Below are 115343 nucleotides of genomic sequence, written 5' to 3'. Positions count from 1 at the left end.
CCGGGTGCGCCGTCCTCAGGGAGGAAGCCGTCACCGGCGTCCTCAGGAAGGAAGCCGTCACCGAGGCCGGTGCCGAGGAGGACGACCGTCGTGCCGTCCGGGAGCGACTCCGGCGCCGGTGCCCGGTCGGTGATCAGCACCCGGGCCCCCGTCTCCGCCAGCGCCGTCCGCGTCCGAGCCGCCGGGGAGCGCGGGTCCAGCGGCACGTAGGCGGCGCCCGCCTTGAGGATGCCGAGGACCGCGGCGACCATGCCGGGGGAGCGCGGCATGAGCAGCGCCACCCTCCCCGCCCGGCGCACCCCGCGGCGCGCCAGCAACGCCGCCACGCCGTCGGCGGCCTCGCGCAGCACCCGGTAGCCGATCTCCCGGTCGCCGTGCACCAGGGCCGGAGCCTCGGGACGGCCGGCTGCCTGGGCGTCGAACAGCGCCGGGAGACCTGCCTCGGCCGCGGGCCGTTCGGTGTCGTTGCGCCGTTCCAGCTGCAGGCTCTCCCGGGTGGTGAGCAGGTCGGCCGAGCCGATCGGCCGGTGCGGCTCCGCCACCAGGGACGCCAGCAGCCGCACCCAGCGGTCGAACAGGCCGCTGACCGTGTCGGCGTCGTACAGGTCGCTCGCGTACTCGACCACACCGGTGATGCCCTGCGCGCCGCCCGTGTCGTCGAGGTGCTCCGACAGGCTGAAGAACAGGTCGAACTTGGCCGAGCCGGTCCGGCCCGGCTCGATGTCGACGCGCAGCCCGGGCAGCTGGAAGGAGCCGGCCGGCGCGTTCTGGAGCGCCAGCATCGTCTGGAACAGCGGGTGCCGGCCGAGCGAACGCGGCGGATTGAGCTTCTCCACCAGGTACTCGAACGGCACGTCCTGCTGGGCGTACGCGCCCAGCGCGGTGTCGCGCACCCGGGCGATCAGCTCCCGGAAGCTGGGCCGCCCCGAGGTGTCCGTGCGCAGCACCAGGGTGTTGACGAAGAAGCCCACCAGGTCGTCGAGTTCCTGGTCGGTGCGCCCGGCGATCGGGCTGCCGACGGGGATGTCCGAACTGCCGCTCAGCCGGGACAGCAGCGCCGCCAGTCCGGCCTGCAGCACCATGAACACCGTCGCGCCGGACTCCCGGGCCAGCTCCGCGATCCGCCGGTGCAGCTCCGCGTCGATGCCGGTCCTGACGTAGTCGCCCCGGTAGGAGGCCACGGCCGGACGCGGACGGTCGGTGGGCAGCCGCAGCTCCTCGGGCAGGTCGCGCAACTGCCGTACCCAGTAGTCGAGCTGGGTGGCGAAGAGGCTGTCCGCCGCGCTCTGATCGCCCAGGAGGTCGTTCTGCCACAGCGTGTAGTCGGCGTACTGCACCGGCAGCGCCGCCCAGGACGGGGCCTCGCCCCGGCACCGCGCCTCGTACGCCCGGGCCAGATCGCGGGCGAGCGGGTTCAACGACCAGCCGTCACCGGCGATGTGGTGCACCACCAGCAGCAGGACGTGCTCCTCGGCGGACAGCGCGAACAGCCGCACCCGCAGCGGTGGTTCCGCGGCCAGGTCGAAGCCCTGGCGGGCGGCGGAGTCCAGCCTCGCGGCCAGGTCCTCCGGGTGGGTCGCCTCCCCGTCCACCGCCGGGGCCGCCGCCGCGGGATCCAGTACCCGCTGCCACGGGACCCCGTCCCTCTCCGGGAACACCGTGCGCAGGCTCTCGTGGCGCGTCACCACGTCGGCGAGGGCCGCCCGCAGCGCCTCTCGGTCCAAGGAGCCGGTCAGGCGCAGCGCGAGCGGGATGTTGTACGTCGGGCTCGGTCCCTCCATCGTGTGGATGAACCACAGCCTGCGCTGGGCGAACGACAAGGGCGGCGCCTCGGGCCGGTCCCGGCGGGCGAGCCGCAGCCGGCGCGGCGCGGCGGTGTCGAGCCTCGCGGCCACCGCCGTCGGGGTGGCGTCCTCGAACAGCGCCCGCAGCGCCAGCTCGACGCCGAAGGTGGCTCGGATCGCGGCGATCAGCCGGGTGGCGAGGAGCGAGTGTCCGCCCAGCTCGAAGAAGTCGTCGTCGGCGCCCACCCGGGGCAGCCCCAGGACCTGCGCGAACAGATCGCACACGATCTGCTCCTGCGGGGTGCGCGGGTCACGTCCGGTGCCACCCGCGGTCAGCATCGGCGCGGGCAGCGCGGCCCGGTCCAGCTTGCCGTTGGCGGTCAGCGGCAGGGCGCTGACGGGAACGAAGGCGCTGGGCACCATGGAGGCGGGCAGGGTCTGCTCCACGTGCCGGCGCAGCCGCGCCATCAGCGTTCCGGCGGCGTGGGGCACCAGCGGATCGCTGGTGAGGGCCGACAGCGCGGCGCGCGGTCCGGGTACGGACACCGGCGGGCAGGTGCCGGTGAGCGGGGCGTCCCCGTCGGCCAGGACGAAGTCGACCAGGTGGGGACGGGGCGACCAGGCCGCCACCGTGCGGTACCCGAGCTCCGCGCCCAGCCGGTGCAGGTCGGTCAGGTCCACGGTGGGCGCGGGCGCCACGGGGCCGTCCCCGGTGCGGATCGCCTCGGCCAGCGCCAGTTCGGCCGCGACCCGGTCGTTCGGTACACCGGTCAGCCGCAGCCGCCGCGGACGCCGCTCGGTCAGATGGGCGCGGACGGCCGCCAGGTCGCCGAGGTCGTCCCAGGGCACCGCGGGGGCGTCCCGGACGTCGGTCGTGCGCGCGCCCCGGTGGTGCAGCGTCACGTCGTAGCGGTAGCGGCTCAACTCGTTGTCGTAGGAGGCTTCCTTCAGCGACACCCCCACCGCGCCGATGTCCGGCAGGCGCTCGGCGAGCGCGGTGAAGTAGTCCGGGTCGACGAGGAGTTCCTTCTCCGTCATCAGGTCGTGCTCGACTTCTCGGCGCAGCGCGGCGAGGTCCGGCGCCGCGGACATCCGGTGCGCGTGGACACCTGCCTTCAGCGCCCGCAGCAGCCGTACGTTGCGCACGTCGCCGATGAACAGCGTGCCGCCGGGGGTCAGCAGACGGCTCGCGGCGGCGAGGACCTCGGTCAGGTAGTCGGCGCTGGGGAAGTACTGGACGACGGAGTTCAGGACGATCGTGTCGAAGTGTCCGGCGGGCAGCCCGCTCGGGTCGTGCGCCGCCTGCACCCGCAGGGTGACCCGCTCGCGCAGCGCCGCGTCGGCCGCCACGTGCCCGCCCAGTTCCCCGATGACGTGCTCGGAGAAGTCGGTGCCCCAGTACTCCGCGCAGTGCGGCGCGACCCCGGACAGCAGCAACCCCGTGCCCACACCGAGCTCCAGGACGCGGCGCGGCCGCAGGTCCAGGATCCGCCGGACCGTGTGGGCCCGCCACTCCCGCATCTCGGCGGGAGGGATGGGCTCGCCGGTGTAGCTGCTGTTCCAACTGGCGAAGTCCTCGCCGAACGGTGCCTGCGCGGCTCCCGCGTACACGGAGTCGTAGAGCAGCCGCCAGTCCTCCAGCTGATGCCGCTCCGCGCCCTCCTCCCGTGCCTCCGGTACGGCGCCGGGCACCACGTACGCCACCAGCCGCGGGTCGCCGGGCCGGTCCTCGCGTACGGTCACGGCGGCCTGTCGCACCCCCGGCTGCCCGTCGAGGATCCGCTCGATCTCGCCGGGCTCGATGCGGAAGCCGCGCAGCTTGACCTGGTCGTCGGCGCGGCCGGCGAACTCCAGCCGCCCGTCGCCGGTCCAGCGGGCCAGGTCGCCGGTGCGGTACATGCGCTCACCGGGCGCTCCGTGGCGGCAGGCCACGAATCGGGAGGCCGTCAGGCCCGGCCGGCGCAGATAGCCGTGGGCCAGGCCGGTCCCGGCGAGGTACAGGTCCCCGACGACACCCGGCGGCACCGGCCGCAGGCGGGCGTCGAGGACGTACGCCCGGGTGTTGTCGACCGGTGTCCCGATCAGCGGGGGCCGCGTCCCCGTCTCCCGGCTCGCGGTCGACCAGATCGTCGTCTCGGTCGGCCCGTACAGGTTCAGCACCTCGCCAAGCCCGGCCAGGTCCGCCGCCAGCCGCTCCGGCAGCGCCTCGCCGCCGGTCAGCAGCCGCAGCCCGCGCAGCGGCGCCGGGTCGTGCGCCACCAGCGTCTGCCACAGCGACGGGGTCGCCTGCATGACCGTGACGTCCTGCGCGGACACCCACTCCAGCAGCGCCGACGGCTGCCGCACCACGTCCCGGGGGGCGAGGACGACCCGGGCGCCCCGCAGCAGCGGCAGCCAGATCTCCAGCGCGGCGATGTCGAAGGAGACCGTGGTGACGGCCAGCAGCCGGTCCTCCGGGGTGAGCGGTACCAGCCTCCCCATCGCGTGCAGGAAGTTCGCCAGCGCCTCGTGCGGGACGACCACGCCCTTGGGGGTGCCGGTCGACCCCGAGGTGTAGAGGACGTACGCCGGCTGCCGCGGCGCGGTCCGGACCCGCGGCGGGGTGTCCGGGCGGGCCCGCAGCGCCTCGACCGTCCCCGGGTCGTCCAGCGTGATCCGCGTCAGCCCCTCGGCGTCGGGCACCTGCTTGCCGGTGGCCCGGGTGGTCAGCAGCACGGCGGGCCGGGCGTCGCGCACCATGAAGTCCAGCCGGGACGCCGGGTACTCGGTGTCGAGCGGCAGATAGGCCGCGCCGGCGCGCAGCACCGCCAGCATCGCGACGGGCAGCACCTCCGTGCGGGGCAGCGCCAGGGCGACCAGCGTGCCGGGCCCGCCGCCGCGCGCCAGGATCTCCGCGGCCAGCCTGTTCGCCCGCCGGTCCAGCTCGCGGTAGGTCAGCGTGGCCCCCTCGGCGACCACGGCGACGGCGTCGGGTGTCGCCGCCGCCCGCTCCGCCAGCAGAGTGGGCAGCTGCTGCGGCGCGACCGGCACCGAGGTGTCGTTCCACGCGCGCAGGACCTGCTCGCGCTCCGCGGCGGTCAGCACGTCGACGTCCGCGATCGGCCGGTCCGGGGCGTCCACGACGGCGGCCAGCAGCCGCTGCCAGCGGGTGAACAGGGCTCGAACCGTGTCCGGTTCGTACAGGTCGCCGGAGTACTCCACCGCGCCCTCGATGCCGCCCGGCGCCCCGTCGTCCGCCTTGCGCTCCACCAGACTGAAGAACAGGTCGAACTTGGCGGTGCCGGTGCGCGCCTGGGAGACGGCGACGTCCAGGCCGGGCAGCTCGAACCGGCCCTCCGGGGCGTTCTGCAACGCCAGCATCACCTGGAACAACGGGTGATGGGCCAGCGAGCGGGCCGGATTGAGCGCCTCCACCAGATACTCGAACGGCACGTCCTGATGGGCGTACGCGTTCAGCGCCGTGTCCCGCACCCGCCGCAGCAACTCGGTGAACGTCGGATCGCCGGAGGTGTCGGTGCGCAGCACCAGCGTGTTGACGAAGAACCCGATCAGCTCGTCCATGGCCTGGTCGGTGCGCCCGGCGATCGGGCTGCCGATCGGGATGTCCGTGCCGCAGCCCATCCGCGTCATCAGCGCGGCCAGACCGGCCTGGAGCACCATGAACACCGTGGTGCCGTTGCGCCGGGCCAGGGCGGCGAGGGCGCGGTGCAGCTCCGCGTCCAGCTCCACCTCGACGTAGTCGCCGGCGTACGAGGCAGCGGCCGGGCGCGGGCGGTCGCCCGGCAGCGTCACCTGCTCGGGGAGGCCCTCCAGAGCGGTCCGCCAGTAGGCGACCTGCCGGGCGAGCAGGCTGTCGTCGTCGTCGTGCTCGCCGAGCAGGTCGTTCTGCCACAGCGTGTAGTCGGCGTACTGCACCGGCAGGGCCGGCCAGGAGGGCTCGGCCCCCTCGGCGCGCGCGGCGTAGGCGCGGGTGAGGTCGGCCGCCAGCGGGCTCAGCGACCAGCCGTCGCCGGCGATGTGGTGCAGGACCAGGAGCAGGACGTGCTCGTCGGACGCGAGGGTGAACAGTTCGGCCCGCACAGGTCCTTCGGAGTCCAGCAGGAACGTGTGCCGGGCCGCCGCGGTGAGCAGCTCCGGCAGGGTCTCCGCGGTGGCCCGGGTGACGGGCAGCGGCGGGACGGCCCGCTCCGGAGCGAGGACGCGCTGGACCGGGACGCCGCCGCTCTGCGGGAAGACGGTGCGCAGGCTCTCGTGGCGGGCGACGACGTCGCCGAGGGCGGCCCGGAGCGCGTCCCGGTCGAGAGCGCCGGTGAAGCGCAGCGCGAGCGGGATGTTGTACGTCGCGCTCGGCCCCTCCAACTGATGCAGGAACCACAGCCGCCGCTGGGCGAACGACAGCGGCAGCACCTCAGGGCGGTCCCGCCCGGTCAGCGCCGGGCGGGCCGGGCCGCTGTCGTCCAGCCGCCGCGCCAGCGCGGCCGGGGTGCGGGCCTCGAAGACGGCGCGCACCCCGGTCTCGGCGCCGAAGGTGGCGCGGATCCGGGAGGCGAGCCGGGTGGCGAGCAGGGAGTGGCCGCCCAGGTCGAAGAAGTCGTCGTCCACCCGGACCTGCGGCAGGCCCAGGACCTGTCCGAACAGATCGCACAGGATCTGCTCCTGCGGGGTGTGCGGGTCCCGGCCGGTGCCGCCCCGGGTGAGGTCGGGTGCGGGCAGGGCGGCGCGGTCGAGCTTGCCGTTGGGGGTGAGCGGCAGGACGGGGAGGGGCACGACGGCCGCGGGGACCATGTAGTCGGGCAGCCGGTCCTGCAGGAAGCGGCGCAGGTCCCGGGGGTCCGGGACGCGGTCCGCGACGGGTACCGCGTAGGCCACCAGCCGCCGGCCGCCGGGTCCGTCCTGGCGTACGAGGACGGCGGCCTGGGCCACGTCGGGGTGCTCGGTCAGCGCCGCCTCGATCTCGCCGGGCTCGATGCGGAAGCCGCGGACCTTGAGCTGGTCGTCGGCGCGGCCGAGGAACTCCAGGTGCCCGTCCGGCGTCCAGCGGGCGAGGTCGCCGGTGCGGTACATGCGGTCGCCGGGCCGTCCGTAGGGGTCGGCGAGGAACCGCTGGGCCGTCAGCCCGGGCCGGTTGAGGTAGCCGCGGGCCAGGCCGGCCGTGTGGGTGTACAGCTCGCCGGTCGCACCGGGCGGCACCGGCCGCAGGGCGTCGTCCAGGAGGTAGACGCGCACGTTGTCGACGGGCTTGCCCAGGGGAGCGACGGCGGGCCATGCGGCGGGGTCGGCGGGCAGGCTGTGGGCGGTGAGGACCTGGGCCTCGGTGGGCCCGTAGTGGTTGTGCAGCCGGCGCGGCGTGTGCTCGTGGAAGGCGCGCAGCTGCCGGCTGAGCGTGAGCGCCTCGCCGGCCTGGGCGATCTGCCCGAGCGACGGGACGCGCAGGCCCGCCTCGGTCGCCGCCTCGGCGAGGGACTCCAGGACGGTGCTGGGGGCGAAGATCTCGTCCACCCGGTGCTCGGTGAGCCAGGCGGCGAAGCGGCGCGGATCGCGGCGGGTGTCCTCGTCGGGCACCACCAGCGTCTTGCCGAACAGCAGCGCGGAGAGGACCTCCTGCACGGACACGTCGAAGCTGATCGCGGTGAACTGCGCGGTGCGGGTACCGGGGCCGCCGCCGAGCTGGTCGTGGTGCCAGCGCAGCATGTTCGCCACGCCGAGCCCCGTCATCTGCACCGCCTTCGGCCGGCCTGTCGAGCCCGAGGTGTAGATGACGTACGCCGGGCTCGCGAGCGTCAGCGGCCGTGGCCGCTCGGCGGGGGAGGGGTCGGTGTCCGGGCAGTCGCCGATCCGGGCGGCGGTGGGCGGATCGTCCAGGACCAGCACGGGCGTGGCGCCGTCGTCCGGTATCGCGGCCCGGGTCCCGACGGCGGTGAGCAGCACGGCCGGGCGGGCGTCCGCGAGCATGTACCGGGTCCGCGCGGCCGGTTGGTCCGGGTCGAGCGGCAGGTGCGCGGCGCCGGCCTTGACGACGGCCAGCAGGGCGACGATGTGCGCGGACGAGCGGGGCAGGGCGAGCGCGACGATGCTCTCCGGTCCGATCCCGCGCCGGATGAGGGTGTGCGCGAGCCGGTTGGCGCGCCGGTTCAGCTCCGCGTACGACAGGACCTCGTCGTCGAAGTGGACGGCGGGCGCGTCCGGAACAGCGGCGACCTGCGTCCGGAACCAGTCCGGCAGCAGCGGCAGCTCCCCCTCCCGCCGGGTGTCGTTCCAGGTCTCCAGCACCAGACGGCGCTCCTCGGCGCTGGTCACGTCGACCCGACCGGTGAGGGTGCCGGGGTCCTCGGCCACGGCGGTGAGCACCCGGAGGAGCCGGTCCAGCAGCGCCTGCGCGGTCGCCCGGTCGAAGAGGTCGTCGCGGTGGTCGAGCCGCAGGTACAGCCGCCGGCCCGGGGCGGCGACCAGGGTCAGCGGATAGTGGGTGGCGTCCCGGCCCCGCTCCAGGACCGGCGCCACCCGCACCTCCGTGCCCAGACCGTCGGCGACGTCCTGGCCGGGCCCGTCCCACGGGTAGTTCTCGAACACCATCATCGTGTCGAAGAGCTCCGGCACGCCCGCCGCCCGCTGGATGTCCGACAGCCCCAGGCCGTGGTGCGCGGTCAGCGCGGACTGGCCGCGCTGCACCTCGCCGATCAGCTCCGACAGCGACCGCTCCGGCGCGACCCGCACCCGCACCGGGACGATGTTGATGAACAGGCCCACCATCGACTCGACGCCGGGCAGCTGCGGGGTACGGCCCGAGACGATCGCGCCGAACACCACGTCCCGCCGGCCGGTCTCACGGCTCAGCACCAGCCCCCACGCCGCCTGGAGCAGGGTGTTCACCGTCACCCCGAGCCCCTGCGCCCGCGCCCGCAGCGCCGCGGTCAGCTCCTCCGACGCCTCGGTCACCACCCGCGCGGGCAGCCGGGGCACGCGCGACGGATCGGCCGGGGCCAGCCGGGTCCCCTGGTCCACGCCGGCCAGCTCACGCCGCCACGCCTCCTCGGCCGCCTCCCGGTCCTGCCGGCCCAGCCAGGCCAGATAGTCCCGGAACGGCGTCACCCTCGGCAGGGTGGCGGCGTCCCCGTCACGGGCGTACAGGGTGAACAGTTCCCGTACGACGATCGGCGTCGACCAGCCGTCCAGCAGGATGTGGTGACTGGTCAGCAGCAGGCGGTGCCGCTCCGCGGCGAGCTTCACCAGCGTGAACCGCAGCAGCGGGGGCCGCGCCAGGTCGAAGCGGCGCCCGTACTCCTCCCGGCCCAGCCGGTCCATCTCCTCGTGTGCCTCGGCCTCCCGCAGTCCGCTCAGGTCCACCTCGGTCCACGGCACGGTCACCTCGGCGGGGATCACTTGTACCGGCTGACCGTCCGTCACCTGCGGGAAGGCGGCGCGCAGATTGGGGTGTCGGGCCACCAGGGCCTGCGCCGCTTCCCGCAGCAGCGCCGGGTCCAGCGGACCCGTGAGGTCGAAGACCTGCTGCACCGCGTACACGTCGGGGCCGTCGACGTCGTACAGCGAGTGGAAGAGCATGCCCTCCTGCATGGGGGTCAGCGGGAGGATGTCGACCAGATTGCCGCGGGTCATTACCGAGTCCTCCACATGTCCTCGAGCTGTTCGACATCGTGCTGGGCGAGTCCGACGAGCGGGAAGTCGGACGGGGTGGAGCCGCCGTCTCCCGGCCCCGAGCCGTGGCGTGCCAGGCCCCGCAGAGCCTGGAACCAGTACTCCGCGACGTTCCGTGCGTCCGTCTCGGACCACATCCCGGACGCCCACCGCCACGTGGCCGTCAGGCGCGGCCCGTTCGGGTGGTCGCGCACCACCGCGTCGACCTCCAGGCCGTGCGCCAGAGGGAGGGCCGGGTCGACGCCGCCGACCAGCCCGATCTCGTCCGCCACCCGCCACGCGGGGTGCTCCGGGTCGATCGCGGTGCCGGGCGCGGGGAACCGGCCCAGGTAGTTGAAACCGACCTGCGGGACGGCCGCCGCGGTCAGTTCGGCCGCGGTGTCGGGGTTCAGGTAGCGCAGCAGGCCGAAGCCCCGGCCGTGCGCGGGGACGGCGCGCAGCTGCTCCTTGACCCGCTTGACGGCGGCCGCCGTGCCGGGCGCGCCGGCGGTCACGTCCTCCCAGGCGTGCGCGCCGGGGTCGAGACGGACCGGGTACAGGCTGGTGAACCAGCCCACGGTGCGGGAGAGTTCGCTTCCGTCGCCGTCCTCGTCGCGGCCGTGTCCCTCCAGATCGATCAGCGCGGCGCTGCCCTCGCCGCGGCCCCGCTCGCGGCGGAAGTGGCCGAGCGCCAGGGACAGGGCGGTCAGCAGCACGTCCTGGACCCCGGCGCGGAACGCGGCCGGCACGGTCGTGAGCAGGGGTTCGGTGACGTCGGGCGGCAGCGTGGCGGTGAACCGGGCGGCGGTGCCCGTGAGGTCCCGGTCCCGGTCCAGAGCGCGTGCGGTCAGCAGGGGGTCCGGCTCCCGCACCGTCCGCGTCCACCACGCCAGTTCGCCGACCGTCTCCGGCCGGCGGGCCCGCGCGTGCAGGGTGCGCGACCAGGTGCGCAGCGAGGTGCCGACCGGGGGCGGCGGCGTCCCGTCCAGCGCGGCCAGCAGATCGGGCACGAGGACGCGCCAGGAGACCCCGTCGACCGCGAGGTGGTGGATCACCGTCAGCAGTCGGCCCTCCCGGCCGGGCCCGGCGTCCAGCCAGACGAACTGGGCCATCCGCCCGTCACGGGGGGAGAGGCGGTCCGTCGCCGCCTCGGCCTCCCGCTCGACGGCGGCCCGCAGCGCGGCCGCGGACCGCTCCGGCGCCTCGCCCGCGTCGCCGGTGGACGGCAGCGGCGCCACATGGACCAGGTCGGCCGGGTCGACGCCGTTCGCGGCGCGGATGTCCAAGGCCCAGCGGTCCCCGCCCGGCTCCCGCGTCAGACAGGCGCGCAGCGCGGCGTGACGGCCGATCAGGGCGGCCACGGCGGCCGTGAGCCGGTCCCGGTCGAGACCGTGGGGCGCCCGCAGCAGCAGCGACTGGGAGAACCGGTCGATCGGGCCGCCGCGGTCCTGCAGCCAGCACATGATCGGGCTGGGCGGCACCAGCCCGTCGCCCGCTCCGGGGTCCTCGGCCGGTCCCGGCTCCGTCAGGTCGTCGACGGCCTCGGCCAGACGAGCGGCCGTACGGTGCTCGAAGACGTCCCGCACCCCGGCGTCCAGGCCGGCGGCGCGGGCCTGGGAGACCAGCCGGATCGAGAGGATGCTGTCGCCGCCGAGAGCGAAGAAGTCGTCGTCGGCACCGACCGGGTCCTGGCCGAGCACCTGGGAGAACAGCTCGCACAGCAGCTTCTCCCGGGCGGTGCGCGGTTCCCGGTGGTCCCTCTCGGGCAGGGCCGGTTCCGGCAGGGCGGCCCGGTCGACCTTGCCGTTCGGGGTCAGGGGGAGCGCGGGCAGCGGGACGAAGGCGGCGGGGACCATGTAGTCGGGCAGCCGCTCGGCGGCGTACGCCCGCAGCGCGGTGGGGTCGGTCGCCGTCACCAGATAGGCGACGAGCCGTACGCCGCCGGCGCGGTCCGGGCGGGCGAGCACGGCGGCGCGGGCCACGTCCGGATGGCGGGTGAGCACCGCCTCGATCTCGCCCGGCTCGATCCGGAAGCCGCGGATCTTGACCTGGTCGTCCGAGCGCCCCGCGAACTCCAGCACCCCCGCGCCGTCCCGGCGCACCAGGTCACCGGTGCGGTACATACGGGCACCGGGCGGGCCGAACGGGTCGGCGACGAACCGCCCGGCGGTCAGCGAGGGCTGTCCGACATAGCCGCGGGCCGGCCCCGAACCGGCGATGTACAGCTCGCCCACGACTCCGTCGGGCACCAGGTGCAGACCGCCGTCCAGGACGTAGGTCCGGGTCCCGGCCAGCGGTCGGCCGATCGGTACGGCCGCGGCGTCGGGCGCCAGGTCGCGTACGGCGTGGCTGGTGGCGAAGGTGGTGGTCTCCGTGGGGCCGTAGCCGTTGACCACCACCGTCCCGGGGCAGGCGGCCAGCACCCGGCCGACCGCGGCCGGGGACAGCGCCTCGCCGCCCGCCCACACCTGCCGGACGGCGGCGAAGCAGTCCGGCGCGTGCTCGGCCATCACGTCGAACAGCGCCGCGGTCAGCCACAGACCGGTGACCCGCGACCCCGTGATCAGCCCGGCCAGCGTGGGCACGTCCAGGTCGCCGGGCGGTGCCACCACCACCTGGCCGCCGCGCAGCAGCGGCACCCACAGTTCGTAGGTGGACGCGTCGAACGCCAGCGGCGAGTGGAGCAGCACCCGCTCGTGCGCGGCGTCCGACCAGCAGGGGTCCGAGGCGAGGGCGGCGACGTTCGCGTGGGTGACGGCGATCCCCTTCGGCCGGCCCGTGGAACCCGAGGTGTACATCACGTAGGCGGCGTCGGCGGGCGACGCCGGAAGGCGGAGGTCCGCCGACGGCTCGGCCGCCGCCGCCGGGCCGTCGACGTCGAGGCGCGGGACGCCGTCGAGCCGGGGCGCGCCCCGGGTGGTGAGGAGCAGGGCGGGCCGGGCGTCGCGCAGGATCGGTTCGATCCGCGCGGCGGGCTGCCGGGGGTCGAGGGGCATATAGGTGCCGCCCGCCTTCAGCACGGCCAGGATCGCCACCACCGCCTCGGCGGACCGCTCCAGCCGCAGGAGGACCGTGTCACCCCGCCGGACGCCGCGGGCCCGCAGCGCGTGGGCCAGCCGGTTGGCCCGGTCGTTCACCTCGGAGCGGGTCAGCCGGGTGTCCCCGTCGACCAGGGCGACCGCGTCGGGATCGGCGGTGACACGCGCCTCGAACAGCGCGGAAAGGGGGAGGTCCGGGTCCGCTTGGCCGGGCCCGGTGCCGTGGCGGAGGATTCCTTCCCGCTGTGCCGGGGTCAGCAGGTCGATCCCGGCGACCCGGGCGCCGGGGTCGGTGACCGCGGCGTCGAGCAGCCGTACCCAGCGGTCCCACAGCGTCGGCACCGACTCCGGGTCGAACAGGTCGTCGGCGTACTCGACGAGCCCGTGGATCCCGGCGGGCCGCCCGTCACCGTCGTACTCCTCGGTGAGGCTGAGGAACAGGTCGAACTTGGCGGTGCCGGTGCGGCCCAGCTCCGAGCGCACTTGGAGGCCGGGCAGGTCGAAGGAGGCGTCCGTGGCGTTCTGGAGGGCCAGGACGACCTGGAAGAGCGGATGGTGGGCCAGGGAGCGCGACGGGCTGAGGACGTCGACCAGATGCTCGAACGGCACGTCCTGGTGGGCGTGGGCGGCCAGCGCCGCCTCCCGCACCCTGGCGACCAGCTCGGTGAAGGACGGGTCGCCGGAGGTGTCGGTGCGGATCACCTGGGTGTTGACGAAGAGGCCCACCAGGTCGTCGAGCGCCTGGTCGGTGCGACCGGCGATCGGCGTGCCGACGGGGATGTCGGTGCCGGCGCCGAGCCGGGTCAGCAGAGCGGCGAGGCCCGCCATCAGCACCATGAACAGGCTGGCGTTCGCGGCCCGCGCCGTCTCCAGCAGCCGCCGGTGCAGGTCCGCGTCGATCTCCGCGGCGAGGTAGTCGCCGCGGTGCGAGGCGACGGCGGGCCGCGGGCGGTCGGTGGGCAGGTCCAGGCATTCCGGCAGTCCCGCCAACTGCCCTTGCCAGTAGGCCACCTGATCGGCGAACACACTGCCCGCGTCCTCCGGGTCGCCGAGCAGGTCGCGCTGCCACAGGGTGTAGTCGGCGTACTGGACCGGCAGCGCGGGCAGGCCGGGCGGCCGGCCCCGGCGGCGGGCGTCGTAGGCGGCCGCCAGATCGCGGGAGAGCGGCCCGATCGACCAGCCGTCCGCGGCGATGTGGTGCAGGACGAGCAGCAGGACGTGTTCGTCGGACGAGAGGCTGATCAGCTCGGCCCGCAGCGGCGGCTCGGCGGCGAGGTCGAAACGGCGCCGCGCCGCCTCGGCCACCCGGCCGGACAGCTCCGCCGGGTCGCCGTCCCGCGCGGTGAACGGCGTCTCCACGCCGGGAAGCACCACCTGGTACGGGACGCCGTCCCGCTCACGGATCACGGTGCGCAGGCTCTCGTGCCGGGCCATCACGTCACCGAGCGCGGCGCGGAGCGCGGCGCGGTCCACCGCGCCGGACAGCCGCAGCACGAACGGGGTGTTGTAGGTGGCGTCCGGCCCGTCCAGCCGGTCGAGGAACCACAGCCGCTTCTGTGCGAACGACAGCGGCAGCACCTGGGGGCGCTCCTGCCGGGTGAGTGCCGGGCGGGCCGGAGCCGCGTCCTCCAGCACCCGGGCCAGCGCGGCCGGTGTCGCCGCCTCGAACAGGGCACGCAGGCTCAGTTCGACGCCGTACGCCGTGCGCAGCCGCGCGGTCAGCCGGGTCGCCAGCACCGAGTGACCGCCCAGGTCGAAGAAGTTGTCGTCGGCCCCGACCCGGTCCGTGCCGAGGACCTCGGCGAACAGATCGCACACGACCTGCTCGCGCGGGGTCCGGGCGGGCCGGTGCGGGCCGCGCGCCGACGCCCGGTCCGGGGCGGGCAGCGCGGACCGGTCGAGTTTGCCGTTGGGGGTGAGGGGGAGCGCGCCGAGCAGGACCACGGCGGCCGGCACCATGTGCTCCGGCAGCCGGGTACGGGCGAACGCGCGCAGCTCCTCGGGCCGTACCCCGGCGTCGGCGGCGGGCACCGCGTACGCCACCAGCCGGTCGTCGTCGAGGCGGTCCCGCCGGACCAGGACGGCGACCTGGGCGACGCCCTCGTGCTCGGCCAAGGCCGCCTCGATCTCCCCGGGTTCGATGCGGAACCCGCGTACCTTCACCTGGTCGTCGGACCGGCCCAGGTACTCCAGCCGTCCGTCGGCGGTCCAGCGGGCCACGTCGCCGGTGCGGTACATCCGCGTACCGGGCGGCCCGTAGGGGTCGGCGACGAACCGCCGCGCGGTCAGCTCCGGACGGCCCAGATAGCCGCGGGCGAGTCCGGCACCGGCGACGTGCAGTTCGCCGGGGACGCCGGGGGGCACGGGACGCAGGGCCCGGTCCAGGACGTAGGTGCGCAGGTCGCTCAGGCCGGTGCCGATCACGCTGGTCTCGCCGGCGGCCACCGTGTCGCGGTCCAGGTCGAGCCGGGTGACGTGCACGGTGGTCTCGGTGATGCCGTACATGTTGACCAGGGCCGGCGCGGTGTCCGGGTGGCGTTCGTACCAGGGGCGCAGCCGGTCGGGGCGCAGCGCCTCACCGCCGAACACGACCGTGCGCAGCGCGAGGCGGTCGCCGAGCGCGGGCTCCTCGCGGTCGGCCTGCATCAGCTGGTAGAAGGCGGACGGCGTCTGGTTGAGCACCGTCACGCCCTCGTCGGCCAGCAGCCGCAGCAGCCGCGCGGGGGTACGGCTGACGTCGTACGGGACGACGACCAGGCGGCCCCCGTGCAGCAGCGCACCCCAGATCTCCCAGGTGGAGAAGTCGAACGCGGCGGAGTGGAAGAGGGTCCACACGTCCCGGTCGTCGAAGGCGAACCGCTCCCGGGTGGCGTCGAACAGGCGGACCACGTTGTGGTGGGTGACGAGGACGCCCTTGGGCCGGCCGGTGGAGCCGGAGGTGTAGATGACGTACGCGGGGTGCTCCGGCGTCAGCGGATGGGTCCGGTCGCCGTCGGCGGGATCGGCCGCCGGTTGCGCGTCGAGCAGGCCGGTGGTGGCGCTGTCGTCCAGGACGAGCGCGGGTGCGCCGGAGGGCAGTGACGGCGCGGTGCCGCGGTCGGTGACCACCAGCACCGGGGCGGCGTCCGACACCATGAACGCCAGCCGGGAGGGCGGGTAGGCCGGGTCCAGGGGCAGATAGGCCGCGCCCGTCTTGGTGACGGCGAGCAAGGCGACGACGAGGTCGACGGACCGGGGCAGGGCCACCGCGACGATCTTCTCCGGTCCTGCGCCGCGGGCGATCAGCAGCCGTGCGAGCCGATTGGCCCGGGTGTTCAGCTCCGCGTAGGTCAGCCGGGTGCCGCCGAGGGAGACGGCGGGCGCGTCCGGGGCGGCCTGCGCCCGCGCCTGGAACAGCTCCGGCAGGGTGGCGCGGCGGGCGGGGGCCGCGGCGACCGGGGGCGGCAGGAGAACGCGGCGTTCCGCCGCGGTCAGCAGGTCGATCCGGTCGACGGGGGAGTCCGGGTCGGCCTCGGTCATCGCGTTCAGCAGGGCGACGAAACGGTTCTGGTGGTCCGTCAGGGCCGACTGGTCGCAGACCTCGGGGTGGGCGGTGAGGTCGATCTGGAGGCCGGATCCGTCCCGCCGGTCCCACACGGCGATCGCCAGGTCTCCGACCAGGCCGGAGGAGAGGTTGTGCACGGTCGCGGGGTGCTCGCCGAACCGCAGGTCGTAGTCGAACGATATGACGTTGACCAGCGGCGCGTACCGGGCGGCGGCCGTGTCCGGCAGCGCGACGTCGCGGTGCAGGTCCTCGCCGCGGTACCGCTGGTGGGCCACCACGTCACGGACCCGGTCGCTCACCTCGCGCAGCAGCCCGGCGACGCTCAGGCCCGGCCGCACCGGCACCCGCAGCGGCAGCACGTTGGAGGTCATGCCCGGGGTCTGGCGCACCACGACGTCCGTGCGCGCCGCGACGGGCAGGCCGATCACCACGTCGTCGGCGCCCGTCATCCGGTGCACGTACGCCGTCGCCGCCGCGATCGCCAGCTGCGACCAGGGCACGCGGGCCCGCCGGGTGATCTCGCGGACGCGCTCCAAGCGGTCCTGGCCGAGCCGGGTGGTGGCGCGCAGCAGCTCCGCCGGGGTGCCCCGCGACGGCGCCACGAGCCGGGGCGTCGGCGGCCGGTCGGCGAACAGGCCGGTCCAGAACGCCCTGTCCCGGGCGAACTGTTCGGAGGACCGGTAGACGGTGTCGCTGTGGACGAGCCGGCGCAGGGAACCGAACGGCGACGCCTGACACGGCCGTCCCTCGGCGAGCGCGGTGTACACCGCCGCCACCCGCCGGGCCATGAGCTGGGCGCCGAACGCGTCCATGACGATGTGGTGGTAACTGTGGTACCAGATATGGCCGTCGTTCCCCAGGCCGATCAGCGCGTGCCGGAACAGCGGCCCTCGGGCGAGATCCATCGGCCTGCGGATGTCCCGCTCCATCCACGCCGTCGCCGCGGCGGACGGGTCCGGCCGGTCGCCGAGGTCCACATACGGCAGTGGCCAGTCGGCCACCTCCCGTACGGACTGCCGCGCGTCGTCGCCGGACGCGGTGAACCGGACGTGCAGTGCGTCGGCCTCCGCGACCGTCTGCCGCAACGCCCGCTCGAACAGGGCGGGGTCGATCGGACCGCCTATCCGCACGTACTCTCCGACCCGGTAGACGCTGTTCGCCGATTCCAGGAGCTGTTCGGCGAACCAGATCTCACGTTGTGCGGCCGACAGGGGAAGAAACACACCCTCGGGCTCATGACGAGACAATCTTCAGCCTCCGGTTGCGTAGCGCCGCCTGTTTTCGATACATCGGCGGGAAGAATGCAAACGGTTGTCGTGCGATCCGGTTTTCCGTTGTCCGGGCGCCGCCCGAACCTAACACGGGGGTTCGCAGAGTCAATGGCGTGAGCAGGCCTGCGGGAACCGTCGGTTGTCCCGCCGGCGGGACAGTGAATTTCCGTGCGGTGCGCCCATAATCACCCTGTTGACTTCCCGATCATTCCAGCCGATGAGGGAGAGGTATGGCAATCGCGTCCTGGTGGGGTGAATCATTGCTGGATACCGGTGCGGACCGGCAGCCCTGGGCGATTTCACGCACGGGGGAATCCAGATCCGAACTGCGTTCCGCGGTGGCGGAACTCGGTCTCGCCTTCCGCCGGCAGGGAATAGGCGAGAACAGTACCGTTCTGCTCCGCATGCGGCCGAGCCTCACCTATGTGCGGGTGCTGCTCGCCCTGTGGAGCCGGGGCGCGCAGGTTCTCCTCGTCGACTTCCGGGCGACACCGGCCGAGTACGAGCCACTGGCCGAGCTGCTCCGGCCCCAGTACGTGATCGACTCCGACGGTCATCAGGGACCGGCGACCGGCTTCGAGGAGGAGGTCGGCTTCCGCGTCGGCGCCCGGCCGTCGGGGCGCCCCGCCGCGTCCGACCACTGCCTCGTCCAGTTCAGCTCGGGCTCGACCGGCCGGCCCAAGGTGATCGGCCGTACCCCCGCCTCCTTGCTCGCCGAACTCGACCGGCACGCCGCCCTGCCGGAACTGCCCGGCGCCGGCGACCGCTTCGTGCTGCTCAACTCTCTGGTGCACACGATGGGCCTGATCACCGGCGTGCTGCACGCCCTGCGGCAGGGCGCGACGGTGGTGCTGCCGGCCCTGCCGACGCCGGCCGAGATCCTGCGGACGGCCCAGGAGACCGGGGCGGTGGCGATCTACGGAGTGCCGGCCCACTTCGAACTCCTGACCAGGACCTCGTCGGTGCCCCCCTTGCCCGCGCTCCGGCTGGCCGTCACCGGTGGCGAACCGCTGCCCGTGGAGGTGTACGAGGGGTTCCACCGCAGGTACGGGATCCGGGTGAGCCAGGTGTACGGCGTGACCGAGACCGGCCTGCTCGCCGCAGGTCTGCACGGCCCGCGGCCGCCGGTGCTGGGCGGCTTGGTGCCCGGGGTCGAGGCGAAGATCGTCCATCAGGAGCTCTACGTTCGCCTGGACCGGTCGCCGTACCCGCTCGACGACCAGCCGGACCGCTACGCCGACGGGTGGCTGCGCACCTTCGACCGCTTCGCCGCGGACGACACCACCGGCGAGCTCAGCATCCTCGGCCGGCTGGACTCGCTCGTCACCATCGGCGGCCTCAAGGTCGACCTCGCCGAGGTCGAGGCCGTGCTGCGGGCGCATCCCGCGATCGCCGAGGCGGTGGTCCTCCACCACGAGGTGATCGAGGCGTACGTGGGGGGCGAGGCGACGCCGGAGGCGGGCGAGTTGATCGCCTGGTGCAAGGAGCGGCTGAGCGCCGTCAAGGTCCCCAAGCGGTTCTTCGTCCTCCGCGCGCTGCCCCGGAACAAGACCGGAAAGCTCGTCCGCGACCGGAACGCGATCCGCACCGGCCTGTGACCCGTCCGAAGGGAAACGTCAGTGATCAGCAAGGATGAGATCAGGGAGATCCTCTCCTGGAGCCGCTCGTTGGCGCTGTCCGACGACATCGGCGACGACGCGGAGTTCGTCATGGACTCCTTCACGATGGTGACCCTCCAAGCGGCCCTGGAGGACCGGCACGGCATCCGTCTCGACCCCCGGTTCGAAGAGCTCCAGACGCTGAACTCGGTCAACGACATCCACGCGTACCTGCTCGACCGCTTCCCCGGGACGGTGGCCGGCTGAGGCGGCCGTCCGCCCTTCCGCCCCCCTCCCCGGTTCCGCGCGCCGCCGGTGCCGGGGAGGGGCGCGTGCTAACGTTTTACGCTGTAATGAGATAGCGGAAGGAGGGGACTGACGTGACTGCGGACACGGCGGCACAGCCCGCCATCGAGGTCGTCGACCTGCGTATGAACTACGGATCCACGACCGTCCTGCACGGGGTGGACTTCCGGGTCGCCCGAGGCGAGGTCGTCGCCCTGCTCGGCCCCAACGGCGCCGGGAAGACGACGACGATCGAGATCCTCGAGGGCTTCCGGCTGCGCTCCGCCGGAGAGGCGCGGGTGCTCGGCGCCGATCCGGCGCACGGCGACGAGAGTTGGCGGGCCCGCCTCGGCGTGGTCCTCCAGTCCTGGCGGGATCACGCGAAGTGGCCCGTCCGCGAGTTCCTCGCCCACTACGGCTCGCTGTACGCGCCGTACTCCACCGAGCGGATCACCCGTCCGCGTGACGTGGACGAACTCCTGGAGGCCGTCGGCCTCACCGAGCAGGCCGGCCGGCGTGTCGGGCAGCTCTCCGGTGGCCAGCGGCGGCGCCTCGACGTGGCGATCGGCATCGTCGGCCGTCCCGAGGTGCTCTTCCTCGACGAGCCGACCGTAGGCTTCGACCCGGAGGCGCGGCAGGAGTTCCACGCGCTGGTGCGCCGGCTCGCCGAGGTCGAGGGCACCACGATCCTGCTGACCACCCACGACCTGGACGAGGCCGAGAAGCTGGCCGACCGCATCGTGATCCTGGCCCGGGGGCGGATCGTGGCCGACGCCACCCCCGAGGAGCTGGCCCGGCAGGTGGAGACCGGCGCCGAGGTGCGCTGGGTCCGCGACGGCGAACGGTGCACCGCCTCGACCACGACCCCGAGCCGGTTCGTCCGCGAGCTGTTCGCCGCGCACGGCGCCGGAGTCGACAAACTGGAGGTCCGCCGGGCCACCCTGGAGGACACCTACCTGGCCATGGTGCATGCCGCCGAGTCCGGCCGGGACGACGCCGGACTTCCGGGTCTGGGCGCGCCCCGGGCGGCCGCCGAGCGGGTGGCGGAGGTGTCGTCATGAGCGTGAGCGCGACCGCGATCGCCGTCCGCAGCGGACTGGCGGCGGGCCGGATCGAGACCCGCCAGTCCCTCGCCAACGTCCAGGACGTCCTCGGCATGCTGTTCATCCCGGTCGTCCTGCTCGTCGTCGCCCTGCTGCGGCGCGGCTCCGACATCGGGGGCACCGGCTTCTCGGTCGGTTCGACGACCCTGGCCGGCCTGCTGGGTCTGACCCTCGCCTTCAACGGCTTCCAGGCCGTGGCCTTCAACCTGCTCATGGAGCGCGAGGACGGCACCCTGCTGCGGGCGAAGGCCGCCCCGAACGGCATGGTCGCCTATCTCGTCGGCAAGATCGTCCACTCCGCGGCGACGACCCTGATCACCACCGCCCTGCTGCTGGTGCCCGGTGTCCTCCTCTTCGACGGGGTGAGCCTGGACAGCGCCGGCGCCTGGTTCACCCTGGGCGCGGTCCTGGTGCTCGGGATGCTTGCGACGATGCCCTTCGGAGCCGTCCTGGGGTCGGTGCTCGCCAGCCCGCGCAACATCGGTGTCGTCATGTTCCCGCTGCTGGCGCTCTTCGGTGTCTCGGGCATTTTCTTCCCGGTCACCGAGGCGCCGGAATGGCTCCAGTGGGTCGCCCAGGTCTTCCCCGTCTACTGGCTCGGTCTCGGAATGCGCGCCGCCCTGCTGCCGGACGAGTTCGCCGCCGTGGAGATCGGAAATTCCTGGCGGTATGTCGAAACGTTCTGCGTACTCGGCGCCTGGGCCGCCCTCGGTCTTCTCCTGGCGCCTGTGGTATTGCGCCGAATGGCACGCAAGGAATCCGGCTCCGCCGTCGAAGAGCGCCGGAAAGCGGCCATGCAGTGAAAACCGCCGCGGGGCCGTCACGCGTTTCGGCGGCCCCGCACGAAGGGCGGCCGGAGAGTGGCCGTGCGGTAAGGTAATGACCGTCCAGTCCGGCATCAGTCAAGGGGATATGGTGGTGGTTTTCGCCGGCCAGGGGGATTTCCGTCGTTCCTTAACCCTGTTGTGGCGCACCCCCGGCGAAGCGGTCACCCGGAGCGGTCCCGGACCCCGGCCGGGACTGACCGTGGACGCGATCGTGGACGCCGGCATCGCCATCGCCGACGCCTCGGGGATCTCCGCGGTGTCCATGCGGGAGGTGGGCAGGCGCGTCGGGCGGACCGGAATGGCGCTCTACACCTATGTGCCCAGCAAGGACGAGCTGCTCGAGCTCATGTACGACCGCGCCCTCGCCGAACTGCCCACCGGGTACGACCTCGCGGACGGCTGGCGCGCCGCGCTCTCCGCCTGGACGCACGACTACTGGGCGTTCTGCCTGCGCCACCCCTGGACCCTCCAGATCTCCCAGGCGCGCCCCGTCCTCGGGCCGAACGAGAACGCCCTGCTGGAGACGGTCCTGCGCATCCTCTTCGCGACCGGGCTCGGCGCGCCCGTGCTGCGGCGGGTCGTCGGCACACTGATCAACCACGTCCGGGGCGCCGCGCAGACGGTGGTCGACTCCCGGCAGGCCGCCACCGCGACCGGTGTCTCCGACGAGGACTGGTGGGCCGCCCGTTCCGCGGCCTTCGAGGAGGTCGTGCCCGACTTCGCCGCGCGCTTCCCGACGGTGGTCCGGCTCGCCGCGGAAGCCGTCGCGAATCCGCCCGACCCGGAACGGCCTTACCTGGAAAGGGAGGCGACCGAGACCTTCGACGCGGGACTCGCGATCCTGCTCGACGGGATCGAGGCCATCGTCCGCCGGAGCGGGCAGCACGACCGGGACGCCCGGGTGGCGGAGGGCGCGTAGGGTCCGCCGTCCGGACCGTGCCCGCACGACGGACCCCGACACGGGTGCCCCGCCCCTTCCGGGGTCACCCCGGCGTCTGCGCCGTTCCGGCCTCGGCCAGGATGGAGGTCGTGTGGTACCACGGGTTGCCGGCCGACTCCGAGATCAGGTCGCGGGACTTGGTGTCGTAGAGGCGGCCGAGATGCAGCGCCGTGTGCTGGACGAACTCCAGCGCGGTGAAGTACTTCCGCATGAACGTCGGTTGGTCGAGCGTGAACTCGGTCACCGAGATGTTCCGGTTCTGCGGGATGTCGCGGGTGAGCAGGCGGATGAGGTTGTCCATCTTCTGCCGCGTGTAGGCGTCGTCGTCGCCGTCCCGGAACAGCAGGACGCTGTGCCGGCGGTCGGGGTCGGAGAGCGTGGCGACCTCGCTGTGGCAGAACTCGTGAAAGAAGTTCCGGGTCGCCGGTGCCATCGCCATCTCGTTGAAGTGCATCTTGGCCAGCTTCAGCAGGCTCTTGTACCACTTCGGCGACGCCAACATGATGATGTTCGCGTCCTTCGCGCTCAGCGCGGTGGCGCGGGCCAGCTCCTCCAGCGCCGGTGTGAAGTCCTCGGCCAGATGGCCCGCCAGCGCGGCGACCTCGGCCCGGTGGTCGGCCTTGATCAGACCCAGCCGCGGGAACATGTCGAGCAGGATCGCGAAGTACTGGCCGACGTGGAAGAGCGGGTACTCCCGGTCCGGCTCGCCCAGTTCCCACCGGGCCACCGACACCCCGGCCTGCCGGCCCAGCTCGGCCAGCCGGCCGCCGGAGGTCAGCAGCAGGGTGCGGTGGTAACGCCCCGCGAGCTGGTGGAAGACCCGGACGGGTTCCTCGGAATGGCCGCTGTAGGAGCTGATGACGAACAGCGTCCCCTCGTCCTCGACCACCGACCGCGGGACGAGGTAGGGGAAGTCGTAGTCGTTGAAGACCAGGACCTCCACTCCCGCACCCGAGGCGTTGAGGAACGTCCCGATCACATCCGAGACGATGGCGGAGCAGCCCATCCCGGAGAAGACGATGCGGTGGAACTGCCCGCTCTCGATGCGCTCGCGCAATTCGGGAGTGACCTCGGCGAGGGAGTACTCGCCGGACTTGAGGAAGTCGGAGCGGTACCTGATCTTGAGGAAATCGGCGTACCGGTCGAGGCGTGCGAACATGAAGGCCCTTCTCTTTCGGACGGGGCGGTGACCGCTACCACATGAATTGGCCACCGTCGACGATGAGTTTCTGGCCGGTGATGTAGCGGGCCCCGTCACCGACCAGGAACTCCAGGGCGTCCGCCATTTCCTCCGGCGTGCCGATCCGCCGCTGCGGGATCTCGGCGAGCAGATCGGCGCGCGCCGTCGGATCGGCGACCCGGTACCGGGTGCGCATCTCGTCTGTGTCGATCATTCCGGGGATCAGGCAGTTGACCCGGACGGCGGGGGCCAGCTCCATGGCGAGGCATTTGGTCAGGTGCAGCAGTCCGGCTTTGCTCGCGCAGTAGTTGACGCCGTTCAGGCGGGGCCGGATCGCGGTCGTCGCCCCGATGTTGACGACATTGGCGCCGCCCCCCAGGCCGAGCATGGCGGGGGCGAACGCCTTGGTCAGATAGAACGGCCCGGACAGATTGGCGTCCAGCACCTGCCGCCAGTCGTCGTCCGTCATCTCCAGGAACGGCCCGTCGATGTTGCGGCCGGCGTTGTTGACCAGGACCCGGGGCGCGCCGTGCGCGGAGAGCACCCGCTCGGCGAAGGCGGTCACCGCCGCCGGGTCGGCGACGTCGAGCCGGACCGTCTCGACCCGGTCGCCGAGCTCCTTGCCCAGCAGATCCGCGGCGGCCTCGTCGGCGCGGTACACCGCGACGACGTGATAGCCGAGCGAGGCGAGGCGGCGGCTGAGCGCGACCCCGATCCCCTTGGTTCCTCCGGTGACGACAGCGGTGCGGTCGGGCATGGTCCTCTCCTCGGCGCGTCGGTGGACAGTCGGGCGTACGGACGTCCCGCCCCGGTCAGCCGAGGGTGACCGGAAGTTCGCGGAAGCGGGTCCACAGGGGCATGGGCTCCAGGGCCAGCTCGTCACGGCCGACGGCCAGCGACAGCTCCGGGTGTCGCGCGAACAGGACCTGGAGCGCCACCCGGGCCTCCATCCGGGCCAGGTTGGCACCGAGACAGAAGTGCACGCCGTGGCCGAAACCGAGGTGGGGGTTGGGGGAGCGGGTGATGTCGAAGCGTTCCGGCTCCTCGAACACCTCCGGGTCGCGGTTGGCGGCCGCGAGCAGTGGCAGCACCGACGCCCCGGCGGGCACGGTCTGTCCGTGCCACTCGATGTCCTCGACCGCGGTGGCCGGCCGGGTGCCGGTGATCGGCGGCAGATAGCGCGCCACCTCGTCGACCGCCGACCGCCACAGCGCCTCGTCGTCCGGCGCCGCACGCAGCAGGGCGAGCTGGCCGGGGTGGTCCAGGAGGGCGGCCACCGCGTTCGTGATCAGGTTGTACGTCGTCTCGTAGCCCGCCGTCACCAGGCTGAACACCATGGCCACCAGCTCGGTGTCGTCCAGGCGGTCGCCCGCCTCCTCGGCCTCGATCAGACCGGTCACGACGTCGTCCCCGGGCTCGGCCCGCTTGCGGGCGACCAGGTCACGGGTGACGTCGACGAGGTCGCGTACGTGCGCCTCCCAGTCCTCCCGGGAGCCGCTGAACCCGCTCATCAGCGCCGTGACGCCCTGCTGGAAGCGGACGCGGTCCTGCTCGCCGACCCCGACGAGGTCGGCGATGACGGTGTAGGTCACGGGCAGCGCGAAGTCCTGGCGCAGGTCGATGGGACCGTCGGCGCCGGCGAGCGCGTCCAGCCGGCGTTCGGCGAGCACCCGGACCTGCTCGCCGAGATGCTCGATGCGCTTCGGCGTGAAGGGAGCGGCCACCAGGGAGCGCAGCCTGCGGTGCTCGTCCCCGTCCTTCATGTCCAGGGTGGAGCTGACCAGGCGGATGTGCTCGGGGATCTCGACCCCCGGCGGGGGCCCGTACGGGGACCGCAGCAGGCGGGGATCGGTGAGCATCGCCTTGCAGTCGGCGTAGCGCGAGACCACCCAGACGTCCTGGGCGAACGCTCCGAAGTCCAGCCGGACCTGCCCGAGCGGGGCGTTCTCCCGCAGCCAGGTGTAGTGGGCGGGCGGGTCGGCGGCGAACTCCGCGCCCCCCATGACGATCGGCAGGGTGACGGGGCGTGGGATGACGGTCATGCGGATGCCCTCCTCCGGGCGGGGATGCGCGGCACGGGCCGGTCGGAGGCGCGTCCGCGAGGGGCGCGCCACCAGCCGGCCGGCGGTGCGGTCAGCTGAGGAACGTGGAGATCGGGGTGCCGCGCAGCGACTCGCGCAGGATCTTGTTGTGGCCGGTCCCGTCCTCACCGCTGACGAGGACCGCACCCCACTTGTCGAGCGGGATGCTCCCGCCGTACTCCTCGACGCGGTCGGTGCCCGGGTAGACGCGCACGCTCGTCGGGACGTAGCGGGTGGCGAAGCCCATCCGGTGGCTCTTCTTCGTGATGTTGGGCAGCGAGGCGTGCATCAGGGTGGACCAGAAGATCACGCACTGGCCGCGCTGCATCACCAGGTCGAAGGCGTCCTCCTCGGACGGCCTCCAGTCCGGGTCGATCTGGAGCTCGCGGTAGTCGTAGCCGAAGAAGCCGCGCGGAACGCCCTCCTTGACCTTGGAGTTGATCTGCCCGGTGTCGTAGTGCATGCGCTTGGACTCGTCGTAGTTCATCCGGTGGTGCGAGCCGGGGATGACCTGGAGACAGCCGTTGTCCCGGGTGGCGTCGGTGAACGCCGTCCACACCGTGATGGTCCCCTTGCCGAACTGGGTGTCGGTCTCGCCGGGCCACAGGATCTGCGGTGAGCCGCTGGCGTTGGCGAAGGTGTCCGCCTGATGCCAGTCGGTGCCCTCGTCGCCCGGGTACTTGGGGAAGAACTCGGTGCGCCAGCAGAGGACGTCGGGTCCCAGGATGGACGCCACCCGTTCGGTGATCCGCCGGTTGCACACGTGCTGCATGAGCAGGTCGACGTCGAGGTGACGGTCGTAGTTCGCGATGTTGGTCGCGCCGGACATCGCCTCGTCGACCGGGTAGGCGGCGTGCGAGCGGTCCAGGACCTCCCGACGGGCCTGGCGCCACAGCGCGTCCATCTCTTCCGGGGTGTATATCGTCAGCGGCCCGATATAGCCGTTCTCCCGGAAGAAGTCGAGCTCGGTTTCCGAGAGCCGCCATTGCTGAGTGTCAAGTGTCATGCTGATTCTCTCCGGGTGCGTCCTCGAATTTCTGACGGAAGCGTGATCGGAACCTAGTTGAGCACCCGAGGAGTTGTCGACGCGCCGACGGACCGGCAAGAGCTCGGTGATGTCCCGCCGGCGGGACACCGAAGCCCTTCGCGCGCACCCTGTATGACCTGCCCCTCGTGGTCCGGTGGGGTCGGCCGTATCCCGTTCGCCGCACTTGTTGCCGGGCCCGGAGCGCCATTACGTTCGGCCGGAGCGAATTCGCCGTTTCGATTGTTCATTCCCCGGCCCGCCCGTACCGGCTCTACGCGCCGGCTGATTCGGTTACCGGGTGGTTCCGCGCTTCCAGTAGGAAATCTCGGAGGTCGTCGATCTTGTTGAACGCCGACACACAGCTGCCCCTGCTGGCAGCGCAGCGTGAGATCTGGTTTGCCGAACAGCGGCTGAGCGACGGCAATTCGGTGTATCAGGTCGGCGAGTACGTCGATGTGCAGGGCGAGTTCGACACGGAGATCTTCGAGCGCGCCCTGCGATCGGTCGTCGCCGACCTGGACACCGTGCACAGCCGTTTCCGCCAGGACCGCGGCCGGGTCACCCAGACCATCGACCAGGACCGGCCGTGGGAGCTGCGCGCCGTCGACCTGTCCGGTGCCGGGGATCCGCAGGCCGAGGCCGACGCGTGGATGCGGCGGGAGCTCTCCCGGCCGACCGATCTCACCGACGGGCCGCTGTTCCGGTTCGCGCTGCTCCGCCTCGGGCCCGAGCGGCACCTGTGGTACCAGAACTACCACCACATCGCCATGGACGCCTACGGCTCCTCCCTGGTCTCCCGCCGGGTCGCCGAGGTGTACACGGCGCTCACCGAGGGCCGCGATCCCGGCCCGAACCCGTTCGGCTCGCTGCGCGCCCTCGCCGACGAGGACACCGCGTACCGCTCCGCGCCGGAGTTCCGGCAGGACCGTGACTTCTGGCTCGGGCAGTTGGGCGGCCGGCCGGCGCGCTCCGCGCTCCTCAGCGGGTCCCGCGGTGCGGCCGCCGAGTTCCGCGGTGAGACCCACTGGCTGCCCGAGGACCGGTTCGACGCCGTGCGCGGTACCGCCCGCAGCGTCCGGGTGCCCTGGCCGGTGGTCGTCACGGCCGCCGTGGCCCTGCACGTCCAGCGCCGGACCGGGGACGAGAACGTCCTCCTCGCCTTCCCGCTCTCCGCCCGCGCGAGCCAGCTCGCCCGGCAGACCCCGGCGAACCTCGCCAACGTCCTGCCGCTGCCGCTGACCGTCCGCCCGGACATGACCGTCTCCGCCCTGCTGGAGCACGTGGCCGAGCAGATGGCCTCGGCCGTGGCGCACCAGCGCTACCGGGGCGTGGACCTCCAGCGGGACCTCGGCATGGCCCACCCCACGTCCCTGCTGCCGGTCGTCAACGTCATCTCGCACCCGTACGACCTGCGGTTCGGCACGGCCCGCGGCATGATGCGCAACCTGTCCTCCGGTCTGGTGGGCAACCTGCTCTTCATGATCTGGGACCGCCAGGACGGGCAGGGCCTCCAGGTCGACGTCAACGGCCGTGCGGACCTGGGACTGGCCGACCACCGCGACGCGTTCACCGCGACGCTGGAGGCGCTCGCCGTCACCGACCCGTCCCGACCGCTGAGCGACGTCGGCGGCCCGGCCCGGACTCCGGCGCCCACGCACCCCGCTCCCGCGACGGCCGCCGCCCCCGGTGCGGACACCGTTCCCGAGCTGTTCGCCGCCCAGGCCGCTGCCACCCCGGACGCCCCCGCGCTCACGGCGGACGGCGCCACCTGGACGTACCGGGAACTGGACGAGCGGTCGAACCGGCTGGCCCGCGCGCTCATCGCCCGCGGCATCGGCCCGGAGGACGTCGTCGCCGTGGCCCTGCCCCGCTCCGCGGACCTCGTCCTCGCCCTCCTCGGCGTCCTCAAGTCCGGTGCCGCCTATGTCGCCGTCGACCCCGACTACCCGCCCGCCCGGGTCGCCTCCATGCTCCAGGACGCGGCGCCCGGGCTGCTGATCACCTCCTCGGCCGCCGGGATCGACACCGACCGGGACCGGCTGCTCCTCGACACCCCGGAGTTCCGCGCCGACACCGACGGCCGCGACTCCGGGCCCGTCGCCGCCGACGAACGGGTGCGGCGGCTGCGGCCCGGCTGCCCCGCCTACCTGACGTACACCTCCGGGTCCACGGGCCATCCGAAGGGCGTGATCACCACCCACGAGAACGTCGTCCGCCTCTTCACCACCACCCGCGCCGCCCTCGGCTACGGCCCGGACGACGTGTGGACGCTCTTCCACTCGGCCGCCTTCGACTTCTCCGTCTGGGAGCTCTGGGGCGCCCTGCTGCACGGCGGCCGGCTGGTCGTCGTCCCCTTCGAGGTGAGCCGCGCGCCCCAGCGGTTCCTGCGCCTGCTCGCCGACGAACGGGTGACCGTCCTCAGCCAGACACCCTCGGCGTTCTACCAGCTCATGGCCGCCGACCGGGAACTGCCCGAGGTGAGCCGCCTGTTGCGGCTGCGCACCGTGGTCTTCGGCGGCGAGGCCCTCCGGCCCGCCCGCCTCGCCGACTGGCGACGCCGCCACGGCGGCACCGGACCGGCGCTGGTGAACATGTACGGCATCACCGAGACCACGGTCCACGTCACCCATGTCGAACTGGGCCCCGAGCAGGGACCCGACAGTGTGATCGGCGTCCCGCTCGCCGATCTGACGGCCCATCTGCTCGACGAACGGCTGCGGCCCGTGCCGGCCGGCGCGATCGGCGAGCTGTACGTCTCCGGACCCGGTCTGGCCCGCGGCTACGCCGGCCGCCCCGGCCTCACCGTCCAGCGGTTCGTCGCCGACCCGCACGGGCGGCCCGGCGAGCGCATGTACCGCACCGGCGACCTGGCCCGGCGCGACCCGGCCGGCCGGCTCACCTTCGTCGGCCGCGCGGACGACCAGCTGAAGGTCCGCGGTTTCCGGATCGAGCCCGGCGAGATCGAGGCGGCGCTCGCCCGGTGCCCGGGCGTGGCCCTCGCCGCGGTCGTCCTGACCGAGGAACGGGAGGACGACGGGCGCCTGGTCGCCTTCGTCGTCGCCGAGGACGGTGCCGATCCCGCGCCGGAGGAGATCAGAGAGGCGGTCCGAGCCCGGCTGCCCGAGTACATGGTCCCCGGCCGGATCGTCCGTACCGACGTGCTGCCGCTCACCGCCAACGGCAAGCTCGACCGCGCCGCCCTGACCCGGGCCACGGCCCCCGCGCAGACGACCGCGGACATCTCGGAGACGGTCACCGCCCCCGCGCAGACGGCCGCCGACGGGCTCTCCTCCCGGCTCGACATCATGTGCGCGCTCTTCGCGCTCGTGCTCGACGAGCCCGAGGTCGGCCCCGACGACGACTTCTTCGACCTCGGCGGCCACTCCGTGCTCGCCACCACGCTGATCACCCGCATCCGGTCGACGTTCTCCGTCGAGGTGGACCTGCGCGTCCTGTTCGACGAGCCCACCCCGCGTGCGGTGACCGCCGCCCTTGACGACGCCGGACTGGCCCGCCCGCCCCTGCGGCGGCGGGAGCGGCCCGCCGAGCTTGAGGCCTCCTACGCCCAGCGCCGGATGTGGGTCCTCCAGCAGATGGACGCACCCGGCGGCGCCTACAACGTCCCCTCAGTCCTGCGCATCGACGGTCCCCTGGACCCGGCCGCTCTCGGCGCCGCCCTCGGGGACGTCCTCACCCGCCACGAGAGCCTGCGCACCGTCCTCCCGTACGTCGACGGCCGCCTCCTCCAGCAGGTGCTGCCGCCCGCCGCACCCACCCTGGACGCGACCCCCGTCACCGGGGCCGAGCTCGACGAACGCCTCGCCGCCGAGGCCCGCCGCCCCTTCGACCTCGCCGTCGAACCGCCGCTGCGCGCCGCACTGTTCCGCACCGGCACCGACGCCCACGTCCTGCTGCTCGTCCTGCACCACTGCGCCTGCGACGCGCTGTCGATGCGGCTGATCACCCGGGACCTCGCACGCGCCTACGCCGCCCGCGCCGCCGGCCGGGCCCCCCGGCTCGACCCGGCACCGGTGCGCTACAGCGACTACACGCTCTGGCAGAACGAACTGCTCGCGCCGGACGGCACCGGCGCGGGACTGCTGGAGACGCAGGTGGCGTACTGGCGCGAGCAACTGGCCGGACTGCCCGAGCAGATCGAGCTGCCGACGGACCGGCCCAGGCCCGCCGTCGCCTCGTACACCGGCGACCACATCAGCGTCTCCCTCGACGCCGCATTGCACCGCCGCCTCGTCGCCCTGGGCCGGGCCTCGGGCACCAGCCTGTTCATGGTGCTGCACGCCGGCCTCGCGGCCCTGCTGTCCCGCCTCGGAGCCGGTGACGACATCACCGTCGGCAGCCCCGTCGCGGGCCGGCTCGACCAGGCGCTGGACGACGTGGTCGGCGCCTTCGTGAACACCCTCGTGCTGCGCACCGACCTGTCGGGCCGCCCGGACTTCGGCGAACTGCTCCAGCGGGTCCGCGAGACGGCGCTGGCCGCCTACGCCCACCAGGACGTGCCCTTCGAGTACCTCACGGACGTCCTGGCGCCCGAACGGTCCCTCGCCCGCCACCCCCTCTTCCAGGTGATGCTGGGCCTCCAGGACACCGCTCCGGCCGGCGAGTTCACGCTGCCCGGCCTCGCCGTCTCCACCGAGCTGGGCCGCACCGGTACGGCCAAGTTCGACCTCTTCCTCAGCCTGGTCGAACGGCGCACGGCCGACGGCGCCCCGGCCGGCCTCGACGGCTACGTCGAGTACGCCTCCGATCTGTTCGAACCGGAGACCGTGCGCGCCCTCTTCGACCGGTTCGCGCGGCTGCTGGCCGAGGCTGCCGCTGACCCCGGCCGACCCGTCGACCGGCTCGACCTGCTCACGGCCGAGGAGCGCGCCCGGCTGCTCGGCGCGGGGACCCCCGGCACGCCGGACCTGTCCGCGGCGACGGTCACCGGCCTCTTCGCCCGGCAGTCCGCGGCCACCCCGGCCGCGATCGCCGTATCGGCGGAGGGCCGCGACCTGACCTACGCCGACCTGGACGCGCGCGCCGACCGATGGGCCCGCGCCCTGGCCGGGCACGGAGTCCGCGCCGGGGACACGGTCGCCGTGGCGCTGCCGCGTTCACCGGAGTTCGTGGTGGCGCTGCTCGCCGTGCTGAAGGCCGGCGCCGCCTACGTACCGATCGATCCCCGCTATCCGGCCGCCCAGGTCGCGTCGATGCTCGGCGAGACCCGGCCGAGGGTTGTGCTCGTCCCGTCCGAAACCGAAACCTCCATCAGCACCGGCACCGGCACCGGCATCGACATCGCCACCGGCATCGGCATCGGCATCGGAACCGACGCCGACACAGACTCCGGAACCGAAACCGGCACCGAAACCGGTGACCGCCGGCTGCCGGACACCGTGGCGCCCCGCCTGTCGCCGGACGACCTGGACGCGGCGCCGGAGCCGGCCGTGGGGGACGTGGCATCGCCGCACCCCCTCTCCGCCGCCTACGTCATGTACACCTCCGGCTCCACGGGGCAGCCCAAGGGCATCGTGGTGACCCACCGCGACATCGCCGCCCTGGCCACCGACCCGTGCTTCGGCGAGGGTGTCTCCTCCGGCGTCCTCGTGCACTCGCCCGCCGCCTTCGACGCGTCGACCTTCGAGATCTGGGCGCCCCTGCTCCGGGGCGGCCGGCTGATCCTCGCCCCCGCGTACGACCTGGACGCCGAGGAGTACGCGGAGCTGATTACCCGTCACCGGCCGAGCGCCCTCTGGCTGACCGCCGCGCTGTTCGCCGTCGTCGCCGAGTACCGGCCCGACTGCTTCGCGGGCGTCCGCCAGGTGTGGGCCGGGGGCGAGGAGATCGCGCCGTCGACGGTCCGGCGGGTGCTGGCCGCCTGCCCGGACACCGTCGTGGTCAACGGCTACGGCCCGACGGAGACCACCACCTTCGCCACCAGCCACGCCGTGCGCGACCTCGCGCCCGAGGCCCGCGGCGTGCCCATCGGCCGCCCGCTGGCCGGCATGCGCGCCTACGTCCTGGACGCCGGTCTGCAACCGCTGCCGCCGGGCGCCACGGGCGAGCTGTACCTGGCCGGTGCCGGGGTCGCCCGCGGCTACCTCGACCGGCCCGCGCAGACCGCCGAGCGGTTCCTCGCCGACCCGTTCGGCCCGGCGGGTGAGCGCATGTACCGCACCGGTGACCTGGCCCGCCGGACCCCGGACGGCGTCCTGGAGTACCGGGGGCGCACCGACCGGCAGGTCAAGCTCCGCGGCTTCCGCGTCGAACCCGGCCAGGTCGAGGTGGTCCTCCGGGAGCATCCCGCGGTCGCCCAGGCCGTAGCCGAGGTCCGCCGCGAGGGCGGCGGCGAGGCGCGGCTGGTCGCCTACGTCGTCCCGGCGGAGGGAGGCCGGCCCACCCGGGACGCGTTGCGCGCCTTCGCCGGGCGCCGCGTGCCGCCGTACCTGGTGCCCCATGAGATCGTCGTCCTCGACGCCCTGCCGGTGACCGCGCACGGCAAGCTGGACCGCGCGGCCCTGCCCGCCGCCGTCGCCCGGCCGAGCGGACGTGCCCCGGCCGGCCGGGCCGAAGGCCTGCTGTGCACGCTCATGGCCCGGGTGCTGGGGCGTGACACGGTCGGAACGGACGACGACTTCTTCGGTCTCGGCGGCGACAGCATCTGCGCCATCCGGCTGGTGAGCGCCGCCCGTGCCGAAGGGCTCGCCTTCACCGTGCGGGACGTCTTCGCGCACCGGACCGCGGCGGAGCTGAGCCGGAGCGCCGGCACCCCCGAAGCCCCCGCGGACGGCGGACCCGGCGACTCCGGCACCGGCCCGGTCCCCGCCACCCCCATCGTCCACTGGCTGCGCGAACGCGGCGCCACCGTGCACCGCTTCGCCCAGTCCCTGCTGCTGTCCTGCCCGCCCGGACTGTCCGAGGAAGCGCTCCGGGCCGCCGTCGGAGCGGTGACCGACACCCACGACGCGCTCCGCCTGACCCTGGTCGACCAGGACGACTCCTGGGCCCTGGAGATCCGGCCGCCCGGACGGACGTCCGACACCGACCTCGTGCGCCGCGTCGACGCGACCGGCCTCGACGAGGGAACCCTCGCCGACCGGGCCCGCGCCGAGGTCACGGCCGCGGCCGACCGGCTCGACCCGTACGCCGGACGGATCGCGCGGCTCGTCTGGTTCGACCGGGGGCCGGACGAGCCCGGCCGGCTCCTCCTCGTCGTCCACCACCTGGCCGTCGACGGCGTCTCCTGGCGCATCCTCACCGACGACCTGATCTCGGCGTACACCCAGGCGGCCACCGGCAGCGCACCGGACCTGCCGCCGGTCGGCACCTCGCTGCGCCACTGGGCGCGGCGCCTCACCGCGCAGGCCACCCGACCCGAACGGCTCGCCGAACTGCCCCGGTGGATGGACCTCCTCGACGCCCCCGACCCGCTCCTGACACCGAAGCCGGCCGACCCCCGGCTCGACCTCGCCGCCGACACCGCCGACACCGTCACCACGCTCCCCGAGGACGTCGTCGGCCCCCTGCTGACGACCGTCCCGGCCGCCTACCACTGCGGGGTCGAGGACGTGCTGCTGACGGCGCTCGGACTGGTCGTGACCGCGTGGCGCCGCGACCGGGGCGACGACACGGCCGACGGCGTGCTCGTGGACGTCGAGGGCCACGGCCGCGAGGAGGTGGTCCCGGGCGCCGACGTGTCGCGGACGCTCGGCTGGTTCACCACCCTGCACCCGGTCAGGATCGACCCCGGCCGGATCGCCTGGGCCGACGTGACCTCGGGCGCACCGCGCCTGGGTGACGCCGTCAAGCGGGTCAAGGAGCAGGCGGGCGAGGCGCCGGACGGCGGCATCGGCTTCGGCCTGCTGCGCCACCTCGCCCCCGGCTGCCGCGAGGTGCTCGCACGCCTCGGCACCCCGCAGATCGGCTTCAACTACCTCGGGCGGTTCGCCGCCCCGGGCGCCCCGCTGGGCGGCGAACCGGGCTGGGGCATGGCTCCCGAGGCGGTCATGGTGACGACCACCGACCCCAAGCTGCCCGTCGCCCACGGCCTGGAGGTGCACGCCGTCGTGTACGACGCCGCCGGCGGCCCCCGGTTGACGGTCACGTGGACCGGGGCGCGGCGGCTCTGGTCCGACGCCGACCTCACCGACCTCGGCGAGCGGTGGACGACGGCCCTCCGAGGCATCGTCCGGCACGCCCTCGCCCCGGACGCGGGCGGCCACAGTCCGTCCGACTTCCCGCTGGCCGGCCTGACCCAGAACGACATCGACGACGTCGAAGCCGGGTGGTGACCATGGTGAAACCGTCCCGCCTCGAGGACATCCTGCCGCTCAGCCCGATGCAGGAAGGGCTGCTGTTCCAGACCGAGTACGACCGGTCCGGCCCCGACGTGTACGCCGTGCAGCACACGATCGAGGTCGACGGCCCCCTCGACGCCTCGCTGCTGCGCGGCTGCGCCGGGGTCCTGATCGACCGGCACGCCGTCCTGCGCACCGGCTTCCGCCGGGCCCGCTCGGGCCGCTCGCTCCAGGTGGTGGCGCGGGCCGTGCCGGTGCCGTGGACCGAGACCGACCTCGGCGGACTGCCGGCCGCGCGGGCGGAGGCGGAGGGCGAGCGCCTGGCGGCGGCGGACCACGCCGAGCGGTTCGATCTGTCGCGGCCGCCGCTGATCCGCTTCCACCTGATGCGCCACGGCCCGACGCGCCACCGCCTCGTCGTGACCGGCCACCACATCGTCCTCGACGGCTGGTCCACCCCGGTCCTGCTCCGCGAACTGTTCACGCTGTACGGCGACGGCGCCGACCCCCGTAACCTGCCGCCGGTCACGCCGTACAAGGAGTACCTCGACTGGCTCGGCCGTCAGGACCGGAACGCCGCCGCGCGGGCGTGGCGGGCGGCGCTCACCGGGATCGACACGGCGACCCGGATCTCCGCGGCCGACCCCCGCGCGCCGCTGCTCCCGGACCGGCTCGTCCAGCCCGCCGACGCCCGGCTCACCGCCGCCCTGGAGGACACCGCCCGCGGCCTCGGCGTCACCCTCAACACCGTCGTGCAGGCCGCCTGGGGCCTGGTGCTGGCCCGGGCGACCGGCCGTCAGGACGTCGTCTTCGGCGCGATCGCCTCCGGCCGCCCCCCGCACCTGCCCGGGGTCGAGTCGATGGTCGGTCTGTTCATCGCGATGGTCCCGGTACGGGTGCGGTGGGCTCCGGCCGAGTCGCTGCGCGACCTCCTGACCCGGTTGCAGGCCGAGCAGGCCGAGCTCGCCGACCACCACCACCTCGGCCTGACCGGCATCCAGCGGGAGGCACCGGTCGCCGACCTCTTCGACACCGCCGTGGTGTTCGAGAACTACCCCTTCGCCGACCGGGCCGTCGACGCCGGCGGCGTCCGCTTCCGGCTGGCCCTCGGCGCGAGCCGCGACGCCACCCACTACCCGCTGACCCTGCTCGCCGCCCCGGGCGAACGCCTGTACCTGCGGCTCGACCACCGCGCCGACGCGGTCGACCGGGTGGCCGCTCAGACCCTGATGGACCGGCTGCACCAGGTGCTGGGCACCCTGGCCGACCACCCCGACCGCCCGGTCCGCGCGGTCGACGGGCTGCTCGGCCCCGAGCGGCGACTCGTCCTCGACCGGTGGAACGCGCCGGACGAGACGGAGGCGGGCGAGATGGAGGCGGGCGGGACGGAGGCGGGCGGGACGGAGCCGGGCGCCCCGGACGGCGTCGAGGAGCCGGAAGCCCTCGCGCGTCACCTCCCCGAGCTGTTCGAGCGGCAGGCCGCCGCACACCCGGACGCCGTGGCGGTGATCGGCGACGGAGAACAGCTCGCATACGCCGAGCTGAACGCCTCGGCCAACCGCCTGGCCCGGGAACTCGTCGCCCACGGCGTCGGCCCGGAGACCGTCGTCGCGCTCGTCCTGGACCGCTCGCCGGAGCTGGTGACCGCCGTGCTCGCCGTGCTCAAGGCGGGCGCCGCCTACCTGCCGGTCGACCCCGAACTCCCCGCCCGACGGCGTGAGTCCGTCCTGAGTGACGCCACCCCCCGCCTGGTCCTCACCCACACCCGCCTCGCCGGCGACCTGCCCGCGAGCCTCCCGCAGCTCCACCTCGACGCCCCCGGCACCCGGACCCGCGTCGCCGGCCGGGCGCCCGGCGACCTGTCCGACGACGACCGCACCGCCCCGCTGACCGCGGATCACCCGGTCTACGTGATGTACACCTCGGGGTCCACCGGGACGCCGAAGGCCGTCGTCATGCCCGGCACGCCCCTGATGAACCTGATGCGCTGGCACCACCGCCGCATCGGGGGAGGAGTGGGCACCCGGGTCGCGCAGTTCACCGCGATCGGCTTCGACGTGTCCGCCCAGGAGATCCTGTCGGCGCTGCTCGCCGGGAAGACGCTGGTGGTGCCGGACGACGGGACGCGGCGGGACGCCGCGCGCCTGGCCGCCTGGCTCGACGCCATGGAGATCACCGAGCTGTACGCGCCGAACCTCGTCCTCGACGCGGTCGCCCAAGCCGCCCTGGAGCGGGGTTCGGACCTGCCGTGGCTGCGCCACGTGGCCCAAGCCGGTGAGGCGCTGACCCCGTCGGACGCCCTCCGGGCATTCTTCGCCCGCGTCCCCGGCCGCCGCCTGCACAACCACTACGGGCCCACCGAGACCCATGTCGTCACCGGTATGACGCTGCCCGCCGAGCCCGCCGACTGGCCCGCCGCGCCCCCGCTCGGCCGCCCGGTCACGCACACCCGGTGCTATGTCCTCACCGCCGACCTGCGGCCGGTGCCGCCCGGCGTGCCGGGCGAGCTGTACCTCGGCGGCGCGGCCCCGGCCCGCGGCTATCTGCGCCGGCCGGGTATGACGTCCGGGCGGTTCGTCGCCGACCCCTTCGGCACGCCGGGCGCCCGCATGTACCGCACGGGTGACCTCGCCCGGTGGACCGGGAACGGCGAACTGGAGTACCTGGGCCGCGCGGACCAGCAGGTCAAGATCCGCGGCTTCCGGGTCGAGCCGGGCGAGATCGAAGCGGTCCTCGCCCGCCACCCCGGCGTCGGCGCGGTGGCCGTCGTACCCCGCTCGGACGGCGGCCACCCGCGCCTCGTCGGCTATGTCGTACCGGCCCCCGGCACGGCCGTGCCGGTCGAGGAACTGCGCCGCCTCACGCAGGACCAGCTCCCGGAGTACATGGTTCCGTCGGCGTTCGTGCTGCTGGACGCGCTGCCGCTGACCCCGAACGGCAAGCTCGACCGCGCCGCCCTGCCCGCACCCGAGCGGACCGCCGCCCTGAACCGGTCCGGGCGCACCCCGCAGGAGCAGATCGTCTGCGAGCTGTTCGCCGAGGTCATCGGGCTGCCCCGGGTCGGCGTCACCGAGAGCTTCTTCGACCTCGGCGGGCACTCGCTCACCGCCACCCGGCTCGCCGCCCGCCTGCGCCACACCTTCGGCGTCGAACTGGGCCTGCGCGACCTGTTCGAGTCGTCCACCCCCGAGGCGGTCGCCGCCCTGCTCGGCACGGCGGGCCCGGCCCGCCCCGCACTGGCGCGCCGCCCGCGCCCCGAGGTGCTGCCGCTGTCCTACGCCCAGCGCCGGCTGTGGTTCCTCCACAAGATGGAGGGGCCCAGCCCCACCTACAACATCCCGATGCAGCTGCGCCTGCGAGGGGAGCTCGACCGGACGGCCCTGGAGCAGGCGCTCGGCGACCTGGTGGCCCGGCACGAGGGCCTGCGGACCGTCTTCCCGGAGACGGGCGGCGACCCCTGCCAGCGGATCCTGCCGCCGCACGAGGCGGCGCCCCTGCTGGTCACGACGGACGTCCACGAGGACGAACTGCCCGAGGCGCTGCGCCACGGCGCCCGCTGCGCCATCGACCTGATGACCGAACCACCGCTGCGGGCCCACCTGTTCCGCACCGGAGCGCGCGACCACGTGCTCCAGCTGGTGCTCCACCACATCGCCGCCGACGGCTGGTCGCTCGCCCCGGTCGCCACCGACCTCGCCCGCGCCTACGCCGCCCGCACCACGGGAGCGGCACCCGACGGGGACGAACTGCCGGTCCAGTACGCCGACTACACGCTCTGGCAGAACGAGATCCTCGGCGAGCAGCAGGACCCCGGCAGCCTCCTCGCCCGGCAGGTCTCCCACTGGACGGGCCGGCTGGCGGGGCTGCCCGACGAGCTGGCGCTGCCCACCGACCGCCCGCGCCCCGACGTCGCCACCTACCGCGGCGACTACCTGACGGTGGAGTGGGACGCCGACCTGCACCGCGCGCTGGACGCCCTGGCCCGGCGCTGCGGCGCCACCCTCTTCATGGTGCTCCAGGCGGGCCTGGCGGCCCTGCTCTCCCGGCTCGGCGCGGGCCACGACATCCCGATCGGCAGTCCGATCGCCGGCCGCGCCGACCAGGCGCTCGACGACCTCGCGGGCTTCTTCGTCAACACCCTGGTGCTGCGCACCGACACCTCCGGCGAGCCGACCTTCGAGGACCTGGTCCGCCGGGTCCGTGACACCGCCCTGGACGCCTACGCCCACCAGGACGTGCCGTTCGAGTACCTGGTGGAGGTGCTGAACCCGGCCCGCTCCCTGGGCCGCCACCCGCTGTTCCAGGTGATGTTCGCCCTCCAGAACGCGCCCGAGGCCCACTTCCGGCTGCCCGGACTCGAGGTCGAGGTGTCGTCCGGCCGGACCGGCACCGCCAAGTTCGACCTGTTCTTCTCCATGGCCGAGCACCGCGACGCCACCGGCGCGCCGTCCGGCATCGAGGGCGCCGTCGAGTACGCCACCGACCTGTACGACCCGGACACCGTGCGCGGCCTGTTCCGCCGCTGGACCCGGCTCCTCGCCCAGGTCACCGCCGACCCCTCACAGCGGCTCGGCGAGATCGACGTGCTCGACGCGGCCGAGCGGCGCACGCTGCTCCACGACCGCAACGCGACCCGCGCCGAGGGCGAGCTCCCGCCGTACACCGAGCTGTTCGTACGCCAGGCCGAGCGGACGCCGCACGCCGTGGCGGTCGTCGCCGACGACGCGGAACTGACCTACGGCGCACTGCACGAGCGGTCGGACCGGCTGGCCCGGGTGTTCGCCCGGCACGGCGCCGGACCGGGCCGGCTGGTCGCCGTCGCGCTGCCGCGCTCCACCGATCTGGTCGTCGCGCTGATGGCGATCGCCAAGACGGGCGCCGCCCACGTCCCCCTCGACCCGGCCCACCCGGCCGCACGGACCGGGCTGATCCTGCGGGAGGCGCGTCCCGCGCTGGTCGTGGGCACGGAGGCGACGCTGGCGGAGCTGCCCGACGAGGGCGGCTCCTCGCTGGCCCTCGACGATCCGCTGGTGCGGGCCGCCGTCGCCGAGGCACCCGGCGGGGCCCCGGACGCACGACCCGGCCCCCGGGACGCGGCGTACGTCATCTTCACCTCCGGGTCCACCGGCCGCCCCAAGGGCGTCGTCGTGGAGCACGGCGCGCTGACCAACCTCCTGCTCGGCATGGGCGACCTGGTGCCGACGGGCCCCGAGGACGCGCTGCTCGCGGTGACGACGATCGCCTTCGACATCGCCGCCCTGGAGATCTTCCTGCCGCTGACCCGCGGCGCACGGGTGGTGCTCGCGACCGAGGCCACGGTCGCCCGGCCCGCCGCCCTCGTCGAGCTGATCCGGCGGACCGGGGTGACCGTCGTCCAGGCGACCCCGTCCTGGTGGCAGATGATCGCCTCGCACGACCTCGACGCCCTGCGCGGACTGCGCATGCTGGTCGGCGGCGAGGCGCTGCCGGCTCCGCTGGCCGCCCGCCTGCGCGAGACCGGCCGTGAGGTGCTCAACGTCTACGGCCCGACCGAGACGACGATCTGGTCCACCGCCGCCGCCCTGTCCGGCCGCACCGACACCGTCATCGGCCGCCCGATCCGCAACACCCGCGTCTACGTGCTGGACGCGTCGCTGCGCCCGGTGCCCCCGGGCACCCTCGGCGAGCTGTACCTCGCCGGCGACGGACTGGCCCGCGGCTATCTCGGCAGGCCGTCCCTGACCGCCGGACGCTTCACCGCGGACCCCTACGGCCCCGCCGGGACCCGCATGTACCGCACCGGCGACCTGGTCCGCTGGACGGCCGACGGCCACCTGGACTTCGCCGGCCGCGTCGACCACCAGGTCAAGCTCCGCGGCTTCCGCATCGAGCTCGGCGAGGTCGAGTCCGCGCTCGCCGCCCACCCGGAGGTCGCCGAGGCGGCGGCGATCGTCCGCGAGGACCGGCCGGGCGACCGGCGCCTGGTGGCCTACGTCGTGCCGGACGCCGGCGGCGCCTCGCCGCACACCGGCCGCGACCGCGAACGCGACCAGCTCGACGCCTGGCGGGACCTCTACGACACGGTCTACGCCACCTCCGAGCCGGTGCCCTTCGGCGAGGACTTCGCCAGCTGGAACAGCAGCTACGACGGCCGGCCGCTGCCGCTCGACGAGATGCGCGAGTGGCGCGACCGCACGGTGGAACGGATCCGCGAACTCCGGCCCCGGCGCGTGCTGGAGATCGGCGTCGGCACCGGCCTGCTGCTGTCCCGGCTCGCCGCCGACTGCGAGGCCTACTGGGGCACGGACATCTCCCCGTCGGTGATCGAGACCCTGCGGGGCCATGTCGCCGCCGACCCGGAACTCGCCGCACACGTCCGCCTGCTGACGCGCCCCGCCCACGACGTCGAGGACCTCCCCGAGGAGCACTTCGACGTCGTCGTCCTCAACTCGGTGATCCAGTACTTCCCGCACGCCGACTATCTCGAACGGGTGATCAGCGGTGCCCTGCGGCTGCTCGCCCCGGGTGGCGCCGTCTTCCTCGGGGACGTACGCGACCTGCGCCTGCAGCGCACCTTCGTCACGGGCGTGCAGGCCGCCCGCGGGCGCACCGGCGACCATCCCGACGAACTGCGGCGGGCGGTCGAGCACGGTGTGATCATGGAGAAGGAACTCCTGGTCGACCCCGACTTCTTCACCGCGCTCCAGCAGCGGCTGCCCGCCCTGACGGCCCACACCGTCCAGGTCAAGCGGGGCCGCGAGCACAACGAGATGACCCGCTACCGCTACGACGTCGTCCTGCGCAAGCGAGGCGCCCCGGACCACCGGATCACCGAGACCGCCGAGGAGCCCTGGCCCGCCGACGGCACGGCCGGACTGGCCGCGCTGCTCGCCGGCGAACACCCCGCCGCCCTGCGCGTCACCGGCATCCCGAACGGCCGGGTCGCCGCCGAGGCGGCCCTCGCGCGGGCCGTGCGGGCCGGCATCCGGCCGCCCGCCGCACCAACCGGCGACGGCGCCGAACCGGAGGACCTGTACGACCTGGCGGCAGCCCACGGCTACCGGGTGTGGGTCACCTGGTCGGCGTCCGACCCCAACGCCCTGGAGGCCGTCTTCGCCGACCCCGCGGCCCTCCCGGCCGCGCACCCGGACTCCGGACCGCCGGCCGGCCTCTACCGGCCGACCGTGTCCCCGTCCTCCCGGGCCGACCTGTCGTCGTTCACCAACAACCCGCTGACCGCACGCGACACCGGCGCGCTCATCGCCCGGCTGCGCGAACACCTGCGTGATCGCCTCCCCGACTACATGGTGCCGTCGGCGTTCGTCCCGCTGAACGCCCTCCCGCTGACCCCCCACCGCAAGCTGGACCGCACGGCGCTGCCCGCGCCGGACGTCGTCGTCAGCGGTTCCTCCCGGGAGGCGCGCACCCCGCAGGAGCACATCGTGTGCGACCTGTTCGCCCAGGTCCTCGGCCTCGCGCGGGTCGGGGTGCACGACGGCTTCTTCGACCTCGGCGGCCACTCCCTGCTCGCCACCCGGCTCATCGCCCGGCTGCGCGCCATGTTCGGCGTCGAACTGCCGCTGCGGACGCTGTTCGAGGCCTCCACCCCGGCCGGGGTGGCCGCCCGGCTCGACGAGGGCGGCGCGGCCCGCCCGGCCCTCGAACGCCGCCCACGCCCGGACGTGCTGCCCCTGTCGTACGCCCAGCGCCGCCTGTGGTTCCTCCACCAGATGGAAGGCCTGGGCGGGATGTACAACATCCCCCTCGGCCTCAGGATGACCGGCACACTGGACCGCCAGGCCCTCCAGGCCGCGCTGGCCGACGTCGTCGCCCGCCACGAGAGCCTGCGCACGGTCTTCCCGGACGACGGGGGAGTACCCCGTCAGGTGATCCTGGCCCCCGAGTCGGCGAAGCTGGTCCTGCACGAGCGGCCGGTGAACGAGCAGGAGCTGCCGGCCACTCTGGAGCACGCCGCGCGCTACCTGTTCGACCTCGCGACGGAGCCCCCGGTCCGCGCCGAACTCTTCCGCCTGGGCCCCGACGACCACGTGCTGCTGCTGGTGGTGCACCACATCGCCGGGGACGGCTGGTCCCTCCGCCCCCTCGCCGGCGACCTGGCCCGCGCCTACGCCGCCCGGACCGCCGGCGCGGAACCCGACTGGGCGCGGCTTCCGGTCCAGTACGCCGACTACACGCTGTGGCAGAACGAGCTGCTCGGCGACCAGGACGACGCCGAGAGCGTGCTCGCCCGCCAGCTCGCCTACTGGACACGCCAGCTGACCGGCGCCCCCTCGGCGCTGGAGCTGCCCACCGACCGTCCCCGGCCGCCGGTGGCCTCCTACCGGGGCGACCACGTCCCCGTACGGATCCCGGCCGCACTCCACGAGCGGCTGTCCGACCTGGCCCGGCAGACCGGCGCGACCCTGTTCATGGTGCTCCAGGCGGGCCTGTCCGCCCTGCTGCACCGACTCGGCGCGGGCACCGACATCGTCACCGGCAGCCCGATCGCCGGTCGCACCGACCAGACCCTGGACGAGCTGATCGGGTTCTTCGTCAACACGCTGGTGCTGCGCACCGACCTGTCCGACGGCCCCACCTTCGAGGAGCTGGTGGCCAGGGTCCGGGACACCGCCCTGGCCGCGTACGCGCACCAGGACGTGCCGTTCGAATACCTGGTGGAGAAGCTGAACCCGCCGCGCTCGCTGGGCCGGCACCCGTTCTTCGGCGTGATGTTCGCCCTCCAGAACGCCTCCGAGGGCGCCTTCCGACTACCCGGCCTGAACGTGGAGATCGCCCCAGGACGCACCGGCACCGCCAAGTTCGACCTGTTCTTCAGCCTCGCCGAGCAGCGCGACGCGCAGGGCGCGGCCGACGGGATCGCCGGTGTCGTCGAATTCGCGAGCGACCTCTACGACGCCGCGACCGTACGCGACCTGTTCGCCCGCTGGGTGCGGCTCCTGGAGTCGGCGGTGGCCGGGCCGGGCAGGCCGGTCGGCGGGCTGGACCTGCTGGCCGCGCACGAACGCCAGGAGATGCTCGCCGCCGCCTCCGGGCCCACCCTGCCGACCCGCTCGGCCGGCCTGGCCGAGCTCTTCGCGGCCCAGGTCGCGGCCACCCCGGACGCCGTCGCGGTGGCCGACGACGACTGCGCCCTCACCTACGCCGAACTCGACGCCTGGTCCGCCCGGCTCGCCGCCACCCTGGCCGAACGCGGCGTCGCCCGCGGCGGCGCGGTCGCCCTGCTCATGCAGCGCTCGCCCGCCCTGGTCGCCGCCGTCCTCGCGGTGCTGCGCGCCGGCGCGGCCTACGTCCCGCTCGACCATCGCTATCCCGCCTCCCGGCAGCGTCTCGTCCTGGCGGAGACCGGCAGCCTGCTGCTGGTGACGGACCCCGCCTCCCGGGAGGGCCTGGACGACTTCGGGACTCCGCTGCTCGTGCTCGGCCCCCGGCCGGACGGCGGCACGCCGCCCGCGGCCGCCCCGGTACGGACCGAGGGCGACGACGCGGCGTACATCATGTACACCTCCGGATCGACGGGCCGCCCGAAGGGTGTGGTCGTCACCCACCGCAACATCGCCGACTTCGTCGCCGACCCCTGCTGGCACGGCGGCGCGCAGCGCCGGGTGCTCCTGCACTCGCCGCTCGCCTTCGACCTGTCGACGTACGAACTGTGGGCGCCGCTGCTCACCGGCGGCCGCATCGAGCTGGCGCCGCCCGGCGAACTCGACGCCCACACCCTCGCGGACGTCATCACGCGGCGGGGGATCACCTCGCTGTGGCTGACCAGCTCCTTGTTCAACCTGATGGCCGACCTCGAACCGGGCTGCTTCGCCGACGTGGAGCAGGTGTGGGCCGGCGGCGAGCCCGTGTCCGTCCCCGCCGTCCGGCGCCTGCTGGAGGCCCATCCCCGGCTGTTGGTGGTCGACGGCTACGGCCCCACCGAGGCGACCACCTTCGCCAGCTACCATCCGGTGCCCGCCGCGGAGGCGCCCGCGCTCGGCACGTCGGTGCCCATCGGACGGCCGATGGCGAACATGGGCACCTACGTCCTCGACGCGGCGCTGCGGCCCGTCCCCCCGGGAGTGGTCGGCGAGCTGTACCTGGCCGGCACCGGCATCGCCCGCGGCTACCTCGGGCGCCCCGCGCTGTCCGCCGAACGGTTCGTCGCCTGCCCCTTCGGGCCGCCCGGCCTGCGCATGTACCGCACCGGCGACCTCGCCCGGTGGACCTCCGACCACCTCCTGGAGTACGCCGGCCGCGTCGACCAGCAGGTCAAACTCCGCGGTTTCCGCATCGAGCCCGGCGAGGTCGAGGCCGTCCTGCTCGACCACCCCGGTGTCACGCGGGCCGCGGCGGTGTTGCGCCGCGACCTCGCCGAGGAGGCGCAGCTGGTCGCCTACGTCGTACCCGGCACCGCCGCACGGGACCGGCAGGCGGAGGCCGAACAGGTCGGCGAGTGGCTCCAGGTCCACGATTCCCTGTACGGAGCCGAGCGGGACGAGCCGGACACGCCGCTCGGCGAGGACTTCACCGGCTGGGTCAGCAGCTATGACGGGCAGCCCATCGCCGGCCACGCCATGCGCGAGTGGCGCGAGCGCACCGTCGAGCGCATCCGCGAGCTGAAGCCCGCCCGGGTCCTGGAGATCGGGGTCGGCACCGGTCTGCTGCTCACCCGCCTCGCCCCCGACGTCCGGGAGTACGTGGCCACCGACTTCTCACCGACGGTCGTGGAGACGCTGCGGCGCCGGGTGGAGGCCGATCCGGCCCTGGCCGGCCGCGTCCACCTGCGGACCCAGGCCGCGCACGAACTCGCCGGCCTGCCCGAGGAGCACTTCGACACGGTGATCGTCAACTCGGTGGTGCAGTACTTCCCGAACGCCGACTACCTGACCGACGTCCTCGCCACCGCCCTGCGGCTGCTCGCCCCCGGCGGTTCCGTCTTCGTCGGCGACGTGCGCAACCTGCGCCTGCTGGACGCCTTCACCACCGGGGTCCAGGCCGCCCGGACGGGCACCCACGACCTGGCCGCACTGCGCGACGCCGTCACCCAGACCATCCGGCTGGAGAACGAACTCCTCGTCGATCCCGCCTACTTCACGGCCCTGCGGGACCGCCTGCCGGACCTGGACGCTGTGTCCGTACGTCTCAAGCGCGGCCGGCACGACACCGAACTGACCCGCTTCCGCTACGACGTGGTCCTGCGCAAGCGGGGCGAAGGAGCCGGCTCGGCCCTCGCCCCGGAGACCGTGGAGTGGACGGCGTCGGCGGGGCGGTCCGCGGTGGCCGACCGGCTCGCGTCCGCCAGGCCCGCCGCCCTGGTCGTCAAGGACGTGCCCAACCCCCGGGTCGCCGCCGACGTGGCGCTCGCGGGCGCGTTGCGCACCGGTGAACCGTCCCCCGTTCCCGACGCCGACGCCGACGTCGACGACTGGTACGAGCTGGGGGAGCGGCTGTCGTACCGGGTCGCCGTCACCTGGTCGGACAGCGCACGGGACCGGGTCGACGTGGTCTTCGCCGATGCCGACGCCCTGCCCGGCGCCCCGGACCCGCTCCCCGCCGTCCTCGCCTCCGCGCCGGCCGTGCCCGGCGCACCGGAGCCCGCGGCGCGGTACACCAACGACCCGACCGCGGCCCGCGGCGACGCCGCCCTGGTCACGTCCCTGCGCGAGTTCGCGCGGGAGCGGCTGCCCGCCTTCATGGTGCCGTCCCTGTTCGTCCCCCTGGAGGCGCTGCCGCTGACCCCGAACGGGAAGCTCGACCGGGCCGCCCTGCCCCGGCACGACCCGCGCGTCGCCGCCGCCGCCCGCGCCCCGCGCACCCCGCACGAGCAGGTGGTGTGCGAACTCTTCGCCGAACTCCTCGGCGTCCCCTCGGTCGGGCTCGACGACAACTTCTTCGACCTCGGCGGCCATTCCCTGCTCGCCACCCGGCTCATCGCCCGGATCACGTCCGCCTTCGGCGTGGACGTCGGCCTGCGCGCCCTGTTCGAGTCGCCGACCCCGTCCGGCATCGCCGCCCGACTGGACCTGGACGACGCCGACAGCGGCTACGACGTCATCCTGCCGCTGCGCGCCACCGGCAACGAACCGCCCCTCTTCTGCGTGCACCCCGGCGGCGGCATCGGCTGGTCGTACACCGGCCTGATCCGCCATCTCGACCCCGACGTGCCCGTCTACGCGGTGCAGGCCCGGGGCCTGGCCCGGCCCGAGGACGCACTCCCCGCCGACATGGAGCAGATGGCCGCCGACTACGCGGACCACCTGGAGGCCACCTTCCCCGAGGGGCCGTACCGCGTCCTCGGCTGGTCGTTCGGCGGACTCGCCGCGCACGCCCTCGCCACCGAACTGCAGCGGCGCGGGCGGACGGTGCAGGCGCTGGCCGTCATCGACGTCCACCCCGGCTGGCTGGGTCTCACCCACGACGACGTGCCACCGCTCGACGACCGGAACATGCGCCCCCACCTGGAGTACCTGATGCGGCTGGTCGGTCTCGAACCGGATTTGTTCGACGCGGAGGTGTTCGTCTTCGACGAGGTCATGAAACTGCTGCGCGAACGCGGCAGCGCCCTCGGCGCCCTGGACGAGGACAGGCTGCGCTCGATCACCGCCATCTCCGCCAACAACAACCACCTGATGATCGACTACCGGCCCGCCGTCTTCGACGGGGACATCCTGCTCCTCGCCGCCACCGACCAGCAGAAGCCCGAGGCCACCGCCGCCGCCTGGCAGCCGTACCTCACCGGAGAGGTCCGCACCCACGTCGTCCCCGGCGACCACGGCACCCTCCTCTCCCGCCCCGGCTCGCTCACCGAGGTCGGCGCCCTTCTCTCCGCGGCCCTGCGCGGGACGGACGTCTCATGAGCGCGCCCGCCTCCCTGACCGGGGCCCGGCTGGACCGCGCGTACTCGCCGAGCCACCTGGTGCCCAGCCTGCGGCACTATCTCGACGAGTACGCCGAACTCAGCACGCGGGCCCGCAGCGCCCCCGGCGTACGCACCGGGCTGCGCTACGGCCCGGGCTCCGCCGAGAGGCTCGACCTCTGGACCGCGCGACCGGCGCCCGCCCCGGTCCAGATCTTCGTCCACGGCGGCAACTGGCAGGCACTCACCGAGCGCAGCTCGGCGTTCGCGGCGCTCGCCTTCCGCCGTGCCGGCGCCGCGTTCGCCGCCGTCGGCTACGGGCTCGCCCCGGCGACCCCGCTGGACGAGATCGTCGCCTCCGTACGCCGCTGCGTCCGCTGGATCCACGAGAACGCCGACGACCTCGGCGTCGACCGGGACCGGATGCATCTCAGCGGCACCTCGGCCGGCGCCCACCTCGCCGCGATGGCCCTCGTCCCGGCCGGGCCGGGGGAGCCCGCGGCGGCCGGGCTGCTCGCCGGCGCCACCCTGCTCAGCGGGATCTACGACCTCGAACCGGTCAGCCGCTCCTACGTCAACGAGGCGCTGCGCCTCGACGCCGACGCGGTCCGTCGCAACAGCCCGCCCGACCTGCTGCCGGACGACCTGCCCCCGGTGGTCCTGGCCCGCGGCGGCGTCGAGACCGAGGAGTACGTGCGCCAGCACGCCCTGATGGCCGAGGCACTGCGCCGCCGCGGCGCGCTCGCGGAGAACGTCGTGGCGGCGCGTCGCAACCACTTCGACCTGCCGTACGACCTCGCCGACCGGTCGACACCGCTCGGCCGCGCCGTCCTGGCGCAGATGCGGCTCCCCCACGACCAGCCCGCCCCTACCTCGGAGGAGACCGGATGACGACCGAGGTCCCCGCCTCGCGGCTGAGCCGCTTCGACGGCTCCCGCGAGGAGGCCGAACGGTACGACCGGTCCGACCCGCTCGGCTTCCTGCGCGACCGGTTCGTGCACACCGAACCCGACCTGCTCTACCTGGACGGCAACTCCCTCGGCAGGCTGCCCGTCGACACCCCCGGCTTCGTCGCCGACGTGATCCGGGACGGCTGGGGCCGCGGCCTGATCCGCTCCTGGAACGACTGGATCGACTGGAACAGGCGGATCGGCGACCGGCTCGCCGAGCACGTCCTCGGCGCCCGGCCCGGCGAGGTGGTGCTCTCCGACTCGACCACCGTCAACCTGTACAAGCTCGCCTGGGCCGCGCTCGACCACGCCCCCGGCCGGCGCGCCCTCGTGGTGGACGCCGACGACTTCCCCACCAACCGGTACGTCGTCCAGGGCCTGGCCCGCGAACGCGGTCTCGACCTGCGCCTCCTGCGCTCGGACCCGGACCGGGGCCTGGACCCGGAGCGGCTGCGGGCCGTACTCGACGACCAGGTGGCGCTGGTCGTCCTGTCCCACGTGGCCTACCGCAGCGGGGCGCTGGCCGACATGGCCGCGGTCGGCGCCCTGGCCCGCGAGGCCGGGGCACTGGTGCTCTGGGACCTGTCCCACGCCGCCGGGGCGGTCCCGGTACGGCTCTCCGAGGACGGCGCGGACCTCGCCGTCGGCTGTACCTACAAGTACCTCAACGGCGGCCCCGGCTCGCCCGCCTTCCTCTATGTGCGCCGCTCGCTCCAGCGGCGGCTGCGGCAGCCGGTCCAGGGCTGGTTCGGGCAGCGCGACCAGTTCGCCATGGCGGCCGACTTCGACCCCGTCGACACGGTCGACCGGTTCCTGACGGGCACCCCGGCGATGCTCTCCACCGCCGCGCTCGTGCCCGCGCTCGACCTGGTCGAGGAGGCGGGGGTCGACCGGCTGCGGGCCAAGGGGCGGCTGCTCGGCGAACTGGCCGTCGACCTCGCGACCCGCTGGCTCGTACCGCTCGGCTTCCGGCTGGCATCACCCGAGGACCCGGACCGGCGCGGCTCGCACATCACCCTGCGGCACCCCGAGGCCTGGCGGATCTGCCGGGCCCTGGCCCAGGACGCGGACGTCGTCTGCGACTACCGGGAACCCGATCGGCTGCGCATCGGACCCTCCCCCGCCTACACCCGCTTCGTCGACGTGTGGGACGCCCTGGACCGCACGAGGCGCCTGGTGGAGAGCGGCCGGCACACTCGGTTGCCGCGGGAGAAGGAACGAATCACCTGACGCAGCGCCCCCCCGTGCGTGTGCGTGAGCACGGAGGCCACCCCCCCCTCACGCACCGCGCCATCGACCGACACCGCGTCATCGGGAGCAAACGGCTGTGAGTACCCATCAGGTCACCATGCTCTTCCTCGCCCTGGCCGCGATCACACTCCTGGCCTTCGCCGCGGGCGCCCTGGCCCGGCGGCTACGGCAGCCTCCCGTCATCGGCGAAGTCCTCCTCGGGGTGCTGCTGGGCCCGACGCTGCTGAACGGCGCCGTCTCCGACGCGCTGTTCCCCGAGGACATCCGGCCCTCCCTCGCCGCCCTCGCCAACATCGGTGTGGCCCTGTTCATGTTCACCGTCGGCGCCGAGCTGGACGCGGGCCTCATGCGCGGGCGACGGTTCGTGGCGGGCTCCGTCGCTGTCGGCTCCATCATCCTGCCGTTCCTGCTCGGTGCGCTGCTCGCCCTGTACCTCTTCGCCCGCCACCCGACCGACGACCGGACGGGGTTCGTGCTGTTCATGGGGGCGGCGATGTCGGTGACGGCGTTCCCGGTGCTTGCCCGGATCCTCACCGACCGCGGCATGCAGCGCACCTGGCTGGGCATGGTCGCGCTGGCCTGCGCGGCGATCGACGACGTCCTGGCGTGGACCCTGCTGGCAGTCGTGGTGGCGATGAGCGGGGCGGGCACCGGCTCCCAGTGGCTCCTGCTGCTGTTCGTGCCGTACGTCGTGCTGATGCTCACCGTCGTGCGGCCCGTGCTGCACCGCCTCCTGGAGCACCAGTGGCTCACCGGCCCCGCCAACCCGGCCGCCATGGTCCTCACCCTCGGCGGCCTGCTGCTGTCGGCCGCCTTCACCGAGTGGATCGGCCTGCACTTCATCTTCGGCGCCTTCGTCTTCGGCACGGTCATGCCGCGGCGCACCACGCGCGGCGAGCCGTCGGACGTCACCGGCCAGGTGCGGGAGCGCCTCTCCTCCCTCAACGACTTCCTGCTGCTGCCGATGTTCTTCGTCGTCGCCGGCCTCAAGGTGGACCTGTCCGGCATGACCGGCACGGACCTGATGGAGCTCGGCCTCATCCTGGCCACCGCGGTGGGCGGCAAGTTCGTCGGCGCCTTCGTCGCGGCCCGCGCCACCGGAATGCAGAACCGTCCGGCGACCGCGCTCGCCGTACTGATCAACACACGGGGCCTGACGGAACTGATCATCCTCACGGTCGGTCTGCAACTCGGGGCCCTCGACGCCGAGCTGTACTCCGTCATGGTCGTGATGGCCCTCGTCACCACGGCGATGACCGGCCCCCTGCTCCAACTGCTGTACCCCGTGCGCCCGGCGCCCCCCGGCACCGGTCCGGCTGTCCCGCCGGCGGGACGGGCAGGTGAGGACAAGAGCCCTTCCTCACCGGCCCGGCGCCGGATAATGTGAATTCCGAGAATGCGCCGGTCAGGGAATGACCGGCGCCCTGCGAACATCACTTCCAGCGCTTCGGAATTCCGCGAGAGAAAACGCATGTGCCCGCCGCCCTACTGAGGGAGCAGAGAATGTCCAATCCTTTCGACGACCCCGATGGCACGTTCCTCGTGCTCGTCAACGAGGAAGGCCAGCATTCGTTGTGGCCGGCCTTCGCCGAGGTGCCGGCGGGCTGGCTCGTGGCCCTCCCGGAAACCGACCGGCAAGCGTGCCTTGACTACGTCGAGGAGAACTGGACCGATATGCGCCCGCTCAGCCTCGTACGCCAGATGGGAGACGCGTGATGGGTGACACCGTGGAGCGGTTCCTGCTGACCGAGGACGATCTCGAGGAGTCGTTCTTCGGGGAGGAGCCCAGCGTCGCGTACGACCCCGCCTTCGTCTCCGGTGACGAGTCCGGCCGGGTCCTGATCGGCCTGATCAACACGCTCACCCACGGCTCCCACCCGGAAGCGGTCGACCACACCGCCGGGCTCTACACCAACGTCGCCGGCTCGGTGGTCTTCCACCACGTCGCCCGGTTCCGCGGCGACGCCGCCCGGCGGATCCTCCGGCAGTTCGTGGAAGCCCTGGACAAGTGCGACAGCTATCGCATGCGGTTGAACGACGGCATGGAGTTCGACGTCACCAAGGCTGCCGTCGAGCCGCTCGACGGCAGCGCCGACGACGGCGTCGTCACCCGATGGGTGACGACCTCCGACGGCTATCGGATCGAGGGCTCCTGGGCCGTCGCCGTCAGCGGCGACATCCTCTCGTTCGTCAACGTGCGCCTTCCCGACCCGGCCGGGATCCACCGGCTGGCCCGTACCGCCCTGGAGCGCATCGCGACCGGCGTCGCCTCCGGCTGAACCGGCGCACCACACGAGGCGGCGGGCCCCTGCCGGGGCCCGCCGCCTCTGCCTTGCCGCACACGGCGGCCGTCCGCTACGCCGGATAGCCGTACGCCCGGGCCGCCCGCCGGTAGTGCTCCACCCGGAACCGGTCCTCGGTCTCCATGGCCTGCGGCGTGTAGAACTGCCCGAACTTCTCCCGGTACTTCTCGAACCAGTGCCGGTGCTCGGCCAGGAAGAAGATGTCGTGCAGGGCGATCGCACGGATCGCCAGCACCGGCACCGGCGCCTTGCTCACCGCGAAGTCCAGGTTGCGGGCCGCCGGGACCTCGCAGTTCTCGTGGAACTGGCCCACCATGAGGCCCTGCGCGACGAACTCGTCCTTCACCCGCGACTGCGCCTCGTCGAGCAGCTTCGTGTCCTCGGAGCGCAGGTCGGGCAGGGCCACGACCATCGCCCGCAGCATGGGATTGCGGCCCTGCCAGGAGACCAGTCCGTACTCGCGCAGACTGCTGCGCGCGATCTCCTCGATGAGTTCGAGCGTGGGCGAGTGACCGACGAACCGCGCCCGTATCTCCATCGTCCGGTTCTTGCGCGAGGGCGCCACGAAAGGACAGATGGGGCCGATGCGGCCGATGTCCGGATGGGCGGCCGATATGTATTCGGTCAGCCACGATTCGACGGCGTCGAGCGCCGAGTCGATACTGGCGGAATTTTCACCGGAACTCATCAAATGAAGCCTCTCCATCAGTGCCGGCGGGCATGAGAACGTCGTCGGACTGTCCCGCTGGCGGGACAAGTCGGAATGGCCCGGGTGAGTCACGGACCAGCTTGCCCGACCCGAACTCCCTGCACTAGCGTCGACCGCACGGTGCCGATACCGGCGAAACAGCGGAATTCTTTTCCCTGCCCTCCAGAATCAGAGGAGCCGCACACGTGCGCATCAGCATCGACCGAGACGGCTGTATCGGCAGCGGCCAATGCACGCTGACCGCTCCCGCCCTGTTCGCCCAGGACGACTTGGGAATCGTCTACGTGCTGCCCGACGGCGCGGGCGGCACGGAGGACCCGTCGGTGCGCGAGGCCGAACTGGCCTGCCCGGTGCAGGCCATCACCGTCGCCGAGGACTGACGTCACGAGGAGAAGCGAGCACATGTCCACGTCTCCCACCGTTCCGCAGAACGACCTCGACGCCGAACCGCACGCCATGCACCCGGACCTGATGGCCGATCCGTTCGCCGGCTACGGACGCCTGCGGGAGCAGGCACCCGTGGTGCACGGACGGTACCTGGACGGCACACCGGCCTGGTTCGTCACGCGCCACGAGGACGTCCGCACGCTGCTGCACGACCGCCGTCTGGTCAACACCCCGGCCTCGGTGCCCGGTGCGACGGGTGACGACCCGCGCCTGAAGATGATGGACATGCTCGCCATCCCCGAGGAGCTGCGTCCCTACCTCCTCGGGTCGATGCTCGACACCGACCCGCCCGAGCACACGAGGCTCCGCAAGCGGGTGCTGCGGGAGTTCACGGCCCGCCGGGTGACGGACATGCGGCCCCGGATCGAGGAGATCACCGGCCGGCTGCTGGACGCCCTGCCGCGGCACACCGCCGACGGCGCGACCGATCTGCTCGCGCACTACGCCTATCCGCTGTCGATCCAGGTCATCTGCAACCTCGTGGGCGTCCCCGAGGCGGACAGCGACAAGTGGCAGCAGTGGGGCGAGGATCTGATCGCCATGCGGCCGGAACGCCTCGCCACCTCGTTCCCCGCGATGATCGAGCACACCCACCGGCTGATCGGGAAGCGCCGTGCCGACCTCGGCGACGACCTGCTCAGCGGACTCATCCGGGGCCAGGACGCGTCCGAGGGCGGCATCAGCGACATCGAGTTGGTCACCTTCGTGGTGACCCTGGTCCTCGCCGGCCACGAGACGACGGCCCACCTCATCAGCAACGGCACCGCCGCCCTGCTCGCCCACCCCGACCAACTCGCCCGACTGCGCTCCCGTCCCGAGGCCATGCCCGGCGCGGTGCACGAGCTGATGCGGTGGTGCGGGCCGGTCCAGACGAGCAGACTGCGCTACGCCGCCGAGGACCTGGAGATCGCCGGGACCCGGATTCCGCGCGGTGACGCCGTGCTCCTCGTCTTCGTCTCGGCCAACTTCGATCCCCGCCGCTACACCGATCCGGACCGCCTCGACCTGGACCGGCACCGCGCCGGCCAGGCCGAGAACCACCTCGGCTTCGGCCACGGGATCCACTACTGCCTGGGCGCCTCCCTCGCCAGACTCGAAGCGGAGATCGCCTTCGGCTCGCTGTTCGACCGCTACCCGGACCTCCGACTCGCCCTGGAACCGGCCGAACTGGAACGGCGGGAACGCATGCAACTGCCCGGCCAGTGGCGCCTGACCCGCCTCCCGGTCCTCCTCCGGCCCGACCGCCCCTGACCCCGGGACTCGGCGCGAGCGGGGGCCGGAAGAATCCGGTCAGCCCGCCTTCGCGTAGCGGCTGGTGGGGCGTTCCAGGCCCAGGTGGCCGCGGAGCGTGGTGGACGCGTACTCCGTACGGTACACCCCGCGCCGTTGCAGCTCCGGAACCAGGCCCCGGGTGATCGCCGTGAGGTCGTGCGGGAGGGCGGCCGGGCGGAGGCGGAAGCCGTCCAGGCCGGTGGAGCGCCAGTCGAGCAGCAGGTCCGCCAGTTCCGCGGGGGTGCCGGTGAAGATCTCGGCGTCGGAGGCGAGCGCGGCTCCGGCCGCCTCGTCCAGGCGGGCCTTGCGCCGGGCCGCCGCACCCGGGTCGTCGTCCAGGAAGACGACGAGGTCCGCGAAGGTCCGCAGCGGGCGTTCCGTCACGTCCCGGCCGGTGCGCCGCACCGCCTCGGCGACCTGGGTGAGGATCGCCGCCGCGCCCGCCCGGTCGTGCGGCGTGACGGCGACGACGTCCGAGCCGAGCGCCGCGAACTCGTACGGCGTGGTGGCGTGCGCGAGGCTCACCACCGGCGGCTGCCCCTGGGGGGAGCGTGGGGTGATCGACGGCCCCTTCACGCTGAACGCGCTGCCCCGGAAGTCGATGGGGTGGACCTTGTCGCGGTCGAGGAAGCGGCCCGTCGCCGCGTCCCGTATCTCCGCGTCGTCCTCCCAGCTGTCCCAGAGCCGCCGTGCCGCCTCCACCACCTCGGCGCCTTCCGCGAAGAGGGCGCGCAGGGGCCGGGAGATCCGCTCCGAGTCGATCACGTCGTCCTCGGTGAGCCGGGGCGTGGTGCGGCGGCCGACGTGGGCGGCGTCGGCCGCGCGGGACGAGATCTGCGGGCGCCAGCCGGCCCGTCCCCGGCTCACGTGGTCGAGGGTCGCGATGCCGATGGCCAGGTGGAACGGCTCGGTGTGGGTGACGTTGGTGGTCGGGACCAGGCCGATGCGCGTGGTGAGCGGGGCGAGATGGGCGGCGAGCAGCACCGCGTCGATGCTGCCCCGGACCTGGTCGGTGCGGTCGTCGGGGAGGTGGAAGGCGGCGGACTGGAGGCCGAGGGCGTCCTCGAAGGTGACGAAGTCGATCAGGCCGCGCTCCGCCTCGGCGACCAGGCCGGCCCAGTAGGCGGCGTCGAGCAGTTCACCGGGCCGGGCGTCCTCCTCGCGCCAGGCCGCCGGGTGCCAGCCCGCACCGTCGAGCGCGACGGCCAGGTGCAGCGGGGCGCCCGGGGTGCCCGTCGGGGCGGTGGCGCGGGTCGTGCCGGTCATGCGCAGGTCTCCTTGTCGTCGTGCCCGTCGCGCAGACGCTGTCCGGGGCCGCCCCAGCTCGCGGGGCGGGGCGCGGCGGACAGGCCCAGGTGGTCCCGGAGCGTGGTGCCGGTGTAGTCGTCGCGGTGGACGCCCTTCTCCTGGAGGATCGGCACGACCCGGTCCACGAAGTCGTCCAGACCGCCCGGGGTGAGGTGGGGGACGAGGACGAAGCCGTCGGCGCCCCCGGTCTGCACGTAGTCGTCGATGGCGTCGGCGACCGTCCGGGGGCTGCCGACGAACGTCCGGCGCCCGCCGACCTCGATGACCAGCTCCCGGATGGAGAGGTTCCGCTCCGTGGCGAGCCTGCGCCACCGCCGGGCCGTCTCCGCCCGGTCCTTGCGGAAGACGGAGTGCCCCTTCAGGAAGTGGGCCTCGTCCTCGGGCTCGATGTCGGGCAGCGGCCCGTCCGGGTCGTAGGCGGACAGATCGCGGCCCCAGACCGCCTCCAGGTGGGCGATCGCGGTCTGCGGGCCGACCAGCTCGCGGCTGATCTCCTCCGCGTAGGCGGCGGCCTCCTCGTCGGTGTCCGCGACGACCGCGTTGGCGGTGGGGAGGATCAGCAGATCGTCGGGGCGCCGGCCGTACGCCGCCAGGCGCCGCTTCACGTCCCGGTAGAACTCCCGGGCCACGTCGATCCGGTTGTGCTTGCTGAAGATGACCTCGGCGTCGGACGCGGCGAACTCCCGGCCCGCGTCGGACTCGCCGGACTGGATGATCACCGGATGGCCCTGCGGACCGGGCGGGGTGGTGAACCGGCCGGAGATGTCGAAGTGCCGTCCCTGATGGGCGAAGCGGCCGGCCCCGGGGGCGGTGAACTCTCCCGTGGCCGCGTCGGCCTTCAGGTCGTCACCCGACCAGCTGTCCCACAAGGTCCGCGCCGCGGTGAGGAATTCGGCGGCCCGGGTGTAGCGGTCCGCCTCGGGGAGGAAGCCGCCCCGCCGGAAGTTCTCGCCGGTGAACGCGTCGTAGCTGGTGACCACGTTCCAGGCGGCCCGGCCGCCGCTGAGCCGGTCCAGGGTGGCGAACCGGCGCGCCACCTCGTACGGCTCGTTGAAGGTGGCGTTGACCGTGGCGGCGAGGCCCAGCCGGGTGGTGACGGCCGCCAGGGCGCTCAGCATGGTCAGGTTCTCCGGGCGTCCCGCGATGTCCAGGTCGTAGACCTGCCCTTTGTGCTCGCGCAGCCGCAGCCCTTCGGCGAGGAAGAAGAAGTCGAACTTCCCGCGTTCGACGGTCTGCGCGAGCCGGATGAAGGAGTCGACGGATATCTGGCTCTCGGAGCGCGGGTCCGACCAGACGGTCACGTTGTGGATGCCGGGCAGCTGCGCTGCGAGATGCACCTGTTTCCTGGTACGGGCGGGCACGGTGCGGTCTCCTCCTGCGAAGTCCCGCGGCGGGACGGTGGATGTGACGTGGGGGGTGGGCGACTCTCCGATCGTGCCTGCGCGGGGTGGCACCTGCACAGGCCGACCGGCCCTCTGTCACGAGGTGTTCATGCCGTGGCGACAGGCGCCGGCGCTCCGGCGGTCCCGGGCGCCGGGGCGGCCGCCGGGGTGGTGGACGGGACCGGGGAGACGTACCGCACCCGGTTCTCGAAGGCGACCCCGTGGCTCTTCACGTCGATGGCGATCCGGTCGCCGTCGGCGATCCGGAACCCGTCGTGGAAGCTGGCCTCGTCCGCGCCCAGGAGGACGTAGTTGACCAGCCCGGGCCGCCGTACCGCCGGGAACGTGAAGAGGTGGTCCGCCATGTCCCGCACCCGGTAGTACAAGGCGTCGTCGCCGCAGTCGAACGGGCCCTCCCAGGCCGTCGCTCCGTCCCGGACGATGGTGACTCGGCCGGTCACCGTGCGCGGCGGCGGACCGAGGAAGAGCCACGGCGTGAGGGCGGTGTCGCACAGCTTGCAGTACGGGTTGTAGCCCGGGTCCTGGCGGTGCAGCCCGATGTCGCACAGGTCGTTGCCGAAGGTGTAGCCGGCGTAGTGCGGGGTGCCCTCGGCGTCGTTGACGTAGACGAGGGCGACCTCCGGCTCCTCGATGAGGGCGACCGGGCGCGCGGGTACGTTCAGGTCCTCACCGGGCAGGCGCACCCAGTCGCCGAAGCCCTTGAAGAACCACTTGGGCGGAGTGAACTCGCCCTCCTCCGGAGCGGTCTCACCGCCCCACTTCTTCTTGTGCGTGCCCATGAAGCCGCTCAGCAGGGCGTGGCCCGTGGCCTGCGGAAGGAGGGGCGGCAGCAGCCGGAGCTCCGGGTCCCCGGCGGCGACGGCGACGGTTTCCGCGCCCTCGGTGAGGGCCGCCCGCAGGGCCTCCTCCGAGCCGTCGGTGGCGATGAAGGCGGCGGCGACCCGGCCGTCCTCCACCCGGTAGAGCGTCTGCCGCGCGCCGTCCTCGGGGCGGCCGAATCCGACATGGCGTTCGCCGTGGTAGAGGGCCTCGAAGAGGACCGGGAGGTGCGGGTGGGACATGGCGACGACTCCTCTGTGCGTGAGTGGGTGCATGCGTGCGTGCGTGTGGGTGCGGGGGCGTTCGGGTACGTGCGACGCGGGCCGGGGTCGGGCGGATCAGGGGTGCGGGACGAGCACGGAGGGCATCGCGACGCCCGTGAGGTCGGCCAGCACCTCGCCGACCCGGTCGACCGACTCCCGTATCCACGGCAGGGCAAGCGGGTCCGCCGCCTCCAGCGCCGCCGTGCGCCGCTCGTCGGTGTCGCCGTAGAAGTGGCTGGTCGCCGCACGGATGCGCAGGGGGCGACCGGTCTCCCCGAACGCGCTCGCGGGCAGGACGCCGACCCCGTACCGCTCGGAGAGCAGCGCCGCCAGCCCGTCGCCGTCGTGCACGTCGTGCGCGGCGGCCAGCCGCTCCCGCAGGGGCTCGAAGTCCGGGTAGAGGTAGCAGGTCGCGGCGACGGGGGCCAGCTCCGCGCCCACGGCGGTGAAGCGGGCGGCGACCGCGCGCACCACCGTCTCGTGCAGCCGCCGGCTCGCCGCGACGCGCTCGGTGACCTCCGGCGGCTCCCCGAACGCGTACGCGGCCGCCGTCTGCACCGGCGCGGGCGGGCTGGACCAGATCTGGCTGGCGACCGCGAGAAGCCGGGCGTGCAGGGCGCGCCCCGGCTCGCTGTCCGGCAGCCGGGCCACCCCCGTACGCCAGCCGCCGAGCGCGAGGTTCTTGGTCAGCCCGGTGGTGACCACGGTCCGCTCGGGTGCGTGCAGCGCCGGGGAGACGGCCGGTTCCGAACTGTCGTAGACCAGGTCGCAGTAGATCTCGTCGGAGACGATGACCAGGTCCAGTTCGCGGGCCGCCTCGGCCAGCCGTCGTACGGTGGCGGCCGAGGCGACCGTGCCGGTCGGGTTGTCCGGAACGGTCACGACCACGGCCCGTGGGTGCCGCCCGGCGGCCCGCGCGTCGGCGACCGCCGCGCGCAGCCGGTCCGGGTCCGGCACCCCGCCCTGCCCCGGCAGGACCGGTACGGGCAGGGCCCGCCCCCCGGCCAGCCGGGCCTGGGCCGCGTAACTCACCCAGCTCGGCACCGGCACGACCACGTCTCCGCCGATGGCCAACAGCAGGGCGTACAGCAGCGACTTGCTGCCCGGGCCCGCGACGACGAGCCCCGGATCGACGGCCAGGCCGCGCCGCTCCCAGTACCCGGCGACGGCGGTCCGCAGGGCGGGGCTCCCGGCGACGGGACCGTACGCGTTCTCGCCGGCCGCCGCCGCGAGCCGGTCCCTGAGCGCGGGGAGGACGGGCAGGCCGATCTCCCCTGCGGCCATCGACAGGACCCGCTCCCCGGACCGGCGCCGTCGTGCCAGGGCCTCGTCGGCGGCAAGGGTCGCCGACATGACGACCGGTGTGGGTTCGGACATGGCGACGGCTCCAGCGCTCGGTGTGAGGGGCGGGGAAGGGGTCAGGCGGGGGATCACGTGGCGTACCGCTCCCGTAGCTCCGCCTTGCGGACCTTGCCCGTCAGGGTCTTGGGGAGGGCGGGGACGAGCTCCACCCGGTCCGGCAGGAAGCGGGCGTCGTGGCCCGCCTCCGTGACCCGGGCCCGGACCTCGTCGAGCGTCGGGCCGTCGCCGTCGCGGGGGACCACGACGGCGACGAGCACCTGCCCGGATCCGCTCCCGGTCGTGGGATCAAGACCCACCAACGCGGCCTCGACCGCCTTCGGGTGGCCGCCGATCACCGCCTCCAGCTCCGTCATCGGCGCCACCTGCCCGTCCCGCAGGACCGCGTCCCGGGCCCGGCCGATGATGCGGATCCCACCCCGGCCGTCGTCCCGGGCGAGGTCGCCGGTGTTGAACCAGCCGTCCTCGTCCAGCTCGGCCGCGAACGCCTCGGGGCGCCGGTGGTACCCGAGCGCGAGCGACGCGCCGCGCACCTTGAGCCGGCCCACCGCGCCCTCGCTCCCGTACGCCCCCGAGCCCTCGATCCGGGTCTCCATGGCGTCGATCGCGCTGCCGTTGCTCCGCGCCGCCCACCCCTCGGGGTCCTCGGGCCGGGTGGTGGTCACGGGACCGTTCTCCGACATGCCCCACAGCGAGTGGGCGCGGGCGCCGAGCGTCTCGTGGACCTCGTCGGCCAGCTCCCGCAGGACCGGAGCCGAGCCGATCACCACGTGCCGCAGCGTGCGGGTGTCCCGCCGTTCGGCCCGCTGGGAGGCGGCCACGTCGGCGAGGGTGGCGGGCGGCCCGTACAGCAGGGTCGCGCCGTACCGCTCCACCAGGTCGAGCAGCGCCTCGTTGCGACGGACGTCCTGGAAGGCGACGGTGCCGCCCAGCATGACCCCGGCCAGGACACCCTGCGCGAACCCCGAGTAGTGGACGAGGGGGGTGGAGACCGCGGCCACCCAGTCGTCACCCGCCCCGAACGCGTCGACGTACCCGCGTACGGCGGAGTGCACCGTGTTCTGGCTGTGCAGGACGCCCTTGGACAAGCCGGTGGTGCCGGAGGTGAACAGCACCACGAAAGGATCGTCCGCGCCGAGTGCCAGACCGTCCAGCCGTGCGGCGGCGCCCTCCCGCTCCTCCCGTTCCTCGGCCACGAAGTGCTCGTGGAAGGGGAGCGCGCCCTCGGGCGGCGGACCGTCCACCACCACCACATGGCGCAGCGAGGGCAGTTCATCCCGCAGACGGGTGGTGATCTCCGCCAGCGGGGTGCCCGACCACTCGGGAAGGGTGATGCACACCCGCGCCTCGGTGAGGCCGAGCCGGTGGCGCAGCTCCTCCTCCGTGCAGATCGGCGAGATCGGGATGATGACCGCGCCGACCCGGATCGAGGCGAAGATCAGCGGCACCATCTCCCACCGGTTGGGAAGCTGTACGGCGACGAAGTCTCCCCGCTGCAGCCCCAGTTCGAGCAGCGCGAGGGCGAACCGGTCCGTGAGCCGGTTCAGTTCGGCGTAGTCGAGGGTGTCGGTACGGGACTCCGCGACGCGTCGGCCGGCGATGGCCAGCCGGCGCGGACGCAGGCGGGCCTGTCGGTGCAGGTCGTCGAGGAAGGTCTCGTCCCGCCACCAGCCCCGGCGGCGGTACTCGGCGGCGCGCCGTTCGGGAACGGCCGCCGCGGCAGGGGCCGGCCGCTCCGTCGCCGCCGTGCTCATCCGCGCTCCTCGCGACGGACCGCGAGCAGCTCGGGCAGCGGGTCGCCCGCCCGTGAGGCCGCGATCTCCAGCAGATCCCGGGTGTTCTGCCGGACCCGGTCGCCGACCCAGTCGAAGACCCACGCCTTGCGCGCCTCGACCGGCAGGTCGAACGGGACGACCCGGGTGACGGCAAGGGCCGCCGAGGCGGCGCCGCCGATGTTGGCGATCACGCCGGGGACCAGCCGGGCCCCGGAGGCGGCGACCTTCTCCTTCGCCGCCGCGCTGGAGGCGAGGTTGGCGCCCTCCACCACCAGGCCGGCCCGCAGGCGGTGGGTGTTCTCGGCGGTCAGCGCGTACTTCTGCGCCGCCAGGATCAGGATGTCCGCCTCGACGTCCAGCCAGGCGTCCGGCTCGCCGGAGAGCTGCACGCCCTGCGGCAGCCGGCCGCGGTCGATGGCCCCGAACCGGTCGGTGACCGCGACCAGGTCGGCGACCGGCAACCGGTCCGCGCTGATCGTGCCCTGGATGTCGGCGATGCCCACGACGGTGTGCCCGCGGTCCTCCAGGAACCGCGCCACCGCCCGGCCCACCGCGCCGAACCCCTGCACCACGACCCGGGCGGGACCGGTGCGGCCGCTCGCCTCCAGGGCGGTGATCGCGGCCACCCCGACCCCGTGGCCGGTGGCGTCGATCAGGGGCTCGTAGTACGTGCGCCAGTCGATCGGCATGTCGGGGGCGCCGAGGCGGTAACGGGGGTCGTACTTGGCCTCCTCGAAGAAGACGGCCCGGTCGGCGGGGGTGACGCCCATGTCGATGCCGAGGTGGATGCCGCCGTGCAGGAGCGGCTTCACCGTGCGGCCGAAGGTGCGGAAGGTCTCCTCGCGGTCGCCTCCGTCGGCGACGATCCCGGCCTTGGCGCCGCCGATGCGGAGCCCCGCCAGGGTGAACTTCTCGGTCATGTCCCGGGCCAGGCCCGCGACCTCCTCCTCGGTCACCCCGGTGGTCATCCGGGTGCCGCCCATCGCCAGACCGTCGACGAGCGTGTCGACGACCACCCATCCCTTGAGGGAGCCGCCGCTGCCGTGGAGATGGACGGTGAGGGCGGGGTCCTGCGGTTCTTCCGGTGCGCTCATGGTGAGATCCCTGTTCTGTCAGGTGCGTGAGGCGGGTGTGTCGGTGCGGGTCGGGTCACTGGTAGAGCTGCGCGAAGCCCCGCAGGATCTCCAGGCCGTCCTTGCGGAACTCCAGGTGGGCCTGGGCGCCGTGGACGCGGCCGTCGTCCGAGCGCAGGAACTCCACGGGCGCGTGCTCGGAGCGTCCGATCGAGCGGTAGCCCGGCGGGGCCTCCTGGAGGTAGAGGGTGTGCCGGTGGAAGACGGTGACGGTCGACTTCACATGGCTGAAGAGCGGCTCCTCCGTGTCGACCCGCACCTCGTAGCCGCCGACCCGCTGCGGGCCCTCGGCGAGACGTCCGCCGGCCGCGACGGCGAGGATCTGCATCCCGCCGCAGATGCCGAAGACCGGCACGTCCGTGGTGGTGACCAGGTCGATCAGGGGCTTGTAGAAGGCGCTGTCGTAGGCGCGCACCTTGGTGCCGCTCAGCACGATCGCCTGGTAGCGGCCGTCCACCCGGGCGGGTACGGACGAGGCGTCGACGGCCTCGGTGTCCGATCCCAACTCCTCGAAACGGGAGCGGAGTTGCCGGAGCGAGAGGGTGCCGTTGTCGACGACCAGCACGCGGGACCGCGTCATGCGCCCGCTCCCGTCCCGGGGGCGGGGGCCCCGGTGACGAGCGTGCCGGTGGAGCCGGCCAGCAGCTCCGTCACGGCGGCGCTGCCGATGACGACCCGCTCGACGCCGTGGTCCAGGGCCTCGCCCGCCGCCCGCAGCTTCTTGCGCATGCCGCCCTTGGCGCCCTTGTCGCGGAAGGCGGCCGCGTCGCGGGCGCCGATCCGGCGTACCGGCTCTCCGTCGATCAGCAGGTGGCCGACGTCCGTGACGAGGACCAGGTCCCGGGCGCCGGTGGCCCCGGCGATCGCGGCGGCCGCCCGGTCGGCGTCGGTGTTGACCTCCTGGCCCGCGGCGTTCCGGGCGAGCGGGGTGACGAGGTAGGCGTGACCCGGCTGGAGGTTCTTGAGCGGGGCCGGGTCGACGCCGGTGATCGGGCCGACGAGGTTCTCCAGCTCGACGAGCTGCTTCTCCCGCCACCACCACCGCTCGCCCTCGCCCGCGCTGACCAGCCCGTCACTGCCGAGCAGCCGCTCGGCGGTGACGCCCCGGCTCTCCAGCCGGGCGAGGACGTCCTCGGCCAGCACGGCGCTGACGGTCTTGATGTCGTCGATGACCTCGGGCGTGGTCCACCGGCTCTGGTTGCCGTACCGGTCGCGCAGGATCGCCGACGGCTCGCCGTAGCGGGCGTCGAGCCTCCTGAGGGGCTTGGACCAGCCGTGGACGAGGACCAGCGGGCGGTCCCGGCCGTGGCGGGCCAGGTCGTCCCACCAGCCGGCTTCGAGGTCGTCGAGGCAGCTGCCGCCGAGCTTCACCACCGTAGGGACGGTGTGGTCCGCGCTCATGCCGGCATCACCGGCTGCTGCGTCAGCCCCGTCTCCTCCGGCAGGCCGAACCGCAGGTTCGTCACCTGTACGGCCTGGCCCGCGGCGCCCTTGACGAGGTTGTCGAGCGCGGCGAGCACGACGATCCGGCCGCCCTCCTCGTCGAGCAGGGCCGTGACGTCCGCGTAGTTGGAGCCGAGGACGGCCTGCGGGTCGGGCACCGGGATCAGCGTCTCGTCGTGCCGCCGCACCCGGACGAACGGGTGCCCCTTGTAGAAGCGCAGATAGGCCCGGGTCAGCTCGCGCTGGTCCACCTTCCCGTCGGTGAACACGTACGAACTGGTCAGCAGTCCGCGGACGTTGGGGACGCCGTACGCCGACATGGACAGGTTCCCGATGGTGCCGGGCTTGCTCCGCTCCAGGAAGTCGGCGACCTCGGCGGCGTGCCGGTGCCCGGTCGGGGAGTACGGGGCGATGGCCCCGGCCCGGAAGGGGTGCAGGTCGGAGGTGCGCAGGTGGATGCCGCCGCCGCTTGACCCGCTCTTGCCGTCCACGACCACCGTCTTCAGGTCGAGCCCGAGTCCGAGGGTGAGCGGGGCCAGGCCCAGGGTGATCGCGGTGGCGTAGCAGCCGGGCAGCGAGATGAGCGCGGCGTCCGCCAGCCGGTCGCCGATCAGCTCCGGTACGCCGTAGACGAAGCGGTCCGCGAGCTCGGTGCGGCGCCGGACCTTCGGGTACCAGCGGTCGTGCAGTTCCGGCGTACGGATGCGGAAGGCTCCGCTGAGGTCGACGATGGCCGGGACGCGGTCCGCGAGGAGCGCGGCCAGTTCGGCCGAGACCGGTGCCGGGGTGGCCAGGAAGAGGACGTCGACCTCGTCCACGACCTCCTCGGTGACCGGCCGCACGGTCAGGCCCTGGTCGAAGCGGAGGCCGGGGTGGAGCTCGGAGGGGCGGCGGCCGATGTGGGAGGAGCCGCCCAGGAAGGTCAGTTCCAGGTCGGGGTGCTGGGTGATGAGGCGGATGAGTTCGCCGCCGGCGAGCCCGGAGGCGCCGACGACTCCTGCACGGATCATGCGAAGAGCTCCTGCACATGACGGGCGATGGCCGAGGGGATGTCCGCTCCGGTGGCGGAGGCCACGGCACGGAAGCCGGGGGCGTGGTTGACCTCGTTGACGACGTAGCCGTCGGGGGTGGCGAAGAGGTCGATTCCGTAGATCCCGGGGCCGAGCACGTCCACCACCCCGTCGACGATCTTGACGACCTCGGGGTCGTGGGCGACCGGGCGGTTCTTGTTGCCGAGGGCGGCGTTGTTGCGCCAGTCGCCGCCGCCGCTCTCGAACTCCGCGGCGCCGATCAGCTCCCGCCCGACGACGAGGCACCGCACCGAGCTGCCGCCGAGGTACGGCTCGACCACACTGGCCTGCTCGAAGGCGTGGGCCAGGTCCTCGATGTAGTCGTACACGGAGTGCGCGGTGTCGGCGTGCCGGATCAGCGTGACCCGCTTGCCCATCCCGCCGAACACGGGCTTGAGGACGAGGGGCAGCGGGAGGTCGGCGAGGGCCTTGTCGAAGTCCTTGCGGGAGAGCACCAGCCGGTGGTCCGGCACCGGCACGCCCGCCGTCCGGAGCAGGGCGCGCAGGGCGGCCTTGTTCTCGCAGGCGTGGATGGCCCGGGCGGTGTTCAGCGTGGGGACGCCGGCCGCCTCGGCGAGGGTGGCGATCAGCCCGCCGCGGGTGTAGCTGCGGCTGCGGATCAGCAGGGTGTCGTACCCCTTGATGGCCGGGGCGTCCGGGTGGCCGAGGGAGAGGGATTCGTCGTTGACCCAGTCGAGACGGAGGCCGAAGGCCGGGGCCGCCTCGATGAGCAGGCGTTCCTCCCAGGCGATCCGGTCCGCGACGACCGCGACGGGACGGAGAGCGCCCATGTCACTGGCCCCAGTCGCGCAGCTGCACCTCGACCATCTCCAGCGTCAGCCGGCCGTCCTCGACGGCCTCGACGCGGAGGGTCAGGATGCACTCGGGGCAGGAGAGGGTCTCGCCCTGGGTGACCGGGGGGACGGTCAGGTCGGTCTCGCACTCGGGGCATACGCCGGTCAGGGTGGCGGTGGACATCGTGAACTCCGTAAGGGGGGTGGGAGGGGTCAGGCGGGGACGGGGCGGAAATCGACGACGGCCCTGCGGATCGTGTCCCGGTCGAGCAGCGGGCGGCCGTCCCGCTCCTGCCGCTCGGCCAGCCAGAGCGTGAAGGCGTCGACGTCGACCTCCGGGCCCGAGTCGGCCAGGGCCCAGCGGACCAGGGCGGTGGTGAGACGACCACGGACGCGCAACTCTCGCCTGTTGCCGACGAGTTCGGCCGGAAGCGTCTCGTACGCCTGCGGGTGGCTCAGCTGGCCCGGCAGCTCGTAGGCGAAGGCGTGCGGGGTGGTCGGCCCGGACTGGAAGGCCTCCCCGAGGCCGGCGCCCCTGAGGGCGATCCGGGACAGCTCGGTGAGGTGGGTGAGGTCGAAGCGGGTGTCGCCGTGGATGACGCGCAGCGAGGTGAGCAGCTCGGCCAGTGGGGCGTTGCCGCCGCGCTCACCGATGCCGCCGACGGTCGCGGAGATCCACTGGGCGCCCGCCCGGACGGCGGCCAGGGAGTTGGCGACGGCCATGCCCAGCATGTTGTGGGAGTGGATCTCGATCTCGGAGCCGTCGATCGCGGTGATGTCCGCGATCACCTCCTCCATCTGCCAGGGCGAGAGGTACGCGACCGTCTCCGCGAGCCGGAACCGGTCGGCCCCGGCCGCGAACCCGGCCTCCACATAGGGGACGAGCCGCTCCCGGGGCGTACGGGCACCGTCCTCGCCGCTGAACGTGACGTGGAAGCCGCGCTCCTTGGCCTGCTGGATCGCCGAACGCGCCAACGTCTGGAGGAACTTCGGGCTCGCCGAGTCGAGCTTCAGCTGCGCGTGCTGCTCGGAGGTGGGGATGGAGTACATGACGTGCCGCACGCCCAGGCGCTCGGCCTCGTCCAGCGCACGGGCGACCTGGCGCCGGTCGCGCACGACGACCAGGGTCATGCTGCGCTCGGGCGTGACCGCCTCGTGGGCGGCGAGGACGAGATCGGCGTCCTTGGAGTCCGGTCCCGAGACCATGCCCACCTCGACCAGCTCGACGCCCGTGCGCACCAGCAGATCCGCGATGGCGGCGGCGTCCCCGGGCCCGAACTCGACCCCCGCCATGTGCGCGGAGTCCCGCAGCGTCGCGTCGGATATCCGGGGTGGCCTCTCCAGTTTCTCCGGTTCCCCTGCTGCCATTTCCTGGTCTCCTCACTCCGAAAAGGTCTGCGATCGAGCCGCGTAGGCACGGTCCCGCATTCGCTGACTCATATCCTTCGGTGCCCGGACGGCGAGGGCAATGCCTGCCGTGTCAGGGCTGTGTTGCGGAGTGTCAAGGAATGTCAGGAAGGAAAAGGAGTGCAAGGGTGGTGTGCGGGCGTGCCAAATCACGTACGCAAAGAGCCCGTTGCCATGAAGCCCGCCCTACCGTGCTGTCATGGATCTCTTCTCGCTGCCCCGGCTAGGGGTCGTCGTGCCGCCGGAGAACCCCACGGCGGAACCCGAGTTCAATCACCTGGTGGGCGCCGGAATGAACGTGTACACCTCCCGTTTCCCGGTGACACCGGGGGCCGGCCTCCGGGCGATGCTGGAGACGTACAACGAGGTGCTCCCCGAGCTGCTCGGCAGCTTCGGAGCGCTGCGCCTGGACGCCATGGTCGTGGCCTGCAGCGCCTCGCACTACCTCCTGGAGCCGGCGGGCGACCGGGCCTTCTGCGACGAGCTCTCCGCCCGCGCCGGCTCTCCCGTGCAGTCCTCCACGCAGGCGATCCTCGCGGCCTGCGAGGCGCTCGGGGCCACCCGCCTGACGCTCGTCTCCCCGTACGAGCCGTGGCTCACCGACACCTCCCGCGCCTTCTGGGAGCGGGCCGGGCTCACGGTCGACGGGGTGGTGACCGTCCCGCCGCAACCGGCCGCGAGCCCGGGCGGGGACGTGCGCTACGACCCGTACGCGGTGACGACCGGCGCGATCCTGCGGCGGATACGGGAGCGGGAACTGCCCTCCGACACGGTCCTGCTCTTCACGGGTACGGGCATGGGCACGCTCGCCGCCCTCACCGAGCTGGCCCGGCAGGACCCGCACCGCACGCTGCTGACCTCGAACCTGGCGTCGGCCTGGTGGGCGCGACGGGCAGTGGGGGAGGACGGCGAGGCGCACCATCCGCTGCTGCGCCGGCTGGAGGGCGCGACGGCCTGACGGCGAGGCCCCGGGAGCGTGGTCGCACGCGTCTTCCGGGGCCCGCGTCACGGTCCGCTCAGCCGGCGGACGTCTCCGCCATCCGCCAGGCGTACCCCAGGCGGTAGCCGACGCCCCGGACCGTGATGATCCAGCTCCCGGCACCGAGCTTCGCCCGGAGGCTGCTCACATGGGTGTCGATCGTGCGGCTGTGGTGCCCCCAGTCGCTTCCCCAGACCCGCGCCATCAGCTCTTTGCGCGTCACCACCGTTTCCGGAGTGGCGGCCAGAGTGTAGAGCAGCTCGAATTCCTTCGACGTGACACCGACGAGCCGGTTGTGCAGCCGCACCTCCCGCAGATGCGGATCGATATGGAGATGGCGCAGGGAAATGACGGCCGGAAGGGCCTGCCGGGGGTGGACGCGGCGCAGCACCGCTTCGATACGGGCCCCGATCTCCCGCGATCCCCAGGATTTCATCACACAGTCGTCCGCGCCCGCGTGGAGAGCGAGGACCCGCTCCAGTTCGGCGTCGGAATCGGTGACCGCTATCAGCGCCGTCTCTCCGCCCTTGCGCAGGGAGCGACACAATTCGAGCCCGTCGATATCGGAAAGTTCCAGGGAGAACAGCACCAGATCCGCTTCGCCGTACACCCGCAGAGCCCGCTCCCCTGTGGAGACACTGCGGGCGCCGAATCCCTGTCGCCGGAGATCCGCCACCATGGCCGCCGCGGCGGAGGCATCCCGCTCCACCACGAGCACCTTCCTCATCTGCCGCACCCCTTCCCCGCGGCTTCCCCTCCGTGGGAGGCGCCGGCGAGCGCGGCGGCCGGGACGCGGTGCGGCGCTCCCGGCGGTGCGGCGGCTCCTCCGGGAGCGCGGAAGAGGCACTGGTAGACGTAGGCGGCCGAGGCCATGGTCATGTGGTGGTGCCAGCCGGGAAAGGAACGGCCCTCGAAGTCGAGGACGCCGAACCGCTGACGCAGCGCGGCCACGGCCGAGAGCGCCGCGGTGTGGCTGCGGGCCAGCCGGAGGACCTCCTCCACCCGGTGGTCGGTGAGCGTGGTGAGCCAGTACCGGGGCGGCTGCCGGCCGTCCGGGTCGGGCCGCTCCAGGACGCGGTACGGGCGCGCGCCCCCGTCGTCGCCGGGTGCGGGTCGGGGAGCGGTCACCGTGCCCGCGTAGGTGTGGACCGGTACGGCCCGGGCGCGACCGTCGGGGGACTGCCGGAGCAGGACGTGGGTCTGCCGGGCGTGCCGCACCTCCATGAGCGCGCTCACGGTGGTCACGGCGGGCGTGGCCGGCCCGGTGGGGAGCACCGGATGGTCCGGGGGGACCTCGCACACCACCTCGGCCCGCTGCCGGGCGAGGCCCGCCAGGACCCCGGCCGCCTGGTCGCACCGGGTGAGGTCGAGCACCCAGGGCACGCGCGGGAGTCGCGGCTGCGCCGCCACCTCGGCGGCGTACCCGGTGACATGGTCGGCGGGGATGCGCCCGGCCTCGGACCCAGGGATGCGCGCACGGCGCATGCGCTCCCGGTCCGAGTCCCACGTACCGTCGAGCACGAGGCTCCAGCCCACCGGGTAGCACTCGGTGCCCGAGGCGAGGAAGAAGACCAGGGCGCGCTGGCAGTTGACGGTGCGTCCGGTGCGGGTGTCGACGCGCCGGTGCACGCCCACCGAGTGCTCGCCGCGCTTGGGGATGAGGAGTTCGGCGACGGTCCAGGCGTGCGGCGTCGTCCGCGCGGCCACCCGGCCGGCGAGCCGGCGGCGCACCGGAGTCCAGTCCCAGGGACTGCCGTTGATGAACTGCTGGAGGCCGTGTGCCGCGGCCGGGGGTAAGGGCTTCGCCAGGGCCATGCGGCGGGGTGTCTTCTTGCCCGATACGTGGAGCAGGGCCCACAGATACGCCTGGGCCCAACGGCGCTGCTCCGGCCGCCGGAACGTCCGGAAGATCTCGTCCATGAACGTCTGCATGCACGCGCCCTCGCCCGGCGCCGCCGCGCGTACCTCGCTTGACGACATGTGACGCCACGCCCCCTCGATACTCGTCATCACCCGCACCCGAGTGCCTGCATGGCACATCAGTACGAGGTGAAAGTACCGTCCGGGACGTTTTTTGCCCGGGTCGGCCGCCCATTTTGCGAATTCGCGGGCTGACCTGCGGAAACGTACGTCGGCGGGGTGGGGGCGGGGGCCGTGCGAGGCGGAGGGACCCGGTTCCCACCAGTGCGGGAGCCGTGCTACGGAGCCGTCCGGTGAAGTGTCAACAAATCATGAACATGGCACCGGCTCGGAGTTGGACGGACCGATTCCGCCGAGGGGGACCGTCGGCGGAAGGCGGCCGCCGGTGGCCCCCGGGCCGCCGTGACGGATGACCGCCGGAGGACGACGGGCAGGGTGTCCTCCGGCGCTCGGTCGTCAGGCCACCTCGGCCGGGGCCTCCGGCCGCTGGGCGGGAAAGCCCGCCCGGCGGGCGTAGAGCACGACCGCGATCACGGGCAGCAGGAGCAGCAGGACCGTCCAGGGGAAGGACTCGCTGCCGATCACGTCGAGCAGGATGCCTCCGACGATGCCGCCGCCCGCCATCGCGACGTTCCAGAGGGTGACGAGCATCGCCTGGGCCGCGTCGGCGGACTCGCCGCCCGCGTCACCGACGGCGGTCTGCAGCAGGGTGGGCACGCCACCCCAGCCCAGCCCCCACAGCACCGCGGCGAGGTAGACGAGGGCGGTGGTGTCGGAGAGGACGGCCAGGAGCAGCGCGGCGACGGCGACGAGCAGGGCTCCGCCGACGGTGAGGGCCCGCAGCCGTCGGTGGATCTGCGCGCCGACGATCCAGATGCTCGCCAGCGAGGCGCCGCCGAAGACCAGCAGGATCAGACCGGTGGAGCCGCCGAGGCCCAGGTCGTCGAGGTACGTGGCGATGTACGCGTACAGGATGGTGTGCGCCAGCACGAAGACCAGCGTGACGAAGAGGACGGGGGAGACGCCGGGGATGCGCAGGGTCCGCAGCAGCTTCGGCCGCTCGCCGCGCTCCTGGCCGGGGAAGTCCGGCACGGCCGCGAAGATCCACACCAGCAGCACGACCGTGAGGACCGTCATCGACAGGAAGGCCACGCGCCAGCCGAGCCATTCGCCGAGGAACGTTCCGGCGGGCACGCCGAGGGAGAGCGCGACGGGGATGCCGGCCATGGCGATGGCCAACGCCTTGCCCTGGAGGTGGACGGGGGCCATCCGGCGGGCGTACCCGGCGAGCAGGGCCCAGGCGACACCGGCGGCGACACCGGCGACGAACCGGGCCACCATCGTCAGCTCGTAGACCGACGACACGGCCGTCACGGTGTTGGCGAGGGCGAACCCGCCCATGGATGTGAGCAGCAGCTTCTTGCGCCGCCAGCCCGCGGTGGCCGCGGTGAGCGGGATCGCGGTCAGGGCGGTGCCGATCGCGTAGACGGTGACCGTCTGGCCGGTCGCGGACTCGCTCACCCGCAGGTCCTGGCTCATCGCGGGCAGCAGGCCGGCGGGCAGGGTCTCGGTGAGGCTGGTGATGAAGACGGCGGTGGCGAGGGCCAGCAGCGCGAAGAGCGGAAGCTTCTGCTGTTCGTCGCTCCCGCTCCTCGTGTCCGGGGCCGCGGCGGCGACGGGCGCCGTGTCGGGTGCGGTGCTCATGGGTGTGCTCCAGGTTTCCGGAAGGGGAGTGTGGGTCCGGGGACGGAAGGTGGATGGGGGTGAGCGGGCGGGGGAGGCGGTCGTGGTCGGGCGCGGCCGGTTCACGGGCGCCCGAGGCCGCCGTCGACGGGGAGCCGGGCCCCGGTCGTGAACGTCGCCTCGGTGGCCAGGAACAGCGCGGCGCGGGCCACCTCCTCGGCGGCACCGAGGCGCCCAAGCGGTGGCAGGGGTACGGCGCCGGAGCCCGGCGCCTCGATACATCCCGGGGCCACCGCGTTGACGCGGATGCCCCGGAAGGCGAGCTCGGCGGCGAACGCCCGCACGGCGTCGTGGCACGGGGTGGGAGCGGTCAGTACGATCGCCCCGCCGTCCTCGACGTGCGGCAGCAGGGGGCGCGCGGTGGGGATGGCGTCGGCGAAGAGGAGACCGACGCCGCCGAGGTCGGTGGCGCCGTCTCCCGCGAGGGCGGCTTCCACGGCCGACGGCGCGACGACCCGTGCGGTGGAGCCGAGTTCGGCGATCGCGTGCGCGCGTTCCTCCGCGGTGCGGGCGGTCAGCAGGACCGCCGCCCCGCCCTCCACGAGACGCTTGGCGATGGCCAGGCCGATGCCGGTGGCCTCGCCGGCGACCAGGGCTCTTCGGCGCGCGTACTTGGTCATGGTTGCCGCTCCCTCCAGGGGCGCCCGTTCCTCACCGGCGCGGTGGTGCCACCGATGGGGACGACTCTGCGCCCGGGCACTTCGGGGAAGCTTCGGGAAAACCTCGGGGCGGCTGACGGCCGCGGCGCCGGTCCGCCGGACATGTACGGTGACGGCTATGCGGTTTGGGGTACTCGGGCCACTGGCGGTGTGGGACGGCGAGGGGCGGGAAGTCAGAGTTCCCGAGGCCAAGGTCCGGGCCCTGCTGGCGGACCTGCTCGCACACGACGGGGGGCCGGTCTCGGCCGACCGGCTCATCCACGACCTCTGGGGCGACGCCCCTCCGGGCAAGCCCTCGGGCGCCCTCCAGGCCAAGGTCTCCCAGCTCCGCCGGGTCATCGGCCGCGACCGGGTGGTCCGCCAGCCCCCCGGCTACCGGCTGCGGCTCGACGGCGGCGACGAGGTGGACGCCGTACGGTTCCGTGCCCTGGTGACCGAGGCCCGCCCCCTCCGGGACCCGCGCGCGCGGGCCGCGCTGCTCACGGAGGCGCTGGAGCTGTGGCGTGGACCGGCGTACGCGGACTTCGCGGACGGTCTCTTCGTACGGGGCGCCGCCCAGCGCCTCGCGGAGCAGCGGCTCTCCGTACGGGAGGAGCAGGCGGAGGCGCGCCTGGAGGCGGGCGACCACGCGCTCCTCGCCGGGGAGCTCGCCGACCTCGTAGCGCTCCATCCGCTGCGGGAGCGCCTGCGCGCCGCCCAGATGAGGGCCCTGTACGCGGCGGGGCGCCAGAGCGAGGCGCTCGCGTCGTACGAGGAGCTGCGCATCCGGCTGGCGGGGGAGCTGGGGGTCGACCCGAGCCCCGAACTGGCCGCTCTGCACGGGGCGGTGCTGCGGCAGGAGCCGGGACTGAGCGCGGGGGCGTACGCGTACGGGGCTCCGGCGGGCGGCCCCGCGGGACCGGCGCACCCGGCGCCCGCACAAGGCACGACGCCCGGCCCGCACGCCGGGGTGACCGGGGCGCTCCCGCTCACCTCGCCTGCCGCGGGAGCCCGGTTCGGCGCGGTCGCTCCGCACGCCGCGGGGGCCCGGTTCGGGTCGCCCGCCGCGGGGTCTCTGTCGGGCGCGGGCACCTCGCCCGCTGCGGGGGCCTCGTCCGGAGCGGCGGGCGCCGCGGGGGCCTCGTCCGGGGCGGCGGGCGCCGCGGGCACCCCGCCTGCCGCGGCCCCGCCGTCCCACTCCAACCTCCCCGTCCCCCTCACCCCCCTCGTCGGCCGGCGTCAGGCACTCACCGACCTCTCCTGCCTGCTCGCCGACGCCCGGCTGGTGACCCTCACGGGACCCGGCGGCGTCGGCAAGACCCGACTGGCCGTGGCGGCGGCGACCGCCGAGCGGGACGGTGCCCGGGCCGGCGAACTGGCTGACGGCACCTGGCTCGTGGAGTTCTCCGGCATCCGCGCCGGCACCCCCGCCGACCTGGCCCAGGTCGTCGCCGCCACCCTCGGCATCCGCGACGACGCCCCCCGCCCGCTGCCGGGCACCGGTACCGGAACCCCCTCCCTGCCGCACCGCCTCGCCGCCGCCCTCCGCGACCGCCGCACCCTGCTCGTCCTGGACAACTGCGAGCACGTCGTCGACTCCGCCGCGGAACTCACGGAGCTGCTCCTGCGTACCGCCCCCGGCCTGCGGGTCCTCGCCACCGGGCAGGAACCGCTCGGCCTGGCGGGCGAGGCGATGTTCCTGGTCGAGCCGCTGCCGCCCGCCGACGCCGTCCGGATGTTCATGGAGCGCGCCGCCGCCGCCACCCCCGGCTTCCCGCGCGACCCCGGCGCGCCGGACGAGCCCGAGCGCCGGGCCGTCGCCGAGATCTGCCGCCGGCTCGACGGCATCCCCCTCGCGCTGGAGCTGGCCGCCACCCGCGTACGCGCCCTCGGCGTACGGGAGTTGGCTGCGCGCCTCAACGACCGTTTCCGGGTCCTGACCCTGGGACAGCGCGGCGCTCCGGCCCGCCAGCAGACCCTGCGGGCGGTGATCGACTGGAGCTGGGAGTTGCTCAGCGCGCCCGAACGCATCGTCCTGCGCCGCCTCGCCGCCCACAGCGACGGCTGCGACCTGGCAGCCGCCGAGGCGGTCTGCGCGGGGGACGGAGTCGCCCGGGACGAGGTGCTGGACCTCGTCACCCGGCTGGTCGACCGGTCGCTGGTGGTCGTGGCGGAAGGGCCTACCGGCCCCCGCTACCGACTCCTGGAGTCCGTCGCCGCGTACGCGACCGAGCGGCTGCACGAGATGGAGGACCTCACCGCCGTACGGGACCGGCACCTGCGCCACTACCGGGCCCTGGCCGAACAGGCCGAGCCGCGGCTGCGCGGCGCCGGACAACGGCCCTGGCTGGCGCGGCTGGACGCCGAGGCCGGCAATCTGCGCTCGGCGCTCGACGAGGCGGTGCGCCGGGCGGGGGCCGGGCAGCCGGAAGAGGCGGTCCGGCTGGTCACGGCCCTCGCCTGGTGGTGGCTGCTGCGCGGCCGCCTCACGGAGGCCCGCCGCAGCCTGGGCATGGTACTGGCCGCGACTCCAGGCGCCCCCGACCGCACCGATCCCGCCTCAGCCGGCCCGGCCGACTCCTGCTCTCCCGCTGCGTCCGGCCTGGCCGGCTCCCGTTCTCCCGCCCCCGCCGGGGCCACCGAACTCGCCCTGCTGCATGCCGCCTTCGCCCTGCTCACCGGCGACCACACGGCCGCGGCCACGACGGTGGACGGTCGCGGCCTCACCGCCACCGCCGCCCCGACCGCCGACACCATCCCCGACCCCGTACGCCGGGCCCGTGCGCTCTGGCTCTGCGCGTACGGCCTCTTCAGCGCGGGGGACCCGGTCGGTGGCGATGAGCTGAACACCCGTGCCCTCACCCTGTTCACCACCGCGGAGGACCAGTGGGGCACCGCCGCCGCGCTCGGCCTGCGCGCCACGCTTGCGCTGGTCCGCGGCGACCTCGCCGGGCTCGGCCGGGACGGGTTGCGCAGTGCTCTGATCTTCCGCGAACTGGGCGACCGGTGGGGTGAGTTGCAGACCGTGTCCCCGCTCGCCGCGCTCGCGGAGATCAAGGGGGCGTACGAGGACGCGGAACGCCGCCAGCACGAAGGGTTGCGCATGGCCCGGGAGTGGGGTCTGGAGGCGGAGGTGTCCGCGCGGCTCTCCGGTCTCGGCCGGCTCGCGCTGCTCGCCCGTGACTGGGACCGCGCACGCGACCTGCACGCGCAGGCGCGCCGGATCGCCGCCGAGCAGGGCTACAAGTACGGCGAGATCCACTCCGAGATGGGCCTCGCCCTCGGCGCCCGCCGTTCGGGGGACCTCGACGGGGCGGAGGCGTACCTGCTGAACATCCGTGACGGCTACGCCGACGTCTCCTCCCAGGCGGGGGACCATCTGCTCCTGGCCGAACTGGGCTTCGTCGCCGAGCTGCGCGGCGACGCGCGCGGGGCGGCCTCCCACCACCTGGCCGGTCTGGAGATCGCCCGCGCCCTCGGCGAGCCCCGCGCCCTGGCCCTCTCCCTGGAAGGCCTCGCCGGCGCCGCCGCCCTCCCCGGCCACGCCCCCGCGGCCGGCCACGCGGCCGTCCTCCTGGGCGCGGCGTCCGCCGCCCGGCGCCGCGCCGGGGCCCCGCTGCCACCCGCCGAACGCGCCGACGTCGACCGTGTCACCGCCGCGGCGCGGGCCGCACTGGGGGCGGCCGCGTTCGCGGAGGCGTACGACAGGGGCACCCGGCTGGACCCGGAGGAGGCGGTCGACCAGGCCCGTACGGCTCTCCTCCGTACAGAAACGCCGACCGCCACCCAGCCCTCGTCCCGCCGCGCCCGGCCCCACTGATCGGCCCCGCAGGCGCCGGGACGGGTGGCGGAATAGCCGTCCGGCGGGGAGACCATGTCGCAGCGGTCGCAACTCCCGGTCAGACGCGGGTCAGTTCGGCCGCGCCGAAGGAGACGTCGAAGCGATCGCACCAGATACTGACGCTGGTGTAGGTGCTCCACTGCACGCCGGCCGGGAGCGCGTAGTTCTGGTCCCCCTTGTTGCCCTTCAGCTTGCCGAGACTCACGTACTTCCCGTCGTCGAACACGCGCCAGCCGGCCGTCCCCTTCCTGACCGGTGCGTCGGTCAGCCAGACGCGCAGGTCGGGCCCGCTGCTCGTGTCCAGGCCCTCGATGCGGAGGGTGTGGCTTCCGTCCCCCAGCCGGATGATCTTCGCGGTACCCGTCGTGGCGTGCTCGTGGCTGATCAACGTCCCCTGAGCGACGGTCCGCGGACCCGGAGCTGGGGATCCGGCCGCCGCGGGCTCGCCCGATGCCGTCGCGGCCACGGCGGGCAGGGCCTCCCGCACGGTCTCGTCGACCCAGAGCCGCCACGGCTGGAACCACACCACCCCGAGGGCGACCACCACACCGACGGCGGCGCCCACGGCGACCAGCCTTGTCCTCACCCTGCGTTCCATGACGCACCCCTCTCCAGCCGGAAACCTTTGTCGGCATGGAACGGGACTGCGGCACCCATGACGATTCCCTTAAGGTACTCCGACCGCGGTCGGCGGCCGCGGGCGTGCACGGACACCCGCTCCGGCGGACGCTCACCGGCCGGCCGGGGTGGCCTCCGTGTCGCCGCGCAGGGCGCGCTCTTCTGCTTCCGCCAGCCAGAAGAAGACGGGCGGCAGGGCGAGTTCGATCACCGTCAACGCGACCTGGAAGCCGTGCGGCCACCCGTGCACGGCGAGCGAGAGCAGTCGCCCCGCGGCTCCCAGCAGCAGGACGCCGGCCAGCCACCGCACCGCCGAAGCCGGAATCGGGCGCTGCCGGGCCGCCCAGAGCCAGGCCAGGCCGTAGCCGACGAAGCCGGCCCCCATGAACCGGCCCCAGCTGTCGACCGTCGCCCCGGCCGAACCCGCCCCCGGGATCGCCGCGTTGCCGAGGGCCAGATGGAGCAGGCCGATGGCCACGCAGGACCATCCCGTCAGCTGTACGAGGAAGCGCAGAACCTTGGCCATGGTCCCTCCCGGCCTGGTGGGGCGATCGCTAGTTGACATGCGTCTAGTAGCGTGGCGGCCAAGTAGACGCATGTCAACTAGACTGGGGGAATGCCTCCCCGCCAGCGGCTCACGCCCGAGGGCCGGCGCGCTCAGCTCCTTGCCGTCGGTGCCCGGCTCTTCGCCGCCCACCCGTACGATGACGTGCTGATGGAGCAGGTCGCCGAAGAGGCCGGGGTCTCCCGCGCCCTGCTCTACCGTCACTTCTCCAGCAAGCACGCCCTCTTCGCGGCCGTCTACCAGGATGCGGCGGACCGGTTGCTCGCCCGGACGCGGTTCGATCCGGCCGACTCCCTGGTGGAACAGCTCGTCCAGGGCATGGACGTCCATCTCGACTACTTCGTGGCCAACCGCAACGCCGTCCTCGCCGCGAACCGGGTCCTCGCGGGGGACCCGGTGATCCAGACGATCATGACGAACGAGCTGGACGCGCTGCGGGCGCGGCTCCTGGCCGTTCTGCCGCTCGCGGACGATACCGCCCGCGAAGCCGTGTCCGGCGTACTGAAGAGCTGGCTCGTCTTCGTCCAGGTCCTGTGCGTCGACTGGCTCACGCACGAGACCTGCACGCGCGCGCAGGTGCGCGACGTCTGCGTCGGCGCGGTCCTCGGCGCCCTCCGACCGCTCCTCCCCGCGGCCGCCGTCCCGGACCGGCCGACACGGCAGGAGCGCGGTGAAAGCTAGGGGGTGTGACCATTTCCCGTCCGGGATGGCGGCAGCGTGAGGGGCGCTGGCTGACGGTGCTGCCCGATCGCCCCGCCGGCGGAAACTCGCGTGCGGTCGCCCGCACCACCCCTCTAGGCTGCGCTCGCCGGACGGCGAGGCGCCGTTCCGGCCGTCTGTGGATCGGAGATGCGGGGACGTGACCAGTCAACTGTTCGCGGTGTGCTTCCATGCGACCCGGCCGTCGGGCCTGGCGCGCTTCTGGGCCGGGGTCCTGGGCTGGGAGACGGCCGAGGGTCCGGACGGTGATCTCGCGATCCTGCCCCCTGATCCCGCCGGGTTCCGCATCCGGTTCCTGCCGAGCCAGGCGCCCAAGTCCGGCCCCAACCGGGCGCACTTCGACCTGACGAGCACTTCCCCGGAGGACCAGCTGCAGACGGTGGCCAGGGCGCTGGAGCGCGGCGGGGAGCACATCGACGTCGGGCAGCGTCCGGAGGAGGGGCACGTGGTGCTCGCCGACCCGGACGGCAACGAGTTCTGCGTCATCGAGGCGGGCAATGCGTTCCTCGCCGACACCGGGTCCATCGGGGCGCTGGCCTGTGACGGTACGCGGGAGGTCGGCTACTTCTGGAGCGCGGCGCTGCGGTGGCCGCTGGTCTGGGACCAGGACGAGGAGACCGCGATCCAGTCGCCGCACGGCGGTACGAAGATCACGTGGGGCGGTCCTCCGGTGGCGCCGAAGAAGGGCACGAACCGGCTCTTCTTCGAACTGGCGGTCCCCGCCGGCACCGACTGGGACGCGGAGCTCGACCGCCTGATCTCGCTCGGCGCGACGCGCACCGACACCGGCGCGGGAGACGGCGGGCCGGCGTCGATGCTCGACCCGGACGGCAACGAATTCCTGGTACGGCGGCCCCGGTAGCGGCCACGCCCGTGACGCCGCGGACGGCGTGCGGGCGCAGGCGGGTTCGCGCTGCGCGCGCGTCAGCCGCCGAGGATGAGCAGGGCGGCCAGCGCCGGGCCGAAGGCGCCTCCCAGCTGGTAACCGAGGTTGAACAGGCCGATCGCCGTGGCGCGTTGCGCGGGCGCGGCGGACCCGGTCGCGTAGACCGCCAGGGTGGCCTGGCCCGCGCTCGTCGTGAAGACGGCCAGCGTCGCGACCGGCAGGAGCAGGGACGGCCAGGGGGTCAGGGCCGCGGTGAGCGGGGCCAGGGCGCCGACCGCGAGGAGGATCGTCAGGACCCGCGGCCGGCCCATCCGGGCCGAGGCCGCCGCCAGCACCATGGAAAGCACCGAGCCGGTGAGAAGGGCGAGCGTCTGGCCGGTGCCGATCGTGGCGGTCGACCAGTCGGTGCGGTCGCGCAGGAGGTGCGGGACGGTGAAGAGGAGCGTGAAGTACGAGGTCGCGAAGGCGCACGCGAGCGCGGTGGAGAGGACGAACGTCCGGCTGCGCAGCAGGGACACCGGGACGAAGCCCGTGGGCCGGGACCGGATGTGCAGGGCGAGCAGCGCGGCGGCCAGGGCGGAGGCGGCCGCCGCGGGGAGCGGGAAGCGCGGCACGAGGACCAGGGCCGTCGCCAGCAGGACCAGCAGAACGGCGCCCCGGCCGTCGAACGGGGTGCGCCCGGCTGCAGGAGGTGCGGACAGGTCGGCGCGGCGCATGACCGCCGGCAGGGCGAGGAGGGCGACCGCTCCGACGGCGAGGGAGACCCGCCAGGACGCCGCGCCCGCGAGTGACGAGCCGAGGAGCGGCCCGACCGCGCCGAGCGTCCCGAAGCCCGCCGTGATCACGCCCATCCGGCGGACCGACCCCGCCAGGCTCATCGCCGCCGTGACCAGACCGGCGCCGCCCATCGCCTGGGCCGCCCGGCCCGCCATCGCCAGCGGCAGCCACGGCGCCACGGCGACGACCACCGTGCCCGCCGCGATCAGCACCGCGCTCAGCCGGAGCGCGGCACCCAGGCCGCGGCGGCGCAACAGGCCCGCCATCAGCGGGGTGCCGACCGCCACGGCCCAGGCGAACACCGTGACGAGCCAGGTCGCCGTGGGGGTACGGACACCGACCGCGTCCGCCATGTCCGGAAGGATCAGGACCGGACTGTTGGCACTCGCGGCCAGCGGAGTGGCCAGTAACGCCAGCCATACGGCGGGCACGTGCCGGGTATTTCGAGCGGTCCCCGTGGCGGGGGCGGGGGAGGGGGCGCGGTCGAGCAGGGGCACGGTGGACTCCGGGGGGCGGGCCGGGAGCGGCCGGGGCGGACGGTACGAACGGGGTGGGGCGAGGGTGGCGCGGACGGCCCGGGCCGGCCGCGGTGAGGTCCGGTGCGGTGCAGTGCTGTCCGGCGCGGTGCGGGGCGGTCAGAGGGTCGTGACGACCTCGTCGTACGCGAGTCGCGGCGAGCGCGGGTACCAGGCGTTCTCGCCCGGCCGGCCGATGTTCACGATCATCAGCGGGGTGTGGTCGTCGTCCAGGAACTCCTTCCGGACGCCCGGGAAGTCGAACCCGGTCATCGGCCCCGCCGCGAGTCCCGCCGCGCGCACGCCGAGGATGAAGTAGGCCGCCTGGAGCGTCGCGTTGAGCAGGGCGGACTCCTCGCGGACCGGCCGGTCGGCGAAGAGCAGGTCCTTGGCCCGCGGAAAGTGCGGGAGAAGCGCGGGGAGTTCCTGGTGGAACTCGTTGTCGGCGGCGAGGATCGCGACCAGCGGCGCGGCGGCGGTCTTCGGCCGGTTGCCCTCGGCCATGTGGGTCAGCAGCCGCTCGCGCGCCTCGTCCGAGCGGACCAGGACGATCCGCAGCGGAGCCTGGTTGTAGGCGGTCGGGGCGTACTTGACGAGGTCGTACACCGCCCGGAGCTGCTCGTCCGTCACCGGCTCGTCGGTGAAGGTGTTCGCGGTACGAGCCTCGCGGAAGAGGAGGTCCTGGGCGACGGGGTGGAGGGCGAGCTCGGACATGGGATGCTCCTGTCGTTCAGCCTTGATAATCTCAACGTTGAAATAAAAGCAGCCCGACTCTCTCAGCGTCAAGTGTCTTAACGTTGAGAAGATGAACATGGAGAGGAGTGCGGCGATGAGCGATGCCGTGGACGCGATCATCGGTCAGTGGATCGAGGAGCGCCCCGACGTGGCGGACGACCTGTGGCCCGTGCAGCTGTTCGCGCGGATCCAGCGGCTGGCCCGGGTGGTCGACAAGTCCGCCAAGGCCGCGGCCGCCGCGCACGGCGTGGAGTACGGCGAGTTCGACGTACTGACCACGCTGCAGCGCTCGGGGCCGCCGTACGCCCTCACCGCCGGAGCCTTCCTCAAGGCCTCGATGGTGACGTCCGGCGCGATCACCAACCGCATCGACAGGATGGAGGCCAAGGGCCTGGTCGAGCGGGTACGCGACGGGGAGGACCGGCGCACCATCAGGATCCGCCTCACCGAGCACGGGCACGAGGTCACCAGGGCCGCCTTCGCCGACCACCTCGCCACCTACGCGCGGCTCCTCGCCGATGTGGACCGCGACCTGGTGGCGACGACCGGCGAGGGCCTCCGGCAGGTGCTGGAGGCCCTCGGCGACACCCGGATCGAGTGAGGTGAAGTGACGTGACGTGCGAGAAGGGGAGCAAGGGGGCGCCGACGGGGCCCCTCTCACGCCCCGGGTGGCAGGCCCCGGATCGCGGCGTCGGCCTCGTCGGCCTCGGTGTGACGGCTGGTGCGGTGCGTGCCGTACCAGTCAAGGCAGAGCACCGTCGCGTCGTCCTGCAGATGGCCCTTGGTGGCCTCGCGGACGGCGGTGACCAGGGCCCGTACGGTCTCGCGCGGGTGGAAGTCGGCGCTCTCGCGGACGAGGGCGGCGAGGTCGACGTCGGCGGCGGCGCGGTCCTGCATGCCGTCGGTCATCATGATCAGCCGGTCGCCCGGACGCAGGTCCACCTCCTGGACGCGGTAGTCGACGGGTGAGGTGACCCCGAAGGGCAGATTGGCGAAGACCTGCAGCTCCTCCACGACGCCGTCCCGCAGGCGCAGGGGCCGCGGATGGCCGGCGTTGACCAGCTGGACGCTTCCGATGTCGAGGCGGATGCGCAGCAACTGCCCGGTGGCGATGCCACGGTCGTGATGCAGCAGCGCCCGGTGTGCGCGACGGGCCTGCTCCGCGATGTCGCAGCCGACGCGTCTCGCCCCGCGCAACGCGCCGAGCAACAGGGTCGCCAGCAGCGCCGACTCCGTGTCGTGACCCATGGCGTCCGTGATCGACACGTGCAGGGTGTCCTGGTCCAGGGCGTAGTCGTAGGTGTCGCCACCGATGTCGTCGGCCGGCACGAGCCCGCCGGCGACGGCGAACTGCGCGGCCTCGCAGCACGCGGCCGACGGCAGCAACTGGTGCTGGATCTCGGCCGCCAGGCTGGTGGGCGTGGTCCGCCGGCCGCAGTGGTAGAGGTCGGTGAACCGCCGGTCGGTGACGATGATGTACGCCAACGCGTGCGCGGCGTCGCTCACCTGCCGGAGCACCGGGTCGTCGGCCCGCGGCAGCGTCAGCTCCAGGACGCCGACGCAGTCGCCGCGGTTGGTGACCGGCGAGATCACCAGATGGCCGTCGTCCCCGTCCGGCTCCACATGGAGACGCTGGGAGCGCAGCACCTTCTCGTACACGCTGCCCCGCAGGCCGATGCGTGTCGCCCTGCGCCCGCTCTCCGCCCCGTCGACGGTGGTGAGCCGGACCAGCTCCTCCCCGATCAGGTCGAGGAACAGGAACGACACGCACGTCGCCCCGAACCGCTTCTGCAGGTTACGCGCCACGACATCGACGGACTCGACCGGCGAGGCGTCCTCCGCCTCCGCCAGGACGCCTCCCAGCCCCCACACGTCACCGTCCATGGCAATCTCCTCCCTGAGTCGCCGTTCCTTCTGCCCCCGGAGTTCTCGTTCTCACGTCTCGGACGCCTGGTGGGAGATCCCTTACACCTGAACGGTGGGCGCAGCGGGCCGCCGTGGCCGATCGGACATATCAGGATCGGTCGCCCGTACGAGAACGCGGGGTGCGGCGGCCGCGGGTCACCGCCAGGACGCTCCCCGCGACGGCGATCACTGCGATGGCCAGGGCGATGCTGACACCGCCCTCGGTGTCCCAATACACGTCCTCCAGGCTGATGAGGAGCGCCGCCTCGTCGACGATCAGGGCCAGTCCCACTCCGTACGCGAGTCCCATCCAGGCACGCGCGCGTGCGGAACGGTCGGCGAGGGAGGCTCCGCCGACGACCGCGAGGAGCAGGATCCCCCAGACGTAGTGGTGGAGGTGGATCCCGCCGGCCTCGACATCGCCGAACCCGGCCATGTCGACGTGAATCAGCCAGGTGAGCAGGCGCATCCCGCCGAAGGTGAGGGCGAAGCCCCACCAGGCCAGGACGAAGCCGCGCCGCTCGGGCGAGATGCCCGGCAGCAGGCGCAGCCAGGGCGACGGCCGCCGCTCAACGGGGTCGGTGTCCGTCGACAGGTCGGGCTTCCCGGACGACGTCATGACCCTTCGCCCGCCGTGCGGGGGGCCTGTGTACTCGCACGCATCCGCCCACCTTCCCGCCTCGGGGGCCCGCCGCCCCGGACCGCCGTGGCGTGGCCCGGAAGAAACGCCCGAGTGCGCGAGTGGGCAGGACGGGAGGGGGCCGTCGTTCCCCTTCTTCCCCGTCGTCCGGCCGTCCCGTCGTCCGGCCGTCCCGTCGTCCGGCCGTCCCGTCGTCCGGCCGTCCCGCCGTCCGTCCGTGCGCTCGGACATCACCGCGCAGCAGTGGCCCGGGCGCTGCGGAAGGTGCGGCGATAGGCATCCGGCGGGACACCGAGCGTGCGGTGGAAGTGGCGGCGCAGCGTGGTCGCGGTGCCCATGCCGGTGGCCGCCGCGATCCGGTCGACGCTGTCGTCGGTCGTCTCCAGGAGCTCCTGCGCCCGGTGGATCCGCTGGGAGGAGAGCCAGCGCAGCGGAGTCGTGCCGGTGACGGCGTGGAAATGGCGCACGAGGTTCCGCGAGCTCATGCCCGCCCGGCGGGCCAGGTCCTCCACCGTCAGAGGCCGGTCGAGCCGCGCCAACGCCCAGGCGAACAGCGCGTCGAGGGAGTGGCCACGGGGCTCCGGAACGGGCGTGGCGACGAACTGGGCCTGCCCGCCGGCCCGGTGGGGAGGAACGACGAGACGGCGCGCGACCGCGTTGGCCACGGCCGAACCGTGGTCGAGCCGGACCAGGTGGAGGCACAGGTCCATCGCCGCGGCCTTGCCCGCCGAGGTCAGCACCCGGCCGTCGTCGACGTACAGCACGTCCGGGTCGACCCGCACCCGCGGGTGGCGGGCGGCCAGCGCCGCCGCGTGCCACCAGTGCGTCGTGGCCCGCCGCCCGTCGAGCAGACCTGCGGCGGCCAGCACGAACGCGCCCGTGCACAGCGACGCCACCCGCGCCCCGGCCTCGTGCGCGGCCCGCACGGCGTCCACCAGGTCGGCGGGCGGCTCCTCGGCCGGATCCGCGCACGCCGGCACGATCACGGTGTCCGCGCGGAGCAGCCCGTCGAGCCCCTGGTCGGGTTCGAGCCGGAAACGGCCGCCCACCCCCACGGACGCGGGACCGCAGACAGTGAAGTCGTACCAGGGATCGACGAGGTCGGACCGGTCGACCCCGAAGACGTCGCAGGCGGCGGCGAGTTCGAAGTGCGGGACGCCCTCGCTGACGGCCAGCGCCACACTGCTCATGTCCGAAAGTGTACGAGCCGTGGCACTGCTGCCACTCACGCCCGCCGGCGGCGCGCGGACAGGATGGCGGACATGAACGACACACCGGTACGGCACCTCCCCGCCGACACCGCCGACACCGCCGACACCGCCGACACCGCCGACACCGACCGAACGGACCGTTCGCACCGTCCGGCCCGTACGGTCCTGGTCTACGGCGCGTACGGACACACGGGGCGCTTCGTCGTGGCCGAGCTGCTGCGGCGCGCCTGGACGCCCGTCCTCTCCGGCCGCGACGCCGCACGGCTCCGGACGCTGTCGGAGGAACACGGCGGCCTCGACGTACGGCCGGCGGCCGTCGACGACGCCGCCGCGCTCGACCGCGCACTCGCGGGCGCCGCCGCCGTGATCAACTGCGCCGGGCCGTTCGCCTCGACGGCCGCCCCGGTGATCGAGGCCGCGCTGCGCGCCGGCGTCCCGTACGTGGACGTGGCGGCGGAGCTGGAGGCCGTCGCCGACACGTTCGCGCGGTTCGACGACCGGGCCCGGGAGGCCGGGGCCCTGATCGTCCCGGCGATGGCGTTCTACGGAGGTCTCGGCGACCTCCTCGTCTCCGCGGCCCTGGGCGACCGGCGGGAGGCGGACGAGGTGGTGACCGCGTACGCCCTGAGCAGCTGGCGTCCGACGGCCGGCACACGGGCGGCGGGCCGAGTCTCCCGCGAACGCCGGAACGGCCGCCGTCGCCTCCACACGAACGGAAGCCTCGAGTACCGCACCGGCGAACCGCCCCTGTCCCGCTGGTCGTTCCCCGCGCCGGTCGGCGACCGGGACGTGGTGGGGGAGTTCACGATGGCGGACAGCGTGACCGTCCCGCGCCACGTGGACGTCCCGGAGATGCGGACGGTCATGAGCGCCGCGGCGGTCGAGGACCTGACCTCGCCCGACACCGCGCCCCCGGCGGCCGTCGACGAGCGCGGCCGCTCCGACCAGACGTTCCTCGTGGAGGCCGTCGTGCGCTTCGATGGCCGGGAGCGGCGCGCCGTGGCCCGGGGCAGGGACATCTACGCGATCAGCGCGCCCCTGGCGGTGGAGGCGGTGGCCCGGATCCTCGACGGCAGGACCCTCGACAACGGGAGCGTCGAGGGCCTGAGGGTGGAGGGCCGGCCCGGGCCGGGAGGTGTCGTGCCGGCGGGCGCGCTCTTCGACGCGGCCGACTTCCTCTCCGCGCTGACCGACCGGGCGAGCGGCGGGGCGGAAGGCTTCGGCTGGTCGCTCACCGCCCCCGACCGGCCCTCCTGACCGACGGCCGGGGGCGGGCCCGGGAGCCCGGGGTCCCGTCAGCCCTCGGTGCGGCCGGCGCGGCCGGCGTGGCGAGCCCACAGGATCAGCGGCACCTGGAGCGGCAGCCGGCCGTACGCGAGGGCCTTCGCGCGCGGCGAGCGGTTCCGGTAGTCGTACGCCATCTTGACGTTCGCCGGGAAGACACCGGCGAAGAACACGGCGGTGGCCCGGGCGCTCACCTGGCGGGTCGCGGGCACCGCGAGACCGGCGGCGAGCGCGAGCTCGGCCACACCGCTGGCCAGGGTCCAGGTCCGCGGGCTGCCGGGAAGGGCCCTCGGCACGGTGGCGTCGAACCGCTTCGGCGCGGCGAAGTGGGCGACGCCCGCCGAGGCCAGCAGGCCGGCGAGCAGGAGGGCGGAGCGGGCCGGACGGGCGGAGCGGGAAGACCGGGGCATCGGATTCCTTCACGGGAGGGGGCGGGGAGGCGGGAGCGGTAGGCCGACCGGGGGACGACGGACGGGACGTTACCAGCCGGTAAGGACGCTGGAGGGGCAGGGCGTCGGCACACTGGGCCCATGGCCAGCAGCGCCGGGTACCGGCCCCTCACCAAGGTGCTCCACTGGAGCGTGGTCGTCGCGTTCGCCGCGCAGTTCGCCGTGGGCTACCTCCTCGCCTCCGAGGGGTCGGGGCACGGCCGCGGGCGCGGCCGGGGGAGGGGCGGCGACTCGGGGCGAGGGCGGGGGCGTGGAGGTGACGACCGTTACGATCCGTTCGGGGACGATGCCCTGCTGACCACGCACGTCGTCCTGGGCGTCACGATCATCGCGCTCGGTGTCGCCCGGCTCGTCTGCCGGCGAGTTCTGCCGCTGCCGCCGTGGGCGCCGACGCTCTCCACGGCGGAGCGGCGACTGGCCCATCGGACCGAGAGCGCCCTCTACTGGCTCACCTTCCTGGTCCCCGCCAGCGGCCTGGCCCTGCTCGTGGCCGGCGACGACGACGTCCTCCCCCTCCACGTCGCCGCGCACATCGCGTTCTTCGTCGCGCTGGGCCTGCACGTCGGGCTGGTCCTCAAGCACCAGTTCGTCGACCGGGACCGACTGCTGCGCCGCATGCTCTGACCGCGGCCGGTCACCAAGGGCGGCCGGCGAGGGCAGCGGGGGAGGCCCGGCGGAAGTGTCAGGAGACGCCGCGCGTGCGGAACTGGACGCTGATCCGAGGGCCGACCGCGCGCCCGGACTTGGGTATGGCGTGCTCCCAGGTGCGCTGGCAGGAGCCGCCCATCACCACCAGGTCCCCATGGCCCAGCGCCAGGCGCAGGGCGGCCGCGCCGCCGCCTCGCGGGCGCAGCGCCAGGTCGCGCGGATCGCCCACCGAGAGGATGGCGACCATGGTGTCCTGGGTGGCGGAGCGGCCGGTGCGGTCCCCGTGCCAGGCGACGCTGTCGCGGCCGTCGCGGTAGAGACAGAGGCCGGCGGTGACGAAGGGCTCGCCCAGTTCCGGGGCGTAGTGCGAGGAGAGAGCGGACCGCGCCTCTTCCAGGAGCGGATGCGGCAGCGGGTCGCCCTCCCGGTAGTGGGCGAGGAGTCGGGGCACGTCGACCTCGCGTTCGTACATCTGCCGCCGCTCGGCCCGCCAGGGGACTCCGGCTGCCAGCTCCTCGAACAGCGCGTCGGCCCCGGTCAGCCAGCCGGGCAGCAGGTCGATCCAGGCGCCGCTCCCCAGATGCCGCCGCTCGAGCCCGCGCAGCGGTCCGAGCCGCATGTCGTCGCCCTGGTCGAACAGCGAGGCCTGGAGGTGTGCGTGCATGGGGCAAGCGTACCCCTGGAAACGAACAAGTGAGCGAATTGCGTGTGGTCGGCGAGAACAGAGAGGCCTGGCGGGCGGGGCTCCGGGAGGACCAGTGCGAGCGGTACGGAACAGGAAGCTCAGCTTCCATGGGCGCCGATCGCCGGAGCTTCGCCCGGGGCGACGTTGATCCGTCAGCATGATTCTCGGACGGACGACCCCGGAAGACGGCGTTTCGGTGTCCGTCAGGGGCCCGGGCGTGCCAGACTCCCCTCACGAGCCCCTGTGTCTCCCCCCGTCATACGGGCTCGTCGGCCCCACCGGTCACCCCCCCCGGCCTGGTGGGGCCCCTTACGTTCCAGGGCGGGTCCCGTCTCGCGCGGGCTCGGCCCGGGTGTCCGACCACGCGGAGACCCCGCCGCGACGGGGGGGTACGCGGCGGGGCCTGTCAGGCGGATGCCCCGCTTCCGGGAGCCCACTCCTCGTACGGCGGGCTTTTCCTTCCCCGTCCACCCGGCGCCGTCGCCCCTGCCGCCGGAGCCCGCCCGCGCCGCCCGCGCCTCCCGCGCGTCAGCGGGTGAGCGTCGTGGGCGGCACGCCCACCGTCGCTGTGACGTCCCGGACGAGGTGGGCCTGGTCGCTGTAGCCCAGCTCGGCGGCGAGCGCGGCCCAGTCCACCGCCCGACCCGGAGCGGCGGCGGCGCGCTCCAGCGCCTCGTGGACGCGGTAGCGCAGGATCACCCACTTCGGGCTCACCCCCACGTATGCGGCGAAGAGCCGTTGCAGGGAGCGGACGGTCAGCCCCTCGGCGCGGGCGACCGCGTCGACCCGCCGTACGGTGCGGTCCCGCCGGATCCGGTCGGCCAGCGCCATCGCCGTCTCCACGCGCGGGTCCGGTTCCGGGCCGAGCCCGAGCAGGAACGCGTCCAGGGCGGCCACCCGCGCCTCCTCCCGCTCCGGGCCGAGGACGGCGTCGACCTCCGGCGCGAGGTCGCGGCCGAAGACCTCGGCGGGCGGCACCTGCCGGCCGGTCCAGTGCGACACCGGCAGGGCGGGAGCGAAGCCACGGAACCCGCCCGGACGGAACTGCACCCCGCACACCCGCCCGGTCCCCGCCAGCTCGCGGGTGAACAGCTCCCGACCGACGCCGGACACGACGGCCCCGGCCGCGCGGGCGCCGTCGCGCTGGAAGACGAGGTTGACCGACGGGTGCGGCACCACCCGCGTGACGTACGGCGCGTCCAGCGCCCAGTCGACCAGCCAGTAGTGCTCCACGTACGGCCGCAGCGGCGGCGCGGGCTCGACGCGCCGGAACCGGACCCGCGTCATCAACGCGGAGGCGTCCACGATGCCCCGCGTGTCCCGCCTCGGTCCCGCCATGGCGGCGATCCTATGTCGCGTTTCTTCAAGCCGCGGCGCGGGGCCCGCTCGTACGGTGCCCCCATGGACAACACCACTGACCAGGCGCCCGGCTCGCACCACCCGTCACCGAACCACCCCGCGCCGTCGCCCCTCCCGCCGGCCGCCCCGCTCGGCATCGGCGCCCTGCTCGGGGCCGCCGCCCGCGCCGCCGACCCCGTGGTGCGCGGCCTGCGGGACGAGGGGCTCGACGACCCCACGCCCTGCGACCTGTTCACCGTCCGCGACCTCCTCAACCACCTCTTTCAGGTCGTCGTCAACTTCCGGGCCCTCGCCGCCAAGGAGACCCCGGACTTCTCCACCACCCCCGACTACGTCGGCACGCACGGGCCCGACTGGCGCGACCGCTTCACCGACGAGACCGCCCGCCTGGCGCAGGCGTGGTCCGCGCCCCGCGCCGAGGAGGGCACGAGCGGCGCGATGGGACTGCCGGCCAGGACGGTGGGCAGCCTGGCGCTGATCGACCTGACGGTCCACGCATGGGACCTCGCCCGGGCGAGCGGGCAGCCGTTCACCCCCGACGAGCACGCGGTGCGCGAACTGGTCGGTCTGGTACGGGAGATGGCGCCCATGGGCCGCGAGAACGGGGTCTTCGGCGAGCCGTACCCGGTCCCGCCGGGCGCCTCGGAGTTCGCGACCCTCCTCGCCCTGACCGGCCGCGACCCCCGCACCTCCACCCCCACCCCGCGTCCCTGACCGGCCGTCACCGACCGCCGCCACGGCCCCCGGACGGCGGGACGCGCGGGCTCACGGAGGGGATTCGGCCCAGACCGCCGGGCCGCCGCCCCGCCATTCGATCATCGGGGAGTCGGCGACCTCGTCCGGCCCGAGTTCGAGGCCGATCGCGGCCAGCAGGTCCGCCACGTCGGCCACGCTCTCCGCCAGGCCGAGGATCCGCCCGTCCGCGTGGACGCGGCGGCCGCCGGTTCCGGAGGGCGGATGGACGACGACGGGGCGGTGGCTGCTCATGGGTCCACTGTGGATCCGTACGTCCCCGGACGCATCAGGCTTACTCCGGTCGGCGCAGGGCACACGGGACACCCCCTAGGCCGTGTCCGGAAAGTCCCGTCTGGCCCGCGACGCCTGGCACGTACGCTCGCTGCGTTGTCGGGATCACCCGAGTACGTCCAGTACGAGGGCGACCCTCCGCCTTGCGATCGCACGCACCAGACGCCGCGGGCCCTGCCCTGCGGGCAGACGGCGCTACTTTCCGGACACGCCCTAGCTCCGCACGTCGGCCCAGCTGGGGCGACCCCCGCCCCCTACGGTGAACCCATGCGGCTGCTGCTCACCTCCGACACGCACCTGCCGGTCCGCGCCAAGCGCCTGCCCGAGGCCCTCCTGGCGGGCATCGACGAGGCCGATGCCGTCCTCCACGCCGGGGACTGGATCGATGAGGCCACCGTCGACCTGCTGGAGGCCCGGGCCCGGCGGCTGATCGGGGTGTACGGCAACAATGACGGTCCGGCGCTTCGGCGCAGGCTCCCCGAGGTCGCGCGCGCCGAGCTGGGCGGGCTGCGGTTCGGTGTCGTCCACGAGACGGGCGCCGCCGCCGGGCGCGAACAGCGCTGCGCCCGGCGCTTCCCCGACCTGGACGTCCTGGTCTTCGGGCACAGCCACATCCCGTGGGACTCGACGGCCCCGGGCGGACCGCGCCTGCTGAACCCCGGCTCCCCGACCGACCGCAGGCGCCAGCCCTTCTGCACGTACATGACGCTGACCGTCTCCGACGGCACACTGGGCGAGGTCACCCTGCACCGGCTGCCACCCAGGTCCTAGGAGGCAGGGGGACCTTCCTTACGGCACCCAGTGGCCAGCCCGGCGATTGGCGCGGCGACGCTGGGGAGCCCGGCCGTCGCCGAGGACGTCGGCGGCCACGCGCTGGGGCGGCAGCCGTGACGTCGGGGCGGACGAGTACGCCACGGCGGCGCCGCTCCGGCGGCCGCTCACACCGGCGGACGTGGGGCCGTACGCCCCCTGAGCGGGGGCGCCGGGCCCCCGGGGCCGGGCATCACCGCGTCAGGGAGCGACGGTCTCGCTGGTGATCAGCTCCGCGAGGGCCGCCGGTCCGCCCTCGGCCAGCGCGCGGCGTTGACGGTCCGCGGGGGTGCCCTCCTGGAGCAGCCGGTGCACCAGCGAAGTCACCTCGCGGGTGTCCCCGGCCTCGTCGAGAGCGGGGGTGAGGTGATCGAGGAGCATGACGAGCACGTCGCCCGCCCGGCGCGTCCGCCCGGTGGGGTCGACCAGCAGACCGCTCAGGCCGTGCCGCGCGGCGTGCCAGTTGGCCGCCTGCAGCAGCTCGGGGGTGCACTGGGGGAGCGGCGCTCCGGCCTTCTCCTCGCGGATCGCGGTCGCGGTCATCGCGCGGACGAGACCGGCGAACATGACCGCCGCGTCGGCGCGCAGTTGCACATCGGCGCAGCGCACCTCGACCGTCGGGTACTTGTCGGAGAGGCGGGCCTGCCAGTACAGCTGGCCGGTGTCGGTGATGATGCCGGTGTCCACCAACGAGCGGACGCGCGTCTCGTGGTCCTCGAGCGAAGTGAAGAGGGGCGGGGGACCGCTGACCGGCCAGCGGCCGAAGACCACCGTGCGCCAGCTCGCGAATCCGGTGTCGTTGCCGTCCCACAACGGCGAGTTCGCGGACATCGCCACCAGGACGGGCAGCCAGACCCGGATCCGGCTCAGGACGGCGACGCCCATCTCCCGGTCCGGCACGGCCGCGTGGACGTGCATCCCGTTGACGAGCTGCTCGGCCACGAGCTGCGGCGCCTGGGAGGACATCGCCAGATAACGTGCCTTGCGGGTGACCGGGACCGGCGCCGTCTCCCGGTACGGAGCGGTCCCGCAGGCCGCCAGGCGGCAGCCGCTGCGCTCCGCCGCCGTACCGAGCGCGTGCCGCAGCCGCAGCAGATGGCCGCCCACCTCGCCCAGATCCGCGCAGACGGGCGTGGCGACCTCGACCTGGGCCTGCAGCAGCTCCGACTGGACCTCGGCGTCCTCGACGATCGGCTCCAGTCCGGCCGCCGCCCGCACCTCGTCCGCGAGCGGCACGGGCAGGCACGTGTCCGGATCGAGCAGCAAGTACTCTTCCTCGACCCCAATGGTGATCATGTCCCTCCGGTACCCCGTATCGGCGGAAGGATTCGGCCGGACGGACCCACCGCGGGCCTGGTCAGGCGCCGTACACGCCCCCACGGGCCGGGCCCGCCGGGAGCAGCCCTGCACGGGTCCGGGCCCGCCGGGGAGCACCCTCGCACCGGGCCGGCCCGCCCGGAGCAGCCCCGACCGCGGCCCGCACCGCCGACGCCACCCCCGACCGGGCCGGGCCGCCGGGCCGGCGCGCCGCCCGCGGCCGGCTCCGTCCGTCGGCGCCGTACCGCCGCCGCTCAGGCGCCGAGGTGGCGCTCCATCCAGTCTGCGGCGGTACGGCGGAACAGGCGCCGGTTGTCCGCACGCCGGAAGTCGTGCCCCTCGTCGAGCAGCGTGAGCAGCTCGGCCTGCAGACCCCGTTCCCGGGCCGCCCGCACCATCTGCTCCGACTCGCCCGGCGGCACGTTGGTGTCGTGCTCCCCGTGCACCGCCAGCAGCGGCACCCGCAGCGCGTCGACGCGGCTCATCGGGGAGAGCGAGCGCAACAGTTCCCGGTCGCGCACCGGATGGCCGTACTTGTGCGCCGCCGACTCGGCGATCCACGGCTCGGTCTCCGCGAAGAAGGTCGCGAAGTCCGACATCCCGCAGACGGCGACGCCGGTACGGAACAGCTCCGGATGCCACACGAGGGACGCCAGGGTCAGATAGCCGCCGTAGGAGCGCCCCATCACCGCGAGCCGCGTCGGGTCGGCGCGCCCGGTCAGGACCGCGTGCGCGGCGCAGTCGGCGACGTCGTCGATCGCCGCGAACCGTCCCGTACCGAGGTCGGCGTCCACGAACTCCCGGCCCCAGCCGGAGGAGCCGCGCACGTCGGGGGCGAAGACGTCGAGACCCCGGCCGAGGAGCTCGTGGTACAGGGGGTCGAAGACCGGCCGTTCCTGTTCCTCCGGACCGCCGTGGAGATGGATCACGCACGGGGCGGGCCGGCCGGCGGCGCGGCCTGGCGCCCGGTAGTACCAGCCGCCCAGGTGCAGTCCGTCGCGTGCCACCGGCCGCAGCGGTACGGGCCGCACGGGCGGCCTGCCGGGCGGGACGGCGTCCTCGTCCCGGGAGGACCACGGGGTGCGCGCCGTCAGGGCGCGGGAGGACACCCACCACACTCCCGGGCGGCGCTGGGAACCCGCCACCGCGAGGACCATGCCGCCGGGCCCGGCCCGGGTGATCCGGGTGACGACCTCGTGCGGCAGCGGTACGTCACGGGGCGGCGTCGTCCCGGTGGCGGCGCCGCTGGGCGCGGGCCCACCGGCCGGGAGGCCGAGGGTCTGCAGCTCGCTTGCGCCCTGCACGTTCCACGCCAGGGCGGCCGTCCGGCCGTCCTCGGCGAACGCCAGCAGCTCCAGGTCGCTCTCCTCGCGCTCGGCCAGCACGGACAGGCCGAGGCGCCCGCCGTCCTCGTCGAGCCCCGCGGCGAGCAGGGCGGCGAACCGTCGTTCGTGGTCGCTGCGCAGCCACAGCGTGCGCCCGTCCGGGGAGAACCGGCCGATCCACGGGTCGCCGTCGCCGACCCGCAGGACGGAGCCGGTGACGAGGTCGGCGGTGCGCACGACCACCGCCTCCCGGCGGCCCCGCGGTCCCCGCCGTACCAGCGCGAACCGCTCGTCCTGGCTGACGTCGCACACCCGCAGTGTGGCCGCCCCCGACTCGGCGGCGACGAGCACGGGCGACCGGAGACCGTCGGGATCGACCAGGTACGCGGTGAGCCGGTCCCGGGCGCCGCCGTCCGGACCGCCGGCCGAGCCGTCGTCCAGGCACGCCGGCGCTCCCTCGCCGTTCACGTGCCAGGGGGCTCCGTCGATCGCGCCCGAGGGCATCCCATCCGCCGCGCCGTCACCGCTCACCGGGGTGAACGTGCCCGGCGCGCCGAGACCGCCGGCGTCGGTCAGGCCGGCCGCCGGGCGCGGCCGGTCCCGAGGCGTACCCGACGGGCCGACGTCGCCCCGGCGGGCGCCGCCGAGCAGGGTGGCCGGGCCGTCGCGGTCCGCCCACCCGGCGGGCAGGTCGGCGAAGACGACCTCGTGGTCCGGCGCGGCAGCCGTGTCCTGCCGGGCGGTCTGCCGGGCGGCCGGGCGGGCCGTGTGGCCCGGTGGGGACGGCGGTGGCTCGGCGACGGTGACCGCCACGGCGGACCCGTCGCGCGTCCAGCAGCCCAGGTACGCCGAGGTGCCGGAGTCCGCGCCGGCCACGATTCGGCGGCCGGTGCCGTCCGGGCGTACGCACAGGACGCGGGTGAGCTCACCGCCGCCGGGGGCGACCGTGTAGGCGATCCACCGCCCGTCGGGGGACCAGGCCACCTCCGTGACCGGGTCGGGGTCCGCGTCCAGCAGATGGATCTCGGAGCCGTCCACCGGCCCGGTCCACAGCTGGGGCACGCCCGTCCGGTCGCAGATGAACGCCACCTGCTCGCCCGTCGGGTCCGCCGACGGATACCAGCAGCCGTGCGCGATCAGCGGCTGGGGCGTGTCGCGCAGGCCCGCGGCATCGGCCAGCGGCACCGTCACCGGTGCCGCCGACGTGACTCCGGTCAGTTGATCCCGTGTGTCTGCAGCCATATCTCCAACAACGCTACGTGCCACAGGGCGTTCGCCCCTCGCTTCGTCCGGTGGTGGTCGGGGGCGGCGAGGAGTTCGGCGACGTACTCGTCGCGGAAGACACCGCGCGCCCGGGCCTCGGGTGCGGAGAGCGCGTGCCGCACCCGTTCGAGGACGGGCCCCGCCATGTGGCGGATCGCCGGCACCGGGAAGTAGCCCTTGGGCCGGTCGACGACCTTCCGGGGCAGCAGCGCGCGGCCCGCGTCCTTGACGACGCCCTTGCCGCCCTGGGCCAGCTTCAGCTCCGGCGGGCAGGCCGCGGCCAGCTCGACCAGCTCGTGGTCGAGGAACGGCGTCCGGGCCTCCAGGCCCCAGTCCATGGTCATGTTGTCCACGCGCTTGACCGGGTCGTCGACCAGCATCACGTGGGTGTCGAGCCGCAGCGCCGCGTCGAGCGCGGTCTCGGCGCCCGGCGCCGCCATGTGGTCGCGGACGAACCGGCCGGACTCGTCCTGGCCGGTCAGCAGGTGCGGCTGGAGGATCCGGGCGAAGTCGGAGTGCGGCCGGTCGAAGTACACCTCGGCGTACGTCTCCGGCTCGCGCTCCCGCTCGACGGCGGCCATCGCCGGATACCAGTGGTAGCCGGCGAAGACCTCGTCGGCGCCCTGGCCGCTCTGGACGACGCTGACCTCCTTGGAGACCAGCTCCGACAGCAGGTGGAAGGCGACCACGTCATGGCTGATCATCGGCTCGCTCATGGCCCGGACCGCCCCGTCCAGGGCCGTCGACACCCGGTCGGAGGGCACCATCAGCTGGTGGTGCTCGGTGTCGTAGCGCCGTGCGATCAGGTCCGAGTACGCGAACTCGTCGCCCTCCTCGCCACCCTCCGACTCGAAGCCCACGCTGAACGTCGCCAGGTCCCGCTGGCCCTCCTCCGCGAGCAGGGCCACGATCAGGGACGAGTCGAGCCCGCCGGAGAGCAGCACGCCGACCGGCACGTCGGCGACCATCCGGCGGCGCACCGCCTTCCGCAGCCCGTCCAGGACCGCGTCCCGCCAGTCGTGCGCGTCCATGCCCGCGTCCTCGGGACGACGGGTGTACGACGGCTGCCAGTAGCACCGGTCCCGGTAGGAGCCGTCCGGCTCCACCACGCGGACCGTGGCGGGCGGCAGCTTGCGCACGCCGTTGAGGACGGTCCGCGGGGCCGCCACCGTGGCGTGCCAGCTCAGGTACTGGTGCAGCGCGACCGGGTCCAGCGACGTGTCGACGCCACCGCCGGCGAGCAGCGCGGGCAGGGTGGAGGCGAACCGCATCCGGCCGGGGCCGTGCGTCAGGTACAGCGGCTTGATGCCCAGCCGGTCGCGGGCCAGCACCACGCGGCCGCTGTCGTTCTCGACGATGACGAAGACGAACATCCCGATGAGGTGGTCGACACAGTCCGTACCCCACTGGTGGTACGCCTTGAGGATCACCTCGGTGTCCGAGGTGGAGAAGAACCGGTGGCCGAGGCCCTGCAGCTCGCGCCGCAGCTCCCGGTAGTTGTACACGCACCCGTTGAAGACGCCCGTCAGCCGGGCATCGGTGTCGGTCATCGGCTGTGCGCCGCGCTCCGACAGGTCGATGATCTTCAGACGGCGGTGCCCCAGGGCCACCGGGCCCTGCGACCAGATGCCCCGGCCGTCCGGGCCGCGGGCCGCAAGGCGGTCGGTCATGCGCTCCACGGCGGCCACGTCGGGGCGCCGGTCGTCGAAACGGATCTCACCGCTCAAACCGCACATGTCACACCCACCCGCCGTATGGCGCCCGCCCCCGGCGCGCTGGAGGCCTCGCACTCCTCCTCGACCTGCTGTGAATCAATCACGACAACTCCTTGAAGACGGGGAACGGACGCCCGTACGCCGTCTGTATGGGGTGGCGTCCGGCGATCCGCTCCGCTTCGCGGGTTCCCGTTTGATCGTGGGGCATGCCTCGCGAGACCGCCACCGGCGCCCGCCCCGTACCCGTTCATGATCATCAAGCGGAGTCTTTGCCCCGATACGCAGGGAACCCGCAGCCCCATGGACCATTCACAGGCACCCGTGCTCGACGCGCTGGCCGCGTACCACGCAGAGAACCAGACCCCCTTCACACCGCCCGGCCACAAGCAGGGACGCGGCGCGGACCCCCGGGTGCGCGCGATCCTCGGCGACGGCGTGTTCCACTCCGACGTGCTCGCCACCAGCGGCCTGGACGACCGGACCTCGTCCCGGGGGATCCTGGCCAAGGCCCAGGAGCTGATGGCCGACGCCGTCGGTGCGGAGCACACCTTCTTCTCGACCTGCGGCAGCTCGCTGTCGGTCAAGGCCGCCATGCTGTCCGTCGCGGGACCGCACGAGAAGCTGCTGGTGGGACGGGACGCGCACAAGTCCGTGGTCTCCGGCCTGGTCCTCGCCGGGATCGTGCCGATCTGGGTGGACCCGCAGTGGGACCCGGAGCGGCACCTCGCCCATCCGCCGTCCGCCGAGGCCTTCCGCGCCGCGTTCGCCGAGCACCCCGACGCCCGGGGCGCCCTGGTGACCACGCCGACGCCGTACGGCACCTGCTCCGACCTGCGCGCCATCGCCGACACGTGCCACGACCACGGCGTGCCCCTCATCGTCGACGAGGCGTGGGGCGCCCACCTGCCCTTCCACCCGGACCTGCCGACCTGGGCGATGGACGCCGGCGCGGACGTCTGCGTCACCTCCGTCCACAAGATGGGCTCCGGCCTCGAACAGGGCTCGGTCTTCCACCTCCAGGGCGACCTGATCGCACCGGAGGTGCTCAAGAACCGCGAGGACCTCCTGGGCACCACCAGCCCTTCCGTACTCGTCTACGCCGCCCTCGACGGCTGGCGCCGCCAGATGGTCCAGCGCGGCCACGGCCTGTACGACGACGCGCTCGCCCTGGCCAAGACGGTACGGGCGCAGATCGCCGAGATCGACGGCATGCACGTCCACGGGCGCGACGACTTCTGCGGGCCCGGCCGCGCGGCCGACCTCGACCCCCTCCAGGTCATCGTCGACATCACCGGCCTCGGCACCACCGGCTACCGGATCGCCGACTGGATCCGCGAGCACCACCGCGTCAACCTGCACCTCTCCGACCATCGCCGTACGAGTGCCCAGCTCACCCACGCCGACGACAGCCGCAGCGCCCGCGCCCTGGTCGCCGCCTTGCGCGATGTCGCCGCGCACGCCGAGGAGCTGCGGCCCGCGACCCCGGTCGAGGTCCCCGATCCGGCCGACCTGCGTCTGGAGCAGGTCATGCTCCCGCGCGACGCCTTCTTCGGGCGCGTGGAGCAGGTGCCGTGGGAGAAGGCCGCCGGCCGGGTGACCGCCGAGATGCTCACGCCCTACCCGCCCGGCATTCCGGCGGCGGTGCCGGGTGAGAGGCTCAACGCCGAGGTGCTGCGGTATCTGCGCAGCGGCGTCGAGGCGGGGATGGTCGTCCCGGACGCGGCGGACACCGAGGTGAAGAGCGTCCGCGTGACCGTCGAGGACTGACCCGGGCGGCCGTCGGTTCCGGGCAGGGACCGGCACGGCGCCGGGAATCCGGGGCCGGTGAGCCGTTCGCCGGGCCGCGCGGCCGGGGGCGGTCCCGGGCATCAGAGCCCGGCGGCGGCCTTCTCCCGCAGGCGGGCCCAGGCCCGCTCCGACAGGTCCCCGCGCAGCAGGACGTCCGCCGCCGTGCACGCCAGCGCCTCCGCCGCCGCCAGCATCACCTGCCGGGCCCGCGGCCCGGCGGCCGCCTCCGCGAACTCCGGCGTGTGGTCCGCCCCGTCCGCGCCCATGATGGCGACGAACGGGTGGATCGCGGGCACCCGCGTGCTGACGTTGCCGATGTCGGACGACCCGAGGTACACCACCGCCTCGGGCTCCGACAACCGGATCCCCGCCCGCTCCAGATGCCCGGCGAACACGCCGGAGAGCACGTCGTTGTCCCGGAAGTGCTCGTACCGCCCGCCCACGTCGGTGACCTCCACGGTGGTCCGGGTGGCCAGCGCGATGCCTTGGGCGCAGCTCCGCAGCTCCTCCACCAGCTCCTCCAGCGCGGTGGCGGTGCCCCCGCGCAGCCCGAACATCCCCTCCGCGTACTCCGGGACGATGTTCGTGGCCCGGCCACCGTCCGTCACGATGCCCTGGATGTGCGAGCCGAGGGGCAGCCGCTTGTGCAGGACGCCCAGCGCGTTGAAGAGCTGGATCAGCGCCCCCAGCGCGTCGATGCCCTCCGTAGGGCTGCCGGTCGGGTGCGCGGCCCGTCCGTGGAAACCCACCCGGACCTGCGCGCTCGCCGTGAGCGGCGCCCAGGCCCAGTCGTAGACGCCGGGATGGAACATCAGGGCCGCGTCCACCCCCTCGAACAGGCCCGCCGCCACCTCGGTGACCTTGCCGCCGCCGCGCTCCTCCGCCGGCGCCCCGACGGCCAGCAGCGTCCCGTCGATCCCGCCGAGCGCCGCCCGGACGGCGAGGGCCGCGCCGAGGCCGGCCGAGGCGATGAGATTGTGCCCGCAGGCGTGGCCGAGCAGCGGCAGCGCGTCGTACTCCATCAGGAGCGCGACACAGGGCCCGTCGCCCGGGGCGGCTGCCGTGCCCGTACGCCCGACGAAGGCGGTGGGGAGTCCGGCCGCGCCGCGTTCGACCGTGAAGCCCTCGCGTTCCAGCTCACCGGTGAGCAACCCGGCCGCGCGGTGCTCCTCGTAGGCCGTCTCGGGTTCGCGGTGCAAGGCGAGGCTCACGTCCCAGAGCCGGTCCGCGCGGGCGGCCACCTCCTCCCGGATGCGGGCGTACAGGATCTCCGGGGTCTCGGACACGGTGGCCTCCTTGGACATGGGCGGTCGCTGCCACCTCTCACGTGTTCCACGCAGAGGGCGGGCGATGCCCGGAAGGCGGTTCGCGTCACACCGGTCCGCGCACGTAATCGCCCGAGCGAGGGGTACGCGGGACGGGACGGGCCCCGAGGAGTGACGTGGACGGGAGAGGTGTGTCCGACCGGACGGCTGGAGTGGGCGCCTGGTGCCGACGGCACGGGCACGAGGTGCGTACGTTCGTGAGGGACGCGGTCCGCGGGCCGGGCGAGGCGCGCGACAGGCTGCTGCTCCTGGCCAAGGGCGCGGCCGCCGCGACCGCCGCCTGGTGCCTGGCCTCCTGGTTGCTGCCCGTGAACGTCACGGCGTTCGCCCCGTTCACCGCGCTGCTGGCCCTGCAGTCCACGGTGTACCGCTCGCTGTGGGACTCCGTGCAGTACCTGGGCGCCATGGCGATCGGGACCGCGGTGGCGGCGGGCTTCGGCAGCACCGTCGGCGTGCACGCCTGGACCCTCGCCGTCCTGGTCTTCATCGCCCTCCTGGTGGCCCGGCTCGACCTCCTCGGAGGGCAGCGCGGCCAGGTCCCGGTCGTGGCGCTCTTCGCGTTCGTGGGCGGCGGGGGACGGCTCGACTACATCGGCCCGCTGGTGACCTCCGCGGCCATCGGCGTGTGCTGCGGTCTGGCCGCGCACTTCGCGATCGCCCCCTCCCCGCATACGGACACGGCCCGGCGGCGGGTCGCCGACCTGGCCGCCCACACCGCCGACCTGTTGCGGGACCTGGCGCGGACCGCCGCGGGGGAGACCGAGGACGAGGACGTACGGCAGGACTGGCCGCACCGCTGCGAGGAGCTGGTGGCACGAGCGGCGCACGCGCGGACGGCGCTCGAGAAGGAGCAGGAGAACACCCGGCTCAACCCGCGCCGGCCGTGGAACAGCGCCCAGGCCTCGCTGCTCCGCTGCCACGAGGCGGTCAGCATGATCGAGCGCATCGGTACGTACGTCCGGTCCATCGCACGGGCCCTGGCGTACGAACGCCAGACCTCCGCGCCGGCCGGCCGGGAGCGGCCGGCCGGCTCCTCCCCGGACTCTCCAGGCATTCCTACTGGAACGGCCGACGAGGCCGCCGACGCGTCGGGTGAACCGCCCGGCGACGCGTCCGCCGCCACCGCCTCCCCGGAAGCGTCCGCGGCGGCGGACTTCCTCGCCTCCTACGCCGGGCTGCTGCACGCCACCGCCGAGGCGCTCGTCTGCCTCGACCCGCCCCGGGGGCCGGAGGACTCCGCCCGCCTCCGCCGTCTTGTCGAGGACGCCGAGCGCCGCTACGAGGACACGACGGCCCTGGCCCGCACCGGGCACCTCGACCATCCGGGGGAGTGGCCCGTCCACGGCACGGCGCTCGTGGAGGCGGCGCGGGTCCTGGAGGAGATCACGTACCTGTCGGGCCGTGGCGAGGGGGCGCGGGAGTGAGCGGCCTGCCGGGGCCGGCCGGAGCGTGCGCGCGGGTCGGGCGGGCTCAGTGCTTCCGGAGAGGTGCGCCGTGGAGAGGCGCGGTGCGCGCCGGCCGGAAGCCCACGTCGTCGACGCGGAAGGTGGGGTGGCTGCGGCGGCGTGCCGAGGCGCGGCAGCTCCAGTGCTCGTCGAACCAGCCGCCGCCGCGCAGCACGCGGTACGTGCCGTAGACCTCGGGGTCGTAGACGTCCCAGCACCAGTCCCACACGTTGCCCAGCATGTCGTGGAAACCCCACGCGTTGGGCTGCTTGCCTCCCACCTCGTGGACGCGCTCCGCGGCGTTGCCGCGGTACCAGGCGATGTCGTCGAGGGGGCCGTAGCGCGGACCGGTCGTACCGGCGCGGCAGGCGTGCTCCCACTCGGCCTCGGTCGGCAGCCGGTATCCGTCGGCCGTGGCGTCCCACGCGACGGGCGCGTCGCTCTCGACGCCCGCCTCCGCGGCCGCCCTTCCCGTCCCCGCCCGCGCTCCCGCCTCCGCTTCGGCGTCGAAGTGGTAGGCGGGCGTGAGTCCTTCGCGCCGGGACAGGGTGTTGCAGAACCGAATCGCGTCCCACCAGGAGACGCTGTCGACGGGCAGGCGGTCGCCCTCGGCCTCGCCGGGCCGTTCCCCGGTCACCTCGGCGTACAGCGCGCGGGTGACGGGGACCCTCGCGAGGTGGAAGGGGGCGACGTCGACCGCCCAACGCCGTTGCGTCCGCCGGTCCGAGAGCGTGACCCGTCCGGCAGGGACGGTGATCATGTCCATGGGGGGACCTTATCGGGCGGGTCGAGGAGCACCCGAGGATGGCATCGGCGCCACCCGCCCGGCGCGGGCGGCCCTTTCAGTGGTCGCGACGCGCGCCGAACTCCAGGAGTCTGGGCGCCGCTTCGCCGGCCGAGGCCGTTTCGAGCAGCCGCCGGTCCGAGGTGGCGGGGCCGGTCAGGCTGAAGGGGACGCCGATGCTCTGGCACATGCGGCGGGCGCGGGCGACCGCGCTGAGCGTCGCCGGGGACGGTGTGGCCGACGGCAGCTCGAAGACCACCAGGCCCGGCCGGTGGGCGGAGACGAGCGCCTCGACCTGGAGCGCGGCCGCGGCACGGTTGGTGACGTTCAGATCCTGCTGGACCTTCACGTGCAGGGTTCCGTCATCGATCAAGTGGGTGACGAGCATCGTCCACCGCCCTTCCTCGGGGTGCACAGGAGGCGCCGCCGCGCGGCTCGGAGCCCGCGTGCGCGTCCCAGTGTGACGCCAGGGCGTCGGGCCGGGCAGAGCGGCGCGCTCACGACAAGTATCCGAAAGGCGGCGGCGATCGTCGGTTTCGCCCGTCGGCCGAGGGGGCCGCCGGGCGGGGTGGCGTACGGGACCGGGTCGACGGCCGTACGCCCGCTTCTCCGGGACCGGAGCGGACCGGAGCGTAGGGGAGGGGAACGCACCGGAGCGTCGGGCGTCCCCACGGCTCGCGGGGGCGCGTTCGTGCTCAGGGCTGCTCGGAGCTGCTCCGGGGTGTTCCCGGCGTCTCCCGGAGCGCCCGTCGCACCCGGCTCGCGCGTCCGCGCACCGGCTCGGACGCGGTTTCCCTCGGCTGTGCGGCGCCCGCGGTCCGTCCGCCCGGCGTCGTCGCCCCGACGGTCGTGCCGGCGCGGACGGCGGCCCCGGCTGCCGCGGTACCGCCCCGGGGCCGTCCGGTCGCGGGCGGTCTGCCCGCGCGCGTACGCCCCGGTGGTCTCAGGTCATGCAGGTGAGGTCAGGCCGGTCAGGTCGGTCAGGCCGGGCGGCGCCCGGCCGGTCGTGCGGTGGCGCCGGAGCGGGGTGTGCTCCGGCGGCGCCCCCGGACGAACCGGGCGGCGCCGAAGCCGGCGAGAAGTCCGCCGCCCGCCAGACCCACGGCTCCGGCGGGGGAGAGGGCGTCGGAGAAGGCCTCGGCGAGGGCGTCGGCGCCCGATCCGGCCCGCCGCACCGCGCCGGTGGCCCGGCTCGCGGCGGCCGCCGTATGCGGTGCCGACAGCCCGGCCGCCCCGATCATCAGCCCGGCGACACGCACCGGCCGCAGACGCCTCACGATCCGCTCCCTCCGTCCCCCGCCCGGCCACCGGAGGATGATCCGAAGAGGTGCGACCCGGGCCGTGTCCGGACGGCCTCGCAGGGGCGTGTCCGGACGCCCGAAAGCACCTCGCGGGGGATGGATCCCCCGCGACACGCCGAGGAAGGCGCTATTCCGTGCTTTTCACCCGTACGGGCCGCGGTTCGGCCGTCGGGAGGACACGGGCGGCCCGGGCGAACGGCGAGGTGCGGGCGGGCTTGCGGGCGGGCCGCTCCCCACGGGTCTCCGCGGCGAGCAGGTCCACGGCGGCCAGCAGGTCCTCCCGTGCGGCGGCCGCCCGCAGCCGCCGGGCGGTGCTCCCGTTCGCCACGGTCCTGGCGACGAGGTCGCGCACCAGCTCCCAGTCGCCGTACTCCTCCAAAGCAGGGCGCAGTCGGCGCAGGAGCGTCCCCATGACCCGGGCCGCCGGGGCGGGGCGCCGGGTCTCCGGATCGATGAGCTCCGCTTCGAGCCCCGACCGCGCCGCGCGCCAGGTCGCCGCGCGCAGCCATTCGTGCCTGCCGTCGCACGCCCGGTACCCGGGCCGGTCCGCACGGGCGAGGACGTCGGTCACCAGGGCGCGGAAGAGCCCGGCGATCATCACCACGGTCTCCGGGCGGGGGCAGGCGTCACAGACGCGCAGTTCGAGGGTCCCCTGATGGGCGGACGGCCGGACGTCGTAATAGATCATTCCCGCGTCGCTGATGACGCCCGAGCGGATGAGGCCCGCCACGGCGCCGTCGTACTCCGCGGCGTCGCGGAAGCAGCCGGCGGGCCCGGCGGTGGGCCACCGCTGCCAGAGCATGGTCCGCCAGCTGGCGTATCCGGTGTCGGAGCCGAGCCAGAAGGGGGAGCTGGCCGACAGGGCGAGCAGCGGCGGAAGCCACGGTCCCAGCGCGCACAGGGCGCGGACCGCGCTGTCGCGGTCGGGGACGTCGACGTGCACCTGGGCGCCGCAGATCAGCTGTTCGTCGGCGACGCGGCGGTACTCGTCCGCCATGGCGCGGTAGCGGGCGTCCGGCGTGACGTCCACCGCCTCGACCCGCCCCAGCGGGGCGGTGCCCGCGCCGATGACGGCCAGGCCGTGGCGTGCGGCGGCAGCGTCGAGTCCCCGCCGGGTGCGGAGCAGGTCGTCGTGCAGCCCTTCCAGGGACGCGTGGACCTCGCTGTTGGTCTCGACGATCGACCGCGCCATCTCACGGGTGTAGGTCCCGCCGGGCAGCCCGTCCAGCAGCACGTCGGCCCGTGGTACGAGGGATCCGCGCTCCCTGTCGACCACGTGGAACTCTTCCTCAACCCCTACCCGAACGGTCACGACCACTCTCCAGGGATCCCGGGGACGGTTCGACCGGCCTTCCCTGCCTTGCGTGAGGCGCCCTGCCAGGAACGGCGGCAGGTCAGGAGGCCGGCTCTACGTCACCCGACTGCCCGGATACGCCCGCCTTAGGCATCGCACCCGCGGGCGGCGCGCCCGAGCCGTTCCGGCCGCCGACGCTCCCCGGTCGACCGCCGACGCTCCCGCTCACCCGTCGACGCTCCCCGGTCACCCGCTGACGCCCGCCGGCTCCTCGCCGACGCTCCCCGGCTCGCCGCCGGGCCGCCCCCGGGGCTCCGCCGGGACGACCACGACCTGGACGTCGTCCTCGTAGATCACCCGGCCGGGCGCGGCGGACCGCAGCGTCTCGTACGCCACGCCGTGCGCGGCGAGGACGTCGAGGTAGCCGTCGATCCGCTCCAGGAGATGCGTCGCCGTCGGTTTGAACCAGGCGGCGGCCCCCGGATGGACCGCGGGGTCGTAGACCGACGGGTCCACCGTCGACGGGTCGGTGTAGGCGGCGTCGTACCAGGCGTTGTTCGCCCGCCGGAACCGCTCCTCCTCCGGATCGAGCCGCCCGGCCCGCCCGAGGTTGTTCACCAGGCCGAACACGCCGGTGAAGTGGCCCCGTTCGTTCGGGACCGCGGCCTGGAACCGTACGTACTCCGTCGGGGCGGATCGCCCCGTCCCGCTCTCGCCGTTCGCCATCGACCGAGCGTCCCACAGCGCCGTGGCAGGCCCGGCGCGAGGCCTGCCACGGCGCTCTTCCTTGATGCCGGTGCGGGCGTGGAGGTCGGGGCGCCGTGGGCGAAAAACCCCGCGCTTGCAACTAGAGCGCGTCTGCAAGTATTGTGAACGCTCGTAAGGCGCTCGCGCAATTTCTTGGAAGGTGCTCTTCAATGCCACTCGCGCTTCTCGCCCTCGCGATGGGGGCCTTCGGGATCGGCACGACCGAGTTCGTGATCATGGGCCTGCTGCCCGACGTCGCGGCCGACTTCGGCGTCTCGATCCCCACGGCCGGGCTGCTCGTCACCGGCTACGCCCTCGGCGTCGTCATCGGAGCCCCGCTGATGACCGTGCTGGGCACCAAGGTGACCCGCAAGCGGATGCTGATGATCCTCATGGGCCTCTTCGTCCTCGGGAACCTCCTGTCGGCCGTCGCCCCGAGCTTCGGCGTCATGGTGGCCGGCCGGATCGTCGCCTCCCTCGCCCACGGCGCGTTCTTCGGCATCGGCTCCGTCGTCGCCGCGGAGCTGGTCGCACCCGAGAAGAAGGCCGGCGCCATCGCCATGATGTTCACCGGCCTCACCGTCGCCAACGTCGTCGGCGTCCCCGGCGGCACCCTCGTCGGCCAGGCCATCGGCTGGCGCGTCACCTTCGTCATCGTGGCCGCGCTCGGCGTCCTGGGCCTGCTCGGCATCGCCCGGCTCGTCCCCGACATGCCGAAGCCCGAAGGCGTCCGCATCCGGCACGAACTGGCCGTGTTCAAGAACGCCCAGGTGCTCCTCGCCATGGCCATGACCGTGCTCGGCTTCGGCGGAGTCTTCGCCGCCATCACCTACATCGCCCCGATGATGACCGAGGTCGCCGGCTACGCCGAGTCGTCCGTCACCTGGCTCCTCGTCCTCTTCGGCCTCGGCATGGTCGTCGGCAACCTCGTCGGCGGCAGGTACGCCGACCGCCGTCTGATGCCGATGCTGTTCATCTCCCTCGGCGCCCTCGCCGTCGTGCTCGCCCTGTTCACCCTGACCGCGCACGACAAGGTCCTGGCCGCGATCTCCGTCGCGCTCGTCGGCGCCCTGGGCTTCGCTACTGTGCCCCCGCTCCAGAAGCGCGTCCTCGACCACGCCCACGGCGCCCCGACCCTCGCCTCCGCCGTCAACATCGGCGCGTTCAACCTCGGCAACGCGCTCGCCGCGTGGCTCGGCGGCATGGTCATCGCCGGCGGCCTCGGCTACACCGCGCCCAACTGGGTCGGCGCCCTCCTCGCCGGCGCCGCGCTGCTGCTCGCCTTCCTCTCCGCCGGCCTGGAGCGCCGCGACCGTGCCGCGGGCCGGGCTGTCCCCGCGGGCCTTACCGCGGACGCGCCCCTCTCCGCGACCGGGGTCGCCGCCCCCGCGACCGGGCAGGTCGTCGCCGGTTCCGCCGCCGCGCCGGCCCGGGAACGGGCCGCCGCCCCGGTCCGATAGCCGGTCGGGGTCGTCGCCTCGGCGCCCGCGACGCCGACGCGGCTGGTTCCGCACGCGTACCAGGCCGAACGCCCGGCCGCCCCGGTCCCGCACCGACGCGCCGGCCGCCGACGGGACGTCCCCGGAGCCTCGCCGCCTCCCCGGACGTCCGTTCGGCGCGCCGCCGCCCGAAATCCGGCCCGTTCCCCCTCCGGTGCCGAAGAGTTCGACGAAGGACCGCGGAAGAACCGCTGTCCCGCGAGCGCTACGGGGAAGCAGTGGAGGAAGTCGCTCGCACGAGACGGAAGGAACGGGCGCGGGTCATGAAGATCGATCTCACCGACACCAACTCAAGCAAGATCAACAAGGCGATCCTGTCAGGCCGCAGGTCCATCGGGATGCCGGCGGTGGGGATGGTGCTCACCCTCGTCATCGTCACCGACGAGGAGAACGCCTACGACTCGCTCAAGGCGGCCAACGACGCCTCCCGCGAGCACCCCTCGCGCACGCTCGTGGTGATCAAGCGCCATGCCCGCTCGCCGCGCGAGCGCCTCCTGCCCCGGCTGGACGCGGAGGTGCGGGTGGGCAGCGACGCCGGTGCCGGCGAGACCGTCGTGCTCCGGCTGCACGGTGAACTCGGCGCCCGCGCCGACTCCGTCGTGCTGCCGCTGCTGCTGCCCGACGCGCCCGTCGTCGTCTGGTGGCCGGTCGATGCCCCCCAGGTGCCGTCCAAGGACCCGCTGGGCGCCCTCGCCCAGCGCCGAATCACCGACGCGTACGCCGTCGAGAACCCGCTCGCCGCGCTGGACGCCCGCGCCGCGTCGTACGCCCCCGGCGACACCGACCTCGCCTGGACCCGGCTCACCCCCTGGCGCTCGATGCTCGCCGCCGCGCTCGACCAGGCCCGGGCGACGGTCGTCTCGGCCGCCGTGGAGAGCGAGGCCGACAACCCCAGCGCCGAGCTGCTGGCCCGCTGGTTCGCCGACCGGCTGAAGGTCCCGGTCGAGCGGGTCGTCACCGACGGGCCGGTGGTCACGGCGGTCCGGCTGGGCACGCCCGACGGGGAGATCCGTATCGACCGGCCGGAGGGCCCGGTGGCCAGGCTGGCCATCCCCGGCCAGCCCAACCGGGTTCTCGCGCTCAAGGTGCGGACCACCGCGGAGCTGATCGCGGAGGAGCTGCGCAGGCTCGACCCCGATGAGATCTACGCGGCCGCGCTCCGCGCCCAGGTCACGCCCCCGGCCCCGGCCGCCGGCTGAGGGGGTGCGCGGCCGATCCCGCCGGGGTCGAGGCGTCTCGTACCGCGGCACCGCCCCCGGCGCCGTCGGTCGGTCGGTCGTCGCTCCTCCGCATCGGCTCCCTCCTCCGCCTTGCGATCCACGGCATCGGACATCGCTCGCTCCACCGTCTTGCGATCGACGGCACCGGACGCCGCTCGCTCCACCGTCTTGCGATCGACGGCACCGGACAAGGCCCCCTCGTCCGGCCCACGGTCTCGACCTGGCCTCTCGGGACGCGGACCGCGCCCGCCCTCCCGGGCGCCTTCCTCTACGGTGTCCCTCGAGATCCGTCAGGGAGGGGCCATGTCACCGAGCGACACCGCTCCGGCGCCGGACGACCGGACCCCGGACGCTTCGGTTCCGCCGGAGGCCGTAGCGCCGCTGACGCGCGGCCTCGCGGTGCTGCGCGGGCTCACCGACGCCGACGGGGCCCTCAGCCTCAGCGAGCTGGAGCGCACCACCGGCCTCGCCCGCTCCACCGTCGACCGGCTCACCGGCACGCTCGCCCGCATGGGGTACGTACGCCTCGACGGCCGGGACGTCTTTCTCGCGCCCCGGCTCATGGAGCTGGGCAACGCCTATCTCGCCGCCCTGCGCCTGCCCGGCCTGCTCGGTCCCCACGCCGACGCCCTCGCCGAGGAGCTGGACGAGTCGGTCTCGCTCGCGGTGGGGGACGGCGACGCCATCCGCTTCGTCCACCAGTCCACACGGCGACGCGCGATGTCCCTAAGCTTCCGCATCGGCGATCCGCTGCCCGCCGAACGCACCGCCCCCGGCGCCCTCCTCGCCGCCCACTGGGCCGCGGCCGACTGGGAGCGCTGGCGGGCACGCCGCCACAGGGGCCCCTCGGGCGCCGGACCGTCCGGGACCGGGCCGGGCAGCGGCCCGGACCGCCCGGAACCACGAGGCGGGGACCGGGACCGCGAGGACTTCGCCGCCCGGGCGGCGCTCGCGGGGGAGCGGGGCTGGGCCCTCGACGACCAGCTCATCGAACCCGGCCTGGTCGCGCTCGCCCTGCCCGTACGGGACACCGACGGCGCCGTCGCCTGTGTGGCGAGCGTCGTGAGCCACACCAGCCGCCACACCGCCGCCTCCCTGCGGGACGCGATGCTGCCCCGGCTGAGCGCGGCCGTCTCCGCCTGGGAAGAGCTGCTGCGGCAGCCGCCGAACCCGCGGGACGCGGCGTCGCCCCCGCAGCCCGTGGGTCTCGCGGCATGGACCCGCGCCTCCAAGCAGGAGGGCGGACGCGCCTTCGTCGAGTCGCTGGCCCGCGGACTCACGGTCCTGACCGCCTTCGGAGAGGGCCGCGGGGCGCTGCCCCTGAGCGCCGTCGCCGAGGCCACCGGACTCGCCCGCGCCACCGCCCGGCGCGCCCTGATCACCCTGGAACACCTCGGATACGTCCGGGCCGAGGGCCGCCTCTTCACCCCCACCGCCCGAGTGCTGGCCCTCGGCTACCCCTCCCTGTCCCGTATGCCGCTGCCGCAGATCGCGGCCCCGCACCTGGCCGAGCTCTCCCGACGGGTGCACGACTCGGCCTCCCTGGCCGTCCTCGACGGAGCGGACATCCGCTACACCGCCCGGGTCGCCACCCGGCGCATCATGAGCGTCCACATCACCGTCGGCACCCGCTTCCCCGCCCACGCCACCTCCATGGGCCGGGTGATGCTGGCCGGCCTCCCCGCGGAGGAGCGCGAGGCCTGGCTGGCCGCCGGGGAACCGCGGGCCCTCACCCCGCACACGGTCACCGGGCGCCCAGAACTCGCCGCTCTGCTGGCACGCGTAGGGGAACAGGGGTACGCCCTCGTCGACGAGGAGCTGGAACAGGGCCTCAGGTCGATCGCCGTACCGGTGCGCGACCGGGCGGGCGCGGTCGTGGCGGCGGTCAACGTGGCCATGCACAGCAGCCGGCGTACGGCCGAGGAGTGCGTCGGGGACGTCCTCCCCGAGCTGCGCGCCACCGCCTCCGGGATCGAGGAGGACCTCCGCACGGCGGGACGCTTCGCGCCCGTACCGGCGGTCTGACCGCGCCTGGAACCGGCGACCGCCCGCCGGGCCCCTACGCGCGATGACAATCGCTCCCGCCCGTCGGGCCCCTCCGCGCGAGGACAATCGCTTCCGCCCGCCCGCCCCGGCGCCTTCCCGGCGTGCGCCGCGGGCACGGCGGGCGGAGCATGAACGTGGGGAGGAAGCGGTAAGCGGGGGCGGTGACCCTGGAGGGTGCCATGCCCGTCCCGGTAGGCGGCGACGCGCTTGTCGTCCTGAGCAACGTCGACAAGCACTTCGGCGCGCTCCACGTGCTCCAGTCCATCGATCTGACCGTCGGCCGCGGCGAGGTCGTCGTCGTCATCGGCCCCTCCGGCGGCGGCAAGTCCACCCTCTGCCGGGCCATCAACCGGCTGGAGACCATCGACTCCGGCGAGATCGTCATCGACGGCAAGCCCCTGCCCGCCGAGGGCCGGGAGCTGGCCGCGCTGCGCGCCGACGTCGGCATGGTGTTCCAGTCCTTCAACCTCTTCGCCCACAAGACCGTGCTCGAGAACGTCACTCTCGGCCAGATCAAGGTCCGCAAGAAGGACAAGAAGGAGGCCGATCGACGGGCCCGGGAACTCCTCGACCGGGTGGGCGTCGGCTCTCAGGCCGACAAGTACCCCGCCCAGCTCTCCGGCGGCCAGCAGCAGCGCGTGGCGATCGCGCGCGCCCTGGCCATGGAACCGAAGGTGATGCTCTTCGACGAGCCCACCTCGGCCCTCGACCCCGAGATGATCAACGAGGTGCTGGAGGTCATGCAGCAGCTCGCCAGGGACGGGATGACCATGGTCGTCGTCACCCACGAGATGGGCTTCGCCCGCTCCGCCGCGAACCGTGTGGTGTTCATGGCGGACGGCCGGATCGTGGAGGAGACGACACCGGACCAGTTCTTCAGCAACCCGCGCAGCGACCGTGCCAAGGACTTCCTGTCGAAGATCCTGCACCACTGAGCCTCGGCTCGACCGGACCCGGACCGGACCAGGCACGACCGGGCCGCGGAACCACCACCGCGGCCGCCGCCCGCACAGGAGCCCCCAGGGGTGTGAAGGCCATGAACCCGCGCAAGCTCACCAAAGCCGCTCTCGCCGCCGCCGCGGCGGCCGTCCTCACCGTCACCGCCGCCGGCTGCGGCGACGACGGAGGGAACGGCGGATCCGGCTCCGCCGCCACCGACGACGAGAAGATCACCGTCGGCATCAAGTTCGACCAGCCCGGCGTCGGGCTGAAGACACCGGACGGGACCTACACCGGCTTCGACGTCGACGTGGCCACGTACGTCGCCAAGCAACTCGGCCACGATCCCGCCGACATCGAGTGGAAGGAAGCCAAGAGCGCCGACCGCGAGACGCTGCTCCAGCGCGGCGACGTCGACTTCATCGCCGCCTCGTACTCGATCAACGACGAACGCGCCAAGAAGGTCGACTTCGCCGGGCCGTACCTCCTGGCCCACCAGGACGTGCTGGTCCGCGCGGACGACGACTCCATCACCAAGCCGTCCGACCTCAACAACAAGAAGCTCTGCTCGGTGACCGGTTCCACCTCCGCGCAGAACGTCAAGACGAAGCTCGCCCCGCAGGCCCAGCTGCAGGAGTACGGCGGCTACTCCGAGTGCCTGACCGGTCTGGAGAACGGCGTCATCGACGCCGTCACCACCGACGACTCGATCCTCGCCGGCTACGCCGCGCAGGACGAGTTCAAGGACAAGTTCAAGCTCGCCGGCTTCAAGATGAGCAACGAGAACTACGGCATCGGCGTCCAGAAGGGCAGCGAACTCAAGGCGCAGATCAACACCGCGCTGGAGAAGATGGTCGCCGACGGCTCCTGGCAGGCGGCCGTGGACAAGAACTTCGGCCCGGCCGGCTACCAGAACGAACCAGCCCCGACGATCGGGACCGTCGTGAAATGAGCGGGCCGCCGTGTTCGACTTCCTCGAAGGGTACGACCTGCTGGGAGCCTTCTGGGTGACGGTGCAGCTCACCGTCTACTCGGCGATCGGCTCCCTGATCTGGGGGACGCTGCTGGCCGCCATGCGCGTCAGCCCCGTCCCCCTGATGCGGGGCTTCGGCACCGCCTACGTCAACATCGTCCGGAACATCCCCCTCACCGTCATCATCGTCTTCACCTCGCTCGGCCTGTTCCAGACCCTCGGCGTCGACATGGGCGCCAAGGACTTCACCACCATCAACTTCCGGCTCGCCGTGCTCGGTCTGATCGCCTACACCTCGGCCTTCGTCTGCGAGGCGCTGCGCTCCGGCATCAACACCGTCCCCGTCGGCCAGGTCGAGGCCGCCCGAGCCCTCGGGCTCGGCTTCCCCCAGGTCCTGCGCCTCATCGTGCTGCCGCAGGCCTTCCGTTCGGTCGTCGGGCCGCTCGCCAACGTGCTGATCGCCCTCACCAAGAACACCACCGTGGCCGCCGCCATCGGCGTCGCCGAAGCGGCCCTGCTGATGCGGGAGATGATCGAGAACGAGGCCCAGCTGATCCTCATCTCGGCGATCTTCGCGGCCGGCTTCATCTGCCTCACGCTCCCCACCGGGCTCTTCCTCGGCTGGCTGGCCAAGAAGGTGGCGGTGAAGCGATGAAGCGCCCCGGCACCACCCCGCCCGCCGGCCCCACCACGGCACGGCGCACCACCACCGCCCGCCCGCCCGCCGTCCTGTACGACGTCCCGGGGCCCCGCGCCCGGCGCCGCAACGTCCTCTACACCGTGTTGTTCGTGCTGGCCCTCGCCGCGCTGGTCTGGTGGGTGGTCATGGCCCTCGCCGAGAAGAACCAGCTCACCGCCGCGAAGTGGGAGCCGTTCTTCACGGACTCCCGCACCTGGACGACGTACCTCCTGCCCGCCCTGGAGAACACCCTCATCGCCGCGGCGCTCTCCATGGCCATCGCCCTGCCCCTCGGCGCCCTGTTCGGCATCGCCCGGCTCTCCGACCACCGGTGGGTGCGGGGCGCGGCCGGGACGGTCGTGGAGTTCTTCCGCGCCATCCCGGTGCTGATCCTGATGCTCTTCGCCAACGCGGCCTACTCCGAGTTCACCGACATCAGCCCGGAGACCCGCCCGCTGTACGCCGTCGTCACCGGGCTCGTCCTCTACAACGCCTCCGTCCTCGCGGAGATCGTCCGGGCCGGCATCCTGGCCCTGCCCCGCGGCCAGACCGACGCCGCCCAGGCGATCGGCATGCGCAAAGGCCAGACGATGACGAACGTCCTGCTCCCGCAGTCCGTCACGGCCATGCTCCCCGCGCTCGTCAGCCAGCTCGTCGTCATCGTGAAGGACACCGCGCTCGGCGGCGCGATGCTCGGCTTCTCCGAACTCCTGGCCTCCGTCCGGCCCATGAGCGCCAACTACGGCGCCAACACCATCGCGAGCTTCACGATCGTCGCCGTGATCTTCGTGATCCTCAACTTCGCGCTCACCACCCTCGCCGGCCGGCTCGAACGCCGGCTGCGGCGCGCCAAGAAGTCGACGGGCGCGGTCGTCGGCGCCGAGGCGGTGGAGGAACTCGCCCGGCCCGGCGAGCACATCGGACCGGCCGACGGCCCGAAATGAGACGCTCTCCCGGGTGAATCGGCCCATCCACGAGGGCCGCGGTGCCGAAGGGAAGGACATGACCCCTTCCGATCCCCCGCGCGACCCCACCCGCACCGACCGTCTCCTGGCCGGACTCGGCGGACTCCTCGCCGGGTACGCCTCCCTCGGCGTCGCCGAACTCGCCGCCGCGGCGGTCCGCCCCGAGGCGGGGCCCGTCACGGCGGTCGGCGGCGCGGCCATCGACGTCACCCCCGCCGCGGTCAAGAACTGGGCCATCACCGCCTTCGGCGAGAGCGACAAGATCGTTCTTCAGCTGGGCATCCTCGCCGTGCTCGCCGCCCTGGCCGTGGCCCTCGGCCTGCTGGCCCTGAGCCACCGCCGGGCCGGTGCGGCCGGAGTGCTCGCCTTCGGCGTCGTCGGCGCGCTCGCCGCCGTCACCCGGCCCGACTCGGACTCGGCCGCGGACGCGCTGCCCTCCCTGGCCGGCGCCGTCGCGGGCGCCCTGCTCCTGTACGTCCTGATGGGCAGGCTCCTCGCCGCCCGGACCGGGCCGGGACCCTCGGCCGTACCGGAGGCGGCCGCCGCCGCGGGCCGCCGGAGCTTCCTGGTGATCGCCGGTGCGAGCGCCGTCGGCGCGACGGGAGCGGCGGTCCTCGGCCGCGCCCTCGGCGGCACCCGCGCCCAGGACGCCGTGGCCTCCCGGACGGCCCTGCGGCTGCCCCGCCCCGCGTCCCCCGCCCCCGCCGTACCCCCAGGGGCCCAGCTCCCGGTCCCCGGGATCAGCCCCTTCGTCACGCCGAACCGGGACTTCTACCGCGTCGACACGGCGCTCGTCGTCCCCAAGACCGACGCCACGACCTGGCGCCTGCGCCTGCACGGCCTCGGGGTCGCCCGGGAGCTGCGCCTGACCCTCGCCGACCTGATGGGCCGGGAGGTGGTCGAGCGGGACATCACGCTGGCCTGCGTCTCCAACGAGGTCGGCGGCCCGTACGTCGGCAACGCCCGGTGGCTCGGCGTACGGCTGGCCGACCTCCTGCGCGAGGCCGGGGTGGTCCCGCCGTCCGCCGGGGGACCGGCCGACCAGCTGGTCGCCCGGTCGGTGGACGGGATGACGATCGGCACCCCGGTCGAGCAGGTGATGGACGGCCGCGACGCCCTCCTCGCCTTCGGGATGAACGGCGAACCGCTCCCCTTCGACCACGGCTTCCCGGTCCGCATGCTCGTCCCCGGTCTGTACGGCTACGTCTCCGCCTGCAAGTGGATCGAGGAGATCGAGCTGACCACCTTCGACGCCTACGACGCCTACTGGGTCCCGCGCGGCTGGGCGGCCGAGGCGCCCGTGAAGACGCAGTCCCGGATCGACACCCCCCGCTCGTTCGCCCGCCCCGGACCCGGCACCGTCATGATCGCCGGGGTGGCCTGGGCACAGCACCGGGGCGTCGCACGGGTCGAGGTGCGGATCGACGAGGGTCCGTGGCGGGAGGCCCGGCTGGGGGCCGAGGACGGCCGGGACACCTGGCGTCAGTGGATGTACCCCTGGCAGGCGACTCCCGGCCGTCACACGCTCACGGTCCGCGCCACCGACGGGACCGGCGAGGTCCAGACCGAGCGGCGTACGGACACGATGCCCGACGGGGCGAGCGGCCGGCACT

76 protein-coding genes (2 of these 76 running past the window's edge) are annotated in these 115343 nt (G+C 73.8%); 33 read left to right on the top strand and 43 right to left on the bottom strand.

The window, feature by feature from the left end; all coding sequences use genetic code 11:
• Together ACFZBD_RS02575 and ACFZBD_RS02570 are read right to left on the bottom strand one after the other, a co-directional pair.
• On the bottom strand, positions 1-9398 hold the 5' portion of the coding sequence (locus tag ACFZBD_RS02575; RefSeq protein ID WP_391134078.1) for an amino acid adenylation domain-containing protein. It extends 3364 nt beyond the left edge of the window; 9398 of the gene's 12762 nt are visible here — the first part of the coding sequence; it begins with the start codon at positions 9396-9398; its stop codon lies off the left edge, out of view.
• A complete protein-coding gene (locus ACFZBD_RS02570; protein WP_391134075.1) occupies positions 9398-17221 on the bottom strand; it encodes an amino acid adenylation domain-containing protein in 7824 nt (2607 codons plus the stop codon). The genes ACFZBD_RS02575 and ACFZBD_RS02570 overlap by 1 nt, the downstream gene beginning before the upstream one ends.
• A 278-nt stretch (positions 17222-17499) precedes the next feature.
• Between ACFZBD_RS02570 and ACFZBD_RS02565 the strand changes: the two genes are divergently transcribed.
• The 5 genes from ACFZBD_RS02565 to ACFZBD_RS02545 all read left to right on the top strand — a co-directional run bounded on the left by ACFZBD_RS02565 (position 17500) and on the right by ACFZBD_RS02545 (position 22001).
• Positions 17500-18867 (top strand): AMP-binding protein, encoded by a 1368-nt coding sequence (locus ACFZBD_RS02565; protein ID WP_391134072.1) that lies wholly within the window; start codon positions 17500-17502, stop codon positions 18865-18867.
• 21 nt (positions 18868-18888) lie between these two features.
• Complete coding sequence (locus ACFZBD_RS02560; RefSeq protein ID WP_391134069.1) at positions 18889-19134, top strand: phosphopantetheine-binding protein; 246 nt, start codon at positions 18889-18891, stop codon at positions 19132-19134.
• Between the two features lie 164 nt (positions 19135-19298).
• The gene (locus tag ACFZBD_RS02555) at positions 19299-20213 is read left to right on the top strand and encodes an ATP-binding cassette domain-containing protein (protein WP_391135896.1); all 915 of its coding nucleotides are present in this window, start codon (positions 19299-19301) and stop codon (positions 20211-20213) included.
• Positions 20210-21058, top strand: coding sequence for an ABC transporter permease (locus tag ACFZBD_RS02550; protein WP_391134065.1), 849 nt, complete (start codon positions 20210-20212; stop codon positions 21056-21058). The genes ACFZBD_RS02555 and ACFZBD_RS02550 overlap by 4 nt, the downstream gene beginning before the upstream one ends.
• Positions 21059-21170: 112 nt before the next feature.
• Complete coding sequence (locus ACFZBD_RS02545; protein ID WP_391135893.1) at positions 21171-22001, top strand: TetR/AcrR family transcriptional regulator C-terminal domain-containing protein; 831 nt, start codon at positions 21171-21173, stop codon at positions 21999-22001.
• A 64-nt stretch (positions 22002-22065) separates the two neighbouring features.
• Here the strand turns inward: ACFZBD_RS02545 and ACFZBD_RS02540 are convergent, their stop codons facing one another.
• From ACFZBD_RS02540 to ACFZBD_RS02525, 4 genes are all read right to left on the bottom strand, one after another.
• Entirely contained in the window at positions 22066-23181 is a 1116-nt protein-coding gene (locus tag ACFZBD_RS02540; protein ID WP_391134062.1) for an SIS domain-containing protein, read from the bottom strand.
• A gap of 34 nt (positions 23182-23215) precedes the next feature.
• The gene (locus ACFZBD_RS02535) at positions 23216-23959 is read right to left on the bottom strand and encodes a glucose 1-dehydrogenase (protein ID WP_391134058.1); all 744 of its coding nucleotides are present in this window, start codon (positions 23957-23959) and stop codon (positions 23216-23218) included.
• A 55-nt stretch (positions 23960-24014) separates the two neighbouring features.
• Entirely contained in the window at positions 24015-25244 is a 1230-nt protein-coding gene (locus tag ACFZBD_RS02530) for a cytochrome P450 (protein WP_391134054.1), read from the bottom strand.
• A gap of 91 nt (positions 25245-25335) precedes the next feature.
• Entirely contained in the window at positions 25336-26289 is a 954-nt protein-coding gene (locus ACFZBD_RS02525; RefSeq protein ID WP_391134051.1) for a chlorinating enzyme, read from the bottom strand.
• A gap of 365 nt (positions 26290-26654) precedes the next feature.
• Between ACFZBD_RS02525 and ACFZBD_RS02520 the strand changes: the two genes are divergently transcribed.
• The 7 genes from ACFZBD_RS02520 to ACFZBD_RS02490 all read left to right on the top strand — a co-directional run bounded on the left by ACFZBD_RS02520 (position 26655) and on the right by ACFZBD_RS02490 (position 51925).
• Entirely contained in the window at positions 26655-34601 is a 7947-nt protein-coding gene (locus ACFZBD_RS02520; RefSeq protein ID WP_391134048.1) for an amino acid adenylation domain-containing protein, read from the top strand.
• A gap of 2 nt (positions 34602-34603) precedes the next feature.
• Positions 34604-47446: an amino acid adenylation domain-containing protein gene (locus ACFZBD_RS02515; RefSeq protein WP_391134045.1), complete on the top strand. Its 12843-nt coding sequence runs from the start codon at positions 34604-34606 to the stop codon at positions 47444-47446.
• The gene (locus ACFZBD_RS02510; protein WP_391134041.1) at positions 47443-48336 is read left to right on the top strand and encodes an alpha/beta hydrolase fold domain-containing protein; all 894 of its coding nucleotides are present in this window, start codon (positions 47443-47445) and stop codon (positions 48334-48336) included. Before ACFZBD_RS02515 ends, ACFZBD_RS02510 begins: the two co-directional genes overlap by 4 nt.
• Entirely contained in the window at positions 48333-49625 is a 1293-nt protein-coding gene (gene kynU, locus ACFZBD_RS02505; RefSeq protein WP_391134038.1) for a kynureninase, read from the top strand. Before ACFZBD_RS02510 ends, kynU begins: the two co-directional genes overlap by 4 nt.
• A gap of 97 nt (positions 49626-49722) precedes the next feature.
• Entirely contained in the window at positions 49723-51033 is a 1311-nt protein-coding gene (locus tag ACFZBD_RS02500) for a cation:proton antiporter (RefSeq protein ID WP_391134034.1), read from the top strand.
• 116 nt (positions 51034-51149) lie between these two features.
• Positions 51150-51362, top strand: a complete 213-nt coding sequence (locus ACFZBD_RS02495; RefSeq protein WP_391134031.1) for an MbtH family NRPS accessory protein — start codon at positions 51150-51152, stop codon at positions 51360-51362.
• On the top strand, positions 51362-51925 hold the full coding sequence (locus tag ACFZBD_RS02490; RefSeq protein ID WP_391134028.1) for a hypothetical protein: 564 nt from the start codon (positions 51362-51364) through the stop codon (positions 51923-51925). The genes ACFZBD_RS02495 and ACFZBD_RS02490 overlap by 1 nt, the downstream gene beginning before the upstream one ends.
• 76 nt (positions 51926-52001) lie before the next feature.
• Here ACFZBD_RS02490 and ACFZBD_RS02485 read toward each other — a convergent pair whose 3' ends face one another.
• Positions 52002-52637: a DUF6875 domain-containing protein gene (locus ACFZBD_RS02485; protein ID WP_391134025.1), complete on the bottom strand. Its 636-nt coding sequence runs from the start codon at positions 52635-52637 to the stop codon at positions 52002-52004.
• Positions 52638-52843: 206 nt separating this feature from the next.
• Here ACFZBD_RS02485 and ACFZBD_RS02480 point away from each other — a divergent pair, with 206 nt between their 5' ends.
• Positions 52844-53038 carry a 4Fe-4S domain-containing protein gene (locus tag ACFZBD_RS02480; RefSeq protein ID WP_391134022.1) on the top strand — a complete coding sequence of 65 codons (195 nt, stop codon included), beginning with the start codon at positions 52844-52846 and terminating at the stop codon, positions 53036-53038.
• Positions 53039-53060: 22 nt separating this feature from the next.
• The gene (locus tag ACFZBD_RS02475) at positions 53061-54356 is read left to right on the top strand and encodes a cytochrome P450 (RefSeq protein ID WP_391134019.1); all 1296 of its coding nucleotides are present in this window, start codon (positions 53061-53063) and stop codon (positions 54354-54356) included.
• 39 nt (positions 54357-54395) lie between these two features.
• Here ACFZBD_RS02475 and ACFZBD_RS02470 read toward each other — a convergent pair whose 3' ends face one another.
• The 12 genes from ACFZBD_RS02470 to ACFZBD_RS02415 all read right to left on the bottom strand — a co-directional run bounded on the left by ACFZBD_RS02470 (position 54396) and on the right by ACFZBD_RS02415 (position 67112).
• A complete protein-coding gene (locus ACFZBD_RS02470; RefSeq protein ID WP_391134016.1) occupies positions 54396-55643 on the bottom strand; it encodes an LLM class flavin-dependent oxidoreductase in 1248 nt (415 codons plus the stop codon).
• Positions 55640-57046 carry an NtaA/DmoA family FMN-dependent monooxygenase gene (locus tag ACFZBD_RS02465; RefSeq protein ID WP_391134013.1) on the bottom strand — a complete coding sequence of 469 codons (1407 nt, stop codon included), beginning with the start codon at positions 57044-57046 and terminating at the stop codon, positions 55640-55642. The genes ACFZBD_RS02470 and ACFZBD_RS02465 overlap by 4 nt, the downstream gene beginning before the upstream one ends.
• Positions 57047-57174: 128 nt before the next feature.
• Complete coding sequence (locus ACFZBD_RS02460; protein ID WP_391134010.1) at positions 57175-58149, bottom strand: fumarylacetoacetate (FAA) hydrolase; 975 nt, start codon at positions 58147-58149, stop codon at positions 57175-57177.
• Between the two features lie 96 nt (positions 58150-58245).
• Positions 58246-59547, bottom strand: coding sequence for an aminotransferase class I/II-fold pyridoxal phosphate-dependent enzyme (locus ACFZBD_RS02455; RefSeq protein ID WP_391134007.1), 1302 nt, complete (start codon positions 59545-59547; stop codon positions 58246-58248).
• Positions 59548-59600: 53 nt separating this feature from the next.
• Positions 59601-61283: an AMP-binding protein gene (locus ACFZBD_RS02450; protein WP_391134004.1), complete on the bottom strand. Its 1683-nt coding sequence runs from the start codon at positions 61281-61283 to the stop codon at positions 59601-59603.
• Positions 61280-62398 (bottom strand): Glu/Leu/Phe/Val dehydrogenase dimerization domain-containing protein, encoded by a 1119-nt coding sequence (locus ACFZBD_RS02445; protein ID WP_391134001.1) that lies wholly within the window; start codon positions 62396-62398, stop codon positions 61280-61282. Before ACFZBD_RS02445 ends, ACFZBD_RS02450 begins: the two co-directional genes overlap by 4 nt.
• A gap of 55 nt (positions 62399-62453) precedes the next feature.
• Entirely contained in the window at positions 62454-63017 is a 564-nt protein-coding gene (locus ACFZBD_RS02440) for a gamma-glutamyl-gamma-aminobutyrate hydrolase family protein (protein ID WP_391133997.1), read from the bottom strand.
• Positions 63014-63838 (bottom strand): acetylglutamate kinase, encoded by an 825-nt coding sequence (locus tag ACFZBD_RS02435; protein ID WP_391133994.1) that lies wholly within the window; start codon positions 63836-63838, stop codon positions 63014-63016. The genes ACFZBD_RS02440 and ACFZBD_RS02435 overlap by 4 nt, the downstream gene beginning before the upstream one ends.
• On the bottom strand, positions 63835-64890 hold the full coding sequence (gene argC / locus ACFZBD_RS02430; RefSeq protein ID WP_391133991.1) for an N-acetyl-gamma-glutamyl-phosphate reductase: 1056 nt from the start codon (positions 64888-64890) through the stop codon (positions 63835-63837). Before argC ends, ACFZBD_RS02435 begins: the two co-directional genes overlap by 4 nt.
• Positions 64887-65741 (bottom strand): RimK family alpha-L-glutamate ligase, encoded by an 855-nt coding sequence (locus tag ACFZBD_RS02425; RefSeq protein ID WP_391133988.1) that lies wholly within the window; start codon positions 65739-65741, stop codon positions 64887-64889. Before ACFZBD_RS02425 ends, argC begins: the two co-directional genes overlap by 4 nt.
• Before the next feature lies 1 nt (position 65742).
• Positions 65743-65928, bottom strand: a complete 186-nt coding sequence (locus ACFZBD_RS02420; protein WP_073816536.1) for a lysine biosynthesis protein LysW — start codon at positions 65926-65928, stop codon at positions 65743-65745.
• 29 nt (positions 65929-65957) lie between these two features.
• Positions 65958-67112 (bottom strand): isopropylmalate synthase, encoded by a 1155-nt coding sequence (locus ACFZBD_RS02415; protein ID WP_391133984.1) that lies wholly within the window; start codon positions 67110-67112, stop codon positions 65958-65960.
• Between the two features lie 238 nt (positions 67113-67350).
• Here ACFZBD_RS02415 and ACFZBD_RS02410 point away from each other — a divergent pair, with 238 nt between their 5' ends.
• Complete coding sequence (locus ACFZBD_RS02410) at positions 67351-68109, top strand: arylmalonate decarboxylase (RefSeq protein WP_391133982.1); 759 nt, start codon at positions 67351-67353, stop codon at positions 68107-68109.
• A gap of 58 nt (positions 68110-68167) precedes the next feature.
• On the opposite strand, the gene ACFZBD_RS02405 is transcribed toward ACFZBD_RS02410, so the two are convergent.
• The 4 genes from ACFZBD_RS02405 to ACFZBD_RS02390 all read right to left on the bottom strand — a co-directional run bounded on the left by ACFZBD_RS02405 (position 68168) and on the right by ACFZBD_RS02390 (position 72413).
• Complete coding sequence (locus ACFZBD_RS02405) at positions 68168-68857, bottom strand: winged helix-turn-helix domain-containing protein (protein ID WP_391133979.1); 690 nt, start codon at positions 68855-68857, stop codon at positions 68168-68170.
• Positions 68854-70110: a transposase gene (locus ACFZBD_RS02400; protein ID WP_391133976.1), complete on the bottom strand. Its 1257-nt coding sequence runs from the start codon at positions 70108-70110 to the stop codon at positions 68854-68856. The genes ACFZBD_RS02405 and ACFZBD_RS02400 overlap by 4 nt, the downstream gene beginning before the upstream one ends.
• A gap of 396 nt (positions 70111-70506) precedes the next feature.
• Positions 70507-71754, bottom strand: a complete 1248-nt coding sequence (locus ACFZBD_RS02395) for an MFS transporter (protein WP_391133973.1) — start codon at positions 71752-71754, stop codon at positions 70507-70509.
• Positions 71755-71855: 101 nt separating this feature from the next.
• Positions 71856-72413 carry an SDR family oxidoreductase gene (locus tag ACFZBD_RS02390; RefSeq protein WP_391133970.1) on the bottom strand — a complete coding sequence of 186 codons (558 nt, stop codon included), beginning with the start codon at positions 72411-72413 and terminating at the stop codon, positions 71856-71858.
• A gap of 157 nt (positions 72414-72570) precedes the next feature.
• Between ACFZBD_RS02390 and ACFZBD_RS02385 the strand changes: the two genes are divergently transcribed.
• The gene (locus ACFZBD_RS02385) at positions 72571-76251 is read left to right on the top strand and encodes a BTAD domain-containing putative transcriptional regulator (RefSeq protein ID WP_391133967.1); all 3681 of its coding nucleotides are present in this window, start codon (positions 72571-72573) and stop codon (positions 76249-76251) included.
• Positions 76252-76330: 79 nt separating this feature from the next.
• Here the strand turns inward: ACFZBD_RS02385 and ACFZBD_RS02380 are convergent, their stop codons facing one another.
• Both ACFZBD_RS02380 and ACFZBD_RS02375 read right to left on the bottom strand, forming a co-directional pair.
• Positions 76331-76870, bottom strand: coding sequence for a DM13 domain-containing protein (locus ACFZBD_RS02380; RefSeq protein ID WP_391133964.1), 540 nt, complete (start codon positions 76868-76870; stop codon positions 76331-76333).
• Between the two features lie 132 nt (positions 76871-77002).
• Positions 77003-77416, bottom strand: a complete 414-nt coding sequence (locus tag ACFZBD_RS02375) for a DUF4345 family protein (protein ID WP_391133961.1) — start codon at positions 77414-77416, stop codon at positions 77003-77005.
• Between the two features lie 90 nt (positions 77417-77506).
• Between ACFZBD_RS02375 and ACFZBD_RS02370 the strand changes: the two genes are divergently transcribed.
• Together ACFZBD_RS02370 and ACFZBD_RS02365 are read left to right on the top strand one after the other, a co-directional pair.
• The gene (locus ACFZBD_RS02370; protein WP_391133958.1) at positions 77507-78136 is read left to right on the top strand and encodes a TetR family transcriptional regulator; all 630 of its coding nucleotides are present in this window, start codon (positions 77507-77509) and stop codon (positions 78134-78136) included.
• A 178-nt stretch (positions 78137-78314) separates the two neighbouring features.
• Positions 78315-79037, top strand: coding sequence for a VOC family protein (locus tag ACFZBD_RS02365; protein WP_391133955.1), 723 nt, complete (start codon positions 78315-78317; stop codon positions 79035-79037).
• A 62-nt stretch (positions 79038-79099) separates the two neighbouring features.
• Here ACFZBD_RS02365 and ACFZBD_RS02360 read toward each other — a convergent pair whose 3' ends face one another.
• Positions 79100-80335 carry an MFS transporter gene (locus tag ACFZBD_RS02360; protein WP_391133952.1) on the bottom strand — a complete coding sequence of 412 codons (1236 nt, stop codon included), beginning with the start codon at positions 80333-80335 and terminating at the stop codon, positions 79100-79102.
• A 138-nt stretch (positions 80336-80473) separates the two neighbouring features.
• Positions 80474-81067, bottom strand: a complete 594-nt coding sequence (locus tag ACFZBD_RS02355; protein WP_391133949.1) for a malonic semialdehyde reductase — start codon at positions 81065-81067, stop codon at positions 80474-80476.
• Between the two features lie 115 nt (positions 81068-81182).
• Here ACFZBD_RS02355 and ACFZBD_RS02350 point away from each other — a divergent pair, with 115 nt between their 5' ends.
• Positions 81183-81689, top strand: coding sequence for a MarR family transcriptional regulator (locus ACFZBD_RS02350; RefSeq protein ID WP_391133946.1), 507 nt, complete (start codon positions 81183-81185; stop codon positions 81687-81689).
• Between the two features lie 56 nt (positions 81690-81745).
• Here the strand turns inward: ACFZBD_RS02350 and ACFZBD_RS02345 are convergent, their stop codons facing one another.
• The 3 genes from ACFZBD_RS02345 to ACFZBD_RS02335 all read right to left on the bottom strand — a co-directional run bounded on the left by ACFZBD_RS02345 (position 81746) and on the right by ACFZBD_RS02335 (position 84823).
• Complete coding sequence (locus ACFZBD_RS02345) at positions 81746-82972, bottom strand: SpoIIE family protein phosphatase (protein ID WP_391133943.1); 1227 nt, start codon at positions 82970-82972, stop codon at positions 81746-81748.
• Between the two features lie 130 nt (positions 82973-83102).
• Entirely contained in the window at positions 83103-83612 is a 510-nt protein-coding gene (locus ACFZBD_RS02340) for a hypothetical protein (RefSeq protein ID WP_391133940.1), read from the bottom strand.
• 251 nt (positions 83613-83863) lie between these two features.
• A complete protein-coding gene (locus ACFZBD_RS02335; RefSeq protein ID WP_391133937.1) occupies positions 83864-84823 on the bottom strand; it encodes a helix-turn-helix domain-containing protein in 960 nt (319 codons plus the stop codon).
• 72 nt (positions 84824-84895) lie between these two features.
• Here ACFZBD_RS02335 and ACFZBD_RS02330 point away from each other — a divergent pair, with 72 nt between their 5' ends.
• Positions 84896-86101 (top strand): saccharopine dehydrogenase NADP-binding domain-containing protein, encoded by a 1206-nt coding sequence (locus tag ACFZBD_RS02330; protein WP_391133934.1) that lies wholly within the window; start codon positions 84896-84898, stop codon positions 86099-86101.
• 38 nt (positions 86102-86139) lie between these two features.
• On the opposite strand, the gene ACFZBD_RS02325 is transcribed toward ACFZBD_RS02330, so the two are convergent.
• Entirely contained in the window at positions 86140-86538 is a 399-nt protein-coding gene (locus ACFZBD_RS02325) for a hypothetical protein (protein WP_391133932.1), read from the bottom strand.
• 120 nt (positions 86539-86658) lie between these two features.
• On the opposite strand from ACFZBD_RS02325, the gene ACFZBD_RS02320 reads away from it, so the two are divergent.
• Positions 86659-87201: a cytochrome b/b6 domain-containing protein gene (locus ACFZBD_RS02320; protein WP_391133929.1), complete on the top strand. Its 543-nt coding sequence runs from the start codon at positions 86659-86661 to the stop codon at positions 87199-87201.
• Positions 87202-87259: 58 nt separating this feature from the next.
• On the opposite strand, the gene ACFZBD_RS02315 is transcribed toward ACFZBD_RS02320, so the two are convergent.
• Positions 87260-87889 carry an alpha-ketoglutarate-dependent dioxygenase AlkB gene (locus ACFZBD_RS02315; RefSeq protein WP_391133926.1) on the bottom strand — a complete coding sequence of 210 codons (630 nt, stop codon included), beginning with the start codon at positions 87887-87889 and terminating at the stop codon, positions 87260-87262.
• A 549-nt stretch (positions 87890-88438) separates the two neighbouring features.
• Complete coding sequence (locus ACFZBD_RS02310) at positions 88439-89248, bottom strand: DUF6597 domain-containing transcriptional factor (RefSeq protein WP_391133923.1); 810 nt, start codon at positions 89246-89248, stop codon at positions 88439-88441.
• Positions 89249-89311: 63 nt separating this feature from the next.
• On the opposite strand from ACFZBD_RS02310, the gene ACFZBD_RS02305 reads away from it, so the two are divergent.
• A complete protein-coding gene (locus ACFZBD_RS02305) occupies positions 89312-89983 on the top strand; it encodes a TIGR03086 family metal-binding protein (RefSeq protein WP_391133920.1) in 672 nt (223 codons plus the stop codon).
• Positions 89984-90034: 51 nt separating this feature from the next.
• On the opposite strand, the gene ACFZBD_RS02300 is transcribed toward ACFZBD_RS02305, so the two are convergent.
• Positions 90035-90256 carry a hypothetical protein gene (locus ACFZBD_RS02300; RefSeq protein WP_391133917.1) on the bottom strand — a complete coding sequence of 74 codons (222 nt, stop codon included), beginning with the start codon at positions 90254-90256 and terminating at the stop codon, positions 90035-90037.
• A 306-nt stretch (positions 90257-90562) separates the two neighbouring features.
• Here ACFZBD_RS02300 and ACFZBD_RS02295 point away from each other — a divergent pair, with 306 nt between their 5' ends.
• The gene (locus ACFZBD_RS02295) at positions 90563-91066 is read left to right on the top strand and encodes a YfcE family phosphodiesterase (RefSeq protein ID WP_391133914.1); all 504 of its coding nucleotides are present in this window, start codon (positions 90563-90565) and stop codon (positions 91064-91066) included.
• 240 nt (positions 91067-91306) lie between these two features.
• Here the strand turns inward: ACFZBD_RS02295 and ACFZBD_RS02290 are convergent, their stop codons facing one another.
• The 3 genes from ACFZBD_RS02290 to ACFZBD_RS02280 form a co-directional block, all read right to left on the bottom strand.
• The gene (locus ACFZBD_RS02290) at positions 91307-92401 is read right to left on the bottom strand and encodes a glutamate--cysteine ligase (protein WP_391133911.1); all 1095 of its coding nucleotides are present in this window, start codon (positions 92399-92401) and stop codon (positions 91307-91309) included.
• 275 nt (positions 92402-92676) lie between these two features.
• The gene (locus tag ACFZBD_RS02285; RefSeq protein ID WP_391133908.1) at positions 92677-94989 is read right to left on the bottom strand and encodes a prolyl oligopeptidase family serine peptidase; all 2313 of its coding nucleotides are present in this window, start codon (positions 94987-94989) and stop codon (positions 92677-92679) included.
• The gene (locus ACFZBD_RS02280; protein ID WP_391133906.1) at positions 94962-96746 is read right to left on the bottom strand and encodes an N-acetylglutaminylglutamine amidotransferase; all 1785 of its coding nucleotides are present in this window, start codon (positions 96744-96746) and stop codon (positions 94962-94964) included. The genes ACFZBD_RS02285 and ACFZBD_RS02280 overlap by 28 nt, the downstream gene beginning before the upstream one ends.
• Before the next feature lie 279 nt (positions 96747-97025).
• On the opposite strand from ACFZBD_RS02280, the gene ACFZBD_RS02275 reads away from it, so the two are divergent.
• Positions 97026-98492: an aminotransferase class I/II-fold pyridoxal phosphate-dependent enzyme gene (locus tag ACFZBD_RS02275; RefSeq protein ID WP_391133903.1), complete on the top strand. Its 1467-nt coding sequence runs from the start codon at positions 97026-97028 to the stop codon at positions 98490-98492.
• A 101-nt stretch (positions 98493-98593) separates the two neighbouring features.
• Here the strand turns inward: ACFZBD_RS02275 and ACFZBD_RS02270 are convergent, their stop codons facing one another.
• On the bottom strand, positions 98594-99817 hold the full coding sequence (locus ACFZBD_RS02270) for an amidohydrolase (RefSeq protein WP_391133899.1): 1224 nt from the start codon (positions 99815-99817) through the stop codon (positions 98594-98596).
• A gap of 218 nt (positions 99818-100035) precedes the next feature.
• Between ACFZBD_RS02270 and ACFZBD_RS02265 the strand changes: the two genes are divergently transcribed.
• Positions 100036-101262: an aromatic acid exporter family protein gene (locus tag ACFZBD_RS02265; RefSeq protein ID WP_391133896.1), complete on the top strand. Its 1227-nt coding sequence runs from the start codon at positions 100036-100038 to the stop codon at positions 101260-101262.
• 46 nt (positions 101263-101308) lie between these two features.
• Here ACFZBD_RS02265 and ACFZBD_RS02260 read toward each other — a convergent pair whose 3' ends face one another.
• The 5 genes from ACFZBD_RS02260 to ACFZBD_RS02240 form a co-directional block, all read right to left on the bottom strand.
• Complete coding sequence (locus tag ACFZBD_RS02260) at positions 101309-102043, bottom strand: SUMF1/EgtB/PvdO family nonheme iron enzyme (RefSeq protein WP_391135890.1); 735 nt, start codon at positions 102041-102043, stop codon at positions 101309-101311.
• Positions 102044-102125: 82 nt separating this feature from the next.
• Positions 102126-102455 (bottom strand): hypothetical protein, encoded by a 330-nt coding sequence (locus ACFZBD_RS02255; protein WP_391133893.1) that lies wholly within the window; start codon positions 102453-102455, stop codon positions 102126-102128.
• Positions 102456-103047: 592 nt separating this feature from the next.
• Complete coding sequence (locus ACFZBD_RS02250) at positions 103048-103344, bottom strand: hypothetical protein (RefSeq protein ID WP_391133890.1); 297 nt, start codon at positions 103342-103344, stop codon at positions 103048-103050.
• Positions 103345-103495: 151 nt separating this feature from the next.
• The gene (locus tag ACFZBD_RS02245) at positions 103496-104680 is read right to left on the bottom strand and encodes a glutamate--cysteine ligase (protein WP_391133887.1); all 1185 of its coding nucleotides are present in this window, start codon (positions 104678-104680) and stop codon (positions 103496-103498) included.
• A 228-nt stretch (positions 104681-104908) separates the two neighbouring features.
• The gene (locus tag ACFZBD_RS02240) at positions 104909-105388 is read right to left on the bottom strand and encodes a hypothetical protein (protein ID WP_391133884.1); all 480 of its coding nucleotides are present in this window, start codon (positions 105386-105388) and stop codon (positions 104909-104911) included.
• Between the two features lie 191 nt (positions 105389-105579).
• On the opposite strand from ACFZBD_RS02240, the gene ACFZBD_RS02235 reads away from it, so the two are divergent.
• The 8 genes from ACFZBD_RS02235 to ACFZBD_RS02200 all read left to right on the top strand — a co-directional run.
• Positions 105580-106869, top strand: coding sequence for an MFS transporter (locus tag ACFZBD_RS02235; protein WP_391133881.1), 1290 nt, complete (start codon positions 105580-105582; stop codon positions 106867-106869).
• A 302-nt stretch (positions 106870-107171) separates the two neighbouring features.
• On the top strand, positions 107172-108107 hold the full coding sequence (gene opcA / locus ACFZBD_RS02230) for a glucose-6-phosphate dehydrogenase assembly protein OpcA (protein WP_391133878.1): 936 nt from the start codon (positions 107172-107174) through the stop codon (positions 108105-108107).
• A 324-nt stretch (positions 108108-108431) separates the two neighbouring features.
• A complete protein-coding gene (locus ACFZBD_RS02225) occupies positions 108432-110153 on the top strand; it encodes an IclR family transcriptional regulator C-terminal domain-containing protein (protein ID WP_391133875.1) in 1722 nt (573 codons plus the stop codon).
• 200 nt (positions 110154-110353) lie between these two features.
• Entirely contained in the window at positions 110354-111109 is a 756-nt protein-coding gene (locus tag ACFZBD_RS02220) for an ATP-binding cassette domain-containing protein (RefSeq protein ID WP_391133872.1), read from the top strand.
• 101 nt (positions 111110-111210) lie between these two features.
• Positions 111211-112065: a transporter substrate-binding domain-containing protein gene (locus tag ACFZBD_RS02215; protein ID WP_391133869.1), complete on the top strand. Its 855-nt coding sequence runs from the start codon at positions 111211-111213 to the stop codon at positions 112063-112065.
• A gap of 10 nt (positions 112066-112075) precedes the next feature.
• Positions 112076-112741, top strand: a complete 666-nt coding sequence (locus tag ACFZBD_RS02210; protein WP_391133866.1) for an ABC transporter permease subunit — start codon at positions 112076-112078, stop codon at positions 112739-112741.
• Positions 112738-113709, top strand: a complete 972-nt coding sequence (locus tag ACFZBD_RS02205; RefSeq protein WP_391133863.1) for an ABC transporter permease subunit — start codon at positions 112738-112740, stop codon at positions 113707-113709. Before ACFZBD_RS02210 ends, ACFZBD_RS02205 begins: the two co-directional genes overlap by 4 nt.
• A 58-nt stretch (positions 113710-113767) precedes the next feature.
• A protein-coding gene (locus ACFZBD_RS02200; protein ID WP_391133860.1) for a molybdopterin-dependent oxidoreductase crosses the window boundary here: on the top strand, positions 113768-115343 show its 5' portion. 23 nt of this gene lie beyond the right edge of the window; the window shows 1576 of its 1599 coding nt (coding positions 1-1576); it begins with the start codon at positions 113768-113770; its stop codon lies beyond the right edge, outside the window.

Source organism: Streptomyces sp. NPDC008121 (assembly GCF_042957155.1).
In the GTDB taxonomy this organism is placed as follows: domain Bacteria; phylum Actinomycetota; class Actinomycetes; order Streptomycetales; family Streptomycetaceae; genus Streptomyces.
Note: the sequence above shows the minus strand (reverse complement) of the source record. Positions and strands in the feature narration are given on the sequence as shown.

Excerpts from the sequence above, each read along its gene's own strand:
- ACFZBD_RS02555 (WP_391135896.1), top strand. The coding sequence starts at position 19,299 with ATGAACTACGGATCCACGACCGTCCTGCACGGGGTGGACTTCCGGGTC.
- ACFZBD_RS02420 (WP_073816536.1), bottom strand. The coding sequence starts at position 65,928 with ATGTCCACCGCCACCCTGACCGGCGTATGCCCCGAGTGCGAGACCGAC.
- ACFZBD_RS02375 (WP_391133961.1), bottom strand. The coding sequence starts at position 77,416 with ATGGCCAAGGTTCTGCGCTTCCTCGTACAGCTGACGGGATGGTCCTGC.
- ACFZBD_RS02220 (WP_391133872.1), top strand. The coding sequence starts at position 110,354 with ATGCCCGTCCCGGTAGGCGGCGACGCGCTTGTCGTCCTGAGCAACGTC.
- ACFZBD_RS02455 (WP_391134007.1), bottom strand. The coding sequence starts at position 59,547 with ATGTCCGAACCCACACCGGTCGTCATGTCGGCGACCCTTGCCGCCGAC.
- opcA (WP_391133878.1), top strand. The coding sequence starts at position 107,172 with ATGAAGATCGATCTCACCGACACCAACTCAAGCAAGATCAACAAGGCG.
- ACFZBD_RS02370 (WP_391133958.1), top strand. The coding sequence starts at position 77,507 with ATGCCTCCCCGCCAGCGGCTCACGCCCGAGGGCCGGCGCGCTCAGCTC.
- ACFZBD_RS02450 (WP_391134004.1), bottom strand. The coding sequence starts at position 61,283 with ATGAGCACGGCGGCGACGGAGCGGCCGGCCCCTGCCGCGGCGGCCGTT.
- kynU (WP_391134038.1), top strand. The coding sequence starts at position 48,333 with ATGACGACCGAGGTCCCCGCCTCGCGGCTGAGCCGCTTCGACGGCTCC.
- ACFZBD_RS02490 (WP_391134028.1), top strand. The coding sequence starts at position 51,362 with ATGGGTGACACCGTGGAGCGGTTCCTGCTGACCGAGGACGATCTCGAG.
- ACFZBD_RS02295 (WP_391133914.1), top strand. The coding sequence starts at position 90,563 with ATGCGGCTGCTGCTCACCTCCGACACGCACCTGCCGGTCCGCGCCAAG.
- ACFZBD_RS02400 (WP_391133976.1), bottom strand. The coding sequence starts at position 70,110 with ATGTCGTCAAGCGAGGTACGCGCGGCGGCGCCGGGCGAGGGCGCGTGC.
- ACFZBD_RS02380 (WP_391133964.1), bottom strand. The coding sequence starts at position 76,870 with ATGGAACGCAGGGTGAGGACAAGGCTGGTCGCCGTGGGCGCCGCCGTC.
- ACFZBD_RS02345 (WP_391133943.1), bottom strand. The coding sequence starts at position 82,972 with ATGGACGGTGACGTGTGGGGGCTGGGAGGCGTCCTGGCGGAGGCGGAG.
- ACFZBD_RS02415 (WP_391133984.1), bottom strand. The coding sequence starts at position 67,112 with ATGGCAGCAGGGGAACCGGAGAAACTGGAGAGGCCACCCCGGATATCC.
- ACFZBD_RS02330 (WP_391133934.1), top strand. The coding sequence starts at position 84,896 with ATGAACGACACACCGGTACGGCACCTCCCCGCCGACACCGCCGACACC.
- ACFZBD_RS02355 (WP_391133949.1), bottom strand. The coding sequence starts at position 81,067 with ATGTCCGAGCTCGCCCTCCACCCCGTCGCCCAGGACCTCCTCTTCCGC.
- ACFZBD_RS02335 (WP_391133937.1), bottom strand. The coding sequence starts at position 84,823 with ATGAGCAGTGTGGCGCTGGCCGTCAGCGAGGGCGTCCCGCACTTCGAA.
- ACFZBD_RS02240 (WP_391133884.1), bottom strand. The coding sequence starts at position 105,388 with ATGGCGAACGGCGAGAGCGGGACGGGGCGATCCGCCCCGACGGAGTAC.
- ACFZBD_RS02350 (WP_391133946.1), top strand. The coding sequence starts at position 81,183 with ATGAGCGATGCCGTGGACGCGATCATCGGTCAGTGGATCGAGGAGCGC.
- ACFZBD_RS02475 (WP_391134019.1), top strand. The coding sequence starts at position 53,061 with ATGTCCACGTCTCCCACCGTTCCGCAGAACGACCTCGACGCCGAACCG.
- ACFZBD_RS02515 (WP_391134045.1), top strand. The coding sequence starts at position 34,604 with ATGGTGAAACCGTCCCGCCTCGAGGACATCCTGCCGCTCAGCCCGATG.
- ACFZBD_RS02550 (WP_391134065.1), top strand. The coding sequence starts at position 20,210 with ATGAGCGTGAGCGCGACCGCGATCGCCGTCCGCAGCGGACTGGCGGCG.
- ACFZBD_RS02255 (WP_391133893.1), bottom strand. The coding sequence starts at position 102,455 with ATGCTCGTCACCCACTTGATCGATGACGGAACCCTGCACGTGAAGGTC.
- ACFZBD_RS02320 (WP_391133929.1), top strand. The coding sequence starts at position 86,659 with ATGGCCAGCAGCGCCGGGTACCGGCCCCTCACCAAGGTGCTCCACTGG.
- ACFZBD_RS02435 (WP_391133994.1), bottom strand. The coding sequence starts at position 63,838 with ATGAGCGCGGACCACACCGTCCCTACGGTGGTGAAGCTCGGCGGCAGC.
- ACFZBD_RS02390 (WP_391133970.1), bottom strand. The coding sequence starts at position 72,413 with ATGACCAAGTACGCGCGCCGAAGAGCCCTGGTCGCCGGCGAGGCCACC.
- ACFZBD_RS02565 (WP_391134072.1), top strand. The coding sequence starts at position 17,500 with ATGGCAATCGCGTCCTGGTGGGGTGAATCATTGCTGGATACCGGTGCG.
- ACFZBD_RS02270 (WP_391133899.1), bottom strand. The coding sequence starts at position 99,817 with ATGTCCAAGGAGGCCACCGTGTCCGAGACCCCGGAGATCCTGTACGCC.
- ACFZBD_RS02340 (WP_391133940.1), bottom strand. The coding sequence starts at position 83,612 with ATGACGTCGTCCGGGAAGCCCGACCTGTCGACGGACACCGACCCCGTT.
- ACFZBD_RS02540 (WP_391134062.1), bottom strand. The coding sequence starts at position 23,181 with ATGTTCGCACGCCTCGACCGGTACGCCGATTTCCTCAAGATCAGGTAC.
- ACFZBD_RS02395 (WP_391133973.1), bottom strand. The coding sequence starts at position 71,754 with ATGAGCACCGCACCCGACACGGCGCCCGTCGCCGCCGCGGCCCCGGAC.
- ACFZBD_RS02510 (WP_391134041.1), top strand. The coding sequence starts at position 47,443 with ATGAGCGCGCCCGCCTCCCTGACCGGGGCCCGGCTGGACCGCGCGTAC.
- ACFZBD_RS02325 (WP_391133932.1), bottom strand. The coding sequence starts at position 86,538 with ATGCCCCGGTCTTCCCGCTCCGCCCGTCCGGCCCGCTCCGCCCTCCTG.
- ACFZBD_RS02280 (WP_391133906.1), bottom strand. The coding sequence starts at position 96,746 with ATGTGCGGTTTGAGCGGTGAGATCCGTTTCGACGACCGGCGCCCCGAC.
- ACFZBD_RS02530 (WP_391134054.1), bottom strand. The coding sequence starts at position 25,244 with ATGACCGTCATCCCACGCCCCGTCACCCTGCCGATCGTCATGGGGGGC.
- ACFZBD_RS02300 (WP_391133917.1), bottom strand. The coding sequence starts at position 90,256 with ATGAGCAGCCACCGCCCCGTCGTCGTCCATCCGCCCTCCGGAACCGGC.
- ACFZBD_RS02205 (WP_391133863.1), top strand. The coding sequence starts at position 112,738 with ATGAAGCGCCCCGGCACCACCCCGCCCGCCGGCCCCACCACGGCACGG.
- ACFZBD_RS02445 (WP_391134001.1), bottom strand. The coding sequence starts at position 62,398 with ATGAGCGCACCGGAAGAACCGCAGGACCCCGCCCTCACCGTCCATCTC.
- ACFZBD_RS02310 (WP_391133923.1), bottom strand. The coding sequence starts at position 89,248 with ATGGCGGGACCGAGGCGGGACACGCGGGGCATCGTGGACGCCTCCGCG.
- ACFZBD_RS02495 (WP_391134031.1), top strand. The coding sequence starts at position 51,150 with ATGTCCAATCCTTTCGACGACCCCGATGGCACGTTCCTCGTGCTCGTC.
- ACFZBD_RS02225 (WP_391133875.1), top strand. The coding sequence starts at position 108,432 with ATGTCACCGAGCGACACCGCTCCGGCGCCGGACGACCGGACCCCGGAC.
- ACFZBD_RS02405 (WP_391133979.1), bottom strand. The coding sequence starts at position 68,857 with ATGAGGAAGGTGCTCGTGGTGGAGCGGGATGCCTCCGCCGCGGCGGCC.
- ACFZBD_RS02260 (WP_391135890.1), bottom strand. The coding sequence starts at position 102,043 with ATGATCACCGTCCCTGCCGGACGGGTCACGCTCTCGGACCGGCGGACG.
- argC (WP_391133991.1), bottom strand. The coding sequence starts at position 64,890 with ATGATCCGTGCAGGAGTCGTCGGCGCCTCCGGGCTCGCCGGCGGCGAA.
- ACFZBD_RS02410 (WP_391133982.1), top strand. The coding sequence starts at position 67,351 with ATGGATCTCTTCTCGCTGCCCCGGCTAGGGGTCGTCGTGCCGCCGGAG.
- ACFZBD_RS02235 (WP_391133881.1), top strand. The coding sequence starts at position 105,580 with ATGCCACTCGCGCTTCTCGCCCTCGCGATGGGGGCCTTCGGGATCGGC.
- ACFZBD_RS02275 (WP_391133903.1), top strand. The coding sequence starts at position 97,026 with ATGGACCATTCACAGGCACCCGTGCTCGACGCGCTGGCCGCGTACCAC.
- ACFZBD_RS02535 (WP_391134058.1), bottom strand. The coding sequence starts at position 23,959 with ATGCCCGACCGCACCGCTGTCGTCACCGGAGGAACCAAGGGGATCGGG.
- ACFZBD_RS02290 (WP_391133911.1), bottom strand. The coding sequence starts at position 92,401 with ATGATCACCATTGGGGTCGAGGAAGAGTACTTGCTGCTCGATCCGGAC.
- ACFZBD_RS02440 (WP_391133997.1), bottom strand. The coding sequence starts at position 63,017 with ATGACGCGGTCCCGCGTGCTGGTCGTCGACAACGGCACCCTCTCGCTC.
- ACFZBD_RS02460 (WP_391134010.1), bottom strand. The coding sequence starts at position 58,149 with ATGTCCCACCCGCACCTCCCGGTCCTCTTCGAGGCCCTCTACCACGGC.
- ACFZBD_RS02305 (WP_391133920.1), top strand. The coding sequence starts at position 89,312 with ATGGACAACACCACTGACCAGGCGCCCGGCTCGCACCACCCGTCACCG.
- ACFZBD_RS02525 (WP_391134051.1), bottom strand. The coding sequence starts at position 26,289 with ATGACACTTGACACTCAGCAATGGCGGCTCTCGGAAACCGAGCTCGAC.
- ACFZBD_RS02485 (WP_391134025.1), bottom strand. The coding sequence starts at position 52,637 with ATGAGTTCCGGTGAAAATTCCGCCAGTATCGACTCGGCGCTCGACGCC.
- ACFZBD_RS02385 (WP_391133967.1), top strand. The coding sequence starts at position 72,571 with ATGCGGTTTGGGGTACTCGGGCCACTGGCGGTGTGGGACGGCGAGGGG.
- ACFZBD_RS02215 (WP_391133869.1), top strand. The coding sequence starts at position 111,211 with ATGAACCCGCGCAAGCTCACCAAAGCCGCTCTCGCCGCCGCCGCGGCG.
- ACFZBD_RS02315 (WP_391133926.1), bottom strand. The coding sequence starts at position 87,889 with ATGCACGCACACCTCCAGGCCTCGCTGTTCGACCAGGGCGACGACATG.
- ACFZBD_RS02285 (WP_391133908.1), bottom strand. The coding sequence starts at position 94,989 with ATGGCTGCAGACACACGGGATCAACTGACCGGAGTCACGTCGGCGGCA.
- ACFZBD_RS02470 (WP_391134016.1), bottom strand. The coding sequence starts at position 55,643 with ATGACCGGCACGACCCGCGCCACCGCCCCGACGGGCACCCCGGGCGCC.
- ACFZBD_RS02425 (WP_391133988.1), bottom strand. The coding sequence starts at position 65,741 with ATGGGCGCTCTCCGTCCCGTCGCGGTCGTCGCGGACCGGATCGCCTGG.